Origin of the sequence: Agrobacterium sp. NPDC090283, from assembly GCF_044769685.1 — a bacterium.
In the GTDB taxonomy this organism is placed as follows: domain Bacteria; phylum Pseudomonadota; class Alphaproteobacteria; order Rhizobiales; family Rhizobiaceae; genus Agrobacterium.
Map to the genome: position 1 here is coordinate 1 of NZ_JBIVYG010000019.1, position 114,437 is coordinate 114,437.

Below are 114,437 nucleotides of genomic sequence, written 5' to 3' on the forward strand. Positions count from 1 at the left end.
TCGCGTTTGACCGGATTCATGCGACGCGCTTTATCTCTTTGTTTTTATGCATGTCGTGATCCCGAAACCGCTGCACACTTTCGGGCGACATGCATTAAGATCGGAAATCTCAGACCTGCAATACGAGTACTCGCTGCTCAGGCTGTCGCCGTCAGCCGGGCCGCCTTGCGGCGCTCCACACGGGCGCGGATCGCATCGACATCCGTGATGGGTGTCGCGGCGAAAAGCTGGCGCGTGTAGGGGTGCTTCGGATCGGCGAAGAGTTCCTCGCGCGAGCCCTGCTCGACGGCCTCACCCTTGGAGATGACCAGCACGTCGTCGGCGATGTAGCGTACCACGGAAAGATCGTGGCTGACGAAAACATAGGTCAGCTCGAATTCTTCCTGCAGATCGCGCAGCAGGTTCAAGACCTGCGCCTGCACCGAAAGATCGAGTGCCGAGACCGGCTCATCCAACACCAGCAGCGCGGGGTTCAGCATCAGTGCGCGCGCAATGGCGATGCGCTGGCGCTGGCCGCCCGAGAACATATGCGGATAACGGTTGAAATGCTCCGGGCCGAGGCCGACCTTGATCAGCATGGCTTCGGCGCGCTCGCGTCGCTCCGCAGCCGGCATTTTGGTGTTGATGACGAGCGGTTCCATCAGCACGTCGCCCACCTTCTGGCGCGGGTTGAGGCTGCCATAGGGGTTCTGGAACACCATCTGCACCTTGGAGCGCATCTGTGTGTCGGGGCGGCGCCTGGCGATATCGACGGGATTGCCTTCGATCTTGAGCTCACCACCGGATGCCGGGTCGATCAGTGCGATGATGCGGGCAAGCGTCGACTTGCCCGAACCGGACTCGCCGACGATGGCGAGCGTCTTGCCGCGCTCGACGGCAAAATCGATGCCCTTCAGGGCCTGAACCGTTTTCGCGCCGCCGAACAGGCCGCCCGGAACGTGATAGTGGCGGGTAATACCCTTGCCTTCGACAACAATACTCATCGAACGCCCTCCTTGCCGAAGAAATCGGAGACCGTGGGCAGACGATCGCCGGTGGCATTTTCCGGCAGGGCCGAAAGCAGTGCCTTGGTATAGGGATGCTGCGGGGCTTCGAAGAGGCTCAAGACATCCGCCTCCTCCATCTTGCGGCCCTTATATTGCACCACGACGCGGTCGGCGGTTTCCGCCACCACGCCCATGTCATGGGTAATGAGAATCAGCGCCATGCCGTATTCTTCCTGCAGCTTCATCAGCAGGTCGAGGATCTGCTTCTGGATCGTGACGTCGAGCGCGGTCGTCGGCTCGTCGGCGATCAAAAGGCGCGGCTTGGAGGCAATCGCGATGGCGATCATCACGCGTTGGCACTGGCCGCCCGACATCTGGTGCGGGTATGCCTTGAGCTTGGTTTCCGGCTCGGGAATGCCAACGGCCCGGAACAGTTCAAGGGCGCGGGCACGCGCGGCCGCGCCGCTCATGCCGAGATTGAGGCGTAGAACTTCCTCGATCTGGAAACCGACCGTGAAGGACGGATTGAGCGAGGCGACGGGTTCCTGGAAGATCATGGTGATCTCCCGGCCGATCACCCTGCGGCGCTCCTGCGACGACATGTTCAAAAGGTTCTTGCCGTCGAAGGTCATCTCATCGGCGGTAATCGTCGCCGTGTCGGGCAGAAGCCCCATGACGGCAAGCATCGATACCGACTTGCCGGAACCGGACTCACCGACGATGGCCAGCACCTCATGCTTGTCGACGGAAACATCGATACCGTCGACAGCCGTGAAGGCGCCGGTGGCGGTGGCGAATTTGACGGTGAGGTTCTTGATTTTCAGCAGGCTCATTGCTCAGCTCCGCTTCAGTTTGGGATCGAGCGCATCGCGCAGGCCGTCACCCATCAGATTGATGGCAAGCACCGAGATCAGGATCGTCAGGCCGGGAAGAGTGACAACCCACCAGGCACGCAGGATGAACTCGCGCGCTTCCGCCAGCATCGTGCCCCATTCGGAGGCGGGCGGCTGTGCGCCCATGCCGAGGAAGCCGAGAGCCGCAGCATCGAGAACCGCAGACGAGAAGGACAAGGTTGCCTGAACGATCAGCGGCGCAAGGCAGTTCGGCAGGATGGTCTTGAACATCAGCCGGAGATTGCCGGCCCCCGCCACACGGGCAGCGGTGACATATTCACGCCTGAGTTCGCTCATCACGGCAGCGCGTGTCAGACGCGCGAAATGCGGCTGGTAGACGATGGCAATCGCGATCATGGCATTGGTGAGACCCGGCCCGAGGACCGCAACCAGAACCAGCGCCAGAAGCAGCGACGGAAACGCCAGAATGACGTCCATCACGCGCATGATGACGGTATCCACCCAGCCGCCGAAGAAGCCGGCGACGAGACCGATGACGATACCGCCGACAAGGGCGATGGAGACGACGACGACGCCGATGAACAGCGAATATTGCGCGCCGTAGATCAGCCGGGACAGCATGTCGCGGCCCACCGCATCGGTGCCGAAGAAGAAGCCGGCACGGCCGCCTTCCTGCCAGACCGGCGGGACGAGGAGCGCATCGCGATATTGTTGTGTCGGATCATGCGGGGCAAGGATGGGCGCGAAGATCGCCACCAGCACAAGCAGGATGAAGACGGCAAGCCCGATGACGGCGCCGCGGTTCTGGCGGAAATAGAACCAGAAATCGGCAAGCATCCGGCGGCGGATGGCGGCGTCCGAAAGGCGGACGCCGGGGGTGGTGGTCACATCGGTCATTTGTGACGGATCCTCGGATTGATGAGGCCATAGGTCAGATCGACGAGCAGATTGACGATCATCACCAGACCCGCGATCAGGAGCAGGCCGCTCTGCACGACCGGATAATCACGGCGCGAGATGGAATCGATCATCCACTTGCCGATACCCGGCCAGGAAAAGATGGTTTCGGTCAGGATGGCACCAGCCATCAGCACGCCGATCTGCAGGCCGATGGTGGTGATGACCGGGATCATGGCGTTACGTAGCGCATGAATGCCGACGACGCGGGCGGACGACATGCCCTTGGCGCGCGCGGTCCGCACATAGTCCTCACCCATGACTTCCAGCATGGCCGAACGTGTCTGGCGGGCAATCACGGCCAGCGGAATGGTGGCAAGCACGACCGACGGCAGGATGAGATGCGAAAAGGCCGACACGAAGGCACCCTTCTGGCCCGAAATCAGGCTGTCGATCAGCATGAAACCGGTGACGGAGGGGAAGAAATACATCAGCGAGATGCGGCCCGACACCGGCGTCCATTGCAGGATGCCGGAGAACATGATGATCAGCAGCAGGCCCCACCAGAAGATCGGCATGGAGAAACCGACGAGCGCTGTCGTCATGGAAATCTGGTCGAACCAGGAACCACGACGAATGGCGGCGATGACGCCGACCGGCACGCCGATCAATGTTGCGATGATGATGGCGACAAGGCCAAGCTCGACCGTCGCGGGGAAAAGCGACAGGAACTCGGTGAGAACGGGTTTCTTGGTGACCAGCGAATTGCCGAGATCGCCCTGAAGCAGCCGTCCGAGGAAATGCAGATATTGCTGCCAGATGGGCTGGCTGAAGCCGAGCTGTTCGGCAAGCTGCGCATGCCGCTCGGGTGAAATGCCGCGTTCGCCCGCCATCAGCAGCACGGGATCTCCCGGCAGGACGCGCACGAAGGAGAAGGCGACAAAGGTGATCCCGAGAAATGTCGGAACGAGATAGAGAAGTTTGCCGAGAATGAACCGGATCATGGTTTTTTCCTGAAAAGACGCGCGGAAGAACAGGGTCCTTCCGCGCGTCCGTTGTTTGGGATTATTCCGCGATGTCGACGTTTTCGAAGGTGAAGTCGCCAAGCGGGCTCATGGTGAAGCCGGAAACCTTGGCGGACATCGGAACGAACTGGGTGGAGTGCGCAAGCGTCGCCCACGGAGCCTGTTCCTTGAAGATCACCTGCGCCTGCTCGTAAAGCTTGGTGCGCTCGGCAACGTCAGTCGCCTGCTTTGCCTTGGAAATCAGCTCGGAGAACTCCTTGTTGCACCACTGTGCACGGTTCGTGCCGCCTTCGCCTGCCGAAGCGCAGGAGAGCAGAACGCCCATGAAGTTATCAGGGTCACCGTTGTCACCGGTCCAGCCGAGGATGACGGCGCCGTCGCGGTTCACTTCGGTCGACTTCTTGAGGTATTCACCCCATTCATAGGAGACGATCTCGGCCTTGACGCCAACCTTGGCGAAATCCGCCTGGATGAGTTCGGCGGTGCGGCGCGCGTTCGGCATGTAAGGACGCTGAACCGGCATCGCCCAGATCTTCATCGACAGATCCTTGACGCCAGCGGCTTCGAGAGCCTTCTTGGCCGCTTCCGGATCGTAGGCATCGTCCTTGATGCTGTCGTTGTAGGACCACATGGTCGGCGGGATCGGGTTCTTGGCAACCTGGCCGGCACCCTGGAACACGGCGTCGATGATCGCCTGCTTGTTCATCGCCATGTTCAGCGCCTTGCGGACTTCCGGCTTGTCGAAAGGCGCAACGGTCGTGTTGTAGGCGAAGTAGGCGACGTTCAGACCCGACTGTTCATCGAGCTTGAGGTTCTTGTCGGCGCGGATGGCGGCAAGGTCGGCCGGTGCCGGATAAGGCATCAGGTGGCATTCGCCGGCCTTCAGCTTCTGCAGACGAACGGCGGCATCCGGCGTGATCGCGAAGATCAGGTCGTCGATCTTCGGTGCTTCACCCCAGTAGTCGGCATTCTTCTGGTAGCGGATGACCGCGTCCTTCTGATAGGCGACGAACTTGAACGGGCCCGTGCCGATCGGCAGGTTGTTGAAGTCCTCCTTGGTGCCGGCCTTTTCCAGCGTATCGGCATATTCCTTCGACACGATGGAGGCGAAAGGCATGGCGATATTGGCGAGGAACGGCGCTTCCGGACGCGTCAGCACGAACTTGACGGTGTAATCGTCGACCTTGACGATTTCCTTGATCAGCGACGGCATTTCCATGGAGTTGAAATATTCGTAGGTGATGCCTGCGATATACTGGTTCCACGGGTTCTTCGCATCGCGCTGGCGGTCGTAGCTGAAGATCACGTCATCGGCGTTGAATTCGCGGCTCGGCGTGAACTTGTCGTTGGAGTGCCACTTCACGCCCTTGCGCAGGTGGAAGGTATATTCCAGGCCGTCGCCCGAAACTTCCCATTTTTCGGCAAGGCCGGGCTCAACTTCGGTCGTGCCCTTCTTGAACTCGGTCAGGCGGTTGTAGACCGGATGCGCGGAAGCGTCGAAGGTGCCGCCAGCGGTATAAGGCGACGGATCGAAGCCTTCCGGCGATGCCTCGGAGCAATAAACGAAAGTCTTCGCCATGGCGGGCATGGCGGAAGTGATCGCAATCGCAGAGGCGATAAGCAAACTGCGGGTCAGCGTTTTCATCTGGTGGTCCTTTCCCTCTTTTTCTGAGTTCCTGCGGCCCCGTCCGGGGGCCTACCTCTTCTGGTCAGCAGCGACGCGGGAGCCCCATGTCGCCGTTCGGTCTTTTGCCTCCCGACCAATTACCCGGCGACCGGCTGAAACAGCCGGTCGAGGTTCTTCTCCGGTGGGCAGAACCAGCGCGGCCCCGCCTCCGTCATATAGACTATATCCTCGAGACGGACGCCGCATTCGCCATAAACGCACAGCATCGGCTCGATGGAAAAACACATGCCCGGCTCAAGCGCCGTGGCATTTCCTGCAACGATATAGGGTTCTTCGTGAATATCCAGCCCAAGCCCGTGGCCAGTGCGGTGCGGCAGGCCGGGAAGCTGATAATCCGGGCCGAAACCGGCCGCTTTCAGGCTGTCGCGCGCAGCCCTGTCCACATCCGAGCAGGCAGCGCCGACCTTGGCTGCGGCAAAGGCCGCCGCCTGCGCGTCGCGCTCGGCGTTCCAGAGGAAACGCTGCCGTTCCGTCGGTTTGCCGAAGACATAGGTGCGGGTGATATCGGAACGATAGCCGTGAAGAATGCCGCCGAGATCGACCAGCACCATATCGCCGTCGTTCAGCGTCTGCGCATAGGGCACGCCATGCGGATAGGCCGTCGCTTCGCCGAACTGCACCGCCACGAAAAGCGGCTTCAGGCCAAGGGCAATATGGGCGGCGTTGACGAAATCGGCGACTTCCGTGGTGGAAACGCCCGGACGCAGCCCCTCGAACACGGCCTTCTGCACGCCGTAACTCGCATCCATCGCCGTCTGGATGATGGCGATCTCGGCTGCGGATTTGACCTGCCGCTGGGCGACGATCATCGGCTGGGCGGAAACGATGCGGCCTTCCAGGCGCTGCATGAGGGCCGATGCGAAGACAAAGGGGGTGGCGGGATCGATGGCGACAAGATGGCCGGGACAGGCCAGCGCCTCGATGCGCCTTGCCATCAGGTCGAAGGGACTTTCATCCTCTTCCCAGACGGCGACCTCACCCGCAATGCGGATAAGCGTCTGAAGCTTCGGCTCCTCGAAGGTCGGGCTGACATAGACCGGCACGCCTTCCGCCGGCACCAGGGCGCCGTGGATGCGCTCGGAAAGGCCAAGCGACAGGCCGGTATAATAGGTCAGCGACGATGATGCATCGAGCCAGATCGCCTTGATGTTTTGCTGGATCATTCGCGCCTGCAGGCCGCGTAGTCGCAACCTGAGCTCGTCTTCAGCGATCGATGAAACCGCGATCGGCTGAAACCGCTTCAGCGCCTCTTGAAAGTCTGCCATTCTCTCCCCGCCGCTTTCGGGCCACAGACACAAGCGTGCCGGCAACCTCCCAAGCGTTCTTTTGCCCATGCTTAAACACAGGGCGGGGGCTAAGCAATGGCCCGGCAGGGCACGTCACCACAAAACTGTGCAAATTTATCTAGACACAACGAAAATGTGATCGACGCACGCCTGATTTCAACACTCGTTGCCTTGACGCAGAAATTCAAAATTCCCCGGAAATCAAGGGGAGACTGCGAACTGCCTCCAGCCCCGAGCTGGTGCGCTGGAAGTCGACGGCCAGAAACATTCAAGGAAAAGACGCCCGGAAAAGGAAAAAGCCTGCCGCGGGAGGAGGTGCGGCAGGCTTCAAACTTGATCGGTGATTGGGAGGAGGAGTACCACCGATCCACATCGAGCGACGCTGGGAGGAGGAGTGCGTCGCTTCGATGATTTGAATATAGCGGTATCCGCGATTTTTAACAGAGCAAGTCTCGCAATGCAGCATTGCATTTCTGCATAGCTCGAAAATTCCTGCCCGGTTTTTCAGCACTCCCCAAAAACGCAGGAAAATCAGCTTTCCCGATAGACCTGGAAACCGGCGAAGGACTGGTTGACCGGCATGAGTTCGAGGCTGTTGATGTTGATATGTTTGGGCTGCGAGGCGACCCAATAGATCGTATTGGCGATATCGTCGGCCGTGATCGGATTGACGCCCTTGTAGAGATTGTCCGAGGCTTCCTGATTGCCGCCGGTGCGCACCAGCGTAAATTCCGTTTCGCACATGCCGGGCTCAATGGACGTCACCCGCACGCCCTTGCCGTGCAGGTCGGAACGCAGGCCGAGCGAGAACTGGCGCAGGAAAGCCTTGGTGCCGCCATACACATTGCCGCCCGTATAGGGATAATGCGCGGCAACGGATGCGAGATTGACGACGATACCCTTGCGTTCGATCAGTGTCGGCAAAAGATGGTGAGTGATGTTGAGGAGACCGGTGATGTTGGTGTCCACCATGGTCTGCCAGTCCTTCAGCGCCACCTGCGGTGCGGGCGCGGTACCCAACGCGAGACCGGCATTGTTGACGAGAATGTCGATCTCCCTGAAATCATCAGGCAAAGCCGCCAGCGCCTTTTCGGTCGCATCCTCGTCAGTGATGTCGAAGGCGAGACCATGAAAGGCGGAACCGAGTTCAGCCGCCAGTGCTTCCAGCCGTTCCGCCCGGCGGCCCGTGCCGATGACCTTCCAGCCCTCCTTGGCGAAGCGCCGCACTGTCGCCTGCCCGAAGCCGGATGTCGCGCCGGTGATGAGGATGGTTCCGCTCATGATGATGCCTCCACTAAAGTCGTTTTTTCAGGGTCAATCGGTGTCAGTAATTTTTCGGCCGCTGCAGCGAGACAGCGCTTGTAGGCGTCGAGATCCGTATACAAAGCCTCTTCGGGAGCGTCGCCAACGATAATGACGCCGCCGCGCCGCAAAATCCCGCCATGCAGCATGAGATTGTCGACCATATCGAAATTCTCGATCGACAGCCCGTCCGGCCCACGGTAACGGCCGGCTTCATCTAGGGTGGCGACGCCGTCGTAATGCGCCTTGATGCGGGTGAAGTGATTGGCCGCGACATTGGTATAGGCAAAAACCGGTTTGTCCAGTGCGCACATGAAGCCCAGCTCATAGCTGGTTCCCGTATCGGCCGCGATGCCCCGGAACGGCGTGAGGTTGGCAATGATCGCATCCGCTTCCAGCATCATCCGCTCATCGACTTCATTGATGTTGCAGCCATGGCCGACCCTGGTGTCCGCCGGCGGAATCTGCAGATCGCCCGGCGAAAGCGGTGTGAAACCGGCTTCCCGCGCCAGCGAGGCCTTGAGGTCGAGCATTTCGCGCGCGTTCGGGAGGAAGACTTCCGGTCCGGCGAGATAGATTTTCTTTGTCATCGGGAATTCATGCGATTTGTCAGAAAAGGATTTCCTGACCCTAACCCGGAGACTTTCGCAAAGGCAAGTGCCAAGAGCCGGCGCAGAGGAGCGTGGGACCACCCGATAAAACGGTATCGTCCCGCCGCTCTTTCCGTTATAGCCGGAGCAAGAAACCGGAATTTCTGGAGCAGGACATGGCAGCACCCATCCGTTACCACGAAGGCGATATTTCCGCCGAAGATGCCGCGCGTTACACCGGCGCCATCGCAATCGATACGGAAACGCTGGGACTGGTGCCGCGCCGCGACCGCCTCTGTGTCGTTCAGCTGTCGCCGGGCGACGGCACGGCGGACGTCATTCGTATCGCGGCCGGCCAGAGGCAAGCGCCGAACCTCGTGCGGATGCTTGCCGACCCCGCACGCCAGAAGATTTTCCACTATGGCCGTTTCGATATCGCCGTTCTGTTCCACACCTTCGGCGTGACGACCACGCCGGTCTTCTGCACCAAGATCGCCTCGCGTCTGACCCGCACCTATACGGACCGGCACGGGCTGAAGGATAACCTCAAGGAAATGCTGGAAGTCGATATTTCCAAGGCCCAGCAATCTTCCGACTGGGCCGCCGAGACCCTGTCGCCGGCGCAGCTCGAATATGCCGCTTCCGACGTGCTGCACCTGCACGCGCTACGCGACAAGCTGACAGGTCGTCTCGTGCGTGACGGCCGCCTCGACCATGCCGACGCCTGTTTCGCCTTTTTGCCGACCCGCGCGAAGCTCGATCTCCTTGGCTGGGAAGAAACCGATATTTTCGCCCATAGCTGAGCGAGCCCGCATCTGGTTTAAGCACTGATTTACCGAAATTGCCTATTCTCGGCCGCAACTTTGAGCGGCCGGGGACTTTGAAGGATGATCACTCCGCTACAGCAGACGGCGGGCATTGCAGTCAGCGACCTCATGCGCTCGATGGTCGAAAGCATCGAGGAACGCCAGCGCGAAGAGCAGGAAAAAGCGAACGGCACCAAAAAGGACGATGCGGTCAAGACCAACCCGCAGCCGGACGAAAGCCATCGCGCCGCCAACGAGAAGATAAGCGCCTATCTCTTCGGCGTCATGAAGCCGGATGCCGATGCCTTCGCCTCGCTTGTCTCCCGTTTCTCCTCCGCGCTGGGCATCACACAGGAAAAGGACGAATCGAGCTTTTCCTTCGCGCGAAGACTTCAGGATGCACTGACCCTCACCGACAGCTTCGAAAAAACCGATGCACAGGGGAAAGCCACGAAGATTTCCCTGAAATCCTTCGGTGTTTCAGAGGCTGAGGTCGTAGACGTGCTGAACAATGGCATCAACACCAAAACCGATCCGATGGCCGCCCTTGCCGCCCGCATCGCGAAGGGCGCGGGCCTGACAGGCACGGAGGAGGATTTCGGCGAGCAGATGTCGAAAGCCATCATGACCGTGCGCGCGATCCTGCCGAAAAACGTCGACGATCTGGAAGAATCGACCGGCCTCAAACAACTCGGCGTCTCCGCCCGGCAGATGATCTCCGCCATCGCCAACCCCTATGGCGATGAGGCGCGCGCCGTGAAGCAGGCCTTGAACGAACAGGCGCAGGGCACCCGTTTCATGACGCGCGAAACCCTGAAGGTCATTCAGCGTCTCGAAGATGTCGCCGATCCCAAAACCAAGGAAGAGCTGCAGGCCGAACGCGGCAAAGATCGCATTGGCGAAATCAACGATGCCGAAGTGAAGGCCGAGCGGGAACAGGATATCCAGGCGCGCGATTCGCAGGGCAAGCTTGAAGACGTGCAGGAACTCCAGGACGTCGTGAAGGAGCATATCGATGCTTCCGGCGAGGAAAAAACGGAAGGCGCCGACCCGCAGGCGCCGGCCGACATATCATCGGAAACGGCCCTGATCTCCGTGCTGGCGGCCGTGCCTGCCGAGCAAGCCGCCCCGGCGGAAAACGAAAATGAACCTGCGGAGACAGACGCAGCCACCAATCCGGCCGATGCGGAAGACGACGCCGAAAAATTGCTCGATGCACAGGCGCTTGTCGAAGAAACCCGCAATGCCATTCTGCCGATCTCGATCGACGACAATGGCCTTTATGAACTGCTGAAGAAAAAGGCGGCATGATTGCCGCCTCCGATCGTCACTTGAGCGAAACATGATGTGAGTTCAGACATGACCGATATTTCCGGCCTATCCGGCAGCGCCGTTTACGACACCGAACCCAATGCGGCGCAGGCGCTGCTATCCATGGCCGCCCCGCCGCTCGTTCCGGATGACGCAACCTTCGCCGCACCCGCTGAGGAAGACAACCCCATCGCCCCCGTGGAAATTCAACCGGAGCGAAGCCTTCCCAAGGCAAGCTGGCTCGATGCCATGCCGCCGGAAGCTTTTGAGACGGCACCCAGCGATCCCGACCATATTTCCTCGGTCAATTCCGACGATAACGGCCTTTACCGCATGTTCATCGGTATCTCCCCCTGAGAGCACGCGCAATGTGTTGGTTAGCCAAATCTTAATATCTGCAAGCCAAGATTGAGCTTGATGATTCTGTATGCGCTGCAACCGGCATTGCGGCCGGAGGCGTATACGGCGCTCCCGCATGAGCGGGCGAGATGACACCTGTACATCACCGGCGCGGCGATTTTTCAACATTCGAGCCAGATGCGGATCACAGAGCCAATGGGGATTGGCCCTTTCGCAGCCAGCGGCGGTCACCGATAGAAACGGAGCGCAGCATGTTACCGCCTGTACCGAAAATTGCGGCAACCGATGCCGCCTATGGAACCACGGTCCCGTTGACGCCGCGCGGGCAAGTGAAAGAGACGGCGCCGCCGCAACCGAACACTCCCGCCCCTGAAAACAGCAGCCTTTTTGCCCGCGCGGCAATCGCCTCCCTCACCAGCGAATTTCAGCTCTCCCGCAGCACGGCGGTTCTGGCGGAAGCGCTCGGCAAGCTGATGAACCTGCCCCGGCGGGACGGCGAAGCCATAGAGACCTATGTGACGCGGCTGACTGAGGCGCTCCGCACCCTGCCGGCACCACAGCGTCTGGCGTTGGAGCAGCAGGTCGGCAAAGCCCTGCAGGGCCTGACCCTTTCGATGCTCGCCGAAATCCTGAAACAGCCGACCGGGCCGGATGCCGCCCGCCTCGCGTTGCTGATCGAGCTTTCCCGTTACAAGGGAGCGGATCTTGCAGCCAAGGCGGTGGTCTCCTCCTATCAGCAGAACAACGCCTCCAACCCCGCCCCCGCGCAATCGGCCACCCCGCCGAAACAGCAGAACGCGCCGGGCCAGAATGCGGAAGCTCGTCCGTCTTTGGCCGCGACAGCGCAGGCGGCAAATTCCGCGACCGTCAGCCGGCTCCTGCCTCTGCTCATCGGCCCGCTCGCCCTCAGTGGCGCAGCTGTGAAAGCCACGGTGGCGGCGCTGACGGCGCAGCCGGACACCCGGCCCACGCTTTCCACTCCGGCTGCCAACACAGACGATACGCAGACCAGCACCGCAAGACCGGATGGAAAGGCCGAAAACACGGTACGTCCGCTTCCGCCACAAACCGGCAGCGGGACAAAGGAAATATCGGCCGAGACCCGCCCGGCAAATCCGCCTCGCGCCGAAACCGGTGAAGCCCGCCCTGCCCTTCCGCATCGGGAGACGATGAAGACGGAGCAGAAAGAAATCCGCACGGGCCCTATGCCGCCATCCGGTTTGTTCGCAGACGACGCCGAAACCGTGAACAGCCTGCTGCTTGCCGCCACGGCCGGCAAACTTCCGGCCAAGGCAACCGGCACACAGCAGCTTACGCCCGCGCCGCAGGGTGCTGCGCAGCAACCGTCCGATGATCAACCCACCGAAAAATCGGCCCTCGCAACAGCCGCTGCCCGCCCCTCCGGTGAGGAAACGGAGACGGCGACCCATCGCCCCGAAGCCCAGCCCCTGCCCCGGGCCACACTGGACCCGGAAGTGAGAATGGCGATGCTGGAGCAATCGGCGTCGCAATCATTGATCGCCGCGGCCCTGGTAAAAGACGGCACGCCGCTGCCGCTCGTCGCCTATCCTCCGGCGGATGAGGACTATGAATCGGAATCGCCGCCGCGCGGAGGCGGTCCGTTTTCCGAGGATGAGGCCGAAGGCGAAGCCGAGGCCGGCGGTGAAAATTCCAATGGTGAGGATGAAAAAGAAGAGCGCGTCGCCGCCAATGACGGGACCGACACGCAGGAGAACCCGCCGGCGACGGTTTCCGATGACAGCGCGGAAAACTATTATCTCAAGATGAGCGGCATGCTCTGAGCAACGCGCCGCTGCCCGTTCACCGGCGCGACCTGGAAGCAACAAAAAACCCGCCGGAAATTCCGGCGGGTTCTTCATTTCAAACGATCGGAGCGATTATTCGCCGCGGTTCTTCAGAGCCGCGCCGAGAATGTCGCCGAGCGAAGCGCCCGAGTCGGACGAACCGAACTGTGCGACGGCTTCCTTCTCTTCAGCGATTTCCAGAGCCTTGATCGAAAGCATGACCTTGCGGTCCTTCTTCGAGAAGTTGACGACGCGGGCGTCGACAACCTGGCCAACCGAGAAGCGCTCGGGGCGCTGCTCGTCGCGGTCACGGGAAAGATCGGCGCGACGGATGAACGAGGTGAGGTCTTCGTGGTTGACGAGCTTCACTTCGATGCCGCCATCGTTAACCGCGGTGACTTCAGCGGAAACAACTGCGTTCTTGCGCAGGTCGCCGGAGGTTGCGGCTTCGCCGACAGCATCCTTGCCGAGCTGCTTGATGCCGAGCGAGATGCGTTCCTTCTCAACGTCAACGTCGAGAACGACAGCCTTAACGACGTCACCCTTGTTGTATTCTTCGATGACCTGTTCGCCCGGACGGTTCCAGTCGAGATCCGACAGGTGAACCATGCCGTCGACATCGCCTTCGAGACCGATGAACAGACCGAATTCGGTCTTGTTCTTGACTTCGCCCTCAACTTCAGTGCCGGCCGGATGGCTGTAGGCAAATGCCTGCCACGGGTTTTCCAGCGTCTGCTTGAGGCCGAGCGAGATACGGCGCTTGGACGGATCGACTTCGAGAACGACAACGTCGACTTCCTGGCTCGTGGACAGGATCTTGCCGGGATGTACGTTCTTCTTGGTCCAGGACATTTCGGAAATGTGGATCAGGCCTTCGATGCCCGGCTCCAGCTCGACGAATGCACCGTAGTCGGTGATGTTCGTGACCGTACCGGAGATCTTCTTGCCAACCGGGTACTTGGCGGAGATGCCATCCCACGGATCGGACTCGAGCTGCTTCATGCCGAGCGAGATACGGTGGGTTTCCTGGTTGATGCGGATGATCTGAACCTTGACCTGCTGGCCAATGTTGAGGATTTCCGAAGGATGGTTGACGCGGCGCCATGCCATGTCGGTGACGTGCAGCAGGCCGTCGATGCCGCCGAGGTCAACGAACGCACCGTAATCGGTGATGTTCTTGACGACGCCGTCAACAACCTGGCCTTCTTCGAGGTTCTGAACGATTTCAGAACGCTGCTCGGCACGCGACTCTTCGAGAACCGTACGGCGCGAAACAACGATGTTGCCGCGACGCTTGTCCATCTTGAGGATTTCGAAGGGCTGCGGGTTGTGCATCAGCGGGGTAACGTCGCGGATCGGACGGATGTCGACCTGCGAACGCGGCAGGAACGCAACAGCGCCGTCCAGATCGACGGTGAAACCACCCTTGACCTGGTTGAAGATGACGCCTTCGACGCGCTCGCCAGCTTCGAACTTGGCTTCGAGCTTGACCCAGCTTTCTTCGCGGCGAGCCTTCTCGCGCGACAGAACGGCTTCGCCGAGGGCGTTTTCGATGCGCTCGACGTAAACTTCGACTTCGTCGCCGACCTTCAGCGTGCCGTCCTTGGACTTCGCGCCGAATTCCTTGAGCGGAACGCGACCTTCGACCTTCAGGCCGACATCAACGATGGCGACGTCCTTCTCGATTGCCGTGACGATACCCTTGGCAACATAGCCTTCGGCAAGATCGTTAGCGGCAAAGGATTCTTCGAGAAGCGCTGCGAAATCGTCGCGCGTGGGGGTAGATACTGACATGAAATCTCCTGAATGCATCCGCGCGAAGGCGAATACAAAGCGCCGGTGGGCTAGTGTTGTTGATACCCGAACCCATGCCCGCCTTTTCAAAAGGCTTTCCGGCGCAAGGACATGTCTTCAGGCAATTCCGGACTGAATCGGCGGAACGCCGCTCCAGCTTTTTATTTCAGCATCGGATTTTCCGAAAACCGCATGACACTTTTCGGTCCGATGCTCTAACGCGGACCGAATTCAAGCGGTTCCGCGAGAAACCTGTTTCTCCAGGGCGGCGTCGATAATCGTGCGCGCGGCCTGAAACGCCGCCTCTATACTCATTTCCGACGTATCTAGCAAGTGCGCGTCTTCCGCAGGCCTCAACGGGCTGTCGGCGCGGCCCATGTCGCGCTCGTCGCGCTTTTTCACCTCGGCGAAAATCGCATCATAATCGCCATTACCGCCATTGGCCAGAATTTCATCGTAACGGCGCCGCGCCCGCACGTCGGCAGAGGCCGTGACGTAAAGCTTCACCGGCGCCTCAGGGCACACCACCGTTCCGATATCGCGCCCATCCAGCACCGTACCCGGCTCCCTTGCGGCAAAAAGCTGCTGCGCCTTGACGAGCGCGCGCCTCACCGGCGTCATGACAGCGATTTTCGATGCCGCCTCGCCAATCTCGTGCCGGGAAAGAACGGAGCGGTCGAGCCCGGCAAGATCAAGTTCCAGCGCCATTTTTTCCGCCACCGCCTCGTCATCGAGCGGCAGGCCGGCATCGAGAAGCGCCTTGGCTGTCGCCCTGTAGGTCAGCCCGGTATCGAGATGATGAAAACCATAGGTCTCCGCGATCTTGCGCGAAAGAGTTCCTTTGCCCGCCGCAGCCGGCCCGTCTATGGCGATCGTGAAGGTCATGAAGTGTTCCGTCTGTGCATCCGTCATCAATATAATAGAGTGTGCAACGCCTCCCCTTTTATATCAGCATTCACGCATAGGGCTTGCACCGAGGGAAGCGGCACCCGAAGTTTGTCTTTGACACGAAAGAGCGCAACGATTAAGGGGACCGGCTATAAATTTTACCGTCTATGCCGGTTTTACGGCGTACACACCGAAACTCATTCGACAATTTGAGGCTTAGACAGTGGCAAAAGCGGAACTTGGTACCAAGCGCACAGACCCCGATACCGGCAAGAAGTTCTACGATCTGAACCGCGATCCGGTCGTTTCTCCCTACACCGGCAAATCCTGGCCGCTCTCTTTCTTCGAAGAAAGCACCGCCCAGGCCAAGATGGAGCAGGCTGAAGAAGAGGAAGTGGCGGAAGTCGATACCGAAAACACGGAAGTCGAACTCGTCTCGCTGGAAGATGCCGACGGCGACAACAGCGGCGACGATATCCCCGATCTCGGCGATGACGACGACGTCGAAATCGACGACGATGACGACACCTTCCTCGAAACCGACGACGAAGATGACGACGACGACATGTCCGGCATCATCGGCGTATCGGGCGACGACGAAGAAGCTTGATTTTACTTGATAATTCGGCCCGACGACAAAAAAATGACGCCGGGCCGTTTTTTATGCTTGCACTCGTCGGAAAGCCGCAGTAGTAAGCCGCCACCGAACGGAACAACAACCGCTTCGGTTCCCGGAACCGGAAGAAATGCCGGAACCCTTATGGGGCTATAGCTCAGCTGGGAGAGCGCTTGCATGGCATGCAAGAGGTCAGCGGTTCGATCCCGCTTAGCTCCACCAAATTTTCCCAGACAAAAATATCTCCAATCAGATCAACCGGTTTGTCCTGTTGCGCAACGACGCCTGAAGCAATGCGTTATTGCAGCAACGCCCGCACATCCTGCCCGTTGATCCGGCACTCCACAGACCGGGCCGCACTGCCCTCCTCCCCCATCTCGCGACATTCAAGATATCGCCCCCGCAGCAGGTTCTGCAGCGCCTTGAAGGCGTTTAGGCCGCAGGCGTAACGGCGGCCGTCGGGGCCGGTGCAGACGCGGTTGCGTTCGATCTCCTCCACACCGGCGAGACGGAATTCCTCGCCCTTGAAGGTGAAGCGGCTGCTGGAGATCACCCGCAGGCGCTGGTCGGCGTGCATTTTCAGCGGATAAAGATCGGGCGGTATCGGAATACGCTCGTAAGTCTGGCTGCGAGGACCCACCCGCACGGGCGCGGTCGTCCACAGCAGTTCGGTATTGGCGGCGAGGCCTGTCGGGGCGAAGGTCGCCTCGCCATTGACGAGCGACGCGATGCGGATGCCCGATATGCCAAGGCCAACGGCCAGGACGATCTGAAACAGCAAAATTGCGATCTGCCGGGCCATGTCACCGCAACATCAAAACAATGAACGATACGAAATCGATCGGCCGCCGCCTTGCGAAGAGGCGCCGCCGGCTATCACATCAATAAAACCTTACCCGCGCTGACATCCCGCACCGTACCCATGGCCATGATCGGGATCCGGTCGCCATCCAGGATCACTCTTCCCGTTGTCCGCAGCCAGCGAAAAGCGCCGCATTTGAGCTGGATGCGGTATTCCTGATCATAAAACACGCCATTTGTCAGCGAATTATAAACCGCCTTGGCGACGCGAGCCCGCGAGCCGCTTTCGATCTGGGCGATGAAATCTTCGACCGGAATGCCGCAGGCGGCTTTTTCCGGCGAAAATTCGCGCAATTGGGCGGCCACGGCATCCAGATAGACCAGATTTTGCCCGACGTTCCAAGTGTAGTAACCCACAAGTGTCTCTTCCAGAGATATGTTTTCCAACATCGGCCTTCTACAGTCTGAAATGCTTGTGCGGGTCTGTAACATACCAGACGACAGACGGCTAACCACAAGAATTCATCCTTTTGTCTGATGAGACGCGGTTTTGTGAACGGCAGATTATCGACAGCCCTTTTCGGCCACCATGTTGGCGAACCAATCTTCCTGTGCCAAAGAAGGTTGATCCCTAGAGCCAACGACCAGAGGAGCCGCCGTGACCATCGGGCTTGCCCATGCCGAACTCATCGCCGTCGTCACCGCCATCACCACGGATGAGCCGCGGGTCATGACCGTTCGGCAAGGCGCTGCACTTCCGTCGGGACCGTTCGAATTCGGGCACAGAACGCTCCAGAGCGGCTTGCGGGAATGGATTCACGAACAGACCCATCACCCCGTCGGCTATCTCGAACAGCTCTATACCTTCGCCGATCGCGACCGCAACAACGACATTTTAGGCGGCAGAACCATCTCCATCGGTTATCTCGGGCTGGTTCGCGAACAGGAAGCATCAGGCGGCAAGCGCCCTCTCTGGCACGGCTGGTACGAATATTTCCCCTGGGAGGATCATCGTCAGGGACGCCCTGAGGTTCTGGACAGCCTCATCGACAGGCTGCACGCCTGGGCGGATTCCGATCACGCCTCCAAAAGCCAGCGTCATTTGCGGGCCGATTTCACCTTCGGTCTCGATGGCGGCGGCTGGAACGAGGAACTGACCCTGCAGCGCTACGAGTTGCTGTATGAAGCCGGGCTGGTCGAAGAGGCGCAGGGCGAACCGCGGATCAATTTCGGCAGGCCGATGTTTGCCGATCACCGCCGCATTCTCGCCACCGGCATCGCCCGCCTGCGGGCCAAGATCAAATATCGCCCCGTGGTGTTCGAACTGATGGCCGACGCCTTCACGCTCCTGCAGCTGCAGCGCGCCATCGAGGCGTTGGCGGGACTGACGCTGCACAAGCAGAATTTCCGCCGGCTGATCGAACAGCAGCAGCTGGTGGAAGAAACCGGCGACGTGGCGACCGAAACCGGCGGACGCCCGGCAAAGCTTTTCCGCTTCCGCCAGACCGTTCTCGATGAACGCGCCCTTTCCGGAACGAAACTGCCCCTCTCCCGCAATTGACATATGCTCACAATGAGAATATGTCCTTGTCCTAGATATACTCAAATAGAGTATAAATTGGAGAGCACCGTGAACGAGCAGATTTCCGCCGCAAGCCTCTACGACCGCGTCAGCCGCGTCATTCCCAGGGCGGAATGGATGGGCTTTCAGGACGATGTCGAGGCGATCCTCGAGTTGAAGCGCAAGCGCAACGCCGTTATCCTCGCCCATAATTACCAGACGCCGGAAATCTTCCACGGCGTCGCCGATATTGTCGGCGACAGCCTCGCCCTTGCCCGCAAGGCAATGGAGGTGGAGGCGGATGTGATCGTTCTCGCCGGCGTGCATTTCATGGCCGAGACGGCGAAATTGCTCAATCCGGAAAAAACCGTGCTCATTCCGGATATGGGTGCGGGCTGTTCGCTCGCCGATTCCATCACGCCGGAGGACATCGCACTTCTGCGCAAGGCTTATCCCGGCGTCCCTGTTGTCACCTATGTGAACACATCTGCGGCGGTGAAGGCGGCATCCGACATCTGCTGCACGTCAGGCAATGCCCGCCAGGTGGTGGAATCGCTTGGCGTGCCGCGCGTGCTCATGCTGCCGGACGAATATCTGGCGAAGAACGTGGCGAAGGAAACCAATGTCGAGCTGATCGCCTGGCGCGGCCATTGCGAGGTGCATGAGCTTTTCACCGCCGACGATATTCGAGAACTTAGGGAAAGCCATCCGGGCGTCACCGTGCTGGCGCATCCCGAATGCCCGCCCGATGTCGTCGAGGCTGCGGATTTTTCCGGCTCCACCGCCGTCATGTCCGACTATGTCGGCCGCGAGCGCCCCGCCCGCGTGGTGCTTCTGACGGAATGTTCGATGAGCGACAATGTCGCCGTGCATCATCCCGATGTCGAATTCATCCGCCCCTGCAATCTCTGCCCGCACATGAAGCGCATCACACTTGGCAATATCCGCGCTGCACTTGAGGAAAACCGCCATGAGGTGACGGTCGATCCGGCCATCGCCGATGCCGCCCGCCGCGCTGTGGAGAGGATGCTGCAGATATGAGCGAACGCCTTTCGCCGCCGCAGGACTGCACGGTCATCGTCGGCAGCGGCATTGCCGGGCTGATGGCGGCGCTGACGTTGGCCCCGCAGCCCGTGCTGCTTGTAACGCGCGGCGCGCTCGGCGGCGAAACCTCCAGCGCCTGGGCGCAGGGCGGCATCGCGGCCAGCCTTGGCCCGGATGATCGCGCAGCCCTGCATCTCGCCGATACGCTCGCCGCAGGCGATGGCCTTTGCGATGAAGATCTGGCGGTCGTCGTCGTCTCCGCGGCCCCCACCGTTATCGGTGCGCTGGAGCAGGCGGGCGTTCGCTTCGACCGAGACGCCAGGGGCAACTATATCTTCGGGCTGGAGGCCGCCCATAGCCGGCGGCGCATTCTCCATGCCGAAGGCGACGGATCGGGTGCCGCGATCGTCAGGGCTCTTGCAGCTGCCGTTCGCCGCACGCCTTCGATTACGGTTCTGGAGCGCACGGAAGTACGCCGGCTGTTGACGGAAGATGGCGTGATCGCCGGTCTCGCCTGCGAGGGCCCGGGCGGCGGCTTCCTCCTGCCGGCAGGCCGGGTCGTTCTCGCCACCGGCGGCCTCGGCGGGCTTTACGATGCCACGACCAATCCCTCCGGCAATTTCGGGCAGGGCATCATGCTCGCCGCCCGCGCCGGCGCCATCCTCGCCGACATGGAATTCGTGCAGTTTCACCCGACCGCGCTTTCCTCCCCCCGCCGGCCGCTGGCGCTCGTCAGCGAGGCGGTGCGGGGTGAGGGCGCGCTGCTTCTCAATGAAAACGGCGAAAGGTTCATGGCCGCGGTGCCGGGCGCGGAACTGGCGTCGCGCGATATTGTCGCCCGCGCCATCGACCGGGAAATCCTGCGCGGCGGCAAGGTCTTTCTCGATGCCCGCCAGGCGCTCGGTTCCGGTTTTTCGGCCCGTTTTCCGTCAATCGACCTGCTTTGCCGCGAAGCGGGCATAGACCCCGCCCGCGAGCTTGTTCCCGTCCGCCCGGCCGTGCATTACCACATGGGCGGCGTCGCCACTGATGATAAGGGCCGAAGCTCTGTGCCGGGCCTCTGGGTTGCGGGTGAAACCGCCTGCACGGGTCTTCATGGCGCGAACCGGCTTGCCAGCAATTCCCTGCTGGAGGCGGCGGCCATGGGCATAAGAGCGGCGCAGGATATTGCCGGCCGGCCCGCGCCCGCGCCAAGACCGACAGCAGCCGTCTCGCCCGACATCACAGCTGATTTTTCGCCCGCCGATCCCGCCGCTGTCAGGCCCATCGTTTCCCGTCATCTCGGCATCGTCAGACATGCCGCGGGGCTGGCCGAAGCTGTCAGGGACTTGCTGCCGCTTGCCGAGCGGAACGGCCCGGCATCCGACCCGGCCGTCGTCGCACTCTCCATCGCCGTCTTCGCAGCCCTGCGGATGGAATCGCGCGGCGCGCATTTCCGTGACGATTTTCCGCAAAAGGATGCGAAGGCGACGAGACGCCAGCTGAGCCTGAGCAACGTCGTCACCCTCGCCCGTGAGCTTTCTTGCTCCAGCCTTTCAACAGCCGGTTTCGCGCGGAGCGCCTGACATGACCCTTTCTCCCCTGCCACGCCTCATCATCGAGCCACTTGTACGTAACGCCCTTCTGGAGGATCTGGGCCTGGCGGGCGACATAACCTCCGCCGCCGTCATCCCCGCCGATCATCGCTCGGTCGTCGTCATGGCGGCGCGGGAGCCGGGCGTCATCGCCGGGCTCGACGCGGCGGAACTCGCCTTCCAGCTCGTGGACCCGACAATTCGGATGACCCGGCACATTCCGGATGGGGCGGCCGTGGCCCCCGGCGATATCATCGCAACCATCGAAGGGCCGTCACGCGGGCTCCTGACCGGCGAACGCACGGCGCTGAATTTCCTCGGCCACCTCTCGGGCATCGCTTCCGTCACCGCAAAAATCGTCGCCGCCATTGCCGGCACCAGAGCCTCGGTCGCCTGCACCCGCAAGACAACGCCGGGGCTGAGAGCGCTGGAAAAATATGCCGTGCGCGCCGGCGGCGGCATGAACCACCGTTTTGCCCTTTATGATGCCGTTCTCATCAAGGACAACCATATCGCCGTGGCCGGCGGCGTGCGCGACGCCATCCGCCGCGCAAGGCAGGGCGTGGGGCACCTCGTCAAGATCGAGGTGGAGGTCGATACGCTCGCGCAATTGCGTGAGGTCATGGACGAAGGTGTCGATGCGGTTCTTCTCGATAACATGACGCCGGAACAGTTGCGCGAAGCGGTAGGGATCGTTGCGGGCCGTGCCATTACCGAAGCGTCCGGCCGCATCAATCCGCAGACGGCCGCAGCCATCGCCGCAACCGGCATCGATCTCATCTCCGTCGGCTGGCTGACCCACAGCGCGCCGGTTCTCGATATCGGCCTCGACTTTCAAAGCCAGAGCTAAAGAATATGCGGCGCACAGGTCGCCGCACGGAACCAATCGGCCATATCGCCGTTATTGCTCCGCCTGGGGTCTATTCAAGGCGGGGGGATCAGTGCGCGCAAAAGCCTGTCCATATGCCTTAGGACCTCTCTCACAAAGGAAAGGCTTATTATGGAAGACGCACAAGTTGGCTGGATTGCAGCAATCATCATCGGCGGCGTAGCCGGGTGGCTCGCCGAACAGTTCATGAAAAGCAATATGGGTGTTTTCATGAACATTATCCTCGGCATTGTCGGCGCCATCGTCGCCAATTTCCTTCTGGGGCTTGTGGGCGTTTCGCTCGGAGGCTGGATTGGCTATCTCATCGCCGGTTTCATCGGCGCCTGCATTCTCATCGCCGTCGGGCGGGCATTTCGCCGCTAAGGGGAGGACACAATGAGCTTTTTCGACAAGATCAAGAACGCGATTTTCGGCAAGGCCGAGGCAGCGCCGCAAACTTCGGCTCCGGCCGGCACGCCGGCAGCCACAGCAAGCCCGGCCGCCCCGGCAGCACCCGCTCCGACAGCCGCGGCTCCAGCCCCCGCCGGCAGTGTCGACGTCGCTTCCATCCTGGATGCGGCGGTCAAGCAGAACGGACAGAAACTCGACTGGAAACATTCGATCGTCGACCTTCTGAAAGCCCTCAATCTCGACAGCAGCCTCAGCGCCAGAAAGGAACTGGCCGGAGAACTCGGCTATACCGGCGACACCTCGGATTCGGCGACCATGAACATCTGGCTGCACAAGGCGGTCATCAAGAAACTTTCCGAAAACGGCGGCAAGGTTCCAGCCGACCTTCTGGACTGAACCGATAAACGGGAGCGCCGCGATGGACGACTATTCCAGCCTTCGGGAGCAGATCGGCCGGGATCTCGACACCCTGCACAGGACCGAGAATCCGAAATCGATCTTCGAGATCGCCGACGACTACCTTCTGGGGAATCCGAACCTCAAAAGAGCCATCGTCGAAGACATCATCAAGGAAGAAGCGGACAAGCGCGGCATCGCGATCCATTGACGCCACGCGTCGCAGGCGCGGCTGGTTTACCAAAAAGGGCGGCATCCCAACCGGATGCCGCCCTTTTATATTTGACAGCGTTGCATCATCCGCACTCCTTCACCCCGGACCAGATCCGGGGGTCCAGCGCGATCAAGTCTCTGATCGCAAAAAGACTCTTCTCACGGCGCGTCCGCGCCGTAGCTGGATGCCGGATCTGGCCCGGCATGACGGAGGAGAGGCTTCCGCCAAAGCCCTATTTTTCCAGCTTCGCTTCGGCCTTTTTCGCGTTTTCTTCCATCAGCTCATACCACATGGCGTTCATGACGGCGAAGATGGCGGCGAGAGGCAGGCCGAGCAGCCAGGCGAAATACCACATGTTCGATCTCCTTCTTTCTTGATCAATAAGCGTGGCCGCTGTCGTCGCGGATCGCCTTTTCATCCACCTTGCCCCACAGCACCCGATAGACCCACGACGTATAGGCAACGATGATCGGGATGAAGATGAGGGCGACGACCAGCATGATGAACAGCGTCATATGGCTGGACGACGCATCCCACACCGTCAGGCTTGATTTCGGATCGACCGAAGACGGCAGGATGAAGGGAAACATCGTCAACCCGACCGTCGAGATGATGCCGAAAATGGCGAGCGAGCTGGAAAGCAGCGCCAGCACCTCCTTGCGAGCCCTGAACAGGATGAAGGCCACGAGCGGGAAGGCAAGACCGAGCGCCGGCGCCAGCATCATCCAGGGATGCGCCGCATAATTGGCAAACCAGACACCGCCTGCAACCTCGACCGTCTTTGACAGCGGATTGGACGGACCGTCGGTCACCACCTCCGAAGTGAAGCGATAACCATCGACACCGAGCCACAGAAAGACACCGCCGAGCGCAAAAAGAACTGACGTGGCGAGGGCCGCGATGCTGCCGAAACCGCGGGCACGGGCGGCAACCGGGCCATCCGTCTTCAACACCAGCCAGGCCGCGCCGTGCATCACCAGCATGGCGACGGATACGAGACCGCAGAGAATGGCGTAGGGGTTCAGAAGCTCGAACAGCGTCGTGCCATCGTAGAAAATCCTGAGGTCGTCATTGAGGTGGAAGGGAACGCCCTGCAGCACATTGCCGATCGCCACGCCGAAAATCAGCGCGGGAACGAAACCGCCGATAAAGAGCGCCCAGTCCCAGCCGGTGCGCCAGGCCGTGCTTTCACGCTTGGAGCGATATTTGAAACCGACCGGCCGCAGGATCAGCGCAAACAGGGTGGCGAACATCGCCAGGTAGAAACCTGAAAACGACACCGCATAAAGCGGCGGCCAGGCGGCGAAGATCGCGCCGCCGCCAAGAATCAGCCAGACCTGATTGCCTTCCCAGACCGGGCCGATGGAGTTGATGACGACACGTCGCTCAATATCCGTTTTCGCCACGAAGGGCAGCAGCGCGCCGGTGCCGAGATCGAAACCGCCGGTGACGGCAAAACCGATCAGCACCACGCCGAGCAGCAGCCACCAGATGACGCGGAGGATTTCGTAGTCGATGAGTTGGTGCAATATCATGATGGTTTACTCCGCGGCGACGAGTTTTTCAGGAACGAGCGGCGCTTCCGGCTCATGGTCCGGCTCGGGCCCCTTGCGGATCGCCTTCAGCATCAGCCCCATTTCAACGATGAACAGCACCGTATAGATGGCGATGAAACACAGGAGCGTGATGAGGACGGTGGAGGCGCTGAGGCTGGAGACGGCGGCGGCCGTTGGCAGCACGCCTTCGATGATCCATGGCTGACGGCCGAATTCGGCCACCACCCAGCCCATTTCCGCCGCGATCCACGGCAGCGGAATGGCAAAGACCGCCACTTTCAGCAGCAACGGATAATGATCCAGCCGGCGGCGGGCCGAGAGATAAAAGAATGTCGCCGTCAGCAGGATGAAGAAGATGCCAAGACCGACCATGATGCGGAACGACCAGAACAGCGTCGGCACATGCGGAATGGTATCCGCCGCCGCTTTTGCAATCTGCTCCTCGTTCGCCTGGCGCGGATCGTCGACATATCGTTTCAGCAGCAGGGCATAACCAAGCTCATGGCCGAGTTCCGCAAAGGTGCCGCGCACCTCTTCGGGCAGCTGCGCACCTTTACCGGTCGCGCGTATCTGCATCAGCGCGTCATAGGCCTTGATGCCGTCGCGGATGCGGGTCTTGGCCTGCTCCACCAGATCGTTGATACCCGGGATTTGCGTATCCAGCGAACGGGTGCCGATGAGGCCCATCACCCACGGGATCTTCACGGCAAAATGCGTTTCGCGTGCTTCCTGGTCTGGAAAACCGATGGCCGTGAACGGTGCCGGGGCCGGCTCGGTTTCCCACATGGCCTCGATGGAGGCGAGCTTCATTTTCTGGTGTTCGGTGGAAAGATAACCGCTTTCGTCACCCAGCACGACGACCGACAGCGCGGACGCGAGGCCAAAGGAGGCGGCAACCGTCATCGAGCGCTTGGCAAGATCGACATGGCGGCCTTTGAGAACATACCAGGCCGAAACGCCGAGCACGAAGATGGAGGCCGTCACATAACCCGCGGAAACCGTGTGCACGAACTTCGCCTGCGCCACCGGGTTGAACAGAACCTCGAAGAAGTCAGTCACTTCCATGCGCATGGTCTGGGGATTGAAGGCCGAGCCCGTCGGATTCTGCATCCAGCCATTGGCGATCAAGATCCACAGCGCCGAAAAATTCGAACCGAGCGCCACGCACCATGTCGCGACGAGATGGCCGAGTTTCGACAGTTTATCCCAACCGAAAAAGAACAGCCCGACGAAAGTGGCTTCCAGGAAGAAGGCCATCATGCCCTCGATCGCCAGCGGCGCACCGAAGATGTCACCGACATAATGGCTGTAATAACTCCAGTTCATGCCGAACTGGAATTCCATGACGATACCGGTGGAAACGCCGAGCACGAAATTGATGCCGAACAATGTGCCCCAGAATTTGGTCATCTGCCGCCAGACCGTGCGGCCGGTCATGACATAAACCGTTTCCATGATGGCGATCACCACCGATAGTCCGATCGTCAGGGGAACGAACAGAAAGTGATATAAAGCCGTCACTGCAAATTGCAGGCGCGACAGCGCCACTATGTCGAGTTCCATAGTCCTATCCACCTTTTCCGGAAGGCCGGCCTTCCATTTCAAAGACGACGCCGGCTCTCAAAAAAATCTCAGTCCGGGCGCAATGTCTCAAGCACTACGCCGTATTCCGGGGTGCCGCTTTGACATTCATCAAATTGACGCCCCTCTTTCAGCACGATGATGCGATCGGCAAATTCCGCCTCGCGGCGATTATGGGTGATCATCACGACAGTCTTTCCCTCTGCCCTCGCAAACAGCCGGGCGAGCACGTCACGGGCGGTCTCGCCATCCAGCCCTTCCGTCACCTCGTCGAGAAGCCAGAGCGGCCGGTCGGCGAGCAGGAAACGGGCGAGCGCCAGCCGGCGAGACTGGCCGCCGGAAAGCCCCTGGCCCGCCTCGCCAAGCCTCGTCTCCAACCCGGCGCCCAAGGATCTGACGTGTTCGGCAAGGCCTGCCGCCTCGAGCGCGTCCCATAACTCGGCCCGGGTTGCGGCGGGTTTCGCCAGCCGCAGATTGTCGGCGATACTATCGCGGAAGAGCTGGCTTCGCTGCGTCATGAGAGTGGACGGCAGGGCGCTGACTGTGCCGGCCGCCGGCCGCAATTCACCCGCCAGAAGCTGGATGAGGCTCGTCTTGCCCGCGCCGCTCTGGCCGATGATCGCAACCCGTTCTCCGGAGGCGATTGCGAGATTGATATTCGTCAGGACCGGATTGCCGTTCCCTTCCCGCTCCAGACGCACGTTTCTGAGCTCTGCCGCCATGCCGCTGACCGGCGTAGCGGGACAGTGAGTTTCCACCGCTGCCGCAAGACGCGGCGCTATGCGCCGTGCGGAAAACAGCGTGCGCCCAAGTTCCATCGCCCCACGGCGCAGCGCCGTGAACGGCTCCAGCGCGGCAAAACAGACCAGCAGCCCGAGCGCCGCAGCCGGCGCGCTCACCGCCCCCTTCTCCGCAAGCCAGGCCATGCCGAGAAGGGCCGCGCTCAAAAGAACGGCCGCTGAAACCCCGAAGGAAAAACCGGCATTGGTCTCGATACGGTTCAGGGTGCCGTCGCAGGCGGAGAGGTAGTCATCCGCCTGCTTTACCGCCGCGACCTGCGCGGAAAGGCGGCCGGTGGTTAAGAGCTCCGTCTGTCCGCTTACGAGATCGGCCGTGCGGGCACGAAGGGCCTCGAGCCCGACTGCCCGGCGGCGCGAGAATGTTTCCGCCTGCAAGGCGGCGCGCAGCGAAATTCCAAGCCCCGCCGCGGTGAGGAAAACCGCCGCCAGAATGCCGGCCAGAGGGTGGAGAAAAGCAAGCCCAAGACCTGTCGCGAGTGCGGCAAGGATCGCGACGGCGGCGGGAACCAGCACGCGCAGATAAAGCGAATCCAGCGCGTCGATATCCGCCGTCAGCCGGTTCAGCAGGCGGGCGGGCCTTGCCTCCAGGGATTTCGCGGCCTGCGGGGCGGCAAAGCCGCGAAACAGCCTTTCGCGAAGTGCGGCGAGCACGGAAAGCGTTGCCTCATGCGTCGTCATGCGTTCGCCATAACGGGCGGCGGTGCGCGCCAGCGCCAGAAGACGAATGGCGGCCGAAGGCACAAAGACATCGAAGGCATAGGCCGTCGCCGGCAGAAGACCTGCAATGGCCGTTGCGGTGATGAACCAGCCGGAAACGCCGAGAAGGCCGATGCCCGCCAGCACCGTCGTTACCGCAAGAGCCGCGCCCGCCAGCAGCATGCCGCGCCGCGCCGACCAGAACAGGCCGATAATGGGTCTCAATATCGCAAAACGCGCGATCATGGCTGCCCCCTCGAATGGACCGGCGTCATATCCACGATCCTGTCCATGCGCGCCGCAAGCACCGGATCATGGGTCGCGACGATCAATGTCCTGCCATTTGCCAGTTGCAGCAGGTTTTCCGTGACGAGGGCAGCCGTTTCCCGGTCGAGATGGGCTGTCGGCTCATCGGCCAGAACAAGCTGCGTGGCGGGGTCTGCGAAAGCACGCGCAATGGCAAGCCGCACCGCCTCCCCGCCCGAGATTCCATATCCGCCATCGCCGATCTGCAGATTCCGGCGCGCATGCGTCAATCCATCGAGCCCGGTGCGGCGCAGCGTCTCTTCCACCATGCCGTCGCTGACAACCGAACGGCCAAACCGAATATTCGCCTTCAGCGAACCGGCAAAAAAGAACGGCTTCTGACTGACCCAGCCGATCGTCCTGCGCAGTCCATCCGCCGTCGCATTATCGAGCGTTACGCCGCCGATCCTGATCGTGCCCTCTCCAGCCTCGGCCAACCCGGCAATCAAGGAGAGTATAGTGGATTTGCCACAACCGGAAGGCCCAAGAATCGCAACGCGCTCGCCCTGCTGAACCGTCAGGTTGAGATTTTGGATGACCGGGGAGGCGTTCGGGTAAGCGAAAGAGAGATTACCTATCTCCAGAAGGCCGGGCGTCGGGCATGGGAAAGACGCCACATCCACGCCCTCGCCGGCTATGGCCGCACCGCCCTCCGTCAATTTGCCGAGCGCATCAAGCGCCGCTTCGCCGGCCGCGCGGTCGTGCCAGACGGCGGAAAGTTCCCGCAGCGGCTCGAAAAAGGCCGGCGCCAGAAGCAGGATGAAGAGGCCTTCGGCAAGTGTCAGTTTGTGACCCCAGGCCCCGAAATCCAGAAATCCGAGCAGATGAAAACCGATATAAACGGCGGTCATGGCAACGCCGAGCGCCGCGAAAAGCTCCAGCACCGCCGAAGAGAGAAAGGCGATCCTGAGCACCGCCATCGTCCGCTTTTTCAGGTTCTGCGCATCGGCGCTCAGGCGTTCCGCCGTCAGGTCGACGGCTTCAAGCGTGCGGATCGTTTCCAGCCCGCGCAGGCGATCGAGCAGGAAGGCATTCATATTGCCCGTCTCGGCAAGCTGCTTTTCACTGGCGGCCTTGGCCTGCCAGCCGATGAGCGCCATGAAAAGCGGGATGGTGGGCATGGAGAGCAGCAGCACCAGCGCCGCAATCCAGGTGAAGGGCAGGACCGCCAGCACGAAAACCAGCGGCACGATGGTGGCCTTCATGCGCGCCGGCTGGAAACGGGAAAGATAGGGCACCAGCGCTTCCGCCGCCTCGGCGACGATGCCTGCCGCCTCACCGGAGGCGGTGCGCGACAGATCGAGCGGGGAGACCTTCGCCACCGCCTGCAGCGCTTCCAGCCGCCGCTGCGACAACGCCGTGCGGGCAGCGCGAAACGACAGCCGCGCCGCCATCTTTTCCAGGAAGGCCTTGATGAGGCCAAGGACGAGAACCGCGGCAGCGGCCGGCACGATTGCCATCATCGGCACGCCATCGGCAATTCTTCCGACGGAAAAGGCAAGCAAACCCGCCTGTGGCAGCCACAGCAAAGCCGCCAGGACATGGAGCAGGGCCACGGATCTCCCCACCGCCGGCGCACGTGTCATTTTCACCCGCCCGGCAGCCCTGCCGCGGGAGATTTTGCGGTTGGCATTGCTGAAGAAGCGCCGCCGCGTCGCATCGGGCGGGATCGTAATTGGCCCGGGACAGACTGCCCCGTCACCATCGGCCGACTGGCGGATTTCCACGGATATGCTCACAGCCGATCTCCTCACCCGTCCTTCTTCGTGCCACGGGGTCTGGCAAAGGAAACGATCTTGTCCTTCGCCTCCAGAAGCTTCGTGACCTTGGAACCGAGTGCCAGAAGCGAGGCCAGCCTTTCGGTCTCCAGCCGCTTCACATCGTCATACCAGCCGGTAAGCTGCTCGATCAGCGTCTTCATCTCGTCAATGCGCCTTTGCGCATGCCGCTCATCTTCGTTTTCCGGCGTCTCCATCAGAATTTCACGCAGCACGCTAAGCGTGGGATCGATCTCACGCTTCTTGCGCTCTTCGGCAAGGGTACGGAGAATTTGCCAGACATCGTCAGGCGTGGTGAAAAAATCCCGCCGGTCGCCGGGAAAATGCTTGAGAATTGCAAGGTTCCACGCCTGCAGCTCCTTCAGGCTCATCGACACGTTGGAACGGGAAATGCCGAGCGCCTCGACAATCTCGTCCGCGCAGAGCGGCTGCGGCGATATGTAAAGCAAAGCATAGACTTGGCCGACGGTGCGGTTGATGCCCCAGCGGCTGCCCATCTCACCGAAATGCAGCACGAAGGACTGAACGAGCGGGGACAGGCTGGTTGGCATTTCTTCACTTCCTGAATTTTCAGTAATTTCTGAAATTTCGATAACGCAAAAAACGACAGGCGGCAAATCACCTTTTTGACCTGCGTCAAAATGTGCAAAGCGGTAAGGGCAAGGTCATTAATGGGCCAGCAGCAGCGGCGAATATGCGACGGCATTTCCGTACTGCCAGGATAAGCCGGTGTTTGCTGGGTTTACCCCAGCCTCCGTCATTCCGGCCCTGAGCCGGAATCCAGCCGACGCGCGTCTGCGCGGCGAGAGGAGTCATTTCAGCCCAAGGTCTTGGGCTGGCTGGATACCGGCTCAGGGCCGGTATGACGGACAATCAAGCGTGGCCTTGCGTCCATACCTTCATATTAATCGATGATATCGATAACATCGTCATCGCATGAAGACGAGCGGAAAACCGCGCACAAAAAATCGGCGGCGGAATGACCCGCCGCCGATCGAAACGACGGCACATTCGCATGCGGCAAAAACGCTTACGAAAAAGCGATTTGCACCTTCATCGCACGGCTGCGGTCCGAGGCGAATTCGAAGGCCGAGATGGCGTCATCGAGATCGACGGTCTGGGTGATGAACGGCTTGACGTCGATCAGCCCCTTGCGCATCAATTCGACGCCGGTGGCGAATTCCTCGTGGAAGCGGAAAGAGCCGCGCAGATCCAGTTCCTTGGCGGTGATCGCCATCATCGGCAGGCTCATGTCGCCGCCGAGACCGAGCTGGACGATGATGCCGCGCGGACGAAGCGCCGAAATGCCGCCGGCAAGCGCCACGGCGGCGCCAGAGCATTCATAGAGAACGTCGAAGGTTCCCTTGTTCGCGCCATAGGCGGCAAGCGCGTCAGGCTCATCCTTGCTGTTGATGACGCGATCCGCCCCCGCCTCACGCGCCTTGGCGAGCGTGAAATCGGAAAGATCGGTCGCGACGATTTCGGCCGCACCGGCACGGCGGGCAGCCAGAATGGAGAGGATGCCGATCGGGCCGCAGCCCGTGACGAGCACGCGTTTTCCCAGCAAATCGCCGGCGCGGCGCGTGGCATGCAGCGTTACCGCCAGTGGCTCCGCCATGGCCGCCTCGCCGGCGCTCAGGCCGTCGGCCGGCACGCATTGCAGGGCATCGGCCACCAGAACCTCACGGAAAGCGCCCTGAATATGCGGGAAAGGCATGGCGCTGCCATAAAAGCGCATGTTGAGGCACTGGTTGTGCAGGCCTTCCTGGCAGAAGCGGCAGGTTCGGCAAGGGCGCGACGGCGAAACGGCGACCAGACCGCCGACTTTCAGCCCTTCCACACCTTCGCCCAGCTCTTCGATGACGGCGGAAACCTCATGGCCGAGCACCATCGGCTCACGAAGCCGCACCGCGCCGAAGCCGCCATGGTTGTAATAATGCAGATCGCTGCCGCAAATTCCGCCCCGCACCAGACGAAGCCGCACTTCTCCCGCCCCCGGCGCTTCCTCCGGCCGCTCCTCGATGCGCACATCCTTCGCCCCATGGGCAACAATCGCTCTCATAAATATCTCCCGTTCGACATCGCGCCTCAACGGCGCGACAAAATAATCCGCATCCCCGTCACCGCCGCCTTCCGCGCATTTGCACGCCGTGCGGCCTCGCCACCCGCCCGATCCGTACCGAAACCGGGCGTTTAAGCCTTGACATCCACGTCTGAAAGGGATGAATGTTATCGATAACATAAACCTGTATGAATGCAATGTCGAGAGACTGGAGGAAACAGTGGGCCTTAAATTGTTCGATCTTTCCGGCCGCCGCGCCCTGATCACGGGTTCGTCCCAGGGCATCGGTTTCGCGCTGGCGCAAGGGCTGGCGGAAGCGGGAGCGGAAGTGGTGCTGAACGGGCGCGACGAGGCGAAGCTGAAAGCCGCCGCCGCCGGCATCAAGGGTGCGAAAACGCTTGCTTTCGATGCCACCGATCATGAGGCGGTGCGCAAGGCTATCGACGGTTTCGAGGCGGAAGTCGGCCCCATCGATATTCTGGTCAACAATGCCGGCATGCAGCACCGCACGCCGCTCGAGGATTTTCCGGCGGATGCCTTCGAGCGCCTGCTGCAGACCAACATAGCCTCGGTATTCCACGCCGGACAGGCTGCCGCACGCCATATGATCAGCCGCGGCCGCGGCAAGATCATCAACATCGCCAGCGTCCAGACCGCCCTTGCCCGCCCCGGCATCGCGCCCTACACCGCCACCAAGGGCGCCGTCGGCAATCTGACGAAAGGCATGGCGACGGACTGGGCCAAATACGGCCTGCAATGCAACGCCATCGCACCCGGCTATTTCGACACGCCGCTCAACGCGGCTCTGGTGGCGGACGAGACCTTCTCGGCATGGCTTGAAAAGCGCACGCCCGCCGGTCGCTGGGGCAAGGTCGAAGAGCTTGTCGGCGCCTGCATTTTCCTGTCGTCCGATGCTTCGTCCTTCGTGAACGGGCATATTCTCTACGTCGACGGCGGCATCACCGCTTCGCTTTAAAAATGCCGAAACCGGATGTCCGGCCGCGGCCGCCATCCGGTTTTGAACCGACGACACCACGACACTTTGGGAGGAGGCCGTGAACACCATGACCGAGAAGAACAAAGTCGCCCTGATCGGCGCCGGCGCCATGGGCGGGGCGATCGGCACACGGCTCATCGAAACCGGCAATCAGCTGACGGTTTTCGATCTGGATGCGGAAAAGGTGGCGGCGCTGACCAGCCTCGGCGCGCGGAGCGCCGGTACGGCCGCAGAGGCGGCTTCGGTTTCCGACGTGGTCATCCTCAGCCTCAATTCACCGAAAATCGTCCGCATCGCCGTGTTCGGCAAGGATGGTGTCGCGGCCGGCGCGAAGCCCGGCACGCTCATCATCGACATGTCCTCCATCGATCCGGAAGCGACGAAGGAACTGGCGGCCGATGCTGCCGAAAAGGGCCTGCGCTGGGTGGACAGCCCGCTTTCGGGCGGTGCGCCCAAGGCGCTCATCGGGCAATTGACGCTGATGGCCGGTGGCAGCGAAAAGGATGTGGCCGATGCGCATCGCGTGCTGCAACATGTCGCCAGCAACTACACGCATATGGGACCCTGCGGCGCGGGGCAAACGACGAAACTCATCAACCAGGTTCTGTGCGGACTGAACTTCCTTGCGGTGGCGGAAGCAACGCAGCTTGCGCTGGATGCCGGCGTCGATGCCGCCAAAATCCCGCAGGCGCTGAAGGGCGGCCGCGCCGACAGCGCCATCCTGCAGGAATACATGCCGCGTTACGTGGCGAAGGATTACTGCCGCACCGGCCGCATCGACAATATGGTGAAAGACCTCAACGGTGCGCAGGATCTCGCCCGGCGCACCAACACCGCCATGCCGCTGACGGCGGTTTGCGCCGAGGTGCACCGCATGCTGACGGCGGCTGGGCTGGGCGGAGAGGATCAGGCCGCGCTGATGGAGTTTTTCAGCGGCGCAAAACGCACCTTTCCGGACTGATCGCAAGGCAGACATGGAATGGCAGGAGCCTGTTGATACAGTTCCCACGGGCCATTGCGAAATTGTCCTTCAGCGCAGATGATCGGGCGAATCGGCACGGCAATTGCCCCCGATGACCGCAGACGCAGGCATGCAAAGGACAATTTCCCGATGACTACCTCCACGACAGGCACGGGGATTGCCGGTCTGACCGTTTCCGGAAACGGTTTTACTGCCGAAATCGCTTATGAGGGCGCGACACTTCTTAGCTGGCGGCCGCTCTCCGCCGATGGCGGCGAAGGCGAAAATCTTGTCGACGGATATTCGACGCCTGCCGAACTGCAGTCGCAAAACGGCGTCCGAAACGGCATTCTCGCGCCCTTCACCAACCGCATCCCGGATGGCCGTTTCAGTTTTGGCGGGGAGATGCACCGCATCGAACCCGTGCTTGCCCATGAAACCCTCGTCTTCCACGGATTTGCCAGGGCCCTGCCCTTCGCCCTCGCGCAATCTTTCGAAGAAGATGGCGCTCATGTCCTCATCTTCCGCACCGAAATATCGCCTGCGGATTTCAGCGGCTATCCCTACCGTCTCGCCATCGAGGTGGAATATCGCTTCTCCGGACATGAGCTTACTCTCGAAATACGCGGCATCAATTGCGGCGACCGCTCCTTGCCTTTCGCCGCCGGCTGGCATCCCTATTTCCGCCTGCCCGGCATAACCTCTGTCGACGATCTTCTTCTCACTCTGCCCTCGCGAACGGTGATTGAAACAGACGAAGACCTGATCCCCCTTCGGGACCCACAGGGCGGGATGGTCAAACGGGACGACACCCGCTTTCTCTGTGGGCCGCTGGCCGGCCATGTGCTCGATGTCTGCTTCACCGATCTGGTCGCATCCGAAAACGGGCTTTGCGAGACGAGGCTGGAGAACCGTCATGACGGTTCGAGCCTCACGGTCTGGCAGGAGCGCGGGCACATGCATGTCTTCACTGGCGACACGCTGGCCCGCGACAGGCGGCACTCCATCGCGCTCGAACCGGTGGAAACGCCCACCAATGCCTTCAACCATCAGGAACTCGCGGATGCGATTGCCGTGCAACCCGGCGAGACGCGAAGCTTCCGCTTCGGCGTCCGTTTCCAGGCAGCGCGCTGATCAAGGTTCGATGAGCCCTCAGATATGCGTCGTCGGCAGCGAGGACGACAGCTTCACCGTCTCCATGGAGATATAGGCCGACATGTCGTAGAGCTGGACGCGGCGCAGGATCTGTTTGTAGATCGTGTCGTAATATTCGACATTCGGCAGCACGAGTTTCAGAATATAATCGAAATTGCCGGTGAGCCGGTGAACCTCGACGATTTCCGGTATCGTGCTGACGGCGGCATGGAACTGGTCCAGCCAGTCCTCCGCGTGCAGGCCGGTTCTCACCAGCAGGAAAACCGTGGTCGGCAGGTTGATCTTCCGCCGGTCGAGCAACGCCATCGTGCCCGTCACATAACCTTCCGCCCGCAGCCGCGTGATGCGGCGCGAACAGGCGGACAAAGACAGTGAAACCTCCTCCGCAATATCCGCGAGCGGCGTTTCGGCATTTTCCTGGAGAATCGCAAGGATTCGGCGGTCACGGTCATCAATCATCCCTTAAGAATGCACCGGTTAACGCGATGTCGCAAGAAATTTGCGATATTCTCCCATAAGGCGCGTTATTTTTGCATTATTGCTGCGCGATCCTTTAAAAAACGCATGCCGTTTTCGTGTCCTTGATGGCATTCTTGTCTTCAATCAAACTTGATAAGGGAACTCTTATGAAACGCATCGGCCTGATTGGCGGCATGAGCTGGGAATCCACCGCCACCTATTACCGCATGATCAACGAGGCCGTGCGCGACAGCCGCGGCGGGCTGGTCTCGGCCGATATCGTCATGCATTCGCTTGATTTTTCCGAAGTCGTCGCCCTGCAGAAAGCCGATCGCTGGGATGAGGCCGGTGCGCTTCTGGGTGCTGCCGGTGCGCGCCTTGCCAATGCGGGCGCCGATTGCGTGCTGATCTGCACCAACACCATGCATCTCGTCGCTGACCAAGTGGCAAAAATGTCGGGCGTCGCGCTGATCGACATCATCGATGAAACCGCCGCAGCCCTGAAGGCGGATGGACGTCGCAAGCCGCTGCTGCTCGCCACCCGCTACACGATGGAACATGGCTTCTACACCGACCGCATGCGCCGCCACGGTGTCGAGGTGGTCGTGCCCGATGCGGAAGACAGGGCAGCGATCCACGACATCATCTTCGGTGAACTCTGCCAGGGCGAAATCAAGTCCTGCTCGCGTGAGCGTTATCTCGCGGTCATCGATAAGGCCCGCGCACTCGGCGTCGATTCCGTCATTCTCGGCTGCACCGAAATTTCCCTGCTGATCGACCCCGACGCCCTGCCGTTGCCGGGTTACGATTCGACCGCCATTCACGCGAAGGCCGCCGTCGGCTTCGCGCTCGGAAACAAGGCATTCGACAGAGCCGCATGAATGTGCCGCCTCTTTGCCTATTCCGGTAAACCGGTCTGGCTCGACAGCCTGCTGATCGAGCCGGAAGCATCGCTGGTCAGCCAGTCCATGGCCGCAAGGGAAGCAAAAACCGTTGTCAATGGCGATGGTTGCGGCCTTGGCTGGTATGGCGAACGGGGAACGCCCGGCGTTTTTCGCGACACAAGGCCCGCTTGGTCCGATGCCAATCTGGCGGCACTTTGCCATCAGCTCCGCTCGGGCATGTTCATGGCCCATGTCCGCTCCGCGACGTCAGGCGAGGTTTCCCGCGCCAATTGCCACCCCTTTTCCCATGGCCAGTATCTGTTCATGCATAACGGCCAGATCGGCGGTTACGAGCAGATCCGGCGCGATATCGATTCCCTTATTCCCGACGATATCTATGCATCCCGGCGCGGCACCGGCGACAGCGAGGCGATCTTCCTCATCGCCGCCGGCCTTGGCCTCGATGCCGATCCGGTACGCGCCATTTCCACCGCCCTTCGCCTCTGTCAGGAAAAGATGAGCGCAGCTGGCGTCTCCTCCGCGCTGCGGTTCAGCGCCGTGCTGATGGATGGCGATTGCGTGCACGCCTTCCGCTGGTCGAGCGATGACAAGCCGCCGACACTCTACTGGCGCGGGCTGGAAGACGGCATTGCATTGAGTTCGGAACCATTTTCCTTCGATTGCACTCCCTGGTGCGCCGTTCCGCCGAATACCAGCGTGACGATCCGCGCCGGGGAAATGACGACACAACCTTTTTTCCTGCCGTAAATATCCGCTTTCACCACCGTATTTCCCGGTTTTCACACCGCCACAGACCGCGACCGGTGCAGCCGCGGCAACGCCCCATTTATTTTCATTGAATTTTCGCAGCCGCGAAGGCTAGTGTGTGATCCATGGCGTCGGATCGAAATATGCACGATCTTCGGTTCGAAGCGGAAAACAGAATATTAGAGCGAAACAGATTTCAGGACCGGTGAACCATTTAAAAGTGTTGCAAGCCCTCTCCCTTTCTTGAACGATGCCCGCCATCGCAACGACTATGCAAACCCGTTCGGGAACGGCGCATAACGGGCCGGCAATGCCTTCGGCGATCCTTGGAACGCAGAAGAAAAAGTCTTATTTTTCATAAACCTACGCTCTTCAACTTTCCGGAAAAATTGCTGTTGCCACACCTCCATATCGATGCATAAACTGGCATCAGCAAAGGCAACACGGATCGACCTCTCAGACCCTCTCCTCCCACCAAGGTGCTGACCGACCAATGATCAATAATCTCAACGCCGCCGATCTTCCCCGCCCCGCCCCGCGCAGTTCCAACCCGGAAATCATGGCGTCGGAAATCATCGAACGCCTCACCTACCGCATCGGCAAGGACGTCAAGGTTGCAAAACCGCACGACTGGCTGACCGCAACCATCCTCGTCGTGCGAGACCGCATCATCGACAAGTGGATGGAATCCACCCGCAAGGCCTATGCCAACAATTCCAAGCGCGTTTATTACCTGTCGCTGGAATTCCTGATCGGCCGCCTGATGCGCGACGCCATCTCCAATATCGGCCTGATGCACGAAATCCGCGACGCGCTGTCTTCGCTCGGCGTCGACCTTGACGTCATCGCCGGGCTGGAGCCGGATGCCGCGCTCGGCAATGGCGGCCTTGGCCGTCTCGCCGCCTGCTTCATGGAATCCATGGCGACCGTCGACATTCCCGCCTATGGTTACGGCATCCGTTACGTACACGGCCTCTTCCGCCAGCAGATGGCGGATGGATGGCAGGTGGAACTGCCGGAAACCTGGCTGGCCCACGGCAACCCCTGGGAATTCGAGCGCCGCGAAAGCTCCTATGAAATCGGCTTCGGCGGATCGGTGGAGACCATCGGCGGTTATGAAGATCCGCAGCGTTTCGTCTGGAAACCGGCCGAACGCGTCATCGCCATGGCTTACGACACGCCGGTGGTCGGCTGGCGCGGCACCCGCGTCAACACGCTCCGCCTCTGGTCGGCGCAGCCGATCGACCCCATTCTTCTGGCCGCCTTCAACGCCGGCGACCATATCGGCGCCCTGCGCGAGAGCAACAAGGCGGAGAGCCTGACACGCGTTCTCTACCCTGCGGACGCCACCCCCGCCGGTCAGGAACTGCGCCTCAGACAGGAGTTCTTCTTCTCCTCCGCCTCGTTGCAGGACATTCTGCGCCGCCATCTGCAACAATATCCTGACTTCACCTCGCTGCCCGAGAAGGTCTCGATCCAGCTCAACGATACGCATCCCGCCATTTCCATCGCCGAAATGATGCGTCTTCTCTGCGATGTGCACGGCCTGGAATTCGAGGAAGCGTGGAAGATCACGCAGGGCACCTTCTCCTATACCAACCACACGCTGCTGCCGGAGGCGCTGGAAAGCTGGCCGGTGCCGCTGCTCGAGCGTCTTCTGCCAAGACATATGCAGATCGTTTACGCCATCAACGCCAATACGCTGGTTTATGCCCGCAAGGAAAAGAAGATGGCGGATCAGCAGATCCGCTCCATCTCGCTGATCGATGAAGGCGGCGAGCGGCGCGTGCGCATGGGCAATCTCGCCTTCATCGGCTCGCATTCCATCAACGGCGTTTCCGCCCTTCATACGGACCTGATGAAGGAAACGGTCTTCGCCGACCTGCACAGCCTTTATCCCGAGCGCATCAACAACAAGACCAACGGCATCACGCCGCGACGCTGGCTGATGCAGTGCAATCCCGGCCTGACAGGGTTGGTGCGCGAGGCAATCGGCGACGATTTCCTCGACGATGCGGAAAAACTGACAGCACTCGACCGTTTTGCCGATGATGCCGGTTTCCGCGAGAAATTCGCCGAGGTGAAGCGTCTGAACAAGGTGCGGCTGGCAAATACGGTGGCGCAGCGCATGGGCATCCGCGTCGATCCCTCGGCCATGTTCGACATCCAGATCAAGCGTATCCACGAATATAAGCGCCAGCTTCTGAACCTCGTGGAAACGGTGGCGCTTTACGACCAGATCCGTTCTCATCCGGAACTGGATTGGGTACCGCGCGTTAAGTTCTTCGCAGGCAAGGCGGCGCCGAGTTATCACAACGCGAAGCTGATCATCAAGCTTGCCAACGATATTGCCCGGGTCATCAACAACGACCCGGCCGTGCGCGGGCTTCTGAAGGTGGTGTTTATTCCGAACTACAACGTTTCGCTTGCGGAAATCATGGTTCCCGCTGCCGATCTTTCGGAACAGATTTCGACGGCCGGCATGGAAGCTTCCGGCACCGGCAATATGAAATTCGCGCTCAACGGCGCGCTGACCATCGGCACGCTCGATGGCGCCAATGTGGAAATGCTCGAGCATGTTGGCGCTGAAAACATCGTCATCTTCGGCATGACGGCGGATGAAGTGGCCAAAGCGCGTGCCGAAGGCCACAATCCCCGCGCGATCATCGAAGGATCGGCCGAGCTGTCGCAGGCGCTGTCTTCCATCGCTTCCGGCGTCTTCTCGCCGGATGACCGCTCCCGTTTCGCCGGCCTGATCGACGGTATTTACAACAGCGACTGGTTCATGGTCGCCGCCGACTTCGACGCCTATGCCAATGCACAGCGTGAAGTGGACACGATCTGGAGCGATCCGGATAGCTGGTATGCCAAGACAGTGCGCAACACGGCGCGTATGGGCTGGTTCTCGTCCGACAGGACGATCCGCCAATATGCCACCGAGATCTGGAGAGCCTGATGAAAAAACCGCTCAATTCGGCCGAAGAGAAAAAGACTGGCGACATCACGAAGGCTGAAATCGAGGCGATCAAGAGCGGTTTGCATTCCAATCCCTTTGCCCTTCTCGGCGTTCACGAAACGCCGGAAGGGTTTTCCGCCCGCTGTTTCATTCCCGGCGCCGAGGAAGTTTCCGTCCTGACGCTGGACGGAAATTTCGTGGGCGAGTTGAAACGGCTCGACCCCGACGGTTTTTTCGAAGGCCGGATCGATCTTTCAAAGCGCCAGCCGGTGCGTTACCGCGCGGCTCGCGATGATGCGGAATGGGCGGTGACCGACCCTTACAGTTTCGGCCCGGTTCTCGGCCCCATGGACGATTATTTCGTCCGTGAAGGATCGCATCTGCGGCTCTTCGACAGGATGGGCGCGCATCCGCTGAAGCTCGAGGGGGTCGAAGGTTTCCACTTCGCCGTCTGGGCGCCCAACGCCCGGCGCGTCTCGGTCGTCGGCGATTTCAACAATTGGGATGGCCGCCGGCATGTCATGCGGTTCCGCAAGGATACCGGCATCTGGGAAATCTTCGCGCCTGACGTCTATGCCGGCTGCGCTTATAAATTCGAAATCCTCGGTGCGAACGGCGAGCTTCTGCCGCTGAAGGCCGATCCCTATGCCCGCCGTGCCGAGTTGCGGCCGAAGAACGCTTCCGTCACCGCGCCGGAACTGACGCAGAAATGGGAAGACCAGGCCCACCGCGAACATTGGGCGCAGGTGGACCAGCGCCGCCAGCCGATCAGCATTTACGAGGTGCATGCCGGTTCCTGGCAGCGCCGCGAGGACGGCACCTTCCTCAGCTGGGATGAACTCGCCGCCCAGCTCATTCCCTATTGTACGGATATGGGCTTCACCCATATCGAATTCCTGCCGATCACCGAACATCCCTATGATCCCTCCTGGGGTTACCAGACGACGGGGCTTTATGCCCCATCCGCCCGTTTCGGCGATCCGGAGGGTTTTGCCCGCTTCGTCAACGGCGCCCACAAGGTCGGCATCGGCGTTCTGCTTGACTGGGTTCCAGCGCATTTCCCCACTGACGAACACGGGCTGCGCTGGTTCGACGGCACCGCGCTTTACGAACATGCCGATCCGCGCCAGGGTTTTCATCCCGACTGGAACACGGCCATCTACAATTTCGGCCGCATCGAGGTGATGTCCTATCTCATCAACAATGCGCTTTACTGGGCCGAGAAGTTCCATCTCGACGGCCTGCGCGTCGATGCGGTCGCCTCGATGCTCTATCTCGATTATTCCCGCAAGGAAGGCGAGTGGATCCCCAACGAATATGGCGGGCGGGAAAATCTCGAATCCGTCCGTTTCCTGCAGAAGATGAATTCCCTCGTCTACGGCACCCATCCGGGCGTCATGACGATCGCCGAGGAATCCACCTCCTGGCCGAAAGTCTCCCAGCCGGTCCACGAAGGCGGCCTCGGTTTCGGTTTCAAATGGAACATGGGTTTCATGCACGACACGCTGAGTTATTTCTCGCGCGAGCCGGTGCATCGCAAGTTCCATCATCAGGAACTGACCTTCGGCCTGCTTTACGCCTTCAGCGAAAATTTCGTGCTGCCGCTCTCCCATGACGAGGTGGTGCACGGCAAGGGATCGCTGATCGCCAAGATGGCCGGCGACGACTGGCAGAAATTCGCCAATCTGCGCTCCTATTATGCCTTCATGTGGGGTTATCCCGGCAAGAAGCTGCTGTTCATGGGCCAGGAATTCGCGCAATGGAGCGAATGGAGCGAAAAGGGCGCTCTCGACTGGAACCTGCGCCAATATCCGATGCATGAGGGCATGCGCCGCCTCGTGCGCGATCTCAACCTCACCTATCGATCCAAAGCCGCCCTGCATGCCCGCGATTGCGAGCCGGAGGGTTTCCGCTGGCTGGTGGTGGATGACCACGACAATTCGGTCTTCGCCTGGCTGCGCATGGCGCCGGGTGAAAAGCCCGTGGCCGTCATCTGCAATCTCACCCCGGTTTACAGGGAAAATTATTATGTGCCGCTTCCCATTGCCGGGCGGTGGCGGGAGATTCTCAACACCGATGCCGAAATTTACGGCGGCAGCGGCAAGGGAAATGGCGGACGCGTTCAGGCGGTCGATGCCGGAGGAGAAATCGGCACGATGCTCGTCCTGCCGCCGCTGGCCACGATCATGCTCGAGCCGGAAAACTGACAGACAGAAAGGGAGGACACCATGTCGGAAAAAAGAGTTCAGCCTTTGGCGCGTGATGCAATGGCCTATGTCCTCGCGGGCGGCAGAGGAAGCCGCCTGAAGGAGCTGACGGACCGCCGGGCAAAACCCGCCGTCTATTTCGGCGGCAAGGCGCGCATCATCGATTTCGCGCTTTCCAACGCGCTCAATTCCGGCATTCGCCGCATCGGCGTCGCCACGCAATACAAGGCACATTCCCTCATCCGCCACCTGCAGCGCGGCTGGGACTTCTTCCGCCCTGAACGTAACGAGAGCTTCGACATTCTGCCGGCCTCCCAGCGCGTTTCCGAAACGCAATGGTATGAAGGTACCGCCGACGCCGTTTACCAGAATATCGACATCATCGAGCCCTATGCGCCGGAATATATGGTCATCCTGGCCGGCGATCATATTTATAAGATGGATTACGAATACATGCTGCAGCAGCATGTCGATTCCGGTGCCGACGTGACGATCGGTTGCCTGGAAGTGCCGCGCATGGAAGCGACCGGCTTCGGCGTGATGCATGTGAACGAAAAAGACGAGATCATCGATTTCATCGAAAAGCCGGCCGATCCACCCGGCATTCCCGGCAATGAAGGTTTTGCGCTCGCCTCCATGGGCATTTATGTCTTCCACACGAAGTTCCTGATGGAAGCGCTGCGCCGCGACGCCGCCGACCCGACCTCCAGCCGCGATTTCGGCAAGGACATCATTCCCTATATCGTTGAGCACGGTAAGGCCGTCGCCCATCGCTTCGCCGACAGCTGCGTGCGTTCGGATTTCGAGCACGGTCCCTACTGGCGCGACGTCGGCACCATCGATGCCTATTGGCAGGCCAATATCGACCTCACGGATGTGGTGCCTGACCTCGACATTTACGACAAGTCCTGGCCGATCTGGACCTATGCGGAAATCACCCCGCCGGCGAAATTTGTGCATGATGACGAGAACCGCCGCGGTTCGGCCGTGTCGTCGGTCGTCTCCGGCGACTGCATCATTTCCGGCGCGTCGCTCAATCGCAGCCTCTTGTTCACAGGCGTGCGCGCCAATTCATACTCCCGCCTTGAGAATGCCGTAGTACTGCCGAGCGTGAAGATCGGGCGTCATGCCCAGCTCAGCAATGTCGTCATCGACCATGGCGTGGTCATTCCGGAAGGACTGATTGTAGGAGAAGACCCAGAACTGGATGCCAAACGTTTCCGCCGCACTGAAAACGGCATTTGCCTTATCACCCAATCGATGATCGACAAGCTGGACCTGTAGAGCCCATGAATGTCCTTTCGGTTTCATCCGAAATCTATCCCCTGATCAAGACCGGAGGGCTCGCCGACGTTGCCGGCGCGCTCCCCATCGCGCTCGAAGCCCATGGCGTCACGACGCGCACACTGATACCCGGATATCCGGCGGTGAAAGCCGCCGTGACGGACCCCGTCAAATGTTTCGAATTCACCGATCTGCTCGGTGAAAAGGCCGATGTTCTCGAAGTGCGGCATGAGGGGCTGGACCTCCTCATTCTCGATGCACCCGCTTATTACGAGCGCTCCGGCGGCCCCTATCTCGACCAGACCGGCAAGGATTATCCTGACAACTGGAAGCGCTTTGCGGCATTGTCGCTGGCAGCCGCCCGCATTGCCGCCGGCGTCCTTCCCGGCTGGCGGCCGGACATGGTGCATGCGCATGACTGGCAGGCTGCTCTCGCGCCGGTCTATATGCGTTATGCCGAAACGCCTGAGATTCCGAGCCTTCTCACCATTCACAACATCGCTTTTCAGGGCCAGTTCGGCGCTAATATCTTCAGCAAGCTTGGCCTTCCCGCCCATGCCTTCGGCATGGAGGGCGTCGAATATTATAACGATGTGAGTTTCCTCAAGGGTGGCCTGCAGACGGCATGGGCGCTCAGCACCGTCAGCCCGTCCTATGCCGAGGAAATCCTCACCCCGCAATTCGGCATGGGCCTGCACGGCGTCATCGGCAGCCGCGCCCATGTGCTGCACGGCATCGTCAACGGCATCGATGCGGACGTCTGGAACCCGGCCACCGATCACCTGATTCACGACAATTATTCCGCCGCCAATCTCAAGAACCGCGCCCTGAACAAGAAGGCCGTCGCCGAGCATTTCCGCATCGATGACGATGACAGCCCGCTATTCTGCGTCATCTCCCGCCTCACCTGGCAAAAGGGCATCGACCTCATGGCCGAAGCCGTGGACGAGATCGTTTCCCTCGGCGGCCGTCTGGTGGTGCTGGGAGCCGGCGATGTGGCGCTGGAAGGCGCGCTTCTGGCGGCGGCATCCCGCCACCATGGCCGTGTCGGTGTCGCCATCGGTTACAACGAACCACTGTCGCATCTGATGCAGGCGGGCTGTGACGCGATCATCATTCCCTCGCGTTTCGAACCCTGCGGTCTCACCCAGCTTTATGCGCTGCGTTATGGCTGCATTCCGGTCGTCGCCCGCACCGGCGGCCTTGCCGACACGGTGATCGACGCCAACCATGCCGCCATCGCCAATAAATCGGCAACCGGCGTGCAATTTTCGCCCGTCACGCTCGATGGTCTGAAACAGGCGATCCGCCGGACCGTCCGTTATTACCACGACCCGAAACTATGGACACAAATGCAGAAACTCGGGATGAAATCCGATGTTTCCTGGGAAAAGAGCGCCGGTCTTTACGCCGCGCTTTACAGCCAGCTTATTTCGAAAGGCCATTGAAACAATGATCAAGACCGTTCAGACCAAGCCCTATCAGGACCAGAAGCCGGGCACATCCGGCCTGCGCAAGAAGGTGCCGGTTTTCGCCCAGGAAAATTACGCCGAGAACTTCATCCAGTCGATCTTCGACGCGCTCGAGGGCTTTGAGGGCCAGACGCTGGTGATCGGCGGCGACGGCCGTTATTACAACCGCGAAGTCATCCAGAAGGCGATCAAGATGGCCGCCGCTGCCGGTTTCGGCAAGGTGCTGGTCGGCCAGGGCGGCATTCTCTCCACGCCTGCCGCCTCCAACGTCATCCGCAAATACAAGGCCTTCGGCGGCATCGTACTTTCCGCCAGCCACAATCCCGGCGGCCCGAACGAAGATTTTGGCATCAAATACAATATCGGCAATGGCGGCCCCGCGCCGGAAAAGATCACCGATGCGATCTATGCCCGCTCGAAGGTCATCGACAATTATAAAATTTCCGATGCCGCCGATATCGATCTCGACAAGATCGGCAGCTTCAAGGTGGATGAGCTGACGGTCGAGGTGATCGACCCGGTTGCCGATTATGCCGCCCTGATGGAAGAGCTGTTCGATTTCGACGCCATTCGTGCCCTCATCGCCGGCGGCTTCAAGGTCGTCATCGATTCCATGAGCGCGGTCACTGGCCCCTATGCCGTCGAGATTCTCGAAAAACGCCTCGGCGCTCCCAAGGGTTCTGTCCGCAACGCAACACCGCTGCCGGATTTCGGCGGCCACCATCCCGACCCGAACCTCGTCCATGCCAAGGAGCTTTATGACGACGTCATGAGCCCGGAAGGCCCCGATTTCGGCGCGGCTTCCGATGGCGATGGCGACCGCAACATGGTCGTCGGCAAGGGCATGTTCGTCACGCCTTCCGACAGTCTTGCGATCATCGCCGCCAATGCCAGACTGGCGCCCGGTTATGCCGCCGGCATTTCCGGCATCGCCCGCTCCATGCCGACAAGTGCGGCAGCGGATCGTGTCGCCGAAAAGCTCGGCCTTGGCATGTATGAAACGCCGACCGGCTGGAAATTCTTCGGCAATCTCATGGATGCCGGCAAGGTCACCATCTGCGGCGAGGAAAGCTTCGGCACCGGCTCGAACCATGTGCGCGAAAAGGATGGCCTGTGGGCCGTGCTTTATTGGCTGAACATCGTCGCCGCGCGCAAGGAAAGCGTGAAGGACATCGTCGCCAGGCACTGGGCCGAATATGGCCGCAACTATTATTCCCGCCACGACTATGAAGAAGTGGATTCGGACGCCGCCAACACGCTGGTCACCGCCCTGCGCGAAAAGCTCGCGACGCTGCCGGGCACCAGCTACGGCAATCTGAAGGTCGCGGCGGCGGATGATTTTGCCTATAACGACCCGGTCGATCAGTCGGTCAGCAAAAATCAGGGCATCCGCATCCTGTTCGAGGGCGGCTCGCGCATCGTGCTGCGCCTTTCCGGCACCGGCACGGCGGGCGCGACATTGCGCCTCTATGTCGAGCGTTACGAGCCGGATGCAGCGCGTCACGGTATCGAAACGCAGACGGCGCTCGCCGACCTGATTGCCGTTGCCGATACGATCGCCGGCATCAAGGCCCATACCGGCCGCAGCGAACCGAGCGTCATTACGTAAGGTAGCCACGCGTTGGTTTCGTCTGGAGAGACGTGACGCGCATACAATGCGTTTGCAAGGCATCGGCGCTTGCAGGGCATCTGCGTTTGCAGGGCATGTCGGGGTGACGCAACCCCCGCCACACCTGGCGTCATCCTCGGGCTTGACCCGAGGATCCATAGTGCGGCCGGGCTGTGGCTCCTCGGGTCAAGCCCGAGCATGACGGAGGAGAGGTTTCAGCCCTTTTCGAAGTTTGGGGTGACCGGAGCAGCATGCTCCAAGCCTGCGATGCCTTTGAGAAGAAACAATAGTCTATCGGAGACAGATCATGCAGACACCACCCGTTTTCCCCAAAGGCACAACCCGAACGGAAAACGGAGTGGAGTTCACGGTCTATTCCCGGCATGCCTCCCACATCGATCTCTGCCTCTTCGATGACACCGGCGAAAAAGAGACGGCGCGCCTGCCGATGGTCCGCGGCGAAGACGATGTTCATCGGCTGACGCATGCCGAGGCCGGCCCCGGCACGCGATACGGCTTTCGCGCCCACGGCATTTACGCCCCCGAACACGGCCTCTGGTTCGATCCCGCAAAGTTGCTGCTCGACCCCTATGCCACCGAAATCGACAGCCCCTTCCAGCATGATCCCTCGCTTTATGCCTTTGGTGCGGAGACCGGCGCGATCATGCCGAAGGCAATCCTTTGCGAGCATGAGCCGGTCAAACGCCAGCCGCCGCTTTTTGCCGAAGGCGGGCTGATTTACGAGCTCGCCGTCAAATCCTTCACTGAGCGACATCCTGACGTGCCGAAGGACATCCGGGGCACCGTCGCCGCACTTGCTCATCCCGCCATTCTCGCGCATTTGAAAAAAATCGGCGTCGATGCGGTGGAATTAATGCCCATCACCGCCTGGATCGACGAACGCCACCTGCCGCCACTCGGGCTTTCCAATGCCTGGGGTTACAATCCGGTCGGTTTCATGGCGCTCGATCCGCGCCTCTGCCCCGGTGGGGTGCGGGAGCTGCGCGACACGGTTGCGGCGCTGCATGCGCAAGGCATCGGCGTCATTCTCGATCTGGTCTTCAACCATACGGGTGAAAGCGATATCGAAGGCTCGATCCTGTCGCTGCGCGGGCTCGATAATCTCACCGCCTTCCGCCACCCGCCGGGAAAGCCGGGTGTGCTGGTCAATGACACAGGCACCGGCAATACGGTCGCCTGCGACCACCCCTATATTCGCCAGCTCATCATCGATTCCCTCAGGCATTTCGTCCTTTATGCCGGCGTGGATGGCTTCCGTTTCGACCTCGCACCCGTGCTCGGACGAACGACGGCGGGTTTCGACATGGCGAGCGAAACGCTGGCCGCCATGCATTCGGACCCTCTGCTTTACGACCGCCTGCTGATCGCCGAACCCTGGGATATCGGCCCCGGCGGTTATCAGCTCGGCAATTTCCCCGAAAGCTTCCTGGAGTGGAACGACCGCGCCCGCGATGACCTGCGCCGTTTCTGGCGTGGTGATGCCGGCACGACCGGGGCGCTGGCCAATGCGCTGTCCGGCTCCTCGCCGATCTTTTCCCGCCATGGCCGCCTAAAAAGCCGCAGCGTCAATTTCCTTGCCGCCCATGACGGGTTCACCCTGTTCGATCTCGTCAGCCATGAACGCAAGCACAATGAAAAGAACGGTGAGAACAATCGCGATGGCCATAATGACAACCATTCCTGGAACAATGGCTTTGAAGGCCTGACCGACGACCCCACAATTGTCGCCGCCCGTCTTGCGGATGTAAAAGCGCTGCTTTCCACGCTTTTCGTCAGCCGCGGCACCCTGATGCTGACGGCTGGCGACGAGGGCGGCCGTAGCCAGCAGGGCAATAACAATGCCTATTGCCAGGACAATGAGATCAACTGGGTCGACTGGTCATCGCTTGTCCCGGAACTGATTGACCACACCGCTTTTCTCGCCGCACTGCGCAAACGTTTCGGTGTGTTTTCTGAGAGTGGATTCTTCTCCGGCAAGGGCGACGTGACATGGCTTGCCCCGGGCGGAGAACCGATGACGGTTACAGACTGGGAAAGGCCGGATGGACAGGCCTTCGCCATGCTGCTTTCCACCCCGGACCGGCAAACCGGCAAAGACGCCGAGCTTGCCGTTCTCATCAATCGCGGCCGCGGGATCGTTCCCTTCACCCTGCCCGGCGATGGCTGGAGCGCCATCGGCACGGATTTCGGCAACCCCGCCTTCCTGCCCGCCCGTTCCGTGGTGTTTTATCTGCGCGGTTGATCCCTTCGCGTCACGAGCCGTATAAGTCGCTCTAAACAATGCGGACGAGGTACCATGACAAAAGAAATTGCGCTGGCGGAGATGAAGGGCCGCGTCGGCACGGAAATGGGTGTTTCCGACTGGATCACCGTTGACCAGACGATGATAAACGCCTTCGCGAAAGCGACACTGGATGAACAGTTCATCCACACGGACCCGGAGCGCGCCAAGGCGGAAAGCCCCTTCGGCGGCACCATCGCCCATGGGTTCCTGACACTCTCGCTGCTTTCGGCGCTGAATTACGACGCCCTGCCGCGCATTCGTGAGCAGACCATGGGCATCAATTACGGTTTCGATACCATCCGTTTCGTCACGCCGGTAAAAAGCGGTGCGCGGGTGCGCGGCCGTTTTACGCTGGCGGAAGCGCGTTTTCGCGGCGCGGCCATGCTGATGACGACCTATGACGTGACGGTGGAAATCGAAAACGAGAAAAAGCCGGCGCTCACCGCGCGCTGGATCACCATCAGCCAATTCAACCCGGAAGACAGGCCGGAAGACGCCTGAACGCAAAAAGGGAGAGACCGCATGCATGACGAAGCCGTAAGGAATGCGTTTCTCGTGCAGGCAAAGGCCTGCGACAGCCTCGGCTCTCCCTTTACCGCACGGCTTTGTCGCGCCGTGGCCGCAAGGCTCGACCGCCAGACGGAAGTCGGCGAGACAATCTTGTCCTGGCCCGGCGATGTCGGCCCATCCGGTGATTCCGTTCCCCTGCGGCTGGCGGGTGCCCTGCATGCGCTGGCCATCAAGGAAAAGATCGCGCCGCTTGTCGATATTGCGCCTGATGACGAGGAGGCGTTGTGGCAGGCCTGTGCCAGCGCCCTGCGTTTCCATCAGGTCTTCATCCTCGAAAGGCTGAAATCACCGCCGCAGACGAACGAAGTCCGCCGTTCAGCCGTACTGTTGCCGGGCTTTCTTTCAATTGCGGAGCGCACCGGCAAGCCGCTCGTACTCTCCGAGGTGGGAGCGAGCGCCGGGCTCAACCTGCAATTCGACCGGTACCGGTATCGTCTCGGTGATTTTGCATGGGGCGAACAATCCGATGTCTTTCAGTCGCCGGAATGGCGCGGCAGCCCACCGCCGGATGGGCGGATCGAGGTCATCGAACGCGCCGGATGCGATCTCAACCCGCTCGACCCCTCTTCGTCCGAAGACCGCCTGCGGCTGATGTCCTATATCTGGGCCGACCAGACCGACAGGCTGGAACGCACCGCGGCGGCGTTACGGATCGCGGTGGAGAACGGCCTGCGGGTGGAAAAAGCCGATGCGATCGACTGGCTGAAACGCCGCCTTTCCACGCAATATCCCGGCGCGGCCCATGTCGTCTATCACTCCATCGCCTGGCAATATCTGCCGGATGCCCTGAAACAAGCGGGCGAGGCATTGATCGCCGAGGCCGGCGCCCGCGCCACGCTGGATGCCCCGCTTGCCCGCCTGCAGATGGAGGCGGATGCGACACCGGGTGGTGCCGCCATTACCCTGCAAATCTGGCCCACCGGCGAGAAACAGGAGATCGGCCGTGCCGATTTCCATGGTCGATGGGTCGAATGGCGGGGGTGGAGGCGCTAAACCGCCACGTCGGCCGCCGCTTCCTGCAATAGCCCACCGACATATTCGGCAAAGGAACGCCAGCATTCCACCCGGAACGTATCATCCGCCGTGCGCAACAGCACCACTTCCGCTTTGCCGAAAACCGTGCGCGAGCAGGCACCCACCGGGAACCGCGCCGGAGACAGATCCTGCGGGCAGCCGGCATTGAGTGCAGCCTCCGCGCCCGGGCCGGAAACAATGACGGCCGTGTTGCGGTGGGAAACATCGGTTGCGGAAAACAGGCCGGAGACGCCGGCAAGCGCCGCCACCAGGTCGCTTTCGCCCTGATCGATCACCAGCCATTCGTCCGGACCAAGCCACAGGGCCGAGCGCAGGCCCGATGTGACGGAGCCTTTCGGGCTGGTGGGCAAAGCAAGGCCCAGCGCTTCCGAAAGCCCCGGCACGGCGCTTTCCCGCGCCCGCAGCGACAGCCGCGAGGCGGAAGCGGCGGGCTTCAGCGAAACGAAGGGCGAGCCGCCGTGGAAATCCTCAAGCACGGATTTGCGTTTTGCGTGCAGCATGTCAGCCATTGAGACGGGCTCCTTCCTTGTCGAGGAAGACCATGTCGGTCACTTCGACGGCAATGGTTTTATCGGCAAGCGGAATGTAGAGCGTTTCGCCCATGCGCGCCCTGCCATCCGCCACCAGCGCAAAGGCGATGGAATGGCCGAGATTTTCCGACCAGTAGGCCGAAGTGACGTGACCAAGCATGGTCATGGGCTTCGGCTGGTTCGGGTCGGCGACAATTTGGCCGCCTTCGTCGGGCACGGTCAGCCGGTCCCTCGTCTTCAGACCAACGAGCTGCTTGCGGCCGCTGCGCGTCAGATCGATGCGTTTCAGGCCGCGAATCCCGACGAAATCCGTCTTCTTTTTGGAAACGGCCCAGGCGAGCCCGGCATCGTCAGGTGTCACCGTGCCGTCCGTATCCTGGCCGACGATGATATAACCCTTTTCCGCACGGAGAATATGCATGGTCTCGGTGCCATAAAGGCAACCGCCAACGGCTTCCGCCCTGTCGCGGATAGCGGACCAGACGGCAGCGCCGTAATCGGCAGGCACATTGATTTCGAAACCGAGTTCGCCGGTGAAGGAGACGCGGAAAAGCCGCGTCGGCACGCCGCAGAACTTGCCCTCGGCCACCGCCATATGCGGGAAGGCTTCCGGCGAGAGATCGATGCCCTCGACAAAAGGCGCGATCACCTCGCGTGCCTTCGGGCCCTGCACGGCAATGACAGCCCATTGTTCGGTCGCCGAGGTGAGCCAGACGTTGAGATCGGGGAATTCGGTCTGAAGATAATCTTCCATATGCTGGAGAACGCGCGGCGCACCGCCCGTCGTCGTCGTCACATGGAAACGGTCATCGGCCAGACGCCCGACAACACCGTCATCGTAAACGAAGCCGTCTTCGCGGGTCATGATGCCATAACGGCAGCGGCCGGGCTTCAGCGTATCCCAGGCATTGGTGTAGATGAGGTTCAGGAACTTCGCCGCATCCGGGCCGACCACTTCGATCTTGCCGAGTGTCGAGGCATCGAACACGCCGACGCTCTCACGCACCGTCTTGCATTCACGGTTGATCGCCTCATGCATGTCCTCGCCAGCGCGCGGGAAGAACCAGGCGCGTTTCCAGTTGCCGACATCCTCGAACACCGCGCCGGCAGCCAGCTCTTCCTCGTGCATGGGCGTCTTGCGGGCCGGGTCGAACAGCGCGCCGCGCGAATGGTTGATGAGCGTGCCGAAGGTGACCGGCGTATAGGGCTGGCGGAAGGTGGTGAGGCCGACCTTGGGCAAATCCCGGCCGAGCGCTTCCGATGCGATGGCAAGACCATGCATGTTCGACATCTTGCCCTGATCCGACGCCATGCCATTGGTGGTGAAGCGCTTGATATGCTCGACGGAATGCATGCCCTCGCGCACGGCAAGGCGGATATCCTTGGCGCAGACATCGTGCTGGAAATCGATGAAGGCCTTGACCCCGGTGCCCTCACCCGCGCCTTCGGCCGCACCGATCATGCCGCCCGTCCATGCCCGGGCATTTTCGCCGGAGAATTCCACCGAACTGCCGCCGGCAGCGGCCGATTCGGCAATGATCGCGGAAAGATCATCCGTGCCGTTGCAGGCGCCGATGGAAACGCAGTTCTGCACATGAATATCCGGCAGGAAACGCTGGTTAGCCGCGTCAAACTTCAGCTTGCCGCGCGATTGCGAGAAGAGATGCACGGATGGCGTCCAGCCAGCGGAAACCACAAGCGCATCGATGGCGATCTTGCGTTTGTTGGAGCCGCCATTGCGGCCAACGGTCATGGAAGAGACGCGCAGGCGGCCGGCGGTGTTGTAAACGCTGTGGCCCGCCAGCACTTCGATGCCGAGCGCCCGCGCTTCGTCCAGCACGCGCTGATCCGGGTTTTCGCGGCAATCGACGATGGCGGCGATCTTCACGCCTGCCTTCTTCAGGTCGAAGGCCGTCTCATAGGCTGAATCATGGGCGGTGTAGACACCGACATTATGGCCGACGGATACGCCATACTGGTTGAGATAGGTGCGGGCAGCCGCAGCCAGCATGATGCCCGGCCGGTCGTTGTTAGCGAAGACCATGTGGCGCTCGATCGCGCCGGCCGCCAGCACCACCTTTTTGGCGCGCACCTGCCACAGCCGCTCGCGCGGCTGGTGTCTGGCCGGTGTGGCGAGATGATCGGTGACGCGCTCCGCCAGCGCGACGAAATTGTGGTTGTAATAACCAAAGGCCGTCGTGCGCGTCAGAACCCGCACATTCGGCATCGCTTGCAGCTCGGCGAGAACCTTCTGCGCCCACTCGTAACCGGGCAGACCGTCGATCACCGCGCCGGTATCGAAGCGCAGCACGCCGCCGACTTCGGCATTTTCATCCACCAGAATGACGCTTGCCCCGGTTTTCGCCGCCGACAGCGCCGCTGTCAGGCCGGCAACGCCGGCACCAGCGACCAGAACGTCGCAATGAGCATAACGGCCGGAATAATGATCCGCATCCGGCTCGCCCGGCGCCTTGCCGAGACCGGCGGCGCGGCGGATCAGCGGTTCGTAAATCTTGTGCCAGGCGGCCTTCGGCCACATGAAGGTCTTATAATAAAATCCGGCCGCGAACATCGGCGACAGGAGGTCGTTGATGGCGCTCAGATCGAAGGACAGCGACGGAAAGCGATTCTGCGAGGCAATGATGGCGCCATCGAACACTTCCTGCACCGTGGCGCGCACATTGGGCTGCTTGCGCAGGCTGTCTCGCGACACGTCGATCAGCGCGTTCGGCTCTTCCGGTCCCGCGGACAGGAAACCGCGCGGGCGGTGATATTTGAACGAGCGGCCGATCAGATGCACGCCATTGGCCAGAAGCGCTGACGCAACGGTGTCGCCCTCCAGCGCCGGATAGATCTTGCCGTCGAAGGTGAAACGCGCGGTTCTGGCCGGGGTGAGGCGGCCCGCACCCTTGATACGATAGTCGCCGCTCATTGCCCGGCTCCCTTTTCTGCGGAAAGGACCGCCTCAGTATCGGGTTTCGGTTCGCCGGCCTTGTAGGTCATCAGGAATTTATCGCTGACGGAATCGCGGGCAGCGTTGAAGAAGCGGCCGCAGCCGTGAATGTGGCGCCAGCGCTCGAAAACGAGGCCCTTGTCATTGTCGCGAATGAAGAAATATTCCGCAAAGGCCTCGTCGGAAATATCGGCGATGTTTTCCGGCCGGGCGATATGGGCTTCGCCCGCCCAGCGGAATTCCAGTTCGGAACGGTCTTCCCCGCAATAGGGGCAATGGATCAGAAGCATCGTCGCTCCACCTAGAGAGAATTTTCCGGAAGCGCTGTTCCGGCGGGTTGGTCACACAGCCGCTTCCCCATGGCTACGAAGGGGGAAAGCCGCTTTAAAAGCTGCTCGAAATTATCGAAAGGACGAAGCGCCGAGGCCCGGCCCATATTAACGATGGCAACCGCCATCATGTCGGTGTCGATCGCGAAGGGGTAATCCTGCTCGCCATCCTCCTTCTCGCCGACGAAATAAACCATCTTCGTCGTAAGGCTGGGCGCGCAGAGAAGCAGGCCTTTTTCCGCCATGAAGGGCCAGTCTTTCTCACCCTGCATCTTCGCAATCTTCTGGCTGCGAAAATCCCTGGCCTCGGGAATGACACTGCCGACGGGCACGGCCATGGCCGCGCCTGAAATGTTGATCGCAAGCATGGCCGCCGCCAGCATCAATGCGCCACCGCGGCAGCGGCAGCCTCGTCGATAAGCCGGCCGGTGCGGAAGCGGTCGAGCGTCAGGCCGGCCGCCAGGCGATGCGGTTCGCCACGGGCGATGAGATGCGCGAAAAGATTGGCCGAACCCGGCGTTGCCTTGAAACCGCCCGTGCCCCAGCCGCAATTGACGAAGAGGTTTTGCACCGGCGTCACGCTCTGGATGGCGGAACGATCAGGCGTATTGTCGGTGATGCCGCCCCATTGGCGCATCATCTTCACGCGGCGGAAGATCGGGAACAGCTCGCAGATGGCGTCGAGCGTGTGGGTGATGATCTGAAGACCACCGGTCTGGGAATAGGAATTATACTGGTCCGTACCCGCACCGATAACCAGCTCGCCCTTGTCGGATTGCGAAATATAGGCATGTACCGTGTTGGACATGACGACGCAGGGGAAGATCGGCTTCAGCGGTTCCGACACCAGCGCCTGCAGCGGATTGGAATGCAGGGGAACGCGCACGTCAGCCATTTTCATGATGACGGAGGAATGACCGGCGGCGGAAACGCCGATTTTCTTGGCGCCAATGAAACCGCGATTGGTCTCCACACCCGTCACCGCGCCATCAGGTCCGCGGCGAATGCCGGTGACTTCGCAGTTCTGGATGATGTGCACGCCGCGGTCTGAGGCCGCGCGCGCATAACCCCAGGCCACCGCATCGTGGCGCGCCGTGCCGCCGCGGCGCTGAAGGGCCGCGCCATTGATGGGGTAACGCGCATTGCCCGATATATCGAGCGGCGGGCAAAAGGCCTTCGCCTGCTCCGGCGTCAGCCATTCATTGTCGATGCCATAGAGACGATTGGCATTGATATGGCGGCTGAAGGATTGCCGGTCGTGAATATTGTGCGACAGCATCATCACGCCGCGCGCCGAATACATGACGTTGTAATTTAGATCCTGGCTCAAGCCTTCCCACAGTTTCAGGGAATGCTCATAAATATCCATGCTCTCTTCATAGAGATAGTTGGAGCGAATGATGGTGGTGTTGCGGCCGGTATTACCGCCGCCGAGCCAGCCTTTTTCCAGAACCGCGACATTGGTGATGCCATGTTCCTTGGCCAGATAATAGGCGGCACCCAGCCCGTGGCCGCCGCCGCCGATGATGATGACATCATAATCCTTGCGCGGCTCGGGTGAGGCCCATTGCGCATCCCACCCTTTATGACCCCTGAGCGCCTCACGCGCCACGGCAAAAACGGAATATTTGCGCATTCGCAATCTGCTCCTCAAGAACCGGCCAGAGGCCGTAAACATACGCCCGGCCCGTATCATACACATGGCAAATCGGGATGGGAGGCAATATCCATTTTGCGACGTCGCAACGATTTTGTTTCGACATTGCGGGCAGAATGCGGGACACGCTGCATTTTGCAGGCTGATTATGCGCTAGCGGCTGGACTTGCTGCAAATGATCTGTTATTGCACGTCACCAATCGCCCAGCTCGACAGCCGGACGGACCATTTTTTGTTTGCGTGCGAATGCCTTTATTCGCGCAGCAAGATAACCAAACTAAAGGAACGGGATTCACGTGCAGGTACTAGTCCGCGACAATAACGTTGATCAGGCGCTCCGCGCCCTGAAGAAAAAGATGCAGCGCGAAGGCATTTTCCGTGAAATGAAAATGCGCGATTATTACGAAAAGCCCTCCCAGAAGCGCGCTCGCGAAAAGGCTGAAGCCGTTCGCCGCGTTCGCAAGCTGGCACGCAAGCGTGCACAGCGCGAAGGTCTGGTTGCAGGCCCCCGCGCAGGCCGTTAATAGGCCGTCTTTTGGACGTTTTTGAATGCTTGTTGGGCGGGGGCGATCAATTCGCCGCCGCTCTTTGTGTTTGTGGCCGGAGAATGTTCTTGAGAACGACCGTGAGACCGGCCTGCGAGGGAACCCACACCGAATGATCGCTGTCGACGCCTGTGTTGTGAAAAACGCCGATGCCTCCAAGCGCCGGGTGCCATTGAAAAACAACAGAGGGTTTCGCGCTTCTCTGGTCATCTGCACCGTGCTTGCCGGTCTTTCCGGCTGTGCGACATCCAACCAGACGGAAGATGTGTTCAGGATCGACCGTGCCCAGGGCTCGCAGGAAAACATCGCCTCGCTCACCTCGGTCATCAACGCCAATCCGCAGGATCCCGAAGGCTATAACGTCCGTGGCTCGGCTTACGGCCGCGCCGGCGATTCGCGCCGCGCCATCGAGGATTTCAACAAGGCGCTGCAGCTCAACCCGCGCTTTTACCAGGCCTATGCCAACCGCGCGCTGGTCTACCGCAACTCCGGGCAGCAGCAGCAGGCCCTGCAGGATTACAACGCCGCCCTGCAGATCAATCCGAGCTATGATGTAGCACTGATCGGTCGTGGCAATCTTTACCGCCAGTCCGGCCGCGTCAACGAAGCCTTCAACGATTTCTCCCGCGCCATCGAACTTGAAACCACCGATGGACGCGCCTGGCACAATCGCGGCCTGATCTACCAGCTGCGCAACCAGCATGCCCAGGCCATCGAGGACTTCTCCAAGGCAATCTCGCTGTCGTCGACCTCGCCCGAGCCCTATAACGGCCGCGGCCTTTCTTATGTCGCGCTGAATGACGATGAAAACGCCTTTGCCGATTTCAACCACGCCATTTCGCTTGACGGCAATGTGGCGGAATCCTGGGCCAACCAGGCGCTTGTTTATGAGCGTCGCGGCGAGATGGCCAAGGCCGCCAAGTCCTATGGGCATGCGGCCCGGCTCGACCCGAAATACAAGCCGGCACTTGACGGCGTCGCCCGCACACGCGGCGCCAGCGCTTCCTGATCAAACGGGCATGAACAAAAAAGCCGGCAGGTTAGACACCCGCCGGCTTTTTTAATGGAAACCCTTAAGCCTTCAATGGCTGTCGCGGCGCGCCTCGGGCGTGGCGTCACCCGCCCATAATTCCGCCTGCACGGCGTTTTGAAATTCCATGACCTCACGCCGCATGGCGGCGTCCTCATAACCAAGCTCCGTCAGATAGGCGGCCAGCTCGCGGCACTCCCTGCGCCAGAAATCATTCGCCTCCACACCATGCAGCCGGTCAAGCATCGTTGCACATCTTTTGACGTCGGCAATACGGTTCTTTGCCGGAAAGGCGATTACTTCTGAACTCGTTGTCACGCGGGCACCCTGCTCTTGCTGAGGAATCAATACCGACTTTTTAAAGGCGAGATGGTTAACGAAGTCTGCAGAGAGCGTAAGACAGCCGGCAATGGCTGCAAGAGAACGATTTTACGCCTCTCAAAAGCATGAAATCGTCTGGTAAGGCAGCCCCGATTGGGGGAAGTCATCGATTACCGAGGAATTTACCAATCAAGATTACCGAAATTTCATGCCGCAACCGTTAGAAGAAGTATATGTGTGTTGAAACAGCACCGGTCTCATCGTATATTTCTTGCAAAGAAGAAAAATGCCGCAGCGCAGTCAAAAATGGAGAAATCGTTCTCGGGAGGAGAGCACCATGTATGCACCTCGTGTTTTTTTCAGCATGATCGGTGCATTGCTTACCTTTGCGGTTGCGACATATTTCATCCACGGCTCGTTCTATACGGCATTCATCCAGACCCTCATCTGCGCGGTCATTCTGCAAGTCGGTTATTTTATTGGGATTCTCGTCCTGGTCGCCCGCGAAAAGCGGCGGATGCGCGAAACCTTCGCGCGGGATCGTGGCGCCGAGGCAATGCAGGCGGACGCCGTAAAAAGCCCGCCGCCGCATGGTGCCAAACTGACCGATATGTAAGCTTTCACGCAGCTTCATTTATTGCGTCGCAAAAAAATCGCTTGCATCCACACCCGTGACACTTTCTGCTGGCCAAATCCTGACGGTTGGTCAAAGCAGAAGGACAATCCATGGTGAGCGGTTCACAGCCCATTTGCGTCATCATCGCTGCGAAAAATGCATCCGAAACGATCGATATCGCCATACGTTCCGCCCTTGTGGAGCCGGAGGTCAGGGAAGTCGTGGTGATCGACGACGGTTCCACCGACACGACGAGCGACGTGGCGCATGCGGCGGATGACGGCACCGGCCGTCTGCGGGTCGTGCGATTCGAGGTCAATCGAGGCCCTTCGGCTGCGCGCAACCACGCCATCTCGATTTCATCGGCGCCGCTCATCGCCATTCTCGATGCGGACGACTTCTTTTTCCGGGGCCGTTTCGCCGCCCTGCTGGCCGATGACGACTGGGATCTGGTGGCCGACAACATCGCCTTCATCCAGCAATCGGTTCCCGGCGCCTCCTCCATGCAGCCGACCCGCTTCGAACCGCAGGCGCGGTTTCTGTCGCTCACGGAATTCGTGGAGGGAAATATTTCCAGGCCCGGCGTCGTACGCGGGGAAACCGGGTTTCTGAAGCCGGTCATACGCCGCGCTTTTCTGGATAAACATGCACTGCGTTACGATGACGGCCTGCGGCTCGGCGAAGATTACGAGCTTTACGTGCGGGCGCTGGCCGCCGGTGCACGTTACAAGGTCATCCGCCATTGCGGATACGGCGCGATCGTGCGCGGCAACTCGCTGAGCGGCCGCCATCGCACCGAAGATCTTCGCCGCTTGTACGAGGCGGACAAGGCCATTCTCGCCGGCTGCCGGCTTTCGGCAGAGGAAACGGCGATCCTGCGCGAACATGAAAAACACATCCGCGCCAAATTCGAGCTTCGCCATTTTCTCGATACGAAAAAGCAGAAGGGCATGGGCGGCGCGCTGAGCCATGCCCTCGCACGGCTCCCCGCCCTGCCCGCCATCACGCGTGGCATCTGGAGCGACAAGACCGCCCGATTCCGTAAATCGCCGCCGGTGCGGGATGTGCGTTATCTGCTGGACGGTACGCCGGTTTCTTAAGGGAAGAATCCACTGCTGCAGGAACGACGACAAGTCCGCCTTCCGTTCCTCCGTCATGCGGGTCCTCGGAACAAGTCCGAGGATGATCCGGCATGCAGCCACGGCGCGTCTGCGCCGTGAAAGAATCTTTCGCGATCAATGACTTGATCGCGCTGGACCCCGGATCAAGTCCGGGGTGACGGCTGGCGGGTTCTCCGCTTTTGCCAAACGCATGGGTGCCGCTGCACTTTATCCGTGGCGTGAAAAGAAGCACCACCGCCGGTTATCTTAGATCACCCTCAGAGATAATCCCGCTTCACCGTTTCCAGAACGGCGGCGAAGCGCTCCTTGCGCTCTTCCAGCCGACCATCCGGGCTGAGACGGGGCTCCGCGCGGCTTGCCTGCCAGAGCGCCAGGGTGGAAGGCGCGGCCAGCACCTGTTTGGCCAATTTGCGCAATGACCGGGATTGCGTTTCCTGCGGCCGCACCAGCACGTCACCCTCATGCGTCGGACCATCATGCGCCGGAACGGAACCGGTCTCGGCAACGACGGGGCCGGGCGGCGGCGGGAAGCTCATGCCCCAGAAACGCGAGCCCTTTTTCGCCGCCTCGGCGCGGGTCGAAACCGGTACGTAACGCGGCTGATAGTCGACACCCACGCTGCCGGCCCAGTCGCTCCATTTGAAGCTGTTGATCGAGGGGGATGTGCTGACCGCGACCCATGGCACGCGGAAGGCATCGGCAAGGATCGCGCCATGCATGGATTCGGCAACGATGAATTCCGACTGGGCGATGGCGCGGATGACCGCTTTCGCCTCGCCGCGCGGGTCGAGATAGGTCAGCCCCGCCGGTTCGCACACCGTTTCCCACATGCCGAATTCGGCCGATTCCCAATGCGGAACGAAGGTCTTCTTGTAGAGCTTGGGCAGGCCCTGGAAGTCAGGCATCTCGGTGACCATCACGGCCGGATCGACAATACCCTTTTCGGGGGCGAGCCCGAGCTTGGCGGCGGTTTTTTCGCCGCGCACGCAGCGAATATCCCAGAACTCGGTGCTGGTATCCGGCACCGCGCCATAACCATAACCGCTGCCAATCACCAGCTTGCGCTGCTTTGCGGGCAAAAGAACGTCGTTCAACACCGTGCCGACGCCGACCAGCATGACGTCGTCATGCACATCGCGCAGGCCCGGAAGCAGAAAATCCCACAGCCACAGGTTGAGATCGTCACCGAAATTTCCGTGATGAGATTCCCAGTGGTAAGGTTTCATGAGGTCACTCCTGGGTGAAAAAACATATAAATTCTTGCGGGCGAGAATTCGCTCATCTGGAGCGGACGATTTTTCCTGCACCGAGTTCGAAAGCGGCGCGCAGCAGTGCGGGATCGCGCATCGCCCATTTCAGGAGCAGCCCGAATTCGGGTGCCTTGCGCCGTTTCAGATTGCCCGCCTGGCTCCACAGCGCCTGTTTGCGCGCCGTGTTTTTATAGGAAGCGATGGAGGCGACATCGTCCGGCCGGCGTGAAAAACGCCCCTCCAGCGTATCGAGCGCCACCCAGGTATTGAACTGCTGGCGCAGGAACTCCGGCGAGGTATTGTCGATGCTGTGGAAGATATTGACGCCCATTCCACGCATCGCGCCGGCATCGTCACACAGAAGCGTACGCTTCGATGCAAGGATGGAATCACAGAAAAACAGCACATCTTCGGCCGCCAGTCTGAGCGCCGGGTCAAAGCGGATCTTTTCAAAAAGAGGACGGCCGATCACCATGCAGGAGAGATGCAGGAAGCTCCAGTTGCGCAGCATCACACTGGCCAGATCCGGCAGCTCGATCACCAGAGGTTTCTCGGAAAGCCGTGCCGCGCCCTCATTCTTCTCCAGCTCGGAAATGGCGAAATGATAATAAAATTCGTCACTTGCCTGCATGGAGGCCCAATAGCACTCGCCGCCGTAAGTCTCTAGCGCGAAGGCCGCATTCTGGAGATGACCGGGTGTCCAGATATCGTCGGAATCGAGAAAGGCGACATAGTCGCTGCCGTCGGGCACATGGTCGAGACCGGTGTTGCGGGCACCGCCCGGGCCGGCATTGGCCTGTTTAATGACGATAATCCGGTCTTTCTCAACCTGCGAAAGTTCCGCAAGTTCCTGATCGATCGGGTATGGCGATTCGTCATCGACGATGACAAGATCGAAATCCTGGTAAGTCTGCGCAAAAACCGATGCGAGTGCACGTCCCAGGACACCGTGCTGCTTTTGGTAGTAGGGAATGACGACAGTAAATCTTGCCATTGTTTCGCCCCTTGCGTTGATCAAGAAGTGTCGGGCCCGATCCTAAAAGCGGCCCCGATGGTATCGGCAACTCCCAACCGGCTTCCTCCCGCCGGCCTCCAGAAACAGGATGCTTGTATGCCCCCAGCGCCAAATGTAAAGACCATCACCACGAATGTCGGCTGGAGCGTTTTATCAAAAACAGGGACATTCGGGCTTAAATTTGTCACGGTCCCGATTCTCGCAAGACTGCTTTCCCCGGAGGAATTCGGGGTGGTGGCAGTAGGACTAACGGTTGTACAGTTTCTGACCATGATCGCCGGCGCAGGGCTCACCTCTGCGCTGATCGTCGAGAAGGAAGAGGATATGGATACGATCCATACCGTCTTCTGGGCGAATCTCGCGATCTCCTGCACCATGGCCGCCGTTCTCTACATTTGGGCGGAATTTTTCGGCGGGCTGCTGGGCGCGGTGGAAAGCGCCTACCTGCTGCGCATCATGGCCTTCCTCATTCCGCTGCAGCTTGCCGGCGATGTCGCCTATTCGCTGCTGGCGCGACGCATGAATTTCAGCAAGGACGCGCTCTGGAGCATGGCGTCGGAAAGCATCGCGGCGATTGTGGCCGTGGCGCTCGCCTTTATGGGCTTCGGCGTCTGGGCGCTGATCATCCAGCTTTTTGCCGCCGCCCTCATCCGGCTTGTCGGGCTTTACGCGGTTTCGCGTTATTGCCCGCGCTTCGTCATGAAACCGCGCCGGCTGGTGCCGCTCCTCGGCTTCAGCTCCGGGTTGATGGGTTCGGAAATCGCCAATTTCGTTACCTTCCAGTCGCCGATGGTGGTCATTGCCCGGCATCTCGGTCTGGCGGATGCCGGCGCCTATTCCGCCTCCAACCGTTTTGCCAGCATTCCCAACCAAGTGGTTCTGTCGGCCGTCATGGGCGTTCTGTTTCCCGCCTTCAGCCGCATGATGGACGATCCGCAGCGCCGTCGCGACGCGCTGATGTTCAGCACGCAGGTACTGACCGTGCTGCTTGCACCGATGATGTTCGGCCTCTGGGCCGTGGCCGAACCGGCCATGCTTGTCATCTTCGGACAGAACTGGGCCTATGCCTGGCCGGTTCTCGGGCTGCTGGCGCTATCGAAGGCCATTCTGACACCGTGCAGCACCTTCATCCCCTATCTCAAAGGGGCGGGTTACGGCCGCGTGCTGTTCTGGTCGGCGACGATCCGCGCCATCGTGACAACGGTCGCGGTCTGGCTCGCAGCACTTTACGGCACCCTGATCGACGCGATGGTGTGGCTCTGCATCGTCAATGCGGTAACGCTGGTCGCCTATTCCTGGGCCGTATTCAAGGCAAGCGACACACCGTTTTTCCGTGGCCTCTATGTCAGCAGCAGGCCGATGATCGCGGCGCTGGTGATGGCCGTTGCGGTGCGCTACCTGCTTCACGTTCTGGCCGAGCGCATTCCCAATGCCACCCTTCAGGTTCTCATCGGTGCTGCCGTGGGTGGCGTCATCTATGCGGTGCTGATCCTGCTGACCGAACGCGCCTTGCTTGCGAAAATCTTCGGCATGGTCAAATCGCGGCGCATGCGGGATACTGCAACCCAAGGTTAGAAATCTCGCGGAAAAATGCGCCTCATTTCCGCCGTTAAGCGGCCTTGCCACGGTGTTTTCATTCACCGCGGCAAGGTCGCGTCACCTATCTTTTTGCGATGCAGCATCACGACAAATGACAAATTCACACGCTTCAGCGATTTTTAACGACGCGCGAATTTAGAAAAAATACATTAATTTCAACATTTTGATTTTTCATGGGCGCGGAAATGCAGTGAACGCCAGACATTCACCCGCAAAATCTAAGCTTGTGTTTTTCCCGCGTCGCCACATTTTATCCCAAAGTCGAAACCAGACTTTCCAGTGCGGGCTTAAGTTCGCTCTGGTTGCAACGCGGCGTGGGGAGACGCCGCCCAATAGGGGTGACTGATGTGACTGTCGATCAGAACCTATCCTCCCGTATCAACTTGATGCGCATATTGCTGATATCAGGGATCGTGTTCGTCCATGTGCCGCACGATGCCGAAACCAGCCCTTTTCTCGGCCTTTACGGCTTCTTCGACTGGCTGCGGGTTTTCCTGGGCGACGCGCTGTTTCGCATCGGCGTGCCCTGTCTCAGCGCCATTTCCGGTTACCTGCTGTTTCGCCGCGGCATGAGCGGTTTCAATTATCCGGCGACGATCCGTTCCAAGTCGAAAACCGTGCTGCTGCCCTTCCTGCTGTGGAATGGCGCGCTGTTTGCCGCCGTGCTGCTGATCCAGCTTTTCGATGTCGGCGTCGGTTATTTTCCTGACCTCTGGAACGCCAGCCCGCGTGAAATCATCAGCCACGGAACGGCGCTTGAAGAGCTGCCGGTGAATGTGCCGCTGTATTTCCTGCGCGATCTCTTCGTCTGCATCCTGCTGTCGCCGGTGCTCGCCTTTCTGATGCGCCGTTTCGCCCTGCCGACGCTCGCCATCCTGCTCTTCATCACCGCCATGCCTGATCTGACGATTTTCATCGTCCAGAAGAAATCCATCCTTTTCAGCTTCTCGCTCGGCATTGCGCTTGCGCTCCACCGCGTCGACGTCAAGGCTCTCGACCCCTATGCCGTGCCGATCATGGCGCTGACCTTTGCCGCCTCGGCCATGTTGGCGACCGGGCTTTATTTCACCGGTCCGGAATTCACCTTCTGGCTCAACATGTCACGCAACCTGCTTGCCGTCTTCGGCGCGCTCGGTTTCTGGGCGTCTTCCGCGCTGTTGATACGCAGCCGGCTTGGCCAGCGGCTTGCCGAAACCGGCAGCCTGAGCTTCTGGATTTTCTGCGCGCACTATCCGCTGCTCGTGATCATGTGGATGGTGTGGAACAAGGGCGGGCCTGATTTTTACCCGGCTTTCTATATCAGCGCGACGCTTTCCGCCTTCGTCATTCTGGTGGTCAGCAATGCCCAGACCCGCAAATATCTGCCGGCCGTTTATGCCGTGCTGACCGGAAGCCGCAGCGGCAAAGGCAAGGCGAAGGCCGACTTTGCCGCGAAACGGGCCGCCATGATCGGCCCGCCGACATCCGAAACGCTTTATTCGCAACGACAGAGGTGAACCAATGACAACATTTGTCACCCGCGTTCAGACACGCATTCTTCTCGCCGCGGCCCTTCTGGCCGCCCCTTTTGCGACGCCGGGCCAGGCGCAGGAAGGCAATGGCGCATCCTTCATCGAGAACTTCGATTCCATGGACAGAAGCTTCTGGTACGTTTCCGACGGCTGGAACAATGGCGCGCATCAGAATTGCACCTGGTCGAAGAAACTGGCGACGGTGGAAAACGGCCAGCTGACACTCGGCTTCGAAGAAGCCAAGGCCGGCGACCGAAAATTCGCCTGCGGTGAAATCCAGACCAAGGGGCGTTATCGTTACGGCACCTATGAAGCGCGCATGAAGACCGCCACCGGCTCTGGCCTGAACTCCGCCTTCTTCACCTATATCGGCCCGACCGACAAGAAACCGCACGATGAAATCGACTTCGAAGTGCTGGGCAAAAATACCGGCAAGGTGCAGCTCAACCAGTATATTTCCGCCAAGGGCGGTAATGAGAAGCTGGTGCCGGTGGAAGGCGGCGCGGATGCCGGCTTCAACGACTACGCCTTCGTCTGGGAGCCGCAGCGCCTGCGTTATTACGTCAATGGCAAGCTCGTTCACGAAGTGACGGATGAGTCGAAAATCCCGCAGAATGCCCAGAAGATTTTCTTCAGCCTGTGGGGCACCGATACGCTGAAGGACTGGATGGGCGCCTTTTCCTATTCCGGCGCAACGCAGATGATCGTCGACCGGTTTGCCTTCACGGCGCTCGGCGACAAATGCCAATTCCCGGAATCCATCGCCTGCGCGCTTAACTGACTGTCTTTTGAACCAAAACATAAGTCGCAGCGTCTTTGACGCATGAAAGCAACCGGAACCCCTGCATGATCCATGTTCTCTATCTCGCGCACGATCTGTCGGACCCCGCCATTCGCCGGCGGGTGCTGACCCTGCTTGCGGGCGGGGCGCGGGTCACGCTGGCGGGTTTCCGGCGCGGACAGAACCGATTGGCGGAGATTGAAGGCGTCGTACCCGTCGTGCTCGGGCAAACCGCCGACGGGCAGTTTCTGCAGCGTATGGCGGCGGTGGCGAAAGCGAGCCTCTCGCTCGGCAAGCTCTTGAGCGGCATCTCCGCACCCGATGTCATTCTTGCCAGAAACCTGGAGATGCTGGCGCTGGCAAAGCGCGCCATGTCGATCTATGCCGGGCAGCCGGCGCTGGTTTACGAATGTCTCGACATTCACCGCCTGCTTCTCAACACGGGCAAGCCCGGACAGATGCTGAATGCCGCCCAGCGTTATTTCGCCCGCGACGCCAAGCTGCTGGTGACGAGTTCCCCCGCTTTCGTAGAGCATTATTTCAAGCCCGTATCCGGCCTTAACCTTCCCGTGTTGCTGCAGGAAAACAAGGTGCTGGCACTCGACGCCACCACTACCGCCACGCCGCAACCGCGCGCACCCGCCCCCGGTGAGCCATGGAAGATCGGCTGGTTCGGTGCGCTTCGCTGCCGCAAGTCGCTCGAAATCCTCGCCGACTTTGCAAAGCGCATGGAAGGCAAGGTCGAAATCATCCTGCGTGGCCGGCCGGCCTATTCGGAATTTGCCGATTTCGATGGCTTCGTGGCTGCCGCTCCGCATGTGCATTTCCACGGTGCCTATAAGAACCCCGAGGACCTTGCCGCCATCTATAATGAGGTGCAGTTCACCTGGGCGATCGATTTTTTCGAAGAAGGCCAGAATTCCAGCTGGCTGCTGCCCAACCGGCTCTACGAAGGCTGCCTTTATGGCACCCTGCCGATTGCGCTTGCCGGCACGGAAACCGCCCGCTTCATCGAAAGGCTCGATATCGGCTTCGTCCTCCCGAATGCCCGTCCGGAGGATCTCGTCGCCCTGTTTAGCCAGATGAACCCGCAAACCTATGCGGACGCCTTCAACACCCTCTCGGCAACAGACAGGAAACAATGGCTGACTGACCGCGACGATTGCCGTCAGCTGGTCCAGCACTTGTCCTCGCTTGCCAAATCCGCCTCCGGCCATGCCCGTGAAGCGCAGTTTTCACCCGTGTAGCGCGTAGGGGGCAAATCATGGAAGGTCGTAGCAATTCCGGCATCAGAACGCTGATCGTCATTCCCTGCCTCAATGAGGCAAAGACGATCGAAGGACTGCTTGTCAAATTCACCGGCGCAATGGATGGGCGGCTTTTCCGCATTGTCGTTGCCGATGGCGGCAGCGCGGATGGAACCCGCGATATCGTTTCCGCCTTTGCGGCGAAGGACGAGCGCGTCACGCTGCTTGCCAATCCGAAGCGCATTCAGAGCGCCGGCATCAATCTTGCCGTCGCCACCTTCGGCGAGGATTTCGATTATCTCATCCGCATCGACGCACACGGCGATTATCCCGACGATTATTGCCAGCGGCTGATCGAGGATGCCGAGCGCACCGGCGCGGATTCCGTCGTCGTCGCCATGGATACGGTCGGCCACGGCCTGTTCCAGAAGGCGACGGCCATCGCCCAGAATTCGAAGCTCGGCAATGGCGGCTCCAAGCACCGCGAAGGTGCCAAGGGTCACTGGATCGACCATGGCCACCATGCACTGATGCGGATCGCCGCTTTCGATGCGGTCGGCGGTTATGACGAGAGCTTCAGCCATAACGAGGATGCCGAACTGGATTTCCGCCTGCGCAAATCCGGTTTCCGCATCTGGATGACCGACAAGACCCGCATGACCTATTACCCGCGCGCCAGCGTCATGCCGCTGTTCCGGCAATATCTCGCCTATGGCCGCGGCCGCGCGAAGAACCTTTTGAAACATCGCTCGATCCCGAAAATCCGCCAGATGATTCCGCTCGCCGTGCTGCCGGTCTTCATTTTCGCCTTGCTGTCGCTCGTGCACTGGGCGGCGCTTATTCCGCTCGGCCTCTGGATCGCCGCATGTGTGGGTTATGGCTTGTGGATGGCAATAGGTCAGAAAAACCCATACGGCCCGCTCGCCGCCTTTTCGGCGATGGTGATGCATCTGGCCTGGTCCACCGGCTTCTGGCTGGAACTCCTGAAATTCCGGGGAAGAAAGGCTGTCTCATGACCGACAACACCGTCACCCGCCCGCATGATTCGAAAACCGTCGATATCGGCATCTGCACCTACAGACGCCCGGCGCTGGTTGCCACACTTCTGTCACTCTTCGAGCTGGACGTGCCGGAAGGTGTGAAAGTTCGGCTGATCGTCGCCGATAATGACGAGGAGCCGAGCGCCAAGGCGAGCGTCGATCGCCTGCGCGAAACCGCACCCTTCGAGATCACCTATGTCCATTGCCCGAAGTCGAATATTTCGATTGCCCGCAATGCCTGCCTGTCGGAGTGCAAGGCGGATTATCTGGCCTTTATCGATGATGACGAAACCGCCCCGCCGCATTGGCTGGCCGCCCTTCTGGAAAAAGCCGACGAGACGGGTGCAGAAACCGTTCTCGGCCCAGTGACGGCAGTTTACCGGGACAATGCACCGGGCTGGATGAAACGCGGTGATTTCCACTCGACAGTCCCCGTCTGGGTCGATGGCGAAATCATCACCGGCTATACCTGCAATACGCTACTCAGGATGGAAGCACCCTCGGTGAAGGGCCGGCGCTTTGCGCTGGCGCTCGGCCAGAGCGGCGGCGAAGACACGCATTTCTTCTCGCATCTTCACGCCGCAGGCGGCCGCATCGTCTTTGCGGAAGATGCCATGCTGTCCGAACCGGTGCCGGAAAATCGGGCAAGCTTCATGTGGCTTGCCAAGCGCCGCTTCCGTTCCGGCCAGACCCATGGCCGCGTGCTGGCGGAAAAGAAGCCCGGTGCTCGCCGCGTGGTTCAGGTCATCAAGGCCGGCTCGAAGGTGCTTTATTGCGGCGTCTTTGCCGCGCTGAACGGCTTCAACGCCGTGCGCCGCAACCGTTATGCGCTGCGTGGCGCGCTGCATATGGGCTCGATGAGCGGCGCCTTCGGCGTGCGTGAAATCCGCCAATATGGCGCGGTGGAGGCGACCTGATGGAAAACCTTGCCTCGCCGCCCGATATCAGCTTCGTCATTGCGGCCTATAATGCCGCGGATACGATCGAAGCCGCCATTCAAAGCGCGCTCGACCAGCGGGGTGTGACGCTGGAAGTGATCGTCGTCGACGACCGTTCCGCCGATGACACCGTCCCCTTCGTCGAGGCGATTGCCGCCATCGATCCGCGTGTACGCCTGCTTACTCTTGCCGAAAACGGCGGTCCGGGCGGTGCGCGCAATGCCGGCATCGAAGCCGCGACCGGACGCTGGATCGCCGTGCTCGATTCCGACGATGTCATCCGCCCGGAGCGCTCCGCCTGCATGATGTGCCGGGCGGAAGCCGCCAATGCGGCGATTGCGGTCGATAATCTCGATGTCGTCTATACCGACGGCAGGCCGATGGAGACGATGTTTCCGGAAGAGTTTCTGGAGGAGCGGTCGGCCCTCACCCTTGAAGACTTCATTTCGTCCAACATCCTGTTCCGCTCCACCTTCAATTTCGGCTACATGAAACCGATGTTCCGGCGCGATTTCCTGAACGATGAGGGATTGCGCTTCCGCGAGGATATCCGCATTGGCGAGGATTATATCCTGCTCGCCTCGGCACTTGCCGCCGGCGGCCTCTGCGTCATCGAACCGAAGCCGGGTTACATCTACAATATCCGCGAAGGCTCGATTTCGCGCGTGCTCGAACTTCATCACGTCGAGGCGATGATGCGGGCGGATCAGGAATTCCTGAGCCACTACACTCTGCTGCCGGCCGCCATGGATGCGCAGCAGGCGAGAGCCCGCAGCCTGCGGCTGGCGCATAATTTTTTGACATTGGTGGAAAACATCAAGCGCCGTTCGGTACTCGGCGCCTTGAAGACCACGATAAGGGATCCTGCCGTGCTGGGGCACTTAAGAATGCCCATTGCAGTGCGGCTGAGGAGGCTGCGGGACGCGATGTTCGCGCCCGCGGCGAATACAGGGGTGAAAAGACAGATTTCGTGAAATTTACGCGTGGACGAAATCTGCGCGGGGACTGGGGACAGATCAAACCTTGATGAAGGAGAACGCGATGGACCTGAACAAAACTGTCAGAAAAGCCGTCATTCCGGTAGCCGGCAACGGCACGCGGTTTTTGCCCGCCACCAAGGCGATGCCAAAGGAAATGCTGACGATCGTGGATCGTCCCGTTGTGCAATATGCCGTTGACGAGGCAATGCAGGCCGGTATCGAACACATTATTTTCGTGACGAGCCGCAACAAGACCGCCATCGAAGACTATTTCGACAGCGCGCCTGAACTCATCAATACGCTCACCCGCTCCGGCAAGACCGTGCAGGTGCTTCAGCTGGAAAAGATGCTGCCGGTTGCCGGCACGGTGAGCTATACGCGCCAGCAGGTGCCGCTCGGTCTCGGCCACGCCGTCTGGTGCGCACGCGAACTGGTGGGCAAGGAACCTTTCGCCCTGCTGTTGCCTGACATGGTGTCCTATGGCGCGCGCGGCTGCATTGCCGGCCTGATGGAACTTTACGATGAAGTCGGCGGCAATATTCTCGGTGTCGAGGAATGCCTGCCGGAAGAAGTGTCGTCCTATGGCGTCGTCGGCGTCGGCCAGAAGGTCAATCATGGCTTCGCCGTCACCGAAATGGTCGAAAAGCCGGAACCATCCAAGGCGCCTTCGAATTATTACCTGAACGGCCGTTACATCCTGCAGCCGGAAATCTTCGATATTCTCGCCAGGCAGGAACGCGGCGCGGGCAATGAAATCCAGCTGACCGACGGCATGAAGCGGCTTGCCGAAAAGCAGTCTTTCCATGCGCAGAAATACACCGGTCGCACCTTCGACTGCGGCAGCAAGCAGGGTTTCATCGCCGCCAACGTCGCCTTTTCGCTGCTGCGCGCCGACATGGAGGCGCAGGTTCTCGCTTCCGTGAAGGAGCTGGTGGCAAACCACGAAAGCCGCGTTCAGGCGGCCTGACTTTCATCGCGCCGCCGGGGGAGGCGGCCGGCGCACCAATAACGGGAGGCGGGAAGGCGAGCATTGTTCGGCTTCCCGCGTACCATTTTTAGTTCACAAGGTAGGTCCATGCACCACAAGACCTTTAAATCCAATATCGGTTTTCCGGAGTCCGGCAAGGATTCCGACACGTTCATCGACCTCGACCGCCTGTGGGCCGCCGTGGTGCGCCGCGCCAATGTCATTGCCGCCGCGGTCATCGCCGCCGTGGTGCTGGCCGGTCTTTATCTGGTGCTTGCGACCCCCGTTTACACCGCGATGACGCAGGTACTGCTGGATGAAAGCCTTTCCCGCTACGCGGAAGAGGAATCGCCGGTGCCCGCCGCGCAGATCGTCGACAACCGCATCGCCAGCGCCGTGGAAATCCTGAAATCCAAGGAAATGGCGCTGACCGTGGTCGACAAGGCCAAGCTCGATGAGAACGACACCATCGTCAATCCGCCGATGTCGCCGGTCGAGCTCATCAAGACTTCCGTGCGCGGTATCCTCAACCTCGTCCTGCCGGGCGATCCGCCGGTCTCAGAAGCCGCCATCCGCGCCGGACGCCGTGAAAAGGCCGCAGCAGTGCTGCAGCAGTCGCTGACGGTGGAACGTGTCGGCCGCAGCTCGGTCATCGCCATCTCCACCCGTTCGACCGACCGGCAGCTCGCCGCGCAGATCGCCAAGACCTATGCGCAGGCCTATCTCACCGAACAGCTGAACGCCAATTTCGATGCCAGCGAGCGCGCCTCCGTTTGGTTGCAGGAGCGCATGACCGACCTCAACCAGCGCGCGCAGTCGGCCGAGCTCGCGGTACAGAAATTCAAGTCGGACAACAACATCGTTTCCTCGCGCGGCGAGCTGATGTCCGAAGGCCAGCTTGCCGACCTGAACGGCCAGCTGATCGCCGCGCAGGCCGATGCCGCGACGGCGTCTGCCCGTTACAACCAGTATAAATCGATCATCGACCGGGGCCCTGAGGCGGCTGTCGACAACGCCGTCGTTTCGGCCCGCGACACCGACAACTCGGTCATTCAGGATCTGCGCAAGCGCTACATCACCATTTCCGACCGGCAGCAGGGCATCGTCCAGCAATTCGGTGCCGACCACCCGCAGGCGGTGGCGCTGGACGCCGAAAAGAAAGAGGTTTCGCGGCAGATCTATCAGGAACTGCAGCAGCTGACCGGCAGTCTGAAAAACGAATACGACGTCACCAATTCCCGCGTGCAGTCGCTGCGCGATAATATCGACCGTGTGGCAGGCCGCAATTCCGAGGCCAACATCACCATGGTCCAGCTGCGCGAGCTTGAGCAGCGGGCAACGGCGTTGCGTACCCTGTACCAGTCCTATCTCGGTCGTTTCGAGGAAGCGTCCCAGAAGCAGTCGCTGCCCATCGCCAAGGCGCGTATCATCTCCGAAGCGGGCCTGCCGACATCGCCTTCCAGCCCGAAAAAGACCATGACCATGGCGCTTTCGGTCGTTCTCGGCCTGATGCTGGGTGGGGGTATTGCCGCACTTCTCGAATTCCGGGATCGCTTCTTCCACACCGGCAACGATGTGCGTGACAATCTGCGCATGCGGTTTCTCGGTTACCTCCCCTTCATCGGTGAAAGGGGCGTCGAAAACGCCAAGGCGGGCAACAGCGCCGCCACGCCCGGCGGCGAGAACGCCACGCTTGACGAAAGCGGACAGGTCTCGTTCCAGAAAATGCTGCGCCTTGCCGTCGACAGCCCGCGCTCCAGTTTTGCGGAAACGCTCCGCAACGTGAAACTGACGGCGGATGTCGTCATTCAGGAACGCCAGTGCCGGGTCATCGGTGTGATTTCCTGCCTGCCGAACGAAGGCAAATCGGTCGTGGCGCTCAATCTCGCCGGGCTGATCGCCTCGACCGGCAAACGCACGCTGGTGGTGGATGCGGATATCCGCAATCCCGGCCTCAGCCGCATGCTGACGACACGGCAATCCGCCGGTCTGGTGGAAGTGGTGCTTGATGAAGTTCCGTGGACGCAGGCGGTGAAGGTCGATACGCGCACGAAGATGGGTATCCTGCCGGTTTCCACCAGCAACCAGTTCGCCCATTCGAGCGAACTCCTCTCGTCCTCCGGCATGCGCAAATTCATCGATTCCGCCCGCGAGGCCTGCGATTACATCATCGTCGACCTCGCGCCCGTGGTTCCCGTCATCGATGCCAAGGCCTTTGCGCCGCAGGTGGACGGCTTCGTCTTCGTCACCGAATGGGGCAAGACGCCGATCCAGATGGTGCAGAACCTGATGGCCAACGAACCGCAGATCGCCAACAAGACGCTCGGCATCGTGCTGAACAAGACCGACATGACGGAACTGCAGCGTTATGCCGGCCCGGGCGGTTCGGAGCACTATCATGAGAGCTTCTCGGCCTATTACGGCGATGCGAAGCCGCCGGTGAAGGAAAACGCCTGAATGGTGATCCGGCCCGGTGAAAACCGGGCCTTCGAAACGACGAAGGCTCCAAGACTGGGGCTATTTAGCAAAGGTCACCTCCCCGCGCCGTCAACTCCCCGAGCCGGGGTCCAGCCAGCCCAAATCCTTGGGCTGAAGGGGTCTTCGCGCCGCGCAGACGCGCGTCGGCTGGATGCCGGATCATCCTCGGACTTGTTCCGGGGACCGGCATGACGGAAGAATTGTAAAATCTCAACCGCTGCCTATGGCATTGCCCCCGAAATTGCGCATTGATGGCGAAAAGCCAAATCGCAAGCAGGACCAATCTCATGCCATCACCCATCGCCTTTGTTTCACGGATGAACGCGGAAGCGGAATCCGTCTGGAAAGAGGCGCTGCGCGCCGCCATGCCGCGGGAGGAAATCCTCTCCTTCTCTGAATTGTCCGCCGACCAGAAACAGGCGGTGGATTTCGCCATCGTCGCCAATCCCGATCCTGCCGATATTGCCGCACTGTCGGGCCTGACATGGATCCACAGCCTGTGGGCGGGCGTCGAGCGGCTGGTGCTGGAACTGGGTGAGAAAGCTCCGCCCATCGTTCGATTGAAGGATCCCGAGCTTTCCCGCGTGATGGCGGAGGCGGTGCTGGCATGGACCTATTATCTGCAGAGGGACATGCCCGCCTATCGCGCCAACCAAGAGAAGGCGCTGTGGCAGGAACTGGACTACCGCCATCCCGGCGAGATGACCATCGGCCTCCTCGGCCTCGGGGCGCTCGGCACGGCCGCAGCGGAACGCCTCACCCATGCCGGGTTCAACGTCGCCGGCTGGAGCCGCTCGACCAAGGCGATCGGGGGCGTGGAAACGCTGACCGGTGACGACGGACTGCAGGCACTGCTGGAAAAGAGCGACATCCTCGTCTGCCTCGTGCCGCTCACCGACGCGACACGCGGTCTTCTGAATGCCGGCCGTCTCGCCACGATGAAGCAGGGGGCCGCACTCATCAATTTCGCCCGCGGCGCGGTCATCGTCGCCGACGACCTGATCGCAGCACTCGATTCCCGCAGGCTTTCGCATGCCGTTCTCGATGTCTTCGAACAGGAACCGCCACCTGCGGCTTCGCCATTCTGGCAGCATCCCGGCGTCACCGTCCTGCCGCATATTTCCGCACCGACAAGCCGGGAAAGTTCCGCCCGGATCGTTGCCGGCAATGTCCGCACATGGCGGGAAACGGGCAAGCTGCCGGAAACGGTCGATATGGCCCGCGGTTACTGAACCGGCGACAGGGCGGCCTATTCGGCCGCCACAGACCTACCCGTATGAGCCTGTTCAACGGCCGAGATGATCTGCTGTTCGTCATAGGGCTTGGTCAGCAGCACCGCGCTTTCCGGTGCGCCCTCCGGCAGATGGCTGTCGCCCGTCGCAAAGACAATGGCAAGCCCCGGCTTGCGGCGCAGGGCCTCCACCGCCAGCTCGCCGCCCTTCATGTCGGGCAGGCCGATATCGGTGACGAGAACGTCGATCTGGCCTGCCTCGATAACCTTCAGCGCCTGCGCCGCATTGCCGGCCTCGACGACCGCAAAGCCGCTCTCCGACAACATCTCCGTCGAATTCATCCGGATCAACTCGTCATCCTCGACCAGAAGGACACGTATGGACCGGTTTTGATTTTCGACCGCCCTGACCGGTTCGGAAGATTTCGAAGAACCCGGCGCAGATGCCGGCCGCGCGCGCGACAGCGAGACCTGTTTGCGGTTGGCGATCACATGGCGGATGCGCCGCGCCAGCGCTTCACGCGTATAGGGTTTGGAAAGCAGCTCCACCCCGGCATCCAGCTTGCCGCCATGCACGATGGAGTTTTCCGTATAACCCGAGGTGAAGAGAACGGCGAGATTAGGCAGCCGTTCCTGCGCTCGGCGCGCCATTTCCCGGCTTTTCAAAGGCCCCGGCATCACCACGTCAGTGAAGATGACATCGATCGGAATGCCGCTTTCCACCACCGTCAGCCCAGCCTGCGCATCACGGGCGGTGAGCACGCGGTAACCGAGGTCGCTCAAGGTCTCGACGACGGTGTTGCGCACTTCCTCGTCATCCTCCACCACAAGAATGGTTTCCGTTCCGCCCTCGACAGGGCCGGTCGGCATCACCACTTCCCTGTCCTCATCGGCGGCGGAGCGGGGCAGATACATCTTCACCGTCGTACCCTGTCCCAGCTCGCTATAGATGTTGACGTGGCCGCTGGACTGTTTTGCGAAACCATAGACCATCGACAGGCCGAGACCGGTGCCCTTGCCCTCCGGCTTCGTCGAAAAGAACGGCTCGAAGACCTTTTCGAGAATCTCCGGCGACATGCCGGAGCCGGTATCGGTGACGGCGAGCATCACATATTGCCCCGCCGAGACCTCCGAGTGCTTGCGGGCATAATCGCGGTCGAGAACCGCATTGCCCACTTCGATGGTCAGCTTGCCGTGCCCTTCCATGGCGTCGCGCGCATTGATGGCCAGATTGAGGAGCGCGTTCTCCACCTGATTAGGGTCGGCATAGGTGTTCCAGAGGCCGCCCGATGTGATGACCTCCACCTCGATCGCCTCGCCGAGCGAACGGCGCAGCAGATCGTCCATGCCGGTCACGAAACGGGCGATGTTGATGACGCGCGGCTCAAGCGCCTGGCGGCGACCGAAGGCCAGCAGCTGGCTGGCCAGCTTTGCGCCGCGGTGAACGCCGGCAAGCGCGTTTTCCAGCCGCCGCTCCGCACGTTCATTGCCGATCACATCCTTCGACAGCAATTGCAGATTGCCGGCGATCACCTGCAGCAGATTGTTGAAATCATGCGCCACGCCGCCGGTAAGCTGGCCGATGGATTCCATCTTCTGCGCCTGCTGCAGCGCCTTTTCGGTCTGGCGGCGCTCGGCCATTTCCGCCTCGACACGGGCTTCGAGGCTCTCGTTCAATTGCCGAAGCTGCTCTTCCGCCCGGATGCGGTGGCGGATCTCGCGCTCGAGATTGCTCGCATGTTCCTTGAGGGTGTTTTCGGCCCGCCGCTGTTCGGTGATATCGGTGTGAACGCCAACCCATTCGGCAATAGCACCAGACTTGTCGAAAATCGGTACGCCACGGATCGAAAAAGTGCGGTAGACGCCGTCATGACGGCGCACCCGATGTTCCCAGATATAGGTCGACTTTTCCGCAACCGCCTTGTTCCAGCTGTCGACAGATCCCTGCCTGTCCTCGGGATGAACGGCATCCGCCCAGCCAAAACCCTGATATTCTTCCGGAGTCTGGCCCGTCAGCGCGGCCCAGGCCGGCTGTTCGCCCATCATCCTGCCATCGGCGCTATTGGTCCACAGCACGCCGTGCACGGCATCCACCGCGGCGCGGAAACGATTGTTGCTGATGAGGATTTCCCGCTCCGAGCGCTTGCGCTCCTCGATATCGATGATCAGCACATAGATGCCGTCGATGGAGCCGTCGGCAATGTAACGCGGAACGTAACGGATTTCGGCGGCGCGCGTGGTGCCGTCAGGCCTGCTGACCATGGTATCCGAAACGATCTTCTCACCACTGAGTGCGCGGTCGAGATAGGCCCTGCGGGCCTCGAAAAATGCCTCGCCGACGATTTCGGGAACGCTGCGACCGATCACTTCCTCCGCGCGGCGGCCGAACCATTCCAGATAGCCGTCATTGGCGAATTTATAAACGTAATCGCGGTCGACATATCCGACCAGAATCGGCAGGGCATTGGTAAGCCGGGTAAGCTCCTTGCGGCTCTGCTCCAGCGCCTCCACGGCCTTTACCTTGTCGGTATTTTCAAGCACGGTGCATAAAACACCGTCCACCGTCCCGCCCTCATTATAAATCGGCGTGTAGAACAGGTCGAAGATCACCTCTTCGGGCAGGCCATGCCGCATCAGCGTCATCGGCTGATCGCGATAGGCCATGACCTCACCGCGAAAACCGGCTTCGAGAATGCGGCTGTTCCAGTCCCATATTTCCGGCCAGATGCCGGGCACCGTTCCGCCCAGCGCCCGCGGGTGATAGTTGCCGGCGATCTCCGAATAGCCGTCATTATAGATCATCACATGATCCTTGCCCCACATCAGCACCTGCGGAATGGGGGAATTGACGACGGAATTGGCTTTCTGCCTCAGATTTTGCGGCCAGTCGCAAATAGGACCGAGCGATGTCTTCGACCAGTCGAAGCGGCGCACAAGCTCACCCGTTTCACCGCCACCGATCGGCCATACCGGGGCAGCACGAAGATTGGTCATTCAACATCACCACAAAAATCGAGAGAAAATCTCCCGTAATACAGAACAGGATAAAAGTCCAAGAAAACAAAAACTTCCGTTTATTGTTCCCGGCCTTTTTCAAATTTCGAAAAAGTTCCATTCTCGCGAAATATTCGGATGCCTTGCCGGATCGGTCACGCGCATTCGGTATCCCGGCATCGCAAATTTGGAAATCCCATCCGCCGGATCGGGTAATTGATTGATAATTGCCATCCTCAATACGCCAGAATCTGCCGCAAACGGAACGGCCACAAAGGAATTATTAAGCCTCAATACGGGTGCTGGCGGTCGCGGTGCCGCCAGCACCCGGGTCTTCGCCACACCGCGACCAGAGGGAACAACAATGAAAATACTTTTGGGTGCCACAATTCTTTCCGCCGGCTTCGCCTTTTCAGGCGGTGCTGCCTATGCCGCCGACTGTGGAAACGTGACGATCGCCAGCATGAACTGGCAATCCGCCGAAGTCGCCGCCAATCTGGACAAGCTCATTCTCGAAAAGGGCTATGGTTGCTCCGCCGAAATCGTCACCGGCGACACCGTGCCGACCTTGACCTCCATGGCCGAAAAGGGCCAGCCGGATATCGCCCCGGAAGCCTGGGTGAGCCTGCAGCCGGAAATCGTCAAGCAGGGGCTGGAAGGCGGCAAAGTGGTCGCGGCCGCGAAAATCCTCTCCGACGGCGCTGTGCAGGGCTGGTGGATCCCGAAATATGTCGCCGACGCCAATCCCGATCTCAAGACCATTCCGGACCTCTTCAAACATCCCGAACTTTTCCCTTCGCCGGAAGACAAATCCAAGGGCGCCGTGTTCAACGGCCCGCAGGGCTGGGGCGGCACCGTCGTCACCGCGCAATTGTTCAAGGCCTTCGGCGGTGAAAAAGCCGGCTTCACCCTTGTCGACACCGGCTCTGCCGCGGGCCTCGATGGCTCCATCGCCAAGGCTTACGAAGCCAAGCAGCCTTGGGTCGGCTATTATTGGGCTCCCACCTCGCTGCTCGGCAAATATGAGATGGTGAAGCTCGGTTTCGGCGCGGATTATGACGCGGCGGAATGGAAGCGCTGCACATCCGTCGCCGACTGCGCGGACCCGAAGCCGAACGCATGGCAGGTGGATGACGTGCAGACGCTGGTGAGCAAGACCTTTGCCGACCGTGCCGGCCCGGCCATGGACTATCTGAACAAGCGCGCCTGGACCAACGACACCGTCAACAAGCTGATTGCCTGGATGACGGACAACCAGGCGACCGGTGAAGATGGCGCCAAGCACTTCCTCAAGGAAAACGAAGCGCTGTGGACGGGCTGGGTATCTCCAGAGGTCGCTGAAAAGGTCAAGGCCGCCCTTTAAAGGCCGGTCATCGCATATCTGCCCGGCAAACGGCGTCCGCCACCGGCGACGCCGTGCCCGCATCGGCTCCTGAATGCCTTCCAGCTTTCCGGTGACGATGCGCCAGTTCAACGGAGCGTTCCGCTTTTTCGTCCGGAAGGATGCGCGGCGCTCTGGCGATTTTACTCCCGGAGCGCGGAGGATACCGATCCCCGCCTCCGGTTCGTCATGGAGAACAGGATATGGAATGGCTTTTCAAATTTCCGACCATGAATGACGATGCTCTGCGCGGCTTGAAAAAAGTCATCGACGAGGGATTCCGGGCATTCACCCGAACCTATGGCGGCGCGATAGAGGGGCTGTTCACGCCCCTGCAGAGCTTTCTCATCTGGGCGGAAAGGCTTTTGATCGGCGCACCCTGGCCGGTCGTTATTCTTATTGTCGGCGCGCTCGCCTGGTTCGCCAGCCGCAGCGCCACCATTGTAGCCCTCTGTTGCGGCATTCTCTTCGCCATCGGCTGGTTCGGCATGTGGGAAGACACGATGAAGACGATTTCGATGATCTTCGTCTGCGCCGTGCTGTCCATCGTCATCGGCCTGCCCATCGGCATCGCCATGGCGCGCTCCAACCGCCTGCAGAACGTGGTCAACCCCATTCTCGACGTGATGCAGACGATGCCGAGTTTCGTCTATCTCATTCCCGTCGTCATGCTGCTCGGCATCGGCCGCGTGCCCGGTGTCATCGCCGTCGTCATCTACGCCATTCCACCGATGATCCGGCTCACCAATCTCGGCATCCGCATGGTTGACCGCGACGTGCTGGAGGCGGCCGATGCTTTCGGCTCATCCAAGCGCCAGAAGCTTTTCAAGGTGCAGCTGCCGCTCGCACTCCCCACCATAATGGCCGGCATCAACCAGACCATCATGATGGCGCTCGCCATGGTCGTCATCGCCTCCATGATCGGCGTGCAGGGCCTTGGACAGCCGGTGCTGAAGGCCATCGCCAACCAGTATTTCACGCTCGGCGTGTTCAACGGGCTTGCCATTGTCGGCATCGCCATCATCTTCGACCGCATCAGCCAGGCCTATGGCCTTCGCCTGCAAAAACACCGGGAAGTGGCGCATGGCTAGTCAATCGATCGAAATCCGCAGTCTCTACAAGATTTTCGGCTCCAAGGCGGCCGATCACGTCGAAGCCGTGAAGGCCGGCATGTCCAAGGCTGAGCTCAACGCCAAACATGGCCATGTGCTCGGCCTGCGGGATATCAACATCACCATGCCGGGCGGGCAGATCACCGTCATCATGGGCCTTTCCGGCTCGGGCAAATCGACGCTGATCCGCCACGTCAACCGGCTGATCGACCCGACCGCCGGCGAAATTCTCTATGGCGGCACCGATGTCTGTCGCCTCAACGAAGCGGATCTTCTGGAATTCCGCCGCCACAAGACGGCGATGGTGTTCCAGAAATTCGGCCTCCTGCCCCATCGCAACGTGCTGCAGAATGTCGTCTACGGCCTTGAGGTGCAGGGCATCGACAAGCGCGAACGTGAGGAGCGGGCGGAAGTCTGGATCAGGCGCGTGGGGCTGGAAGGCTTCTCCAGCCACTACCCCAACCAGCTTTCCGGCGGCATGCAACAGCGTGTGGGTCTGGCGCGCGCCTTGACCAACAATGCCGAAATTCTGCTGATGGACGAAGCCTATTCGGCGCTCGATCCGCTCATCCGCGTCGACATGCAGACGGTGCTGCTGGAACTGCAGAAGGAGCTGAAGAAGACCGTGGTCTTCATTACCCACGATCTCGATGAGGCGTTGCGGCTCGGCGACAAGATCGCCATTCTGCGTGATGGCGAAATCATCCAGCAGGGCACGGCGGCCGAAATCGTCATGTCGCCGGCCGACAGCTATATTGAGGCCTTCGTCGAAGAGGTCAATCGCGGCAGGGTCATTCGCCTCCGCGCCATCGTGCAGCCGGAATTTTCCGGCCAGTCGCGGCTTCAGCTCGATGCGGATATGACGGTCGAGGAGGGCCTGCGGGCGCTGGTCCGGGAAAATGTCGGCAGCGCCACGGTTGTCGGAGAAAACGGCAAGTCGCTCGGCGCTGTCACCACCGATGCCATCATGCGCTGCCTCGTCAGGACCGCGCATGGTGAAGACGGTGGCATGGCGGAACGGCTTTCAGGCTGAACCCTCAAGCCAGCGGTTCATGCCCTTCGCCGCCGCCTTGCCGGTGGCAAAGCAGGCGGTCAGGAGATAACCGCCTGTCGGGGCTTCCCAGTCCAGCATTTCCCCGGCAACGAATACACCGGGGATGCTTTTCAGCATGTGGTTGCCATCAACACCGCTCCAGGCAACGCCGCCGGCTGCCGAAATCGCCTCGGCAATCGGCCGCGGCCGCACAAGCGGTATCTCCGCGTGTTTTGTTCTCGCAGCGACGAAATCATCCGGCATGGCCGCGATATCGGGGAAGATCTCCCGCAGCAGCCCGATCTTGACGGCGGAGAGACCAGCGGCCTTGCGCATGCGGTTTGCGAAACTCTCCTTCCGGCCCAGCTTCGCAAGGTCGCGGCTGAGCCGTTCCACCGTGCGTCCGGGCGCAAGATCAACGGCAAGCGATGCTCCGCCCGCCTGTTCCAGCCGGTCACGCAGCGCGGCGGAATGGGCATAGATGACGCTGCCTTCAATGCCGTGTTTCGTTATCACGAATTCGCCCTGGAAGGCCCCGGCAGGAGAAATGGTCACGGTGGATTTCATCGCTTCGCCTGAGAAACGCTGGCGGAAGATATCGCTCCAATCGACATCGAAACCACAATTGGCCGGGCGGAACGGGGCAATCTCCACGCCTCTGGCCGCGAGCGCCGGAACCCATGCGGCATCGGAACCCAGACGCGGCCAGCTTGCGCCGCCGAGCGCCAGGAGAACGGCATCTCTTTCGACGGCGACTTCGCCCTCCGGTGTCGCGAAAACCAGCCGCTCACCCGAAAAGCCCGTCCAGCGATGCCGCGTCCTGATGGTCACGCCCTGCGTCTCCAGCCGGGCGAGCCACGCCCGCAGCAGCGGCGAGGCCTTCATGACGGTGGGAAACACCCGGCCAGAGGTGCCGACGAAGGTTTCCTGCCCCAGCCCTTGCGCCCAGTCGCGCAGCATATCAGGCGTGAAATCATCGAGAGCCGCACGCAGCCGCGGTTCCGCCTCGCCAAAACGGTGGCGGAAACTGTCGTAATCTTCGGCATGGGTGATGTTGAGGCCGGATTTTCCGGCCATCAGCAATTTGCGCGCCACGGTCGGCATCGCCTCGAACACCGTCACGGCATGGCCCGCCGCCGAGAGCATCTCGGCCGCCATCAGCCCCGCCGGCCCGCCGCCGATAATCGCGACCTGCCTCCCCTCGCTCAAAACCCTCTCCTTAGCCATCTTTGCCGTTGAGAGCCTTATACCGATTTCCGGGCGCGAATATATGCGATATTGAACGCGGATGTTCACGCTCGACCGCCCCGTTACCTTTTCGCAGGATATCAAAAAAAGCCGCTTCATCGCCTTCGCCGCACCGGTAACCGGCGACGAGGATGCGAAAAATTTCCTCGCGGCGCATTCCGACCCGGACGCCAACCATAATTGCTGGGCGTGGCGAACAGGTCAGACCTATCGTTTCAGCGATGACGGCGAGCCTTCCGGCACGGCAGGAAAACCGATCCTTCAGGCGATAGACGGCCAGGCGCTGGATAATGTCGCGGTTCTCGTCATCCGCTGGTTCGGCGGCATCCTGCTCGGCAGCGGCGGGCTGATGCGCGCCTATGGCGGCACGGCGGCGGCCTGCCTTCGGCTTGGTGAGACCTCACCCGTCATCGCTTATGTCAGCGCGACCTTGAGCTGCCCCTTCTCCGATCTGGCGCTGGTGAAATCGCGGCTCTCCGCCACACCGAACCTTAGGCTCGAAAAGGAGGATTTCACCGGCACCGGCGCGGATATGCTGCTTTCCGTTCCGGCCGGCGAAGCCGAACGGCTGACCCGGCTTCTGAGCGACCTGACCAGCGGGCGCGTCAGTCTTCACATTCCGGACTAGAACATCTCCAGCGACTGTCCGAATGCGCAATTCGTGCTAAGGAAGCGATATGTCACTCAAGCTTTCCAACCCCATCTATAATCCGCCGCTCGACCCCTGGCTCACCATCGTGCACCGCGATGACGACCTGCTGGTGCTGGACAAGCCGAGCGGGCTTTTATCTGTGCCGGGGCGTGATCCGGCGCTCTCCGACAGCCTGATGACGCGGGTGCAGCAACAGTTCCCGAAAGCGCTGATGATCAACCGGCTGGACAAGGATACGTCAGGCATCGTGCTGATGTCCCTGAACCGCAAGGCACATGCGATGATCGCCGCGCAGTTCGAGAAGCGTGAAACGCGCAAATCCTATGTGGCCGTTGTGTGGGGAACGGTCGCGGGCGAAGAGGGCGAAGTGGACCTGCCGCTGGCCATCGATCCCGAAAATAAACCCCGCCACCGCGTGGACCATGAAAACGGCAAACCGGCGCAAAGCCTTTGGCGCGTCATGGAGCGATTGCCGCTTCCCGCGACGAGGTTGGCGCTTACGCCCCTCACCGGCCGTACCCACCAATTGCGGGTGCATATGAAGGCGCTTGGCCACCCCATTCTCGGCGATGAATTTTATGCCGAGGGTGAAGCGCTCGCCGCCGCGCCGCGCCTGATGTTGCATGCGCAAGAGGTGGGCTTTCGCCATCCGGATGGCCGCGACGTCACCTATGCCGTGCCCTGCCCGTTCTGAGGTCGCAGATGAAGGAAGAAAACGAGAGTTTCGTGGTGGATTTTGTCGGCGGCGCCGTCGGCCACCGTTTCCGCTCCGGCGAAGGCCGCGGACAGGCCTTGCCGAAAGCCGCCGGTTTCACCAAAGGCCGCACGCCGAAAATCGTCGATGCCACGGCCGGGCTGGGGCGGGATGCGTTCCTGCTCGCATCACTCGGGGCTGACGTCACCCTCATCGAACGTTCGCCGGCCATGCATGCCCATCTTGCCGATGGTATAAGCCGCGCCCTGGAAGCGGGCGGCGCCTATGCCGAGGCGGCGTCGCGCATGACGCTGCTGCATGGTGATTCCCGTCAATTGCTGAAAGAGCTTTCGCCCGAAGTGGTGGTCATCGACCCCATGCATCCGCCGCGCCATAATACGGCGCTGGTGAAAAAGGAAATGCGGGTGCTGCGGGAACTGGTGGGCTCCGATCCCGATCAGGTGGAGCTGATGGAGGTGGCGCTTGCCCATGCAACAAAGCGGGTGGTGCTGAAATGGCCGCTGCGCGCCGAGCCGATGCCGGGTATTCGCAAGCCTTCGCATCAGATAATGGGCAAGAATACCCGTTATGATGTCTTCATGATCTTCGGAAAATCTCTCGATCAGGAGGAATGATCAGCGGAAGCTCGGCTTGCGCTGCGCATTCATCAGAAGCTCGTGCCTCGAGGCAAACTCGCCGAACAGCTTTCTGAGCCTGACCTCCTCGGCCTTATCCAGCCGGTAACGCCGGCAGAATTCCGCGACGTTGAGGATCGGCTTCGGTCTGTTCCCGTCTATCGTCTTGTTGTCGATGATCTGCATGTCGCCCTCCGTGTAACAAAGGGGAAAACGTGATTGCAGGCATGCGGTTCCTTATGAATTCGCACGGGTGAGAAAAGAGCGTGGCGTCTGCACACGCAATGATCAAGTTTTCTTGAAACTCTCGAAGGAAACGAAATCCTCCCCAAATGGTTTCATGCGTGACCTTAACGAAGGAAGGGAGACCCATGTTCCATAACAACCGATTTCTGAATTCGACGATCCTGTGCGCGCTGCTTGCCGTGCCGCTTTCCGGCGCCGCGCACGCCCAGACCGCCCCGGCTGCCGAAACGAAACGGCCGAATGCGCCGGATCAGAAACCGGCTTTTGAGGGCCAGACCCGCGCGCCGCAGGCCGCTGCCCAGCCGAACGTCGAAAAAACCGTTATCGCCGAGGGTCTGCCCCATCTGTGGTCCATGGAATTCCTGCCCGATGGCCGCATGATCGTCGCCGCCAAGGAAGGCGCCATGCATATCGTCGCCGATGGCAAGGCCAGCCCGGCGATAGAAGGCGTGCCTGAGGTCGCCTCCGACGGACAGGGCGGTCTTCTCGACATCGCACTGGCACCGGATTTCGAGACATCGCGCAAGATATTCTTCTCCTTCTCCGAACCGCGTGATGGCGGCAACGGCACCTCCGTGGCCTCGGCCAAACTGACCGAAGAGGGAGGCACGGCGAAGCTGGAAGACGTCTCGGTGATTTTCCGCCAGATGCCGACCTATGACGGCGACAAACATTTCGGTTCCCGCCTCGTTTTCGGCCCGAACAACGAGCTTTACGTTACCGTCGGCGAACGTTCGGACGCAAAGCCGCGCGTGCAGGCGCAGGACCTGTCGAGCGGTCTCGGCAAGGTTTTCCGCATCGATACCGAAGGCAAGGCCTTTGAAGGCAACCCTTTCGCCGGCCAGCAGAATGCGCTTCCCGAAATCTGGAGCTATGGCCACCGCAACCTGCAAGCAGCAGCGCTGGATGGTCAGGGCAGGCTCTGGACCGTGGAGCATGGCCCCAAGGGCGGCGATGAGCTGAACCTGCCGAAAGCGGGCCTCAACTACGGCTGGCCCGTCATCACCTATGGCGTCGAATATAGCGGCCGGTCCGTCGGCGACGGTGTCACCACCAGGGAAGGCATGGAGCAGCCGGTCTATTATTGGGACCCGGTCATCGGCCCCTCCGGCATGGCCTATTATGACGGCGACCAGATTCCCGAATGGAAAGGCGCCTTCATCGTCGGTGGTCTGGTGAGCCAGGGCCTCGTCATTCTTCACATCGATGGTGACAGGGTCGCGACCGAAAGCCGCCTGCCGCTCGAGGCACGCATCCGCGACGTGAAGATCGGGCCGGATGGCGCGGTTTATGCCGTGACGGAAGAGCGGGGCGGTGGTGAATCGCAGATTCTGCGGATCGCCAAGGCTGTTTAAGAAAACCCATGATCGGAATGACAGGCCGCCGGAACGAAGGCGGCCTGTTTTTCGTTTGCCGCAGCGTGAAACCTGCCGGGAAAAACAATGCCACAACCGCCGACCCGCCTTCTTGCCAAAATCGGACTTGCCTATGTCAATGATCAGGAGCCGGGTATTGCCCGCGAAAAGCGCGGGCGCGGTTTCTGTTACCGTCTGCCGGGCGGCGATCTCCTCTCCGACAGCGTCGAACTGAAGCGCATCAAGTCGCTCAGCGTGCCGCCCGCCTATAAAGATGTCTGGATATGCATCGACCCATCGGGCCATCTGCAGGCCACGGGTTTCGATGCGCGCGGGCGCAAACAATATCGCTATCACCCCGACTGGCACGCGCTCCGGGGCGAGACGAAATTCTTCCAGCTCAAGAGCTTCGGCAAGGCGCTGCCCGCCATCCGCCGCCGGGCCATTGCCGATATCGAAAAGCAGGATCACGGGCAGGAGATGACGCTTGCGGCGCTCACGCTGCTGCTCGATGCCGCCTATCTGCGCGTCGGCAACCGCTCCTATCTCGAAACCAACGGCACCTATGGCGCAACGACATTGCTCAAGCGGCATGTGTCCTTCGGTGAAACCATCGAGTTGCGGTTTGCCGCCAAGGGCGGGCAGAAGGTGAAACGGCAATTGCGCCACCCACGCCTCCAGAAAATCCTTGAGGAGATCGCCGATCTGCCCGGCAAGGAACTCTTCGTCTGGCAGGATAGCGAAAACCGGGTCCATTCCGTCGATTCCAGCGACCTTAATGCCTATCTCTCGCGCATCGGCGGGCAAGGCATTTCCGCCAAGACCTTCCGCACCTGGGGCGGGACGCTCGCAGCCTTCTGCAACGCGATGGAACATGTGGCGGCGGGTGAAAAACCGAGCATAAAGGGCATGTGCCAGGCAGCGGCCGCAGAGCTTTCCAACACGCCCGCCATCTGCCGCAAGAGCTATGTGCACCCGGCCGTCCTCAATATCGCCACGGAAGAGAAAGCGCAGAAAAAGCTTGGCCGCATCCTGAAGGTCGGGGCAAAACCCGTCTCCGGCCTCAGGGCGGATGAAAGACGGTTGCTTGCCTTCCTGCCCTAGAGATCAGCGGCTTGCCGCCCATTCCGCCAGTTCCCGCTCGGCCCTTTCCAGCGCGCTGTAATTCAACAGCTTGCGCAGGAAAGCGACGGTAACCGCGCGGGTTCTGAGATTATACCGGCCTTCCGCCTCGTCATCGCCGGCCGCCTGATGCACGTTCAGTTTCTCATAAAGACTTTGCAGACGGTTCTGCACGCTGCGCAGCGACAGGTTACGGCGGCGCGCAATCGCCTTGTCGGTAAGGCCGAGCGCGACATCGACAAGGATTTCATATTCGGAATCGGTAAAACCATGCGCCTTGCCAAGGCTCTTTTCCTGCAACCCGCGCACTTCCCGGTCGATCACGCATTGCGCCTCGATGAAGATGCTGCGCAGCGCCAGTCGCAGGCGGTCATCGGAGGCCGATTTCAGCACATAACCACAAGCGGCGCCTTCAGGCACGATGCGGGAGACACCGCGCACATAGGCTTCGTCGGAATAGTTGGACCAGAACAGGATGCGGGTATCCGGTCTTTCCTTCCAGATGGTGCGCGCCGCCTCGATGCCGTTGCGCTCATTCATCTGCAAATCCATGACGATGTGGGCGGCCCGGTTTTCCCGCGCGAGCTTCTCGCCGGTTCTGCCGTTTGCGGCCTCCAGCACCTTGTCGCATTCCGGCAGGGCGGCTCTTACCGCCTCGTTCAGATAGGCGCGATGCAGCGCATCGTCCTCGACGATCAGCACGTCCATGTCACAACTCCTCCCGCCGGTCGAAAGCACTTGCCGGCAAGGTCACGGTGATGCGGGTTCCAGCCCCTTTGCCATTGCCGCCAATATCGAATCTGGCCGAAATCAGCCGCGCCCGCGTCTTCATGTTACCGATGCCGAGGCCGCCGGAGGCCCCGCCTTCGCCACCACCGCTGCCGTCGTCGCTCACCGTCACCCGCAGCCCGCCGTCGATTGCGGTCAATTTCACGGCAATCGCTTGGGGCTGGGCATGGCGAATGGCGTTATTGACCGCCTCCTGCACGATGCGGAACAGCGATATGGCCACCGTCTTGTCGAGCGTCTCCACCAGCCCGTCCGTCTCATCCGTCACCGACCAGTCGATTGCCGAGCCGCTGTCGCGCACGGAACGGTCCACATAGGTCTCGATGGCCTCAACGACGCCGAACAGTTGCAGGATCGAGGGTTTCGCCTCCTCGATGATCTCGCGCAGATCCTGCATGCAATGTTGCAGGCTGCGCACCACGGGCTCCAGCATCTCGCCTGACAGGTCGGGGGTGTGGCTCATGCGCTCGATGCGCCGCGCCAGCCGCGTCAGGTCCGCCAGCGTCTGGTCATGCAGATCCATGCCGATGCGCTGCCGCTCGGCCTCCAGCGCCTCGGTCAATTGCAGTGCGCCTAGACGCAGGCCCTCCTCGCGGGCATTGGCGCGCGCTTCCTCGATGGCCGAGCGTTTGGCCTGTTCGGCGGCGCGGATGGCGTAGAAATAAGGCGCCAGAAGATCGGCGACCGCGCGGGCGTTCGTCACATCCTCCATCGTATAGGCGTTCGACTGATGGGAGGAACAACTGAGCGCGCCGATAATGTCGCCATGCACCTTCATCGGCACATGCAGGCGGCTATGCAGATTAAGCTCGATGATCGGGCTCGAAAACGACCCCTCGAAGTGGAAGCGAGGATCGGAGCAGGCGTCGCCGCTCAAGAGGTACTCCACCTCGCCTGACAGCAGCGAACGGATCGGACTACCCGTCAGAAGGGCGGGCGGCTGCCGGCTCCAGGCGCTGACGAGACCGCTCTCATAGGCGATGTGATATTTGTCATCCAGCTGCTTGATGCAGACATCCATATGGTCATGCGGAATGATGTGGCTGATCTCGGTGGCGACCGCCTGAATGATGGCGTTAAATTCCAGCTGCCCGGCAAGCAGCCGCGAAATGCCCATATAATGATGAAAAAGAGCGCTTTTCGGCGTATCCAGCATATGCGGACGCCCTCCCAAGCGCCAGCCTTCGACCATCGCGGCGAAGATTCAACCCGTTGGGTGCCGCATCATCCATTCTGCGCCCGACGGTGGCGTTTCGTCCTGCGGGTTCCCGCAAGCTTTCTGCGGAAACCCGCAGGAAGATTGCCGCGATCCGCCTGTACAAGCCAAATCTTCTTGGTCATTCTCGCTTCTACTGGGGAAAGGAGCTCCAGTGCAAAGGAATTCCACCTGCCGCCGAGGAGATTTGCGGCACGCCGGAGTTCCGGGCTCGAAAAGGGCAAGCCACGAGGGAGGAAATCAAATGGCTTTCAGGAAGATGCTTCTGACATCGGCCGCTGTCGCATGCGCAGCTCTGCCGATCACCGCTCATGCCGACACGTCGGCCAAAAAAATTGCGCTTTCAAACAATTATGCCGGCAATTCCTGGCGTCAGGCAATGCTGACGAGCTGGGACAAGATCACCAAGCAGGCGGTTGCCGACAAGCAGGTCGCCACCGCTGACGCCTTCACGACGGCCGAAAACCAGGCGACCGAACAGGCGGCACAGATCCAGAACCTCATTCTTCAGGGTTACGACGCCATCGTCATCAACGCCGCTTCGCCCACCGCGCTTAACGGCGCGGTGAAGGAAGCCTGCGATGCCGGCATCACCGTCGTGTCCTTCGATGGCATCGTCACCGAGCCCTGCGCATGGCGCATCGCGGTCGATTTCAAGGCCATGGGCGAGAGCCAGATCGATTATCTCGCCAAGGCCATGCCGAAGGGCGGCAACCTGCTCGAAATCCGCGGTCTCGCCGGGGTTTCGGTGGATGATGAAATCCACGCCGGCATCGCTGCAGGCGTCGCCAAGAACCCGCAGTTCAAGATCGTCGGTTCCGTCAATGGCGACTGGGCGCAGGATGTCGCGCAGCGCGCCGTCGCCGGCATCCTGCCGAGCCTTCCCGAAGTCGCGGCCGTGGTGACGCAGGGCGGCGACGGTTACGGTGCGGCGCAGGCTTTCGCCGCCGCCAAGCGCCCGACACCCACCATCGTCATGGGCAACCGCGAAGACGAGCTGCAATGGTGGAAACAGCAGAAGGATGCAAGCGGTTACGAGACCATGTCCGTCTCCATCGCCCCCGGCGTCTCGACGCTCGCTTTCTGGGTGGCGCAGCAAATCCTCGACGGCAAGGATGTGAAGAAGGACCTGACCGTGCCCTTCCTGCGCATCGACCAGGCCAACCTTGAAGAAAATCTGAAGACGACCCAGAAGGGCGGCGTGGCGAATGTGGAATATTCGCAGGAAGACGCCCAAAAGGCCATCGCATCGGCCAAATAGGCCGGATCGGCTTTAAGCCTGACTATTGCGGCGCTCCCGGAACGGGCGCCGCAATAATCACCGATATATCCGATTTTCAGATCACTTTTTCACATCAATGGCGTAATTGCTCATGAATGACATCATCGAGGCGGAAGAGGTCGTCGCGGCACGCGGCGTGAAGGTCGTGTTCGGCGCGGTAAGAGCGCTTGACGGGGCCGATCTCGTCATCCGCACGGGGGAATGCCTCGGGCTCGTCGGCCATAACGGCGCGGGAAAATCCACCATCGTCAACGTCATCAATGGCGGGCTGACGCCGCATGAGGGTTCCGTTTCCTATGGCGGCAACGACAGCCGCCACGGCATTGCCGCCGCGCGCGCGAACGGCGTTCGCTGCGTGTTTCAGGAGCTGTCGCTCTGCCCGAACCTGACGATCAGCGAAAATGTCCGCATCATGCATGCCACCACGGGTGGGCGAAACTGGCGCGGCCGTGCGCTGACGACGATCCGGCAGACGCTCGACGAAATTTTCCCCGGCCACGGCATCGATTGCGAGCTGCCCGTCGCCGAACTTTCCATCGCCGAACGGCAGATGGTGGAAATCGCCATCAATTTCTGCCGCATACCGCGCGCGCCGAAACTGGTGATCCTTGATGAGCCCACCTCTTCGCTCGATGCCGGCCTCGCCGAGCAGCTGATGGATTATGTCCGCCGTTTCGTGCGTGAGGGCGGCTCGGTTCTGCTGATCTCGCATATTCTCGGAGAAATCCTGTCGACGGCCACCCGTATCGTGGTGATGAAGGATGGCCGGGTGGTGGCCGACCGGAAGGCCGCCGACTTCACCACCCGCTCGCTGGTGGAAGCCATGGGCAGCGTCGTCAAGGAACAGGACGGGCGACGGGGTCAAAGCCGCAAGGCAGGCGAAAAAGTACTTTCCATGCCGGCGCGCCGGGGCGAAGGCCTTGCCTTCGAGGCCTTTCGCGGCGAGATCGTCGGCCTTGCCGGTCTCGGCGGCCATGGCCAGACCGAAGCGCTTCTCGATCTTTATCTTGCCCGCAACAATAGCTGGCTGCCCGCGCGCAAGACCGATATCGCCTTCGTGGCGGGCGATCGCAGCCTGAACGGCACCTTTCCGCTGTGGAGCATCCTCAAAAACCTGTCCGTCGCCTCGCTCAGGGATATTTCCTCCGCAGGCATGGTGGACAGAGGCAGGGAAACCGAGCTTGGGGCGCAATGGAAAAAGCGCATCGAAATCCGCACGCCCGATATGGGCAACAAGATCCTCTCCCTCTCCGGCGGCAACCAGCAGAAGGTGCTTTTCGCCCGTGCGCTCGCCACCACCGCCAGCACCGTTTTGATGGACGATCCGATGCGTGGCGTCGATATCGGCACCAAACAGGAGGTCTATGACATCTTGAGAACCGAAGCCTCCCACGGCCGCACCTTTATCTGGTACTCCACCGAAATGGACGAAATCCGCCTTTGCGACCGCGTCTATGTGTTCCGCGACGGCGCCATCCAGGCGGAACTCGTCGGCGACGACATTACCGAGCAGAATGTGCTGGCCGCTTCCTTTGCCGGAGAAGATCACGCATGAAACTCTCGGCAAACGCACTCCGCCTCATCATTCCCGCCGCCTCGCTCGCCTTCCTGCTCGCCGCCGTCTTCTACATGCAGCCGCGCGCCATGAGCTATACCGGCATGAACCTGCTGTTCAATCTGGCGGTGCCGATCGCGCTCGCCACCATTGCGCAGATGCTGATCATGTCGGTCAACGATCTCGACCTGTCGATGGGCACCTTCGTCAGTTTCTGCGCCTGTGTGACCGCCACTTTCCTGCAAACCACGCCCATCCTCGGAATTGCGATTTTTGCCGGTGCGATTGCGGTCTATGCATTGCTGGGCGCCATCATCCATATCCGCGCCCTGCCCTCCATCGTCGTCACGCTCGGCATGAGCTTCGTCTGGGGCGGCCTCGCCGTCCTCATTCTCCCCTCGCCCGGTGGCCAGGCCCCCGCCTTCATCCGGGCGCTGATGACGGCGAAGCCACCGCTCGTGCCAATCGCCATCGTCGCCAGCCTCCTGATCGCGGTCGTGGCCCATTACATCGTCATGCGCTCGTCTTTCGGCGTACTGATGCGCGGCGTCGGCGGCAATTTCCGCTCGGTCGAGCGCTCCGGCTGGTCGGTGGTCGGCATTCGCGCCGCGACCTTTGCGCTGGCCGGTTTCTTCGCGGTGCTGTCCGGTATCGCCCTTGTCGGGCTGACGACATCGGCCGACGCCAATATCGCCCTGCGTTACACATTGCTGTCGATTGCCGGCGTCATCCTCGGCGGTGGGGAATTCGTCGGCGGCAGGGTATCGCCCATCGGTGCCGTCATCGGCGCGCTGACGCTCACCCTTGCCGGCTCGTTCCTGTCCTTCATGCGTATTTCGCCGGACTGGCAGATCGGGGCACAGGGGGCGATCCTCATCATCGTACTGGCGCTGCGCATCCTGCTCAACCGTCTCGAAAAGCGGGAGAAAAACCAATGAACGGGCTTTCGTCCTTCTCCAAAAAACCATGGATATGGTCTTTTGCCGCAACGGCTGCGGTCTGGATCGTCACCGTGCTCTTCACCGGCGGTGCAAGCTCCTTCGGCCTGTCGCATGCCGCACTCACCTTCGCGGCTTTTTCGGTCATCGTCGGCATCGGCCAGATGTTCGTCATCACGCTCGGGCCCGGTAATATCGACCTCTGCGTTCCCGCCACAATGACACTATCGGGCACTCTGGCCCTGAAATTCATGGATGTGTCGGACAGCCTCATCCTGCCCGGACTGCTGATCGCCATCCTGATCGGCATCGCCATCGGCATCGGCAATTATGCGCTGATCAAGCTCCTGCGCATCCCGCCCATCATCGCGACGCTTTCCATGAGCTTTATCGTGCAATCCATCGCCATCTGGTCGAACCGCGGCCTGCGCATCAAGCCACCGGAAACATTGGCGACATTCGCGATATCGAGCTCTTTTGGCATCCCGAACGTGGCGCTCGTCGCCCTGCTGCTTTCGGTCGTCGCCTGGCTGCTGCTCGACCGCTCGTTTTACGGACGCTGGATTTCCGCCATCGGCCAGAGCACCTTTGCCGCCCGCATGACCGGCATCCCCGTGGATGGCGCCCGTTTCGTCACCTATGTGCTCTGCGCGGTGCTGGCAGCCATTGCCGGGTACCTGCTCGCCAGCTTTTCCGGAGGTGCTGCGCTCAACATGGGCTCGGAATATCTGCTGATGTCCATCGCCGTCGTCGTCATCGGCGGCACGGCGGTGGCAGGCGGCGATTCCAACGTGCCCGGCATCTGGGGCGCTTCGCTCTTCATGTTCCTGGTGGTGTCGATGCTGAATACCTATGGTTTCGGCGCCGGCATCCGCCTCATCCTCACCGGCCTCATCATCATATCAGTCATACTTCTGGCAAGCGGCCCCAAGGCCACGCGCTGAACCCATAACGACAAGCCCCCAAGCGGACCACGCTCATGACCACAGACAAGACCTCCCCTTACGAAATCCACGATGACCGCTTCCGCCATCTGATCGTCGGCAATGCCGAGCTGGAAGAGCTTTATTCCGGCTGCCGCTGGGCCGAAGGACCGGTGTGGTTCGCCGATCTCAACTGCCTGCTGTTCAGCGATATTCCCAATCAGCGCATGCTGCGCTGGGTGCCGGATGGCGGGATTTCGGTGTTCCGCCAACCCTCCAACTTCACCAATGGCAATACCCGCGACCGGCAGGGGCGGCTCGTTTCCTGCGAACATGGCGGCCGCCGCGTCACCCGCACCGAAGTCGACGGCTCGGTGACGGTTCTTGCCGACAGCTACGGCGGGAAAAGATTGAACTCACCCAATGACGTGGTGGTGAAATCCGATGGCAGCGTCTGGTTCACCGATCCGACCTACGGCATTCTTTCCGACTATGAGGGATACAAGGCCGAACCGGAGCAGAAGACGCGCAATGTCTACCGGCTCGACCCCGCAACCGGAAAAATCGACATCGCCATCGACGACTTCGTGCAACCGAACGGGCTTGCCTTCTCACCGGACGAAACGAAGCTCTACGTCGCCGACAGTTCCTACAGCCACGACGTCTCCCGCCCGCGCCATATCCGCGTCTTCGACGTGGTGGACGGCGTGAAGCTCGCCAATGGCCGGGAATTCTGCAATCTCGACAATGGCCTGCCGGATGGCTTTCGCCTGGATACGGCCGGCAACCTCTGGACCAGCGCCGGTGACGGTGTGCACTGCTTTTCCCCCGAAGGCACGCTTCTCGGCAAGATCAGGGTGCCGCAGACAGTCGCAAACCTCACATTCGGCGGGCCGAAAAAGAACCGGCTGTTCATCACCGCGACGAAATCGCTTTATTCGGTCTATGTCGCCGCAACCGGCGCGCAAACGCCTTGAGGTGCTGAAAAACCGGAGGACCCAGAAACCGGAGGAAACGGGCCGGGAAGGAACTGGCAAGACGGCTTCACCACGCTATAAAAGCGGAATGAACGACGATTCCAGCCCCTTCCTGACCGACGACATGGCCGAGGACGGCGACACGCCGGCCATTGAGCCCACCAGCCGGATGCTTTCCTGGGCGCGCAACTCCGCGCTCTACCGGCTGGAACAGCGCATGATGACGGAAAAGCAGCTGCGCGACGCCATCACCCGCAAGGCGCGGGAAAAATTCGAGGATATCAGCCGGCAACAGGTGAAGGCGCTCGGCGACTTTGCCGTGACCTTCGCTTATGGCATCAAGGCGCTCGATGACACCGCTTATGCGGAAATAACCGTGCGAAGCGGCCAGCGCAGCGGCAAGTCGAAACGCGGGCTCGCGCAGAAACTTCAGATCAAGGGCATAGCCCGCGAAACGGCAACGGCCGCGTTGCAGGAAACCAACGATCTGGTCGCCGCCGTCATCTTCGCGCGCAAGCGCGCCTTCGGGCCGTTTCGCCGTGTCGAACTGGACGAGAAGCGCAAGGCGAAGGAATTCTCCGCCTTCGCCCGCAACGGCTTCAGCTTCGAGATCGGCGCGAAAGTCATGGCGATGACCTTCGAAGAAGCCGAAGAGATTATCGCCGAAGCGCCGCTCTGACAGCTATTGCGGCAGGGGATGCGTTTTCAGATAGGCGATCAGGTCCGCAATATCGGTTTCGCTCCACAGACCGAAAAAGCGCATCGCATTTCCCGGGATCGCCTTCTTCGGGCTGGCGATGAACTTCTGCAACTCGTCTTCCGTCCAGACCCGGCCAGCCGCGCCGGCATCCTTCAGCGCCTGCGAATAATGGCCATAATCGGCCACGGAAGCCATCGGCCTGCCGACCACGCCCATCAGATGCGGCCCCATGCGGGTGCGCGGCGCATCGACGCTGTGACAGGTGGAACAGCGGCTGAAGACCTTCTCGCCATGGGCCGCATCGCCTTCGGCAAGGGCAGAAGCCGCAAGCAAGAGGAAAAACGCGGTCGCGGCCGCAATTTGTCGAGACACGGAAATCATGGCCCGGATAATACAACGCCCTCTCCGTCTGACAACGAAGAGGGCGTTTTTTGACATGCGACAGAATGCCCGGCCTCAGCCGGGCAATTCGCCGATCAGTTCATGGCCGTCAGCGTCACGGAGGTGCCGGTGGCGGCAAGGTTGAGACCAACCTGGCCCGTCACGCTGACCGTCTGCAGCTGGATGGAGCCAGAGGTGCCGCCAACGAGAACGTTGGTGCCGACGCCGAGACCGACCGTGACTTCAGCCGTTGCGCCCTGATAGAGGCCGCCGAGCGAACCGCGGTGGTAGCCGGCGGTCGGGGCGAAAACGGCCCAGACCAGACGGCCCTGCGTGGTGAAACCGAGGTCAACGCCCATCTTGCGGATGGCGCCGGTGTAATGGTCGGTACGACGGGCGCCCATGGTGGACTGGAAGGTGCAATCCAGTTCCTTGGCCGAGCCGAGAACGTAACCGACGCCGCCGCCGATATCGCAGGTGAGGTAACCGATCTTGACGCCGTTGCGATCGTCCTGCTCCTGCGGAGCCGGCTCATATCTTGCAAGGTCGGCAGCAAGCGCGGATGCGGTTCCGCCGAGGCCCATCGTCAATGCGGCAAAAGTTACGGCAACAGCCTTTTTCATCTGATTTTCTCCTGTTTTATTCCTACCCGCAGCAGCCCTTCTTGCCCTCTCCGGATATTGAATTCCGCACTGTTAACGTTTGTTCCCAGAAATCGATCCAAAACAACTTAATTGGAGGCGATGAAAGCGAAACGGTTAACAATGTCTGATGGCGGTAGGACGCCATTAAGACATTGTTAGGGCGGGAAATGCGTGCGGAATCGCCATCAACAGCCAGCGTTGACGGCCGTTGTTTTGCTGCAACAACCTCAGAGCGGCAGGGCGACGGGAAAGCCGGTGGCGGCATGGGTCATGACATCCATGCGAACGCCATAGATGCGCTGCAGCGTCTCCGGTGTCATGATCTCCTGCGGCGTTCCCCGTGCGATCAGCCGGCCGGAATGAAGCGCAACGATCTCATCGCAAAAGCGAGCCGCCATGTTGACGTCGTGCAGCACGACGATGACGCCGAGCCCCTTTTCGCGCGACAGTCTCTGCACCAGCGAAAGCACTTCGATCTGGTGCGCCATGTCGAGTGCGGAGATGGGTTCGTCGAGAAGCAGGCTTTCGGCATTCTGGGCCACCAGCATGGCAAGCCACACGCGCTGGCGCTCGCCGCCCGAAAGCGTATCCACAAGCCGGTCGCGGAAGGCGACGGTGTCGGTGAGTTCGATGGCTTCATCCACCTTCTCCTGGTCCGCTTTGGTGAACTGCCCAAGCGCGCCGTGCCAGGGATAACGGCCGAGCGCCACCAGTTCCTTGGCCAGCATGCCGGAGGCGGCCGGGGTATATTGCGGCAGATAAGCGAGCTTTCGCGCAAATTCACGATTGCCCCAGGCCCCGAGCGTCTTACCTTCGAAGGAGACCTTGCCCGCCGTCGGCTCCTGAATCCGTGCGAGAATCTTGAGCAGCGTGGATTTTCCCGAACCGTTATGGCCGATCAGGCCGATGGTTTTGCCGGTCGCAAAACTGGCCGTCAGAGGCTGCAGCAATGTCCTGCCCGGCACTTCCATCGTAACGCCGTCGAGAGAAAAAAGCGGAATATCGTCGTAATCGACGGCAAGTGCTGCCTGACCCATTGTTCTCATCTCCGTACATCGTTCAAAAAATTCATCACCGCCTGCCTGAGAGCCAGATCAGATAGGGCGCGCCGGCAAGCGCCGCAAAAAGCCCAAGCGGCAGTTCATAGGGAAAGGTGACTGTCCGTGCGCCGAGATCGGAAAGCGCCATCAGCACCGCGCCGAACAGGAAGGAGGCGAAGAGATGGTCGCGCGGCGTGGTGAACCCGGCGCGAAGCGCAATATGCGGCGCCATCAATCCGACGAAACTCAAGGGACCGACCAAAAGCGAGGCGGCCCCGGTGGCAATGCCCGCCACCACGATGACGGCGATGCGCGCCGCGCCGAGCGGCAGGCCGAGGGAGAGCGGCACATCCCGCCCGAGCGGCAGGATCGTCAGCCAGCGCGTGACCGATAGCGCGCCCGCCAGCAGCACGATGGAAAGAATGGCGAGAAAGATCGCCGAAGCCGGCGTCGCCGTCGAACCCGAGCCGCTGAGCCAGGCGAGAATCTGCCATGCCCGCTGGTCGCCGATGGCAAGCAGCGCCGAGAGAACGGCCGAGCAGAGCGAACTGATGGCAATGCCCGCGAGCAGGATTTTTTCCGGCGCGAGGTGCCGGCGCATGGAAAAGAACAGGACGAGGATCATGACGGCCGCAGAACCGATGCCGGCGCCGCAAAACAGTTCGAAAAGACCGGCGGCCGGAAAAATCGTGATGGCGGCGGCAAAACCGAGGCCTGCACCGCCGCTGACGCCGATCACCTCCGGGCTTGCCATGGGATTGCCGGTAATCCGCTGGAGAAGCCCCCCCGCCATGGCCAGAAGACCGCCCGCGGCCACGGCCGCCACCAGCCGCGGCCAGCGGAACGGCAGCAGGCTCTGCAGATCGCCAGCCTTCAGCACCGTCCAGCCATCCGGCCCCTTGCCGATGGCGAGTGCCGCAAAAACCAGCCCCGCCATGATGGCCAGTACCGGCAGCAGGGCCGTAAGCCGGCGTCTTGTCGCGAGTTCGACGCCTTCGCCGCGCTGCACATCGGTCGGCCGGATTTTCGGCAGCAGCCACAGAAGGAGCGGCCCGCCGATCAGGGCCGTTACCGCGCCGGTTGGAAACACTTCGGCGGTCGTGCTTGCCAGAAGCTGCACGAGACCGTCGCAGAACCACAACAGCAGACCGCCCAGAAGCGGGGAAACCAGGAGCACCGAAGACGAACGCCGCACACCGAGCGCCCGGGTGAGCGCAGGTGCTGCAAGGCCGATGAAGCTGACGAGACCGACCGCCGAGGCAACGAAGGCGGCGAGCATGACCGCGACGGCGGCGACCGCCAGCCTGATCGAAAACAGCGAGACGCCGAGCGATCGCGCACCGGCATCGCCGAGACCGAGGACCGTCAGCGGCTTTATCAGCAGGCCGGTCAGAACGAGCCCGGCAACAAGCTGAAACGCGAGGGACAAGGCATTCGACCAGTCCTGCTGGCTGAGCGAGCCGCCGTTCCAGACGACCAGCGACATCAGATATTCGCCCTGCGCCAGCGTCAGCGCGGCGGAAACGGACGCGGCGGTGATGCCGACCAGCAGCCCCGACACCACCATGGTCACGGGCTCGAAGGAGCGTCGCCAGCCGAGAAGGAACACGATGCCGGCCGCACCGGCCGCACCGGCGAGCGCCACCAGAGCGCGGTTGCCATCCAGCACCGACGGAAAGAACAGGGTGGCGATGACGATGGCCAGTTGAGCGCCGGCCGAGATGCCGAGCGTCGAAGGATCGGCAATCGGGTTGCGCAGCAATTGCTGGAAAAGCGCACCCGAAAGGCCGAGCATCGCACCCGCCAGAATGGCGACCGCCACGCGCGGCATCAGGCTGAAGGCAAAAATCACCTGATCCATCGACATGGCGGCGACATCGAACGGCAGGCCGGGCCATGCACCGAAAGGCAGCCGCAGCAGCCCGGCATGCAGGGAAAGCCCGCAGGCCAGAACGAACAGCAGCCCGAAGAAAAGCTGGAGAGGCCGAGCCGTCACAGGGCTTCTCCCTGCGCCGAGAGCGCTTCGGTCAGCAGCCGCGCAAAACGCATGCCGGCGGTGATGCCGCCATAGGGGCCGATATTGCCAAGCGTGACCACCCGGTTTTCCCGCACGGCAGGCAGCGCGCGCCAGATGGCGCTGCTGCGCAGGGTTTCCCGCGCCTCGACCGGAATATCGGAGACGATGACGATGCGCGCATCGGGCGAAGCGGCGAGATTTTCAAGCGGCACCGGGGCCGCGAAGGTGAATTGCGAACGATCCACCCAGGCATTGGCAAGCCCCAGCCGGCCAAGAACATCCCCGAACATGCTGTCCGCACCGAAAGCGCGAAAATGCCGGGCGTCGCCGATATTGATCACATAGGTCGGCCGCGCCGAAAAACCGGCAAGGCGGGTCCGCATGGCTTGCAGCGCCGCTTCCGTTTCGTCCAGAACCCTGCGCGCCTCATCGGCCCTGCCGAGCTTGTCGCCAAGGGCTGAGACCGCCGCCAGCGCCTTTGCGAAAGGCGGCTCGCCCTTCACGTAAAAGGGCAGCGAGAAGACCGGGGCAATGGCTTCCAGCCTGCCGGTATAACGGGTGTAGAAGGGTGAAATCAGAATGAGATCGGGCCGGGTCAGTTGCAGAAGCTCGAAATTCGGCGCACCGCGCAGGCCGAGATCGGCGACGGTTGCAGGGATTTCCGGTTCGACCGCATCCAACCGGAACTGGATGAGCTCGGTCGCCGCCACCGGCATGATGCCGAGCGCCACCGAGGTTTCGAGCATCGCCCAGTCGATGGCGGCAATGCGTGGCGTGACCGCCGCGCGCGCCTTGCCAGCAAGGGCCGAAGCAGCGAGCAGGCCTAAAAATTCCCGCCGCCCCCAAAGGGGGGACATCCATCGATCCTTGCGCGTCATGCCCCTGCTGCTTCACTTTGATATGGCGTCACCAACGATAGGTCAGCTTGCCCATAACCGTTCTTCCGTCACCGTAATAGCATCCGAAAGTGGAGCAACTAGAAATATATTCTTTATCAGTCAAGTTTTGCACCAGAAGCGAGGCGCGGTAGCCATTCTTTTCGTAATGCACACCGAGATCGAGCAAAGCGAGGCCCTTCATCTCGAAGGTATTGGCGGCATCGCCATAGCGTTTTCCGACATAACGGACACCGCCGCCGATGCCGAAACCCTCAAGCGCGGTATCTTCCGGGAAAGTGTAATCCAGCCAGAGGCTTGCGGCGTGCCGGGGCGTGCTATCCAGCTCCTTGCCGTCATTCACACGGCCGGAGACCTCGCTGTCCATGTAGGTATAGGCCGCGCGCAGGTCGAGCCCGTCGGCAAGACTTGCAACGCCTTCAAGCTCGAGGCCCTTCACATGCGCCTCGTCCATCTGCTGCGTCACGCCGCCCACCGTCGTCGTGACGTTTTTCTGTTTCAGATCGTAGATCGCGGCGGAGAAGAAACCGTCGAAACCCTCGGGCTGGTATTTGACGCCCGCTTCCCATTGTTCGCCGGTGGTCGGTTTCGGCGCATCGCCGACAGCGGGCTGCGGCACCGGCTCGAAGGAGGTCGCGTAGCTGACATAGGGCGCAATACCGCCATCGAACAGATAGCTGACGCCGACGCGGCCGGTCGCCTTGTGATCGTCCTTGTCGAGCGAGCGGTAGGTGGTGCCGTTGAAGGTCGTGCCGCTGGTGCTTGCCCAGTCCTGCCGCAGGCCGGCGGTGACGCGCCAGTTCTCGAAAGCCATCTCGTCCTGCGCATAAAGACCGATCTGGGAAATATCCGTCTTCACATCGGCATAAAGCGTGCGCGACGTAAGGCTGATCGGCCCGCCATAGACCGGGTTGACGGGATTGAGCGGCGTCGCGGCCCAGAATTCGGTTTTGACGTTATTGTCGAAATAACGGTAGTCCAGCCCGACAAGCAGGGTGTGATCGATTGGCCCCGTGGAGAAATCCGCCTGCAGGCTGTTGTCGATGTTGAAGGTGTTTAGCAGCTCGTCCTGGAACGTCGCATTGCGGCGGATGAGATTGCCGATCATGCCGCCGCTGGTCGAAGACATGCCGAGCGCGCGGTAGGACCAGTCGAAATTGGAATAACGCGCATTCTGCCGGAAGGTGAAGGTCTCGTCGAAACGATGCTCGAATTCATAGCCGATATTGGTGAATTTGCGGTTCGACGTATCGAAGGACGGATCGCCGACATAAAAGCTGCGGTCCAGCATATTGCCGGGTCTGAGATAGGTCAGCGCCGGCGGCAGGCCGGAGGGCGAACTGGGATTGTCGCGCTGATAGGAGGCAAGAACCGTCAGCTTCGTATCTTCATCGGGCTGCCAGGTGAGCGCCGGGGCGATGAAATAACGGTCGTTCTGCAGATTGTCCGTCTGGGCATGGGCATTGCGCGCAAGGCCGGTCAGGCGATAGGCGAAACTGTCACTATCCGCCACCGGGCCGCCAATATCGAACATCGACTGGTAATAATCGAAGCTGCCGATCTGCGCACCGACTTCGCCAAAACGCTCGAAAGTCGGCCGCTTGCTGATGAGATTGATGAGGCCGCCGGGATTGCCCTGCCCGAAAAGAACGGAAGCAGGCCCGCGAATGACTTCCACGCGCTCCAGTCCATAAACCTCATAGGAGGGCGCGCCGGCCGTGCGCATCAGCCGCAGACCGTTCAGGAACTGCAGCTGGTTTCCCTGGAACCCGCGGATGCGCGGCGCATCGAAACGCGGATCGGCGCCGAACGGCTGCGCGACCACGCCCGGAACATAATTCAGCGCCTCGCTGAGATTGCGAACATTCTGCGCATCCATCTGATCCTTGGTGATGACGGAGACCGATTGCGGCGTCTCGATCAGGGATCTCCCCGTCTTGGTGGCGCTGGCGCTGGTTTTCGCCACATAGCCCTTCACCGGCGCCTTGGGATCCTGATTTTTGGCGCCGTCGACGGTGATGGTCTGCAGCACCGTCGTGCCGGCCTCCTGCGCAAGGGCGGAAACCGGGGCCAAAAACGCCACATAGGCGATGACGGCGCAACCGCCCGCCAGAATGGAAATGTGTTTGGTTTTTCCCTGCACGCCAAGACCCTTCATCACCCGCCTCTATGAAGCGGTTATTTTTCTGGAGAATTTAAGTCATCTTATTACGCAAGGTACGGATTGTGATCCAATAAGTGCAGCCGGTTTTTTTCATAATTATTGATTATGAAAATTCGCATCGATAATAGCTTGGAATTATTCAAATCTACAGGGAAGGGGTCGAGACGATGGGCAGGAAACCGGCAGGCCGGGCGGACACATTCGAGCTGCGGCACCTGCGCTATTTCACAACGCTGGTGGATGAGCGCAATTTCGAGCGCGCCGCCGCCCGCCTCGGCATTGCCCAGCCGGGTTTGAGCCAGCAGATCATGGCGCTTGAGGATATTGTCGGCATGCCGCTGCTCGACCGGACACGCCGCTCGGTGAAGCTGACGACGCCCGGCCAGCTGCTCTATGAGGATGCCCGGAAAATTCTCGCCAATGCCGAAGCAACGCTTGCGGCGCTCAAACGTGTGGACCGTGGCGAGACAGGCCGCATCTCCATCGGTTATGTCGCCTCGGCGGCCTATTCCGGCCTGATGATCCGCTCCATCGCCAGTTTCCGCGCCTCCCATCCCGATGTGGAACTGCAATTGATCGAAATGGAGATGCGGCTGCAACTGGCCAAGATTGCCGACGGCAATCTGGATTTCGCCTTCATCCGCCCGCCGGCCCCCATTCCGGAAGGGGTTACGACCCATGTGGTTCTGCGCGAACCGCTGATGGCCGCCCTGCCGGAGAACCATCCCCTGGCCTATGCGCTGCAACTCGATCTCAGGAACCTTGCTGGCGAGACTTTCATTACCCCGCGGCAGCCGCCGGATGTCGGCTTTCATTACAATACGATAGAGGCCTGCAATGAAGCCGGGTTCCAGCCGGCGATCAGCCCGGAAGGCCGGGATTACACCACCATTGCCAGCATGGTGGCGATCGGCCTCGGCGTCGCGCTGGTGCCGCGCTCGCTCGATTGCCTGAGGGTGCCCGGTGTGCGCTACGTGCCGCTTGCGGCAAGCGCCACGACCTCGGACCTCGCCATCGCCCACCGGAAAACGGAGGCCTCGCCCGCCGTCAGGGCCATTATTCTCCACGCCCGCAATTGAAGCGGCGGCACCCGCCCCTTCCGCTGAATATCCCTCGCCTGCCCGCCGAAGCCGTGGACGACAAATCCGCCGTCATTCGTTGGGGTGACATAGACGGCAACGGGCCGATGCGATGCAACCGCATGAGATTGCAAAAGAAAGGCGCTCTCCCCGGCAGGCCGAAAGCAAGGCCGAAATCCCGTCCGGATATTTCCTGTCCCCCGATTTTCCCCATGGCCCCGGCGCAGCGCATAATCGCGGCAGATTTCGATTTACGGGAGACAGCAATGGCTGAGACTTACGAACACCACGCCGCCGGCCTCGAATCCCCGGCATCCCACGCTTTTGAGGTCGTTCCTGACGATACGAACCCGCTTCCTTCCCCAACACGCGCCGTTTATGTGGGCAATGCCGGTCACCTTTGCCTGACCCTGCTTTCCGGGGCGACGGTGACCTTCCAGAACCTGCCCGCAGGCAGCCTGCTGCCGGTCAGGGCCACGCGCATATTTTCAACACGCACCACCGCCACAGGCATCGTGGGCCTCAATTAAGGGCTCTATCCTTATCCGATAAACGATCTGAAACGCCACCACCACCAACGGCCACTACGGAGTGTGACACTTTCATGACAAGCTTTCAGGTTGATGTCAGCAAAATGACGCATCCGCCATTGACCGGCCCATGCGGCAGCCTGGACGGCGGCGTTTTCGCCCCTTCTTCGTTGCCGCCGGCCTATCGGAAATCTGGTGGATCTGACAGTGGCTCTTTTTACCGCGAAAGCGACGGGAACAGTAACATATCGTCCGGAAATCGGCAGCGTGCCGCTCAGCCTGCTGACGGCGGCCTATCTGCTGTTTTTCACGAACCGGACATTCTGGTCGAAGGTTCACACCTACCTTTCAGCCTATCCGGTCGCCATCGTCGCGCTTTATGCCGCAATGGCCGCCCTTTTCGGCGCGCTCATCATCATTTTTTCCGCCAAATATCTCATCAAGCCGTTTTTGATCTTCCTGGTCTTCGCGGCGGCGGCCGGCTCCTGGTTCATGGATCGCTACGGCATCGTCATCGACAGCGACATGATCCGCAACGCCATGGAAACGACGCAGGCGGAGGCCGGCAATCTGATAACGCCCGGCTTTCTCTGGCATATGGCGATTTACGGGCTGGTGCCGTCCCTCCTCATCGTCACCGTGCGTGTGCGGCACCGGCCGATCCTCGACAAGCTGTTGTGGAACACGATCAGCATCCTGATCTGTCTTTCCATCGCCGGCATCATCAGCTTCGCCAATTCCAAGACCTTCACCACCGCCGTGCGCCAGCACAAGGATATCGTCAAAAGCGTCAATCCCTTGTCGCCGATCATGTCGGCCATTCATTATTTCACGCTGGCCGGCAAGGAAGTCGATATACAGGTGAGCCCGGTCGGCAGGGATGCGAAGGTTCTGCCCGCATTGGGCGGGGTCCACAAGCCCCGCATCACTGTCATCGTGGCGGGCGAGACCGCGCGGGCCGCAAATTTTTCCCTGAACGGCTACGGGCGTGATACCAATCCCGAACTCGCAAAACGCGGCGTGGTCTATTTTCCGAACACGACGAGCTGCGGCACCGCGACGGCGATTTCCATTCCCTGCATGTTCTCGAAGTTTCCTCGCTCGCAATATAGCCACAACAAGGCGCTCGCCAATGAAAACGTCATGGATGTTCTCGTCCATGCAGGGGTTGGCGCGACATGGCTGGACAACAATACCGGCAGCAAGAACGTCGCCGACCGCATCGCCTATTTCGATCTGCCCTCCACCAATGACAGCCGCTTCTGCACCGGCGGGGAATGCCGCGACGATATCTTCTTCGACAAGCTCGACGCCTGGCTCAACAACGTCACCAGGGACAGCGTCATCGTGCTGCACCAGATGGGCAGCCATGGGCCGACCTATTATCTGCGCTACACCGACGAATTCCGCAAATTCACCCCGGATTGCCGCACGGCCGAGCTTGGCAACTGCTCCGACGCGGAGATCGTCAACTCCTACGACAACACGCTGCTTTATACCGACCATTTCCTCTCCACCGTGATCGACAAGCTGAAGGCGCGTTCCGACAGGCTGGCGACGGGCATGATCTATGCGTCGGACCACGGCGAATCGCTTGGCGAGAACGGTGTCTACCTGCATGGCGCGCCCTATCTGCTGGCGCCCGACCAGCAGACCCATGTGCCGTTTCTCGTCTGGTTCGACGACGACTTCGCCAAATCCATGGGCCTCGATAAAGCCTGCCTGGCAAAAACCGCGGCGGAGGGCGGGCGCTCGCACGACAATTATTTCCACAGCATCCTCGGGATGATGAACGTCTCCACATCGGTCTACGATCCCTCGCTCGATGTGTTCGGCAGCTGCACCCAGCGTCAGAACAGCTGAAACACTGTGCTTGACGCTTATCCGGAGAAAGAGATACGCAGGACGAAGCGATAGAGGGAGCTGTCTTGCGGGTTCTGCTTGTTGAAGACGATCATGTGCTGGGCGAAGCGCTGCGGGACCATGTCGCGGCGGCGGGTCATGCTGTCGACTGGTTCAAGACGCTGGGCGACGCCATGGCGGCGACGTTGACCATGGCCTATGGCCTGATCCTGCTTGACATGCGCCTGCCGGATGGCGAGGGCATCACCCTGCTGCAAGGCCTGCGCCGGCGCGATGACGCAACGCCTGTCATCATTCTGACGGCCCATGACCAGGTCTCCGACCGGATTGCCGGGCTGAATGCCGGGGCCGACGACTATCTGGTCAAGCCCTTCGATCTCAACGAGCTTTCAGCGCGCATGCTGGCGGTCTCGCGCCGTTACGAAGGGCGTTCTGCCCCCGTCATCCGTCTGCCCGGCATCGAGATCAACCAGGTGGCGCGCAATATCACGGTCGATGGAACGGCACAGACGCTGAGCGCGCGGGAATGGGCCGTGCTGGAAAAACTCGTCGAACATCCCGGCGCGGTCGTCTCGAAAGCGCAATTGCACGACACGCTTTACGAATTCGGCGCGGAAATAGAAAGCAACACGGTCGAGGTCTATATCAGCCGGCTGCGCAAGAAAATCGGCCATGACCGCGTCGAGACCGTGCGCGGCGTGGGTTACACCATCAGATAATCAGAATTACAAGCAGGCAGAAATGGCCAGACCGACCAGCATGACCCGCAAGCTCGTGACGGCGCTGACGAGCGTTGTCGCCATATCCTGGCTTCTCGCCTGCGGGCTGGGCGTCATGGTAATGCAGGACGAATTCGCCGAGATTTTCGACGCCGGCGTTGAGGAAACCGCCGAAAGACTGTTGCCGCTGCTGGTGGACGACCTCCGGGAAAACAACACCGCGCCTGCCGCGCAAAAGCTCAACCAGACGTCGGAACGGGCGGAATATCTGACCTATCAGGTTCGCGACCGGGAAGGACAGGTGGTGCTGCATTCGCATGACAGTTCGACGGAGCCTTTCGAGGTCTCGCTCGAATCCGGTTTTTCCGAAACCGCGACCCAGCGCATCTTTACGGTCGCGACACCGGACGGCAATTATTTCCTGCAGGTCGCCGATGCCTTCGCCAATCGCCGCGAGGCGATCGTAGAGGCGGGCACCGCGCTGCTGCTTCCCGTTCTCATCCTCATTCCCGCCAGCATTTTCGCCGTCATTGTCGTGGTGCGCAGGACGCTGCGACCGATACAGACCCTTCGCGACGACATCGGCAAAAAGGACAGCGGCAATCTCGCGCCGCTGCCAACGCAGCCCTTTCCGGGCGAACTCCATCCCATTGCCCGTTCGGTCAATCTGCTGCTCGGACGATTGCGCTCGGCAATCGAGGCGGAGCGGGAATTCACCGCCAACAGCGCCCATGAATTGCGCACGCCGATTGCCGGCGCGCTGGCGCAGGCGCAGCGGCTGCATGCCGACATTCCGCCGGAACTTGCGCCGCGTGTGGAAAACATCGAAAAATCCCTGCAGCATCTCGCCCATCTCGCCGAAAAACTGCTGCAGATGTCGCGCGCGGAAGCAAGAATCGGGGTCACCGACACGGCAAACGATCTCATCCCCGTCCTCGAGCTCGTCATCGACGACATGATGAGAACGGCCATCGGTTCATCCCGCATCCGCTTCACCAATCGCTGTGAGGGCAGTCTGTCCTGCAGGATCGGCGCGGATGCCTTCGGCATCATCGTGCGTAACCTGCTCGAAAACGCGCTGATCCACAGCCCGGCGGAAAGCCCGGTGCAGGTCGTTGCCGAAGCGGACGGTACGATCCGCGTCGTCAATTCCGGTCCGGCGATCGACGCGGCGCTACTGCCCAAGCTGACGACACGTTTTACCAGGGGCCAGACCACGGCCGATGGTACCGGGCTTGGCCTTGCCATCGTCAAAAGCCTGGTGGAGCAGGCCGGCGGAGAGCTGGTGCTTTCCTCTCCGGCACCGGGCCGGCAGGACGGTTTTGAGGCCCGCGTGGTGCTTCCCGCCGAAGCTGCCTGAATGCCAAAAGAAAAAGCCCCGCCGAAAGGACGGGGCTTTCGCTGACCTGGATGGCGGTCGCTCAATCCTCGTGGATATGGCTGTGATCGCGCGTATCGCGCATCTTTACATAGACCACCAGCGACAGGGCGATCATGATCGTCACATACCAGAAGAACCAGTTTTCGTGGCCGATCTGCTTGAACTTCAGGGCCACGAATTCCGCCGTTCCGCCGAATATGGTGTTCGCCAGCGCATAGGGCAGAGCCACGCCAAGCGCGCGGATATGGGCGGGGAACATTTCCGCCTTCACCACCGCATTGATGGAGGTATAGCCGGTGACGATCAACAGGCCGACCAGAACGAGGGCGAAAGCCATGATCGGATCGGTCGTCGTCGAAAGCGTGCTGAAGATCGCATAGGTGAACAGCGTGCCGAGAATGCCGAAGCCCACCATCAGCGGCTTGCGGCCGATCTTGTCGGACAGCGAGCCGGCAATCGGCTGGCACAACATGAAGACGAAGAGCGCCGCCGTGGTGATTTCCGTGGCGCTTTCCTTGCTGAAACCTGACGTGTTGACGAGGAATTTCTGCAGATAGGTCGTATAGGCATAAAAGGCGAGCGTGCCGCCTGATGTGAGCGCCATGACCATCAGCGCTTCCCTTGGATAGTGCTTGAACAGCGCCCATCCGCTGGACTTCGGCTTGTCGGCCTCACCGGCTTTGGCGTTTTCGAAGGACTGCGTCTCGACAAGGCCGCGGCGGATATAAAACACCGCAATCGCCAGGAGGCCACCGATGAAGAAGGGAATGCGCCAGCCCCAGGAGCCGAGCTGTTCCGGCGTCAGAACACGCTGCAGCACCAGAAGCACGGCCAGCGCCAGAAGCTGACCGGAAATAAGCGTCACATACTGGAAACTGGAGAAGAAACCGCGGCGGTTCTTGCCGGCCATTTCGCTGAGATAGGTCGCGCTGGCGCCATATTCGCCGCCGACGCTGATGCCCTGCAGAAGCCTTGCGAAGACCAGAATGGCCGGTGCGGCGATGCCGATCGCCTCATGGCCGGGCGTAATCGCGATCAGCAGCGAACCGAGACACATCAGCGTGACGGACAAGGTGAGACCAGCCTTGCGGCCCTTGCGGTCGGCATAGGTGCCCATGAACCAGGCCCCGATGGGCCGCATCAGAAATCCGACGGCGAAAACGGCGGCCGCACTCAGGAGTTCGGCGGTCTGGTTCCCGGAAGGGAAAAACACCGGCGCGAAATAAAGGGTGAAGGCCGAATAGACGTACCAGTCGTACCATTCGACGAGGTTGCCGGCCGATCCGCCGATAATGGATTTCAAACGGGTTTTCTGGTCCGGCGCGGTGGCGGGACCATTTGCCATAATATTCACGGGTAAACTCCAATTCATCTTCGTCTGGAGATGGAAGGGCGAACGGAAGGTGTGATAATTTGTCGCTCTCGGTGGGGGTATATACCCGTCATGTTGCGGTGCGCAAGTTTATACCGCATCGCGATATTGCTGAAAAAAACCAGCCATGGCGGCTGAAGTCCTGCTGATTCCCGGCCTTCCGCCACCCTTTTTTCAGCAGATTTTCGGGTGGAAACCTCAAAAGTAAAACCGCCCGACTGTGATCCGCCTTGTAAGCCGCCCACGCTCAAACTAAAAAATATCAATGATTTACGATATATCGGACGTCCAGATCGAAAAGCTCCTCATTGCCGCCGCCCGCGCCGGCGAAGCGCTGGCGCGGCTGGACGAGCGGATCGACCGGTCACCGATGAAACACGGCTTCATCGAAAGACAGGATTTCACCGATGCGATTTCCTCCATGTGGGTGGATGGCGAACTCGTCCACATGGAAGATCTGGTGCTGCATGACGCGCATATGGATGTGCGCGCGCCGACCCATGAAATGACGGCGGCGCACCGGATTCTCCGCTCGAGACGGCTGATCTTTTCCAATGCCGCCGGCTGGGCCTTTACCGCGCCGGGCCTTTCGAGGCTACGCGGCAGGGCAGCACTTGCCGAAGACCCAGCGCCTCCCAGGCAAACGCTCGATCACGCCCGCGATGAAGAAACCGACGAGGAGGGGGAAACATCGCTGGATGGCGCTTTTTCCGAGCTGGACGCACTTCTGGCGCGAAGCGCCGCAACGCTCGATGCGATCACCACCGGCACCGCGCTTCCGACGATGCACAGGGAGGAGGAAAGCCATGCGATCATCAACGAACCCGACTGGGACGAGGATGAGCGGCTGAAAGAATGGTGGGACGTGCATGCGCGGACAGAGGAGCTGCCGGCGATTCTGCGCACCGCCATCCTGCTCGACGCCTGGAACATGATCGAGGTGCTGCAACGCAGCCCCTGGCTCGGCCGGCTTCTCGCCTCCGCCTTTCTGCGCGACGGCGCCGTCACGCCCGATCATCTGCCGGCCCTCAGCGCCGGCCTCCGTGCGGTCCCACGGGAGCGCCGGCACGCCCGCAACCAGACACAGCGCCTTGCCGCCCTTCTCGACAGCTTTTACGAAGCGGCACAGGCTGGCATGAAGGAACATGACCGGCTGACCCATGCGCGGGAACGCATGATGCGCAAACTGGCAGGCCGGCGCTCTTCCTCGCGCCTGCCGGAACTGGTGGAGCTTGTCGTCTCCCGGCCGGTGGTTTCGGCGGCGATGATCGTCAAGGAACTCGGCACCACGCCGCAGGGCGCGATCGGGCTCGCCAACCAGCTGGAATTGCGGGAAGTGACGGGTCGTGGCCGGTTTCGCGCCTGGGGCATGCTGTAGCAAAAACCACCGGCCCCTCGCGAGAGCCGGAAAACGGCAGTTTTTCGGCTTTTTTCCGGGCAGGGCGTGCCGCGGCAATGCAGCGATCACGAATCTTAACAAAATTTAACTATTGCGTAGGTCGATGAAGCCGCTATGTTCCTCGCTGCGTTGCAACACTGATTTTCTTCTCCGGCAACGCGGTCGCATTCGGTCCCGGCAACTTTTCTTTGCCGCCCGCATTTAAGTGTCCATTCTGAGGGAGATGCAATAATGACAATTTCAATCTCACAACCCGATTCCGATCACGAAACCGATGCTCCTTTTGCCAAGAAGGTCCTCACCGCGCGCAATCTCGCCGGATATACGGTCGAACAGCTTGCCGTGACCTGCGGCCTGACCACCAGCGAGATACGCGCGCTCGAAGACGGCACGGACAGCGATCCGCTGCGCATCAGACGCGTTGCCGCAGCACTTCATATTCCTGTCGAAACCGTTATCTGATCCTTTTTAGCGATCATCAAAAATCTCAGCGCCGCCGGGAACGATGTTCCCGCGAACATCCGGGCGGCGCGCGTGGCCTGATGCCGCCAATCCCTTCCGGAACATTTTCCGCGCCCCTCTCTTAACATTTTCGTTATCCGGCACCACATGGGGTTCACGAGCGACCATGTTCGGCCGAGTGCGACATGTGCCCCGCTTGTGCGAGAGCAGCAACAACCTCCGGAATCCTGCCATGACACTAAGTCTCGACACCGAAGAACGGGTTTCTTCAGCATTGGATGAATTGTGGCCAGCGGAAAAGACGGAAATTCTCGACTGGCTGATCACCGGAACCAAGGATGAACGCTTTATCGACGAGATCTTCGTCGAGCTCTGCAGCAGGCTGCGGGCGAGTGGAATTTCCGTGGCCCGGGGCGTGCTCGCTTTCCGCATTCGCCATCCGCAATGGCTTGGCGCACGTATTCTGTGGAAAGCCGGCCTGTCCTCCGCCGAGATCGCCACCTATGGCTACGGGTCTGAAAATACGCCCGAATATCTGAACAGCCCGATCAACGACATTCATCAGGGCGCCACCGAAGTCCGCCACCGGCTGAACGGCGAGGCGATCGATGATCCCGGCTATACGATCTACGAAGACCTCAGGGCCGAGGGGCTGACGGATTATTGCGCCTGGCCGATCGAACACACCTTCGGCAAACGCCATGTCGCCACATTTTCGAGCGACCGGCCCGGCGGTTTTTCCGACAGCGAAATCCTCACCTTGAAAAACCTGCTTCCGGCGCTGGCGCTCGTCAGCGAGATACGCCTGAAAAACCGCATGACGCGTACCCTTCTGGAAACCTATGTGGGACCGCATGCGGGCGAAAAAATCCTCAACGGCGCCACCACGCGCGGCAGCGGCATGACGGTGGGTGCGGCGATCCTGATCTGCGACCTGCGCAATTTCACCCATATTTCCGACCTTTGGCCGCGTGATGATGTCATCGAACTTCTGAACGGTTATTTCGACGCCATGTGCGATCCCATCGAGGAGTTTGGCGGCGAGATCCTGAAATTCATGGGCGACGGGCTGCTGGCAATCTTCCCGCTCAGCGACCCGCAGGCCTGCGAAAACCTGCTGAAAGCCATCGCCAGCGCACAGAAGAGCCTCGTTGCGCTGAATGAGATCAATTGCCGCAAGGGCCACGATCCCCTGGGTTACGGTATCGGCGTGCATGTCGGCGATGTCATGTATGGCAATATCGGCTCCAAGACCCGACTCGATTTCACCGTCATCGGCCCTGCCGTCAACATCGCCTCGCGACTGGAAACGCTGACCAAGGAGACCGGGCGTAATGTGCTTTTCTCCGAAGAATTCGTGCGCACAGCCGGATATCAGGGAAAGCTCGAAAATCTCGGCCCATGGCTGCTGCGCGGCCTCGAAACTCCGGTCGAGGTATATGCCCTGCCCCACAATGCCGCCCTGACCGCTTCGGCCGATTGATTATCGCGAGGGGCTTTGACGCCGCCCCGATGCTTTTTTACGCCAGCGGCCATCCGCGCCGTATGACCTTCTCCAAGCAATGATTTCGGCTGTCTCGATCATCGTCAAAACGCTTGACACGTCTCCGATGTCGATCTAGCAAAATGGAACATATATTCCATATCGAAACATTGCTTGCATTCATATTCTGTCTCTCCGGGAGTGAGGGACGGGTGTGAGAAACCGGAGGAAAGATGGTTACGAAATTGGCACTGCTCGGCGCTGGACGGATCGGCAAGGTCCACGCCAAGGCGATCACCACCGACAGCCGTGCGCAGCTGGTGGCCGTTGTCGACGCCATGGCCGGTGCCGCGGAAGCAATCGCCCGCGAGGCGCAGTGCAAGGTCAGCACGATCGATGAGGTTCTGGCCGACAAGACGATCGATGCCGTCATCATCTGCACGCCCACCAACACCCATGCCGACCTGATCGAGCGTTTCGCCCGCGCCGGCAAGGCGATCTTCTGCGAAAAACCCGTCGATCTCGATGTCGCCCGCGCGGAAGCCTGCGCCAAGGTGGTCGAGGAAACCGGTGCCAAGGTGATGCTCGGTTTCAACCGCCGTTTCGACCCGCATTTCCAGGCCGTCCACAAGGCAATCGAAGATGGCCGTATCGGCAAGGTGGAAATGGTGACCATCACCAGCCGCGACCCCGGCCCGCCGCCGGCCGAATATATCAAGGTTTCCGGCGGTATTTTCCGCGACATGACCATTCATGATTTCGACATGGCCCGCTTCCTGCTCGGCGAGGAAGTGGAAAGCGTATTCGCCACCGGTTCCGTTCTCGTCAATCCGGAGATCGGCGCGCTTGGCGATTTCGACAGCGCCAGCATCATCCTGACGACGAAAAGCGGCAGGCAGGCGATCATTTCGAATTCCCGCCGCGCCACCTATGGCTACGACCAGCGCATCGAGGTGCACGGTTCGCTGGGCTCGGCAGCGGCCGAGAACCAGCGCCCGGTTTCCATCGAAATCGCCAATGCGGAAGGCTACACCCGCCCGCCGCTGCATGATTTCTTCATGACGCGTTATACGGCAGCCTATGCCGCGGAAATCACCGCCTTCATCGACAGCATCGAAAACAATGCCGCGCCGTCACCTTCCATCAAGGACGGTCTGACCGCCCTGAAACTGGCCGACGCCGCACTGAAATCCGCGGCCTCGAAGGCGGCCGTGACGATCGGCTGAAGCCAACAACCGAGACGCTAAGCGTCTTGCTGAACCTTCTGTCCGTCGCGCAATTGTTGACGGCGGACAGCCGTGCCTGTCCCAAAGCCCTCGGCGGCAGGCTCACATCATCCGAATTCCACGTCGAGTTGCAGCACGACGCACCTCTCATATCCCGCAATAGGCCGGCGCCCCGCCGCCCTCATCAAGTCAGTCGTATTTGCTCATTTTGATATTCTTTCAATCTTGCGTTTGCGATGACGATGATGTGGCGCATGATTGCACCAAGAGCTG

At 60.8% G+C, this 114,437-nt stretch carries 103 protein-coding genes and 1 tRNA gene; 63 read left to right on the top strand and 41 right to left on the bottom strand.

Annotation, left to right across the window (positions count from 1 at the left end; all coding sequences use genetic code 11):
- Window positions 1–137: 137 nt before the first annotated feature.
- From ACIQUH_RS22610 to ACIQUH_RS22645, 8 genes are all read right to left on the bottom strand, one after another.
- The gene (locus ACIQUH_RS22610) at window positions 138–983 is read right to left on the bottom strand and encodes an ATP-binding cassette domain-containing protein (protein WP_400819220.1); all 846 of its coding nucleotides are present in this window, start codon (window positions 981–983) and stop codon (window positions 138–140) included.
- A complete protein-coding gene (locus ACIQUH_RS22615) occupies window positions 980–1,819 on the bottom strand; it encodes an ABC transporter ATP-binding protein (protein ID WP_400819222.1) in 840 nt (279 codons plus the stop codon). Before ACIQUH_RS22615 ends, ACIQUH_RS22610 begins: the two co-directional genes overlap by 4 nt.
- 3 nt (window positions 1,820–1,822) lie before the next feature.
- Window positions 1,823–2,737 carry an ABC transporter permease subunit gene (locus ACIQUH_RS22620; RefSeq protein WP_269347354.1) on the bottom strand — a complete coding sequence of 305 codons (915 nt, stop codon included), beginning with the start codon at window positions 2,735–2,737 and terminating at the stop codon, window positions 1,823–1,825.
- Window positions 2,734–3,741: an ABC transporter permease subunit gene (locus ACIQUH_RS22625; protein WP_400819225.1), complete on the bottom strand. Its 1,008-nt coding sequence runs from the start codon at window positions 3,739–3,741 to the stop codon at window positions 2,734–2,736. The genes ACIQUH_RS22620 and ACIQUH_RS22625 overlap by 4 nt, the downstream gene beginning before the upstream one ends.
- 61 nt (window positions 3,742–3,802) lie before the next feature.
- Complete coding sequence (locus tag ACIQUH_RS22630; protein ID WP_400819228.1) at window positions 3,803–5,407, bottom strand: ABC transporter substrate-binding protein; 1,605 nt, start codon at window positions 5,405–5,407, stop codon at window positions 3,803–3,805.
- Between the two features lie 119 nt (window positions 5,408–5,526).
- Window positions 5,527–6,714 carry a M24 family metallopeptidase gene (locus tag ACIQUH_RS22635; protein WP_400819230.1) on the bottom strand — a complete coding sequence of 396 codons (1,188 nt, stop codon included), beginning with the start codon at window positions 6,712–6,714 and terminating at the stop codon, window positions 5,527–5,529.
- 552 nt (window positions 6,715–7,266) lie between these two features.
- Window positions 7,267–8,016, bottom strand: a complete 750-nt coding sequence (locus ACIQUH_RS22640) for an SDR family oxidoreductase (RefSeq protein WP_400819233.1) — start codon at window positions 8,014–8,016, stop codon at window positions 7,267–7,269.
- Window positions 8,013–8,627, bottom strand: a complete 615-nt coding sequence (locus ACIQUH_RS22645) for a nucleoside 2-deoxyribosyltransferase (RefSeq protein WP_400819235.1) — start codon at window positions 8,625–8,627, stop codon at window positions 8,013–8,015. Before ACIQUH_RS22645 ends, ACIQUH_RS22640 begins: the two co-directional genes overlap by 4 nt.
- A 176-nt stretch (window positions 8,628–8,803) precedes the next feature.
- Between ACIQUH_RS22645 and ACIQUH_RS22650 the strand changes: the two genes are divergently transcribed.
- The 4 genes from ACIQUH_RS22650 to ACIQUH_RS22665 all read left to right on the top strand — a co-directional run bounded on the left by ACIQUH_RS22650 (window position 8,804) and on the right by ACIQUH_RS22665 (window position 12,906).
- Window positions 8,804–9,430 (top strand): ribonuclease D, encoded by a 627-nt coding sequence (locus ACIQUH_RS22650; protein WP_035263279.1) that lies wholly within the window; start codon window positions 8,804–8,806, stop codon window positions 9,428–9,430.
- Between the two features lie 84 nt (window positions 9,431–9,514).
- The gene (locus ACIQUH_RS22655) at window positions 9,515–10,744 is read left to right on the top strand and encodes a hypothetical protein (RefSeq protein WP_400819237.1); all 1,230 of its coding nucleotides are present in this window, start codon (window positions 9,515–9,517) and stop codon (window positions 10,742–10,744) included.
- Between the two features lie 48 nt (window positions 10,745–10,792).
- On the top strand, window positions 10,793–11,101 hold the full coding sequence (locus ACIQUH_RS22660) for a hypothetical protein (protein ID WP_400819239.1): 309 nt from the start codon (window positions 10,793–10,795) through the stop codon (window positions 11,099–11,101).
- Between the two features lie 254 nt (window positions 11,102–11,355).
- Window positions 11,356–12,906, top strand: a complete 1,551-nt coding sequence (locus ACIQUH_RS22665; protein ID WP_400819241.1) for a hypothetical protein — start codon at window positions 11,356–11,358, stop codon at window positions 12,904–12,906.
- A gap of 96 nt (window positions 12,907–13,002) precedes the next feature.
- On the opposite strand, the gene rpsA is transcribed toward ACIQUH_RS22665, so the two are convergent.
- Both rpsA and cmk read right to left on the bottom strand, forming a co-directional pair.
- Entirely contained in the window at window positions 13,003–14,703 is a 1,701-nt protein-coding gene (gene rpsA, locus ACIQUH_RS22670) for a 30S ribosomal protein S1 (RefSeq protein ID WP_400819243.1), read from the bottom strand.
- Window positions 14,704–14,934: 231 nt separating this feature from the next.
- Entirely contained in the window at window positions 14,935–15,615 is a 681-nt protein-coding gene (cmk, locus tag ACIQUH_RS22675) for a (d)CMP kinase (RefSeq protein WP_400819245.1), read from the bottom strand.
- A gap of 199 nt (window positions 15,616–15,814) precedes the next feature.
- Here cmk and ACIQUH_RS22680 point away from each other — a divergent pair, with 199 nt between their 5' ends.
- A complete protein-coding gene (locus ACIQUH_RS22680; RefSeq protein ID WP_400819247.1) occupies window positions 15,815–16,201 on the top strand; it encodes a TIGR02300 family protein in 387 nt (128 codons plus the stop codon).
- Between the two features lie 152 nt (window positions 16,202–16,353).
- A tRNA-Ala gene (locus tag ACIQUH_RS22685) sits at window positions 16,354–16,429 on the top strand.
- Between the two features lie 76 nt (window positions 16,430–16,505).
- Here the strand turns inward: ACIQUH_RS22685 and ACIQUH_RS22690 are convergent.
- Complete coding sequence (locus tag ACIQUH_RS22690; protein ID WP_400819250.1) at window positions 16,506–17,009, bottom strand: thermonuclease family protein; 504 nt, start codon at window positions 17,007–17,009, stop codon at window positions 16,506–16,508.
- 74 nt (window positions 17,010–17,083) lie between these two features.
- Complete coding sequence (locus tag ACIQUH_RS22695) at window positions 17,084–17,524, bottom strand: PAS domain-containing protein (RefSeq protein WP_400819253.1); 441 nt, start codon at window positions 17,522–17,524, stop codon at window positions 17,084–17,086.
- A 142-nt stretch (window positions 17,525–17,666) separates the two neighbouring features.
- On the opposite strand from ACIQUH_RS22695, the gene ACIQUH_RS22700 reads away from it, so the two are divergent.
- From ACIQUH_RS22700 to ACIQUH_RS22730, 7 genes are all read left to right on the top strand, one after another.
- The gene (locus tag ACIQUH_RS22700; RefSeq protein WP_400819256.1) at window positions 17,667–18,569 is read left to right on the top strand and encodes an NrtR DNA-binding winged helix domain-containing protein; all 903 of its coding nucleotides are present in this window, start codon (window positions 17,667–17,669) and stop codon (window positions 18,567–18,569) included.
- 69 nt (window positions 18,570–18,638) lie between these two features.
- Complete coding sequence (gene nadA, locus ACIQUH_RS22705) at window positions 18,639–19,610, top strand: quinolinate synthase NadA (RefSeq protein ID WP_400819259.1); 972 nt, start codon at window positions 18,639–18,641, stop codon at window positions 19,608–19,610.
- Window positions 19,607–21,178, top strand: a complete 1,572-nt coding sequence (locus ACIQUH_RS22710) for an L-aspartate oxidase (protein WP_400819262.1) — start codon at window positions 19,607–19,609, stop codon at window positions 21,176–21,178. The genes nadA and ACIQUH_RS22710 overlap by 4 nt, the downstream gene beginning before the upstream one ends.
- Window position 21,179: 1 nt before the next feature.
- Window positions 21,180–22,037 (top strand): carboxylating nicotinate-nucleotide diphosphorylase, encoded by an 858-nt coding sequence (gene nadC / locus ACIQUH_RS22715; protein ID WP_400819265.1) that lies wholly within the window; start codon window positions 21,180–21,182, stop codon window positions 22,035–22,037.
- Between the two features lie 150 nt (window positions 22,038–22,187).
- On the top strand, window positions 22,188–22,439 hold the full coding sequence (locus tag ACIQUH_RS22720; protein ID WP_004437812.1) for a GlsB/YeaQ/YmgE family stress response membrane protein: 252 nt from the start codon (window positions 22,188–22,190) through the stop codon (window positions 22,437–22,439).
- 12 nt (window positions 22,440–22,451) lie between these two features.
- On the top strand, window positions 22,452–22,862 hold the full coding sequence (locus ACIQUH_RS22725; RefSeq protein WP_400819270.1) for a DUF3597 domain-containing protein: 411 nt from the start codon (window positions 22,452–22,454) through the stop codon (window positions 22,860–22,862).
- Window positions 22,863–22,884: 22 nt separating this feature from the next.
- Window positions 22,885–23,073 carry a hypothetical protein gene (locus ACIQUH_RS22730; protein ID WP_400819273.1) on the top strand — a complete coding sequence of 63 codons (189 nt, stop codon included), beginning with the start codon at window positions 22,885–22,887 and terminating at the stop codon, window positions 23,071–23,073.
- 235 nt (window positions 23,074–23,308) lie between these two features.
- On the opposite strand, the gene cydX is transcribed toward ACIQUH_RS22730, so the two are convergent.
- The 7 genes from cydX to ACIQUH_RS22765 all read right to left on the bottom strand — a co-directional run bounded on the left by cydX (window position 23,309) and on the right by ACIQUH_RS22765 (window position 31,855).
- A complete protein-coding gene (gene cydX, locus ACIQUH_RS22735; protein WP_045015706.1) occupies window positions 23,309–23,431 on the bottom strand; it encodes a cytochrome bd-I oxidase subunit CydX in 123 nt (40 codons plus the stop codon).
- Window positions 23,432–23,453: 22 nt separating this feature from the next.
- Window positions 23,454–24,611, bottom strand: coding sequence for a cytochrome d ubiquinol oxidase subunit II (cydB, locus tag ACIQUH_RS22740; RefSeq protein ID WP_400819275.1), 1,158 nt, complete (start codon window positions 24,609–24,611; stop codon window positions 23,454–23,456).
- A gap of 6 nt (window positions 24,612–24,617) precedes the next feature.
- Entirely contained in the window at window positions 24,618–26,195 is a 1,578-nt protein-coding gene (locus ACIQUH_RS22745) for a cytochrome ubiquinol oxidase subunit I (protein WP_125146831.1), read from the bottom strand.
- A gap of 68 nt (window positions 26,196–26,263) precedes the next feature.
- Window positions 26,264–27,955, bottom strand: a complete 1,692-nt coding sequence (gene cydC / locus ACIQUH_RS22750) for a thiol reductant ABC exporter subunit CydC (RefSeq protein WP_400819278.1) — start codon at window positions 27,953–27,955, stop codon at window positions 26,264–26,266.
- Window positions 27,952–29,748: a thiol reductant ABC exporter subunit CydD gene (gene cydD / locus ACIQUH_RS22755; protein ID WP_400819448.1), complete on the bottom strand. Its 1,797-nt coding sequence runs from the start codon at window positions 29,746–29,748 to the stop codon at window positions 27,952–27,954. Before cydD ends, cydC begins: the two co-directional genes overlap by 4 nt.
- A 17-nt stretch (window positions 29,749–29,765) precedes the next feature.
- Complete coding sequence (locus ACIQUH_RS22760; protein WP_400819280.1) at window positions 29,766–30,344, bottom strand: GbsR/MarR family transcriptional regulator; 579 nt, start codon at window positions 30,342–30,344, stop codon at window positions 29,766–29,768.
- Window positions 30,345–30,823: 479 nt separating this feature from the next.
- The gene (locus ACIQUH_RS22765; protein WP_400819283.1) at window positions 30,824–31,855 is read right to left on the bottom strand and encodes an L-idonate 5-dehydrogenase; all 1,032 of its coding nucleotides are present in this window, start codon (window positions 31,853–31,855) and stop codon (window positions 30,824–30,826) included.
- A gap of 220 nt (window positions 31,856–32,075) precedes the next feature.
- Between ACIQUH_RS22765 and ACIQUH_RS22770 the strand changes: the two genes are divergently transcribed.
- From ACIQUH_RS22770 to ACIQUH_RS22780, 3 genes are all read left to right on the top strand, one after another.
- Entirely contained in the window at window positions 32,076–32,831 is a 756-nt protein-coding gene (locus tag ACIQUH_RS22770) for an SDR family oxidoreductase (RefSeq protein ID WP_003522158.1), read from the top strand.
- Between the two features lie 88 nt (window positions 32,832–32,919).
- The gene (locus ACIQUH_RS22775) at window positions 32,920–33,813 is read left to right on the top strand and encodes an NAD(P)-dependent oxidoreductase (RefSeq protein ID WP_400819451.1); all 894 of its coding nucleotides are present in this window, start codon (window positions 32,920–32,922) and stop codon (window positions 33,811–33,813) included.
- Window positions 33,814–33,963: 150 nt separating this feature from the next.
- Window positions 33,964–34,947, top strand: coding sequence for an aldose 1-epimerase (locus ACIQUH_RS22780; RefSeq protein WP_400819286.1), 984 nt, complete (start codon window positions 33,964–33,966; stop codon window positions 34,945–34,947).
- 18 nt (window positions 34,948–34,965) lie between these two features.
- Here ACIQUH_RS22780 and ACIQUH_RS22785 read toward each other — a convergent pair whose 3' ends face one another.
- Entirely contained in the window at window positions 34,966–35,427 is a 462-nt protein-coding gene (locus tag ACIQUH_RS22785) for an Lrp/AsnC family transcriptional regulator (RefSeq protein ID WP_400819289.1), read from the bottom strand.
- Window positions 35,428–35,594: 167 nt separating this feature from the next.
- On the opposite strand from ACIQUH_RS22785, the gene ACIQUH_RS22790 reads away from it, so the two are divergent.
- The 10 genes from ACIQUH_RS22790 to ACIQUH_RS22835 all read left to right on the top strand — a co-directional run bounded on the left by ACIQUH_RS22790 (window position 35,595) and on the right by ACIQUH_RS22835 (window position 50,475).
- Complete coding sequence (locus tag ACIQUH_RS22790; RefSeq protein WP_400819291.1) at window positions 35,595–36,308, top strand: aspartate/glutamate racemase family protein; 714 nt, start codon at window positions 35,595–35,597, stop codon at window positions 36,306–36,308.
- Window positions 36,309–37,079 carry a class II glutamine amidotransferase gene (locus ACIQUH_RS22795; RefSeq protein ID WP_400819293.1) on the top strand — a complete coding sequence of 257 codons (771 nt, stop codon included), beginning with the start codon at window positions 36,309–36,311 and terminating at the stop codon, window positions 37,077–37,079.
- A gap of 493 nt (window positions 37,080–37,572) precedes the next feature.
- Entirely contained in the window at window positions 37,573–40,035 is a 2,463-nt protein-coding gene (locus ACIQUH_RS22800) for a glycogen/starch/alpha-glucan phosphorylase (RefSeq protein WP_400819295.1), read from the top strand.
- Complete coding sequence (glgB, locus tag ACIQUH_RS22805) at window positions 40,035–42,242, top strand: 1,4-alpha-glucan branching protein GlgB (protein WP_400819298.1); 2,208 nt, start codon at window positions 40,035–40,037, stop codon at window positions 42,240–42,242. The genes ACIQUH_RS22800 and glgB overlap by 1 nt, the downstream gene beginning before the upstream one ends.
- A gap of 21 nt (window positions 42,243–42,263) precedes the next feature.
- Complete coding sequence (gene glgC / locus ACIQUH_RS22810) at window positions 42,264–43,526, top strand: glucose-1-phosphate adenylyltransferase (RefSeq protein ID WP_400819300.1); 1,263 nt, start codon at window positions 42,264–42,266, stop codon at window positions 43,524–43,526.
- 5 nt (window positions 43,527–43,531) lie between these two features.
- The gene (glgA, locus tag ACIQUH_RS22815; protein ID WP_400819302.1) at window positions 43,532–44,974 is read left to right on the top strand and encodes a glycogen synthase GlgA; all 1,443 of its coding nucleotides are present in this window, start codon (window positions 43,532–43,534) and stop codon (window positions 44,972–44,974) included.
- 4 nt (window positions 44,975–44,978) lie between these two features.
- Window positions 44,979–46,607, top strand: coding sequence for an alpha-D-glucose phosphate-specific phosphoglucomutase (locus ACIQUH_RS22820; RefSeq protein WP_400819305.1), 1,629 nt, complete (start codon window positions 44,979–44,981; stop codon window positions 46,605–46,607).
- A 307-nt stretch (window positions 46,608–46,914) separates the two neighbouring features.
- Window positions 46,915–48,870 carry a glycogen debranching protein GlgX gene (gene glgX / locus ACIQUH_RS22825; RefSeq protein WP_400819308.1) on the top strand — a complete coding sequence of 652 codons (1,956 nt, stop codon included), beginning with the start codon at window positions 46,915–46,917 and terminating at the stop codon, window positions 48,868–48,870.
- Window positions 48,871–48,924: 54 nt separating this feature from the next.
- Window positions 48,925–49,413: a MaoC family dehydratase gene (locus tag ACIQUH_RS22830; protein ID WP_400819310.1), complete on the top strand. Its 489-nt coding sequence runs from the start codon at window positions 48,925–48,927 to the stop codon at window positions 49,411–49,413.
- Window positions 49,414–49,434: 21 nt separating this feature from the next.
- A complete protein-coding gene (locus ACIQUH_RS22835; protein ID WP_400819312.1) occupies window positions 49,435–50,475 on the top strand; it encodes a DUF2332 domain-containing protein in 1,041 nt (346 codons plus the stop codon).
- On the opposite strand, the gene ACIQUH_RS22840 is transcribed toward ACIQUH_RS22835, so the two are convergent.
- Genes ACIQUH_RS22840 through ACIQUH_RS22860 form a run of 5 tightly spaced genes read right to left on the bottom strand, consistent with a single transcriptional unit; the run spans window position 50,472 to window position 55,965 of the window.
- Window positions 50,472–51,026, bottom strand: a complete 555-nt coding sequence (locus ACIQUH_RS22840; protein WP_400819314.1) for a sarcosine oxidase subunit gamma — start codon at window positions 51,024–51,026, stop codon at window positions 50,472–50,474. The genes ACIQUH_RS22835 and ACIQUH_RS22840 overlap by 4 nt on opposite strands.
- Window positions 51,019–53,979 carry a sarcosine oxidase subunit alpha gene (locus tag ACIQUH_RS22845; RefSeq protein WP_400819317.1) on the bottom strand — a complete coding sequence of 987 codons (2,961 nt, stop codon included), beginning with the start codon at window positions 53,977–53,979 and terminating at the stop codon, window positions 51,019–51,021. The genes ACIQUH_RS22840 and ACIQUH_RS22845 overlap by 8 nt, the downstream gene beginning before the upstream one ends.
- Window positions 53,976–54,290, bottom strand: a complete 315-nt coding sequence (locus ACIQUH_RS22850; RefSeq protein WP_400819319.1) for a sarcosine oxidase subunit delta — start codon at window positions 54,288–54,290, stop codon at window positions 53,976–53,978. The genes ACIQUH_RS22845 and ACIQUH_RS22850 overlap by 4 nt, the downstream gene beginning before the upstream one ends.
- 11 nt (window positions 54,291–54,301) lie before the next feature.
- Window positions 54,302–54,712, bottom strand: a complete 411-nt coding sequence (locus ACIQUH_RS22855) for a hypothetical protein (protein ID WP_400819321.1) — start codon at window positions 54,710–54,712, stop codon at window positions 54,302–54,304.
- Complete coding sequence (locus tag ACIQUH_RS22860; RefSeq protein ID WP_400819324.1) at window positions 54,712–55,965, bottom strand: sarcosine oxidase subunit beta family protein; 1,254 nt, start codon at window positions 55,963–55,965, stop codon at window positions 54,712–54,714. Before ACIQUH_RS22860 ends, ACIQUH_RS22855 begins: the two co-directional genes overlap by 1 nt.
- A gap of 317 nt (window positions 55,966–56,282) precedes the next feature.
- Here ACIQUH_RS22860 and rpsU point away from each other — a divergent pair, with 317 nt between their 5' ends.
- Window positions 56,283–56,510, top strand: a complete 228-nt coding sequence (gene rpsU / locus ACIQUH_RS22865) for a 30S ribosomal protein S21 (protein WP_003508541.1) — start codon at window positions 56,283–56,285, stop codon at window positions 56,508–56,510.
- 133 nt (window positions 56,511–56,643) lie between these two features.
- A complete protein-coding gene (locus ACIQUH_RS22870) occupies window positions 56,644–57,540 on the top strand; it encodes a tetratricopeptide repeat protein (RefSeq protein WP_400819328.1) in 897 nt (298 codons plus the stop codon).
- A gap of 72 nt (window positions 57,541–57,612) precedes the next feature.
- Here the strand turns inward: ACIQUH_RS22870 and ACIQUH_RS22875 are convergent, their stop codons facing one another.
- Window positions 57,613–57,879 carry a DUF6074 family protein gene (locus tag ACIQUH_RS22875; RefSeq protein WP_020812422.1) on the bottom strand — a complete coding sequence of 89 codons (267 nt, stop codon included), beginning with the start codon at window positions 57,877–57,879 and terminating at the stop codon, window positions 57,613–57,615.
- A gap of 340 nt (window positions 57,880–58,219) precedes the next feature.
- On the opposite strand from ACIQUH_RS22875, the gene ACIQUH_RS22880 reads away from it, so the two are divergent.
- The gene (locus ACIQUH_RS22880; RefSeq protein ID WP_080819945.1) at window positions 58,220–58,498 is read left to right on the top strand and encodes an exopolysaccharide production repressor protein; all 279 of its coding nucleotides are present in this window, start codon (window positions 58,220–58,222) and stop codon (window positions 58,496–58,498) included.
- 110 nt (window positions 58,499–58,608) lie between these two features.
- A complete protein-coding gene (locus ACIQUH_RS22885; RefSeq protein WP_400819332.1) occupies window positions 58,609–59,598 on the top strand; it encodes a glycosyltransferase family 2 protein in 990 nt (329 codons plus the stop codon).
- A 278-nt stretch (window positions 59,599–59,876) separates the two neighbouring features.
- On the opposite strand, the gene ACIQUH_RS22890 is transcribed toward ACIQUH_RS22885, so the two are convergent.
- A complete protein-coding gene (locus ACIQUH_RS22890; protein WP_400819335.1) occupies window positions 59,877–60,845 on the bottom strand; it encodes a polysaccharide pyruvyl transferase family protein in 969 nt (322 codons plus the stop codon).
- A 52-nt stretch (window positions 60,846–60,897) separates the two neighbouring features.
- On the bottom strand, window positions 60,898–61,863 hold the full coding sequence (locus tag ACIQUH_RS22895; RefSeq protein WP_400819338.1) for a glycosyltransferase family 2 protein: 966 nt from the start codon (window positions 61,861–61,863) through the stop codon (window positions 60,898–60,900).
- Between the two features lie 117 nt (window positions 61,864–61,980).
- Here ACIQUH_RS22895 and ACIQUH_RS22900 point away from each other — a divergent pair, with 117 nt between their 5' ends.
- The 10 genes from ACIQUH_RS22900 (at window position 61,981) to ACIQUH_RS22945 (ending at window position 74,657) form a co-directional block, all read left to right on the top strand.
- Window positions 61,981–63,459 carry a lipopolysaccharide biosynthesis protein gene (locus ACIQUH_RS22900; protein WP_400819340.1) on the top strand — a complete coding sequence of 493 codons (1,479 nt, stop codon included), beginning with the start codon at window positions 61,981–61,983 and terminating at the stop codon, window positions 63,457–63,459.
- Window positions 63,460–63,830: 371 nt separating this feature from the next.
- Entirely contained in the window at window positions 63,831–64,979 is a 1,149-nt protein-coding gene (locus tag ACIQUH_RS22905; protein ID WP_400819342.1) for an acyltransferase, read from the top strand.
- 4 nt (window positions 64,980–64,983) lie between these two features.
- Window positions 64,984–65,775, top strand: coding sequence for a glycoside hydrolase family 16 protein (locus ACIQUH_RS22910; RefSeq protein WP_400819344.1), 792 nt, complete (start codon window positions 64,984–64,986; stop codon window positions 65,773–65,775).
- Between the two features lie 65 nt (window positions 65,776–65,840).
- Window positions 65,841–67,022 (top strand): glycosyl transferase family 1, encoded by a 1,182-nt coding sequence (locus tag ACIQUH_RS22915; RefSeq protein WP_400819346.1) that lies wholly within the window; start codon window positions 65,841–65,843, stop codon window positions 67,020–67,022.
- Between the two features lie 17 nt (window positions 67,023–67,039).
- Entirely contained in the window at window positions 67,040–68,038 is a 999-nt protein-coding gene (locus ACIQUH_RS22920; protein WP_400819348.1) for a glycosyltransferase family 2 protein, read from the top strand.
- Window positions 68,035–68,979 carry a glycosyltransferase gene (locus ACIQUH_RS22925; RefSeq protein WP_400819350.1) on the top strand — a complete coding sequence of 315 codons (945 nt, stop codon included), beginning with the start codon at window positions 68,035–68,037 and terminating at the stop codon, window positions 68,977–68,979. The genes ACIQUH_RS22920 and ACIQUH_RS22925 overlap by 4 nt, the downstream gene beginning before the upstream one ends.
- Entirely contained in the window at window positions 68,979–69,974 is a 996-nt protein-coding gene (locus ACIQUH_RS22930) for a glycosyltransferase family 2 protein (protein ID WP_400819353.1), read from the top strand. The genes ACIQUH_RS22925 and ACIQUH_RS22930 overlap by 1 nt, the downstream gene beginning before the upstream one ends.
- 67 nt (window positions 69,975–70,041) lie before the next feature.
- Window positions 70,042–70,947, top strand: coding sequence for a UTP--glucose-1-phosphate uridylyltransferase (locus ACIQUH_RS22935; RefSeq protein ID WP_400819356.1), 906 nt, complete (start codon window positions 70,042–70,044; stop codon window positions 70,945–70,947).
- A 108-nt stretch (window positions 70,948–71,055) separates the two neighbouring features.
- A complete protein-coding gene (locus ACIQUH_RS22940) occupies window positions 71,056–73,404 on the top strand; it encodes a polysaccharide biosynthesis tyrosine autokinase (RefSeq protein ID WP_400819359.1) in 2,349 nt (782 codons plus the stop codon).
- A gap of 308 nt (window positions 73,405–73,712) precedes the next feature.
- A complete protein-coding gene (locus ACIQUH_RS22945) occupies window positions 73,713–74,657 on the top strand; it encodes a 2-hydroxyacid dehydrogenase (RefSeq protein ID WP_400819361.1) in 945 nt (314 codons plus the stop codon).
- Between the two features lie 17 nt (window positions 74,658–74,674).
- Here the strand turns inward: ACIQUH_RS22945 and ACIQUH_RS22950 are convergent, their stop codons facing one another.
- Together ACIQUH_RS22950 and ACIQUH_RS22955 are read right to left on the bottom strand one after the other, a co-directional pair.
- Window positions 74,675–77,650 carry a PAS domain-containing protein gene (locus ACIQUH_RS22950; protein WP_400819363.1) on the bottom strand — a complete coding sequence of 992 codons (2,976 nt, stop codon included), beginning with the start codon at window positions 77,648–77,650 and terminating at the stop codon, window positions 74,675–74,677.
- A gap of 99 nt (window positions 77,651–77,749) precedes the next feature.
- Entirely contained in the window at window positions 77,750–78,037 is a 288-nt protein-coding gene (locus tag ACIQUH_RS22955; protein WP_400819365.1) for a hypothetical protein, read from the bottom strand.
- Here ACIQUH_RS22955 and ACIQUH_RS22960 point away from each other — a divergent pair.
- The 3 genes from ACIQUH_RS22960 (at window position 78,015) to ACIQUH_RS22970 (ending at window position 81,176) form a co-directional block, all read left to right on the top strand.
- Window positions 78,015–79,013: an ABC transporter substrate-binding protein gene (locus ACIQUH_RS22960; RefSeq protein ID WP_400819368.1), complete on the top strand. Its 999-nt coding sequence runs from the start codon at window positions 78,015–78,017 to the stop codon at window positions 79,011–79,013. The two genes, ACIQUH_RS22955 and ACIQUH_RS22960, sit on opposite strands and share 23 nt — an antisense overlap.
- Window positions 79,014–79,234: 221 nt before the next feature.
- Window positions 79,235–80,122, top strand: a complete 888-nt coding sequence (locus tag ACIQUH_RS22965; RefSeq protein ID WP_400819370.1) for an ABC transporter permease — start codon at window positions 79,235–79,237, stop codon at window positions 80,120–80,122.
- Window positions 80,115–81,176, top strand: coding sequence for a glycine betaine/L-proline ABC transporter ATP-binding protein (locus ACIQUH_RS22970; protein WP_400819373.1), 1,062 nt, complete (start codon window positions 80,115–80,117; stop codon window positions 81,174–81,176). Before ACIQUH_RS22965 ends, ACIQUH_RS22970 begins: the two co-directional genes overlap by 8 nt.
- On the opposite strand, the gene ACIQUH_RS22975 is transcribed toward ACIQUH_RS22970, so the two are convergent.
- A complete protein-coding gene (locus tag ACIQUH_RS22975; protein WP_400819376.1) occupies window positions 81,168–82,403 on the bottom strand; it encodes a TIGR03862 family flavoprotein in 1,236 nt (411 codons plus the stop codon). The two genes, ACIQUH_RS22970 and ACIQUH_RS22975, sit on opposite strands and share 9 nt — an antisense overlap.
- A 61-nt stretch (window positions 82,404–82,464) precedes the next feature.
- Here ACIQUH_RS22975 and ACIQUH_RS22980 point away from each other — a divergent pair, with 61 nt between their 5' ends.
- Genes ACIQUH_RS22980 through ACIQUH_RS22990 form a run of 3 tightly spaced genes read left to right on the top strand, consistent with a single transcriptional unit; the run spans window position 82,465 to window position 84,405 of the window.
- Entirely contained in the window at window positions 82,465–83,052 is a 588-nt protein-coding gene (locus tag ACIQUH_RS22980) for an IMPACT family protein (RefSeq protein WP_400819378.1), read from the top strand.
- 49 nt (window positions 83,053–83,101) lie between these two features.
- Entirely contained in the window at window positions 83,102–83,770 is a 669-nt protein-coding gene (locus ACIQUH_RS22985; protein ID WP_400819380.1) for a pseudouridine synthase, read from the top strand.
- Window positions 83,771–83,778: 8 nt separating this feature from the next.
- Window positions 83,779–84,405, top strand: a complete 627-nt coding sequence (locus tag ACIQUH_RS22990) for a class I SAM-dependent methyltransferase (protein ID WP_400819383.1) — start codon at window positions 83,779–83,781, stop codon at window positions 84,403–84,405.
- On the opposite strand, the gene ACIQUH_RS22995 is transcribed toward ACIQUH_RS22990, so the two are convergent.
- On the bottom strand, window positions 84,406–84,591 hold the full coding sequence (locus ACIQUH_RS22995) for a hypothetical protein (protein ID WP_269711242.1): 186 nt from the start codon (window positions 84,589–84,591) through the stop codon (window positions 84,406–84,408).
- Window positions 84,592–84,776: 185 nt separating this feature from the next.
- Between ACIQUH_RS22995 and ACIQUH_RS23000 the strand changes: the two genes are divergently transcribed.
- Both ACIQUH_RS23000 and ACIQUH_RS23005 read left to right on the top strand, forming a co-directional pair.
- A complete protein-coding gene (locus ACIQUH_RS23000; protein ID WP_400819385.1) occupies window positions 84,777–86,006 on the top strand; it encodes a PQQ-dependent sugar dehydrogenase in 1,230 nt (409 codons plus the stop codon).
- A gap of 87 nt (window positions 86,007–86,093) precedes the next feature.
- Window positions 86,094–87,110: a DNA topoisomerase IB gene (locus ACIQUH_RS23005; protein WP_400819388.1), complete on the top strand. Its 1,017-nt coding sequence runs from the start codon at window positions 86,094–86,096 to the stop codon at window positions 87,108–87,110.
- A gap of 3 nt (window positions 87,111–87,113) precedes the next feature.
- Here ACIQUH_RS23005 and ACIQUH_RS23010 read toward each other — a convergent pair whose 3' ends face one another.
- Together ACIQUH_RS23010 and ACIQUH_RS23015 are read right to left on the bottom strand one after the other, a co-directional pair.
- Entirely contained in the window at window positions 87,114–87,836 is a 723-nt protein-coding gene (locus ACIQUH_RS23010; protein ID WP_400819390.1) for a response regulator, read from the bottom strand.
- A gap of 1 nt (window position 87,837) precedes the next feature.
- On the bottom strand, window positions 87,838–89,073 hold the full coding sequence (locus ACIQUH_RS23015; protein ID WP_400819393.1) for an ATP-binding protein: 1,236 nt from the start codon (window positions 89,071–89,073) through the stop codon (window positions 87,838–87,840).
- A 304-nt stretch (window positions 89,074–89,377) separates the two neighbouring features.
- Here ACIQUH_RS23015 and ACIQUH_RS23020 point away from each other — a divergent pair, with 304 nt between their 5' ends.
- From ACIQUH_RS23020 to recX, 6 genes are all read left to right on the top strand, one after another.
- Entirely contained in the window at window positions 89,378–90,394 is a 1,017-nt protein-coding gene (locus ACIQUH_RS23020; RefSeq protein WP_400819395.1) for an ABC transporter substrate-binding protein, read from the top strand.
- 112 nt (window positions 90,395–90,506) lie between these two features.
- Window positions 90,507–91,970, top strand: a complete 1,464-nt coding sequence (locus ACIQUH_RS23025; RefSeq protein ID WP_400819397.1) for a sugar ABC transporter ATP-binding protein — start codon at window positions 90,507–90,509, stop codon at window positions 91,968–91,970.
- A complete protein-coding gene (locus tag ACIQUH_RS23030; protein ID WP_400819399.1) occupies window positions 91,967–92,908 on the top strand; it encodes an ABC transporter permease in 942 nt (313 codons plus the stop codon). The genes ACIQUH_RS23025 and ACIQUH_RS23030 overlap by 4 nt, the downstream gene beginning before the upstream one ends.
- Entirely contained in the window at window positions 92,905–93,852 is a 948-nt protein-coding gene (locus ACIQUH_RS23035) for an ABC transporter permease (protein ID WP_400819401.1), read from the top strand. The genes ACIQUH_RS23030 and ACIQUH_RS23035 overlap by 4 nt, the downstream gene beginning before the upstream one ends.
- Before the next feature lie 35 nt (window positions 93,853–93,887).
- Window positions 93,888–94,808, top strand: coding sequence for an SMP-30/gluconolactonase/LRE family protein (locus ACIQUH_RS23040; RefSeq protein ID WP_400819404.1), 921 nt, complete (start codon window positions 93,888–93,890; stop codon window positions 94,806–94,808).
- 88 nt (window positions 94,809–94,896) lie between these two features.
- On the top strand, window positions 94,897–95,487 hold the full coding sequence (gene recX / locus ACIQUH_RS23045) for a recombination regulator RecX (RefSeq protein WP_400819407.1): 591 nt from the start codon (window positions 94,897–94,899) through the stop codon (window positions 95,485–95,487).
- A 3-nt stretch (window positions 95,488–95,490) separates the two neighbouring features.
- Here the strand turns inward: recX and ACIQUH_RS23050 are convergent, their stop codons facing one another.
- The 6 genes from ACIQUH_RS23050 to ACIQUH_RS23075 form a co-directional block, all read right to left on the bottom strand.
- Window positions 95,491–95,889 carry a c-type cytochrome gene (locus ACIQUH_RS23050; protein ID WP_400819410.1) on the bottom strand — a complete coding sequence of 133 codons (399 nt, stop codon included), beginning with the start codon at window positions 95,887–95,889 and terminating at the stop codon, window positions 95,491–95,493.
- A 95-nt stretch (window positions 95,890–95,984) separates the two neighbouring features.
- Entirely contained in the window at window positions 95,985–96,512 is a 528-nt protein-coding gene (locus tag ACIQUH_RS23055) for a DUF992 domain-containing protein (RefSeq protein ID WP_003522107.1), read from the bottom strand.
- A 248-nt stretch (window positions 96,513–96,760) separates the two neighbouring features.
- A complete protein-coding gene (locus ACIQUH_RS23060; RefSeq protein WP_400819414.1) occupies window positions 96,761–97,570 on the bottom strand; it encodes an ATP-binding cassette domain-containing protein in 810 nt (269 codons plus the stop codon).
- A 34-nt stretch (window positions 97,571–97,604) separates the two neighbouring features.
- Entirely contained in the window at window positions 97,605–99,569 is a 1,965-nt protein-coding gene (gene fhuB, locus ACIQUH_RS23065) for a Fe(3+)-hydroxamate ABC transporter permease FhuB (protein ID WP_400819417.1), read from the bottom strand.
- Entirely contained in the window at window positions 99,566–100,468 is a 903-nt protein-coding gene (locus tag ACIQUH_RS23070) for an iron-siderophore ABC transporter substrate-binding protein (protein WP_400819420.1), read from the bottom strand. Before ACIQUH_RS23070 ends, fhuB begins: the two co-directional genes overlap by 4 nt.
- Window positions 100,469–100,496: 28 nt before the next feature.
- Window positions 100,497–102,644, bottom strand: coding sequence for a TonB-dependent siderophore receptor (locus tag ACIQUH_RS23075; RefSeq protein WP_400819423.1), 2,148 nt, complete (start codon window positions 102,642–102,644; stop codon window positions 100,497–100,499).
- 173 nt (window positions 102,645–102,817) lie between these two features.
- Here ACIQUH_RS23075 and ACIQUH_RS23080 point away from each other — a divergent pair, with 173 nt between their 5' ends.
- The 5 genes from ACIQUH_RS23080 to ACIQUH_RS23100 all read left to right on the top strand — a co-directional run bounded on the left by ACIQUH_RS23080 (window position 102,818) and on the right by ACIQUH_RS23100 (window position 108,201).
- Window positions 102,818–103,729 carry a LysR substrate-binding domain-containing protein gene (locus ACIQUH_RS23080; protein WP_400819426.1) on the top strand — a complete coding sequence of 304 codons (912 nt, stop codon included), beginning with the start codon at window positions 102,818–102,820 and terminating at the stop codon, window positions 103,727–103,729.
- Window positions 103,730–103,995: 266 nt separating this feature from the next.
- Window positions 103,996–104,259, top strand: a complete 264-nt coding sequence (locus ACIQUH_RS23085) for a hypothetical protein (protein ID WP_400819428.1) — start codon at window positions 103,996–103,998, stop codon at window positions 104,257–104,259.
- 195 nt (window positions 104,260–104,454) lie between these two features.
- Window positions 104,455–106,122 (top strand): phosphoethanolamine transferase, encoded by a 1,668-nt coding sequence (locus tag ACIQUH_RS23090; protein ID WP_400819431.1) that lies wholly within the window; start codon window positions 104,455–104,457, stop codon window positions 106,120–106,122.
- A 65-nt stretch (window positions 106,123–106,187) separates the two neighbouring features.
- A complete protein-coding gene (locus tag ACIQUH_RS23095; protein WP_400819433.1) occupies window positions 106,188–106,841 on the top strand; it encodes a response regulator in 654 nt (217 codons plus the stop codon).
- A gap of 22 nt (window positions 106,842–106,863) precedes the next feature.
- The gene (locus ACIQUH_RS23100; protein WP_400819436.1) at window positions 106,864–108,201 is read left to right on the top strand and encodes a sensor histidine kinase; all 1,338 of its coding nucleotides are present in this window, start codon (window positions 106,864–106,866) and stop codon (window positions 108,199–108,201) included.
- A gap of 61 nt (window positions 108,202–108,262) precedes the next feature.
- On the opposite strand, the gene ACIQUH_RS23105 is transcribed toward ACIQUH_RS23100, so the two are convergent.
- Window positions 108,263–109,567 (bottom strand): MFS transporter, encoded by a 1,305-nt coding sequence (locus tag ACIQUH_RS23105; RefSeq protein ID WP_400819454.1) that lies wholly within the window; start codon window positions 109,565–109,567, stop codon window positions 108,263–108,265.
- Between the two features lie 292 nt (window positions 109,568–109,859).
- Between ACIQUH_RS23105 and ACIQUH_RS23110 the strand changes: the two genes are divergently transcribed.
- The 4 genes from ACIQUH_RS23110 (at window position 109,860) to iolG (ending at window position 114,164) form a co-directional block, all read left to right on the top strand.
- Entirely contained in the window at window positions 109,860–110,972 is a 1,113-nt protein-coding gene (locus ACIQUH_RS23110; RefSeq protein ID WP_400819439.1) for an RHE_PE00001 family protein, read from the top strand.
- Window positions 110,973–111,224: 252 nt separating this feature from the next.
- A complete protein-coding gene (locus ACIQUH_RS23115; protein ID WP_003522093.1) occupies window positions 111,225–111,455 on the top strand; it encodes a helix-turn-helix domain-containing protein in 231 nt (76 codons plus the stop codon).
- Window positions 111,456–111,687: 232 nt separating this feature from the next.
- Window positions 111,688–112,938, top strand: a complete 1,251-nt coding sequence (locus tag ACIQUH_RS23120) for an adenylate/guanylate cyclase domain-containing protein (protein WP_400819443.1) — start codon at window positions 111,688–111,690, stop codon at window positions 112,936–112,938.
- 233 nt (window positions 112,939–113,171) lie between these two features.
- On the top strand, window positions 113,172–114,164 hold the full coding sequence (iolG, locus tag ACIQUH_RS23125; protein WP_400819445.1) for an inositol 2-dehydrogenase: 993 nt from the start codon (window positions 113,172–113,174) through the stop codon (window positions 114,162–114,164).
- The last annotated feature ends 273 nt before the right edge of the window (window positions 114,165–114,437 follow it).

Bases quoted from the DNA above. Each gene is read 5' to 3' on its own strand.
- ACIQUH_RS22610 (WP_400819220.1), bottom strand. From the start codon at position 983: ATGAGTATTGTTGTCGAAGGCAAGGGTATTACCCGCCACTATCACGTT.
- ACIQUH_RS22615 (WP_400819222.1), bottom strand. From the start codon at position 1,819: ATGAGCCTGCTGAAAATCAAGAACCTCACCGTCAAATTCGCCACCGCC.
- ACIQUH_RS22620 (WP_269347354.1), bottom strand. From the start codon at position 2,737: ATGACCGATGTGACCACCACCCCCGGCGTCCGCCTTTCGGACGCCGCC.
- ACIQUH_RS22625 (WP_400819225.1), bottom strand. From the start codon at position 3,741: ATGATCCGGTTCATTCTCGGCAAACTTCTCTATCTCGTTCCGACATTT.
- ACIQUH_RS22630 (WP_400819228.1), bottom strand. From the start codon at position 5,407: ATGAAAACGCTGACCCGCAGTTTGCTTATCGCCTCTGCGATTGCGATC.
- ACIQUH_RS22635 (WP_400819230.1), bottom strand. From the start codon at position 6,714: ATGGCAGACTTTCAAGAGGCGCTGAAGCGGTTTCAGCCGATCGCGGTT.
- ACIQUH_RS22640 (WP_400819233.1), bottom strand. From the start codon at position 8,016: ATGAGCGGAACCATCCTCATCACCGGCGCGACATCCGGCTTCGGGCAG.
- ACIQUH_RS22645 (WP_400819235.1), bottom strand. From the start codon at position 8,627: ATGACAAAGAAAATCTATCTCGCCGGACCGGAAGTCTTCCTCCCGAAC.
- ACIQUH_RS22650 (WP_035263279.1), top strand. From the start codon at position 8,804: ATGGCAGCACCCATCCGTTACCACGAAGGCGATATTTCCGCCGAAGAT.
- ACIQUH_RS22655 (WP_400819237.1), top strand. From the start codon at position 9,515: ATGATCACTCCGCTACAGCAGACGGCGGGCATTGCAGTCAGCGACCTC.
- ACIQUH_RS22660 (WP_400819239.1), top strand. From the start codon at position 10,793: ATGACCGATATTTCCGGCCTATCCGGCAGCGCCGTTTACGACACCGAA.
- ACIQUH_RS22665 (WP_400819241.1), top strand. From the start codon at position 11,356: ATGTTACCGCCTGTACCGAAAATTGCGGCAACCGATGCCGCCTATGGA.
- rpsA (WP_400819243.1), bottom strand. From the start codon at position 14,703: ATGTCAGTATCTACCCCCACGCGCGACGATTTCGCAGCGCTTCTCGAA.
- cmk (WP_400819245.1), bottom strand. From the start codon at position 15,615: ATGACGGATGCACAGACGGAACACTTCATGACCTTCACGATCGCCATA.
- ACIQUH_RS22690 (WP_400819250.1), bottom strand. From the start codon at position 17,009: ATGGCCCGGCAGATCGCAATTTTGCTGTTTCAGATCGTCCTGGCCGTT.
- ACIQUH_RS22710 (WP_400819262.1), top strand. From the start codon at position 19,607: ATGAGCGAACGCCTTTCGCCGCCGCAGGACTGCACGGTCATCGTCGGC.
- nadC (WP_400819265.1), top strand. From the start codon at position 21,180: ATGACCCTTTCTCCCCTGCCACGCCTCATCATCGAGCCACTTGTACGT.
- ACIQUH_RS22720 (WP_004437812.1), top strand. From the start codon at position 22,188: ATGGAAGACGCACAAGTTGGCTGGATTGCAGCAATCATCATCGGCGGC.
- ACIQUH_RS22725 (WP_400819270.1), top strand. From the start codon at position 22,452: ATGAGCTTTTTCGACAAGATCAAGAACGCGATTTTCGGCAAGGCCGAG.
- ACIQUH_RS22730 (WP_400819273.1), top strand. From the start codon at position 22,885: ATGGACGACTATTCCAGCCTTCGGGAGCAGATCGGCCGGGATCTCGAC.
- cydX (WP_045015706.1), bottom strand. From the start codon at position 23,431: ATGTGGTATTTCGCCTGGCTGCTCGGCCTGCCTCTCGCCGCCATCTTC.
- cydB (WP_400819275.1), bottom strand. From the start codon at position 24,611: ATGATATTGCACCAACTCATCGACTACGAAATCCTCCGCGTCATCTGG.
- ACIQUH_RS22745 (WP_125146831.1), bottom strand. From the start codon at position 26,195: ATGGAACTCGACATAGTGGCGCTGTCGCGCCTGCAATTTGCAGTGACG.
- cydC (WP_400819278.1), bottom strand. From the start codon at position 27,955: ATGATCGCGCGTTTTGCGATATTGAGACCCATTATCGGCCTGTTCTGG.
- ACIQUH_RS22760 (WP_400819280.1), bottom strand. From the start codon at position 30,344: ATGCCAACCAGCCTGTCCCCGCTCGTTCAGTCCTTCGTGCTGCATTTC.
- ACIQUH_RS22765 (WP_400819283.1), bottom strand. From the start codon at position 31,855: ATGAGAGCGATTGTTGCCCATGGGGCGAAGGATGTGCGCATCGAGGAG.
- ACIQUH_RS22775 (WP_400819451.1), top strand. From the start codon at position 32,920: ATGACCGAGAAGAACAAAGTCGCCCTGATCGGCGCCGGCGCCATGGGC.
- ACIQUH_RS22780 (WP_400819286.1), top strand. From the start codon at position 33,964: ATGACTACCTCCACGACAGGCACGGGGATTGCCGGTCTGACCGTTTCC.
- ACIQUH_RS22785 (WP_400819289.1), bottom strand. From the start codon at position 35,427: ATGATTGATGACCGTGACCGCCGAATCCTTGCGATTCTCCAGGAAAAT.
- ACIQUH_RS22790 (WP_400819291.1), top strand. From the start codon at position 35,595: ATGAAACGCATCGGCCTGATTGGCGGCATGAGCTGGGAATCCACCGCC.
- ACIQUH_RS22795 (WP_400819293.1), top strand. From the start codon at position 36,309: ATGTGCCGCCTCTTTGCCTATTCCGGTAAACCGGTCTGGCTCGACAGC.
- ACIQUH_RS22800 (WP_400819295.1), top strand. From the start codon at position 37,573: ATGATCAATAATCTCAACGCCGCCGATCTTCCCCGCCCCGCCCCGCGC.
- glgB (WP_400819298.1), top strand. From the start codon at position 40,035: ATGAAAAAACCGCTCAATTCGGCCGAAGAGAAAAAGACTGGCGACATC.
- glgC (WP_400819300.1), top strand. From the start codon at position 42,264: ATGTCGGAAAAAAGAGTTCAGCCTTTGGCGCGTGATGCAATGGCCTAT.
- glgA (WP_400819302.1), top strand. From the start codon at position 43,532: ATGAATGTCCTTTCGGTTTCATCCGAAATCTATCCCCTGATCAAGACC.
- ACIQUH_RS22820 (WP_400819305.1), top strand. From the start codon at position 44,979: ATGATCAAGACCGTTCAGACCAAGCCCTATCAGGACCAGAAGCCGGGC.
- glgX (WP_400819308.1), top strand. From the start codon at position 46,915: ATGCAGACACCACCCGTTTTCCCCAAAGGCACAACCCGAACGGAAAAC.
- ACIQUH_RS22830 (WP_400819310.1), top strand. From the start codon at position 48,925: ATGACAAAAGAAATTGCGCTGGCGGAGATGAAGGGCCGCGTCGGCACG.
- ACIQUH_RS22835 (WP_400819312.1), top strand. From the start codon at position 49,435: ATGCATGACGAAGCCGTAAGGAATGCGTTTCTCGTGCAGGCAAAGGCC.
- ACIQUH_RS22840 (WP_400819314.1), bottom strand. From the start codon at position 51,026: ATGGCTGACATGCTGCACGCAAAACGCAAATCCGTGCTTGAGGATTTC.
- ACIQUH_RS22845 (WP_400819317.1), bottom strand. From the start codon at position 53,979: ATGAGCGGCGACTATCGTATCAAGGGTGCGGGCCGCCTCACCCCGGCC.
- ACIQUH_RS22850 (WP_400819319.1), bottom strand. From the start codon at position 54,290: ATGCTTCTGATCCATTGCCCCTATTGCGGGGAAGACCGTTCCGAACTG.
- ACIQUH_RS22855 (WP_400819321.1), bottom strand. From the start codon at position 54,712: ATGCTGGCGGCGGCCATGCTTGCGATCAACATTTCAGGCGCGGCCATG.
- ACIQUH_RS22860 (WP_400819324.1), bottom strand. From the start codon at position 55,965: ATGCGCAAATATTCCGTTTTTGCCGTGGCGCGTGAGGCGCTCAGGGGT.
- ACIQUH_RS22870 (WP_400819328.1), top strand. From the start codon at position 56,644: ATGATCGCTGTCGACGCCTGTGTTGTGAAAAACGCCGATGCCTCCAAG.
- ACIQUH_RS22880 (WP_080819945.1), top strand. From the start codon at position 58,220: ATGTATGCACCTCGTGTTTTTTTCAGCATGATCGGTGCATTGCTTACC.
- ACIQUH_RS22885 (WP_400819332.1), top strand. From the start codon at position 58,609: ATGGTGAGCGGTTCACAGCCCATTTGCGTCATCATCGCTGCGAAAAAT.
- ACIQUH_RS22890 (WP_400819335.1), bottom strand. From the start codon at position 60,845: ATGAAACCTTACCACTGGGAATCTCATCACGGAAATTTCGGTGACGAT.
- ACIQUH_RS22895 (WP_400819338.1), bottom strand. From the start codon at position 61,863: ATGGCAAGATTTACTGTCGTCATTCCCTACTACCAAAAGCAGCACGGT.
- ACIQUH_RS22900 (WP_400819340.1), top strand. From the start codon at position 61,981: ATGCCCCCAGCGCCAAATGTAAAGACCATCACCACGAATGTCGGCTGG.
- ACIQUH_RS22910 (WP_400819344.1), top strand. From the start codon at position 64,984: ATGACAACATTTGTCACCCGCGTTCAGACACGCATTCTTCTCGCCGCG.
- ACIQUH_RS22915 (WP_400819346.1), top strand. From the start codon at position 65,841: ATGATCCATGTTCTCTATCTCGCGCACGATCTGTCGGACCCCGCCATT.
- ACIQUH_RS22920 (WP_400819348.1), top strand. From the start codon at position 67,040: ATGGAAGGTCGTAGCAATTCCGGCATCAGAACGCTGATCGTCATTCCC.
- ACIQUH_RS22925 (WP_400819350.1), top strand. From the start codon at position 68,035: ATGACCGACAACACCGTCACCCGCCCGCATGATTCGAAAACCGTCGAT.
- ACIQUH_RS22930 (WP_400819353.1), top strand. From the start codon at position 68,979: ATGGAAAACCTTGCCTCGCCGCCCGATATCAGCTTCGTCATTGCGGCC.
- ACIQUH_RS22935 (WP_400819356.1), top strand. From the start codon at position 70,042: ATGGACCTGAACAAAACTGTCAGAAAAGCCGTCATTCCGGTAGCCGGC.
- ACIQUH_RS22940 (WP_400819359.1), top strand. From the start codon at position 71,056: ATGCACCACAAGACCTTTAAATCCAATATCGGTTTTCCGGAGTCCGGC.
- ACIQUH_RS22945 (WP_400819361.1), top strand. From the start codon at position 73,713: ATGCCATCACCCATCGCCTTTGTTTCACGGATGAACGCGGAAGCGGAA.
- ACIQUH_RS22950 (WP_400819363.1), bottom strand. From the start codon at position 77,650: ATGACCAATCTTCGTGCTGCCCCGGTATGGCCGATCGGTGGCGGTGAA.
- ACIQUH_RS22960 (WP_400819368.1), top strand. From the start codon at position 78,015: ATGAAAATACTTTTGGGTGCCACAATTCTTTCCGCCGGCTTCGCCTTT.
- ACIQUH_RS22965 (WP_400819370.1), top strand. From the start codon at position 79,235: ATGGAATGGCTTTTCAAATTTCCGACCATGAATGACGATGCTCTGCGC.
- ACIQUH_RS22970 (WP_400819373.1), top strand. From the start codon at position 80,115: ATGGCTAGTCAATCGATCGAAATCCGCAGTCTCTACAAGATTTTCGGC.
- ACIQUH_RS22975 (WP_400819376.1), bottom strand. From the start codon at position 82,403: ATGGCTAAGGAGAGGGTTTTGAGCGAGGGGAGGCAGGTCGCGATTATC.
- ACIQUH_RS22980 (WP_400819378.1), top strand. From the start codon at position 82,465: ATGTTCACGCTCGACCGCCCCGTTACCTTTTCGCAGGATATCAAAAAA.
- ACIQUH_RS22985 (WP_400819380.1), top strand. From the start codon at position 83,102: ATGTCACTCAAGCTTTCCAACCCCATCTATAATCCGCCGCTCGACCCC.
- ACIQUH_RS22990 (WP_400819383.1), top strand. From the start codon at position 83,779: ATGAAGGAAGAAAACGAGAGTTTCGTGGTGGATTTTGTCGGCGGCGCC.
- ACIQUH_RS22995 (WP_269711242.1), bottom strand. From the start codon at position 84,591: ATGCAGATCATCGACAACAAGACGATAGACGGGAACAGACCGAAGCCG.
- ACIQUH_RS23000 (WP_400819385.1), top strand. From the start codon at position 84,777: ATGTTCCATAACAACCGATTTCTGAATTCGACGATCCTGTGCGCGCTG.
- ACIQUH_RS23005 (WP_400819388.1), top strand. From the start codon at position 86,094: ATGCCACAACCGCCGACCCGCCTTCTTGCCAAAATCGGACTTGCCTAT.
- ACIQUH_RS23010 (WP_400819390.1), bottom strand. From the start codon at position 87,836: ATGGACGTGCTGATCGTCGAGGACGATGCGCTGCATCGCGCCTATCTG.
- ACIQUH_RS23015 (WP_400819393.1), bottom strand. From the start codon at position 89,073: ATGCTGGATACGCCGAAAAGCGCTCTTTTTCATCATTATATGGGCATT.
- ACIQUH_RS23020 (WP_400819395.1), top strand. From the start codon at position 89,378: ATGGCTTTCAGGAAGATGCTTCTGACATCGGCCGCTGTCGCATGCGCA.
- ACIQUH_RS23025 (WP_400819397.1), top strand. From the start codon at position 90,507: ATGAATGACATCATCGAGGCGGAAGAGGTCGTCGCGGCACGCGGCGTG.
- ACIQUH_RS23030 (WP_400819399.1), top strand. From the start codon at position 91,967: ATGAAACTCTCGGCAAACGCACTCCGCCTCATCATTCCCGCCGCCTCG.
- ACIQUH_RS23035 (WP_400819401.1), top strand. From the start codon at position 92,905: ATGAACGGGCTTTCGTCCTTCTCCAAAAAACCATGGATATGGTCTTTT.
- ACIQUH_RS23040 (WP_400819404.1), top strand. From the start codon at position 93,888: ATGACCACAGACAAGACCTCCCCTTACGAAATCCACGATGACCGCTTC.
- recX (WP_400819407.1), top strand. From the start codon at position 94,897: ATGAACGACGATTCCAGCCCCTTCCTGACCGACGACATGGCCGAGGAC.
- ACIQUH_RS23050 (WP_400819410.1), bottom strand. From the start codon at position 95,889: ATGATTTCCGTGTCTCGACAAATTGCGGCCGCGACCGCGTTTTTCCTC.
- ACIQUH_RS23055 (WP_003522107.1), bottom strand. From the start codon at position 96,512: ATGAAAAAGGCTGTTGCCGTAACTTTTGCCGCATTGACGATGGGCCTC.
- ACIQUH_RS23060 (WP_400819414.1), bottom strand. From the start codon at position 97,570: ATGGGTCAGGCAGCACTTGCCGTCGATTACGACGATATTCCGCTTTTT.
- ACIQUH_RS23070 (WP_400819420.1), bottom strand. From the start codon at position 100,468: ATGACGCGCAAGGATCGATGGATGTCCCCCCTTTGGGGGCGGCGGGAA.
- ACIQUH_RS23075 (WP_400819423.1), bottom strand. From the start codon at position 102,644: ATGAAGGGTCTTGGCGTGCAGGGAAAAACCAAACACATTTCCATTCTG.
- ACIQUH_RS23080 (WP_400819426.1), top strand. From the start codon at position 102,818: ATGGGCAGGAAACCGGCAGGCCGGGCGGACACATTCGAGCTGCGGCAC.
- ACIQUH_RS23085 (WP_400819428.1), top strand. From the start codon at position 103,996: ATGGCTGAGACTTACGAACACCACGCCGCCGGCCTCGAATCCCCGGCA.
- ACIQUH_RS23100 (WP_400819436.1), top strand. From the start codon at position 106,864: ATGGCCAGACCGACCAGCATGACCCGCAAGCTCGTGACGGCGCTGACG.
- ACIQUH_RS23105 (WP_400819454.1), bottom strand. From the start codon at position 109,567: ATGGCAAATGGTCCCGCCACCGCGCCGGACCAGAAAACCCGTTTGAAA.
- ACIQUH_RS23110 (WP_400819439.1), top strand. From the start codon at position 109,860: ATGATTTACGATATATCGGACGTCCAGATCGAAAAGCTCCTCATTGCC.
- ACIQUH_RS23115 (WP_003522093.1), top strand. From the start codon at position 111,225: ATGACAATTTCAATCTCACAACCCGATTCCGATCACGAAACCGATGCT.
- ACIQUH_RS23120 (WP_400819443.1), top strand. From the start codon at position 111,688: ATGACACTAAGTCTCGACACCGAAGAACGGGTTTCTTCAGCATTGGAT.
- iolG (WP_400819445.1), top strand. From the start codon at position 113,172: ATGGTTACGAAATTGGCACTGCTCGGCGCTGGACGGATCGGCAAGGTC.